Annotated in this window: 109 protein-coding genes and 1 tRNA gene (2 of these 110 running past the window's edge); 53 read left to right on the forward strand and 57 right to left on the reverse strand. The window is 71.4% G+C overall.

All coding sequences use genetic code 11. The annotated features are described in order from the left end of the window. Positions 1-161: the 5' portion of a zinc-dependent metalloprotease gene (locus AB0J88_RS03390; protein WP_364355370.1), read on the reverse strand. Its footprint begins 1117 nt before the window's first position; the window shows 161 of its 1278 coding nt (coding positions 1-161); its start codon is at positions 159-161; its stop codon lies off the left edge, out of view. Between the two features lie 103 nt (positions 162-264). Between AB0J88_RS03390 and AB0J88_RS03395 the strand changes: the two genes are divergently transcribed. The 3 genes from AB0J88_RS03395 (at position 265) to AB0J88_RS03405 (ending at position 4483) form a co-directional block, all read left to right on the forward strand. Beyond that, positions 265-1278: a PDZ domain-containing protein gene (locus AB0J88_RS03395; protein WP_364355368.1), complete on the forward strand. Its 1014-nt coding sequence runs from the start codon at positions 265-267 to the stop codon at positions 1276-1278. Positions 1279-1338: 60 nt separating this feature from the next. Continuing rightward, entirely contained in the window at positions 1339-4332 is a 2994-nt protein-coding gene (locus AB0J88_RS03400; protein ID WP_364355366.1) for a UPF0182 family protein, read from the forward strand. A 77-nt stretch (positions 4333-4409) separates the two neighbouring features. Continuing rightward, positions 4410-4483, forward strand: a tRNA-Met gene (locus AB0J88_RS03405). Positions 4484-4525: 42 nt separating this feature from the next. Here AB0J88_RS03405 and AB0J88_RS03410 read toward each other — a convergent pair. From AB0J88_RS03410 to AB0J88_RS03450, 9 genes are all read right to left on the reverse strand, one after another. Continuing rightward, positions 4526-4990 carry an NUDIX domain-containing protein gene (locus AB0J88_RS03410; protein ID WP_364355364.1) on the reverse strand — a complete coding sequence of 155 codons (465 nt, stop codon included), beginning with the start codon at positions 4988-4990 and terminating at the stop codon, positions 4526-4528. Between the two features lie 65 nt (positions 4991-5055). Next, the gene (locus AB0J88_RS03415) at positions 5056-6375 is read right to left on the reverse strand and encodes a family 43 glycosylhydrolase (RefSeq protein ID WP_364355361.1); all 1320 of its coding nucleotides are present in this window, start codon (positions 6373-6375) and stop codon (positions 5056-5058) included. 49 nt (positions 6376-6424) lie between these two features. After that, a complete protein-coding gene (locus AB0J88_RS03420) occupies positions 6425-7264 on the reverse strand; it encodes a MetQ/NlpA family ABC transporter substrate-binding protein (RefSeq protein ID WP_364355358.1) in 840 nt (279 codons plus the stop codon). Between the two features lie 13 nt (positions 7265-7277). Beyond that, a complete protein-coding gene (locus tag AB0J88_RS03425; protein WP_364355937.1) occupies positions 7278-7919 on the reverse strand; it encodes a methionine ABC transporter permease in 642 nt (213 codons plus the stop codon). Positions 7920-7930: 11 nt separating this feature from the next. Then, positions 7931-8905, reverse strand: a complete 975-nt coding sequence (locus tag AB0J88_RS03430) for an ATP-binding cassette domain-containing protein (protein WP_364355355.1) — start codon at positions 8903-8905, stop codon at positions 7931-7933. A 157-nt stretch (positions 8906-9062) separates the two neighbouring features. Next, positions 9063-10337, reverse strand: coding sequence for an ABC transporter permease (locus tag AB0J88_RS03435; RefSeq protein ID WP_364357891.1), 1275 nt, complete (start codon positions 10335-10337; stop codon positions 9063-9065). Then, on the reverse strand, positions 10334-10990 hold the full coding sequence (locus tag AB0J88_RS03440) for an ABC transporter ATP-binding protein (protein ID WP_364357888.1): 657 nt from the start codon (positions 10988-10990) through the stop codon (positions 10334-10336). The genes AB0J88_RS03435 and AB0J88_RS03440 overlap by 4 nt, the downstream gene beginning before the upstream one ends. Continuing rightward, positions 10987-12060, reverse strand: coding sequence for a peptidoglycan-binding protein (locus AB0J88_RS03445; RefSeq protein WP_364357885.1), 1074 nt, complete (start codon positions 12058-12060; stop codon positions 10987-10989). The genes AB0J88_RS03440 and AB0J88_RS03445 overlap by 4 nt, the downstream gene beginning before the upstream one ends. Continuing rightward, complete coding sequence (locus AB0J88_RS03450; protein WP_364357882.1) at positions 12057-12587, reverse strand: hypothetical protein; 531 nt, start codon at positions 12585-12587, stop codon at positions 12057-12059. Before AB0J88_RS03450 ends, AB0J88_RS03445 begins: the two co-directional genes overlap by 4 nt. Positions 12588-12721: 134 nt before the next feature. Here AB0J88_RS03450 and AB0J88_RS03455 point away from each other — a divergent pair, with 134 nt between their 5' ends. Together AB0J88_RS03455 and AB0J88_RS03460 are read left to right on the forward strand one after the other, a co-directional pair. Next, positions 12722-13378, forward strand: coding sequence for a response regulator transcription factor (locus tag AB0J88_RS03455; protein WP_364357879.1), 657 nt, complete (start codon positions 12722-12724; stop codon positions 13376-13378). Beyond that, positions 13375-14583 carry a HAMP domain-containing sensor histidine kinase gene (locus AB0J88_RS03460; RefSeq protein ID WP_364357876.1) on the forward strand — a complete coding sequence of 403 codons (1209 nt, stop codon included), beginning with the start codon at positions 13375-13377 and terminating at the stop codon, positions 14581-14583. The genes AB0J88_RS03455 and AB0J88_RS03460 overlap by 4 nt, the downstream gene beginning before the upstream one ends. Here AB0J88_RS03460 and AB0J88_RS03465 read toward each other — a convergent pair. Beyond that, on the reverse strand, positions 14549-15100 hold the full coding sequence (locus AB0J88_RS03465; RefSeq protein ID WP_364357873.1) for a TetR/AcrR family transcriptional regulator: 552 nt from the start codon (positions 15098-15100) through the stop codon (positions 14549-14551). The genes AB0J88_RS03460 and AB0J88_RS03465 overlap by 35 nt on opposite strands. Before the next feature lie 90 nt (positions 15101-15190). On the opposite strand from AB0J88_RS03465, the gene AB0J88_RS03470 reads away from it, so the two are divergent. Then, complete coding sequence (locus tag AB0J88_RS03470; RefSeq protein WP_364357870.1) at positions 15191-15667, forward strand: hypothetical protein; 477 nt, start codon at positions 15191-15193, stop codon at positions 15665-15667. 14 nt (positions 15668-15681) lie between these two features. Here AB0J88_RS03470 and AB0J88_RS03475 read toward each other — a convergent pair whose 3' ends face one another. Both AB0J88_RS03475 and AB0J88_RS03480 read right to left on the reverse strand, forming a co-directional pair. Continuing rightward, the gene (locus AB0J88_RS03475; protein ID WP_364357867.1) at positions 15682-15963 is read right to left on the reverse strand and encodes a hypothetical protein; all 282 of its coding nucleotides are present in this window, start codon (positions 15961-15963) and stop codon (positions 15682-15684) included. Further along, a complete protein-coding gene (locus tag AB0J88_RS03480) occupies positions 15960-16811 on the reverse strand; it encodes an alpha/beta hydrolase (protein ID WP_364357864.1) in 852 nt (283 codons plus the stop codon). The genes AB0J88_RS03475 and AB0J88_RS03480 overlap by 4 nt, the downstream gene beginning before the upstream one ends. A gap of 97 nt (positions 16812-16908) precedes the next feature. Here AB0J88_RS03480 and AB0J88_RS03485 point away from each other — a divergent pair, with 97 nt between their 5' ends. Continuing rightward, positions 16909-17388, forward strand: a complete 480-nt coding sequence (locus tag AB0J88_RS03485) for a CGNR zinc finger domain-containing protein (protein WP_364357861.1) — start codon at positions 16909-16911, stop codon at positions 17386-17388. On the opposite strand, the gene AB0J88_RS03490 is transcribed toward AB0J88_RS03485, so the two are convergent. Then, a complete protein-coding gene (locus AB0J88_RS03490; RefSeq protein WP_364357858.1) occupies positions 17385-19244 on the reverse strand; it encodes a BTAD domain-containing putative transcriptional regulator in 1860 nt (619 codons plus the stop codon). The two genes, AB0J88_RS03485 and AB0J88_RS03490, sit on opposite strands and share 4 nt — an antisense overlap. A gap of 81 nt (positions 19245-19325) precedes the next feature. Here AB0J88_RS03490 and AB0J88_RS03495 point away from each other — a divergent pair, with 81 nt between their 5' ends. Both AB0J88_RS03495 and AB0J88_RS03500 read left to right on the forward strand, forming a co-directional pair. Beyond that, entirely contained in the window at positions 19326-20195 is an 870-nt protein-coding gene (locus tag AB0J88_RS03495; protein ID WP_364357855.1) for an alpha/beta hydrolase, read from the forward strand. A 94-nt stretch (positions 20196-20289) separates the two neighbouring features. Beyond that, positions 20290-21381, forward strand: coding sequence for a hypothetical protein (locus tag AB0J88_RS03500; protein WP_364357853.1), 1092 nt, complete (start codon positions 20290-20292; stop codon positions 21379-21381). Here AB0J88_RS03500 and AB0J88_RS03505 read toward each other — a convergent pair. Together AB0J88_RS03505 and AB0J88_RS03510 are read right to left on the reverse strand one after the other, a co-directional pair. After that, a complete protein-coding gene (locus tag AB0J88_RS03505; protein WP_364357850.1) occupies positions 21378-22691 on the reverse strand; it encodes an ABC transporter substrate-binding protein in 1314 nt (437 codons plus the stop codon). The two genes, AB0J88_RS03500 and AB0J88_RS03505, sit on opposite strands and share 4 nt — an antisense overlap. A gap of 15 nt (positions 22692-22706) precedes the next feature. Then, the gene (locus tag AB0J88_RS03510) at positions 22707-24776 is read right to left on the reverse strand and encodes an NPCBM/NEW2 domain-containing protein (protein ID WP_364357847.1); all 2070 of its coding nucleotides are present in this window, start codon (positions 24774-24776) and stop codon (positions 22707-22709) included. Between the two features lie 90 nt (positions 24777-24866). Between AB0J88_RS03510 and AB0J88_RS03515 the strand changes: the two genes are divergently transcribed. Both AB0J88_RS03515 and AB0J88_RS03520 read left to right on the forward strand, forming a co-directional pair. Next, complete coding sequence (locus AB0J88_RS03515; RefSeq protein WP_364357844.1) at positions 24867-25748, forward strand: sugar ABC transporter permease; 882 nt, start codon at positions 24867-24869, stop codon at positions 25746-25748. After that, positions 25745-26560, forward strand: a complete 816-nt coding sequence (locus AB0J88_RS03520; protein ID WP_364357841.1) for a carbohydrate ABC transporter permease — start codon at positions 25745-25747, stop codon at positions 26558-26560. Before AB0J88_RS03515 ends, AB0J88_RS03520 begins: the two co-directional genes overlap by 4 nt. Here AB0J88_RS03520 and AB0J88_RS03525 read toward each other — a convergent pair whose 3' ends face one another. Further along, positions 26561-27037, reverse strand: a complete 477-nt coding sequence (locus AB0J88_RS03525; protein ID WP_364357838.1) for a hypothetical protein — start codon at positions 27035-27037, stop codon at positions 26561-26563. A 203-nt stretch (positions 27038-27240) separates the two neighbouring features. On the opposite strand from AB0J88_RS03525, the gene AB0J88_RS03530 reads away from it, so the two are divergent. Then, positions 27241-28914 carry a metallophosphoesterase family protein gene (locus tag AB0J88_RS03530; protein ID WP_364357835.1) on the forward strand — a complete coding sequence of 558 codons (1674 nt, stop codon included), beginning with the start codon at positions 27241-27243 and terminating at the stop codon, positions 28912-28914. A gap of 58 nt (positions 28915-28972) precedes the next feature. On the opposite strand, the gene AB0J88_RS03535 is transcribed toward AB0J88_RS03530, so the two are convergent. Then, the gene (locus tag AB0J88_RS03535; protein ID WP_364357832.1) at positions 28973-30094 is read right to left on the reverse strand and encodes an erythromycin esterase family protein; all 1122 of its coding nucleotides are present in this window, start codon (positions 30092-30094) and stop codon (positions 28973-28975) included. Positions 30095-30222: 128 nt separating this feature from the next. Between AB0J88_RS03535 and AB0J88_RS03540 the strand changes: the two genes are divergently transcribed. Continuing rightward, on the forward strand, positions 30223-33576 hold the full coding sequence (locus tag AB0J88_RS03540) for a phosphodiester glycosidase family protein (RefSeq protein WP_364357829.1): 3354 nt from the start codon (positions 30223-30225) through the stop codon (positions 33574-33576). Here the strand turns inward: AB0J88_RS03540 and AB0J88_RS03545 are convergent. Then, entirely contained in the window at positions 33573-34046 is a 474-nt protein-coding gene (locus AB0J88_RS03545) for an Lrp/AsnC family transcriptional regulator (RefSeq protein WP_364357826.1), read from the reverse strand. The two genes, AB0J88_RS03540 and AB0J88_RS03545, sit on opposite strands and share 4 nt — an antisense overlap. A 111-nt stretch (positions 34047-34157) precedes the next feature. Between AB0J88_RS03545 and AB0J88_RS03550 the strand changes: the two genes are divergently transcribed. Together AB0J88_RS03550 and AB0J88_RS03555 are read left to right on the forward strand one after the other, a co-directional pair. Then, the gene (locus AB0J88_RS03550) at positions 34158-35582 is read left to right on the forward strand and encodes an APC family permease (RefSeq protein WP_364357823.1); all 1425 of its coding nucleotides are present in this window, start codon (positions 34158-34160) and stop codon (positions 35580-35582) included. A 37-nt stretch (positions 35583-35619) separates the two neighbouring features. Next, on the forward strand, positions 35620-36657 hold the full coding sequence (locus tag AB0J88_RS03555; RefSeq protein ID WP_364357820.1) for a LacI family DNA-binding transcriptional regulator: 1038 nt from the start codon (positions 35620-35622) through the stop codon (positions 36655-36657). Here the strand turns inward: AB0J88_RS03555 and AB0J88_RS03560 are convergent. Together AB0J88_RS03560 and AB0J88_RS03565 are read right to left on the reverse strand one after the other, a co-directional pair. Next, positions 36654-37700, reverse strand: coding sequence for a substrate-binding domain-containing protein (locus AB0J88_RS03560; protein WP_364357817.1), 1047 nt, complete (start codon positions 37698-37700; stop codon positions 36654-36656). The two genes, AB0J88_RS03555 and AB0J88_RS03560, sit on opposite strands and share 4 nt — an antisense overlap. 14 nt (positions 37701-37714) lie before the next feature. After that, positions 37715-40102: a glycoside hydrolase family 3 N-terminal domain-containing protein gene (locus tag AB0J88_RS03565; protein ID WP_364357814.1), complete on the reverse strand. Its 2388-nt coding sequence runs from the start codon at positions 40100-40102 to the stop codon at positions 37715-37717. Positions 40103-40426: 324 nt separating this feature from the next. Here AB0J88_RS03565 and AB0J88_RS03570 point away from each other — a divergent pair, with 324 nt between their 5' ends. The 4 genes from AB0J88_RS03570 to AB0J88_RS03585 all read left to right on the forward strand — a co-directional run bounded on the left by AB0J88_RS03570 (position 40427) and on the right by AB0J88_RS03585 (position 45532). Continuing rightward, a complete protein-coding gene (locus AB0J88_RS03570; RefSeq protein WP_364357811.1) occupies positions 40427-41764 on the forward strand; it encodes an extracellular solute-binding protein in 1338 nt (445 codons plus the stop codon). Further along, positions 41761-42687 carry a sugar ABC transporter permease gene (locus AB0J88_RS03575; protein WP_364357808.1) on the forward strand — a complete coding sequence of 309 codons (927 nt, stop codon included), beginning with the start codon at positions 41761-41763 and terminating at the stop codon, positions 42685-42687. The genes AB0J88_RS03570 and AB0J88_RS03575 overlap by 4 nt, the downstream gene beginning before the upstream one ends. Before the next feature lies 1 nt (position 42688). After that, the gene (locus AB0J88_RS03580) at positions 42689-43588 is read left to right on the forward strand and encodes a carbohydrate ABC transporter permease (protein ID WP_364357805.1); all 900 of its coding nucleotides are present in this window, start codon (positions 42689-42691) and stop codon (positions 43586-43588) included. Positions 43589-43657: 69 nt separating this feature from the next. Continuing rightward, complete coding sequence (locus AB0J88_RS03585; protein ID WP_364357802.1) at positions 43658-45532, forward strand: transketolase; 1875 nt, start codon at positions 43658-43660, stop codon at positions 45530-45532. 3 nt (positions 45533-45535) lie between these two features. Here the strand turns inward: AB0J88_RS03585 and AB0J88_RS03590 are convergent, their stop codons facing one another. Further along, positions 45536-45883, reverse strand: coding sequence for a UBP-type zinc finger domain-containing protein (locus tag AB0J88_RS03590; protein ID WP_364357799.1), 348 nt, complete (start codon positions 45881-45883; stop codon positions 45536-45538). A 92-nt stretch (positions 45884-45975) separates the two neighbouring features. Here AB0J88_RS03590 and AB0J88_RS03595 point away from each other — a divergent pair, with 92 nt between their 5' ends. Continuing rightward, positions 45976-46590: a DedA family protein gene (locus tag AB0J88_RS03595; protein WP_364357796.1), complete on the forward strand. Its 615-nt coding sequence runs from the start codon at positions 45976-45978 to the stop codon at positions 46588-46590. A gap of 11 nt (positions 46591-46601) precedes the next feature. On the opposite strand, the gene AB0J88_RS03600 is transcribed toward AB0J88_RS03595, so the two are convergent. Further along, a complete protein-coding gene (locus AB0J88_RS03600; protein WP_364357794.1) occupies positions 46602-47144 on the reverse strand; it encodes a helix-turn-helix domain-containing protein in 543 nt (180 codons plus the stop codon). Positions 47145-47230: 86 nt separating this feature from the next. Here AB0J88_RS03600 and AB0J88_RS03605 point away from each other — a divergent pair, with 86 nt between their 5' ends. Further along, on the forward strand, positions 47231-47578 hold the full coding sequence (locus tag AB0J88_RS03605) for a helix-turn-helix domain-containing protein (protein ID WP_364357792.1): 348 nt from the start codon (positions 47231-47233) through the stop codon (positions 47576-47578). Further along, positions 47575-48378: a pentapeptide repeat-containing protein gene (locus AB0J88_RS03610; protein WP_364357789.1), complete on the forward strand. Its 804-nt coding sequence runs from the start codon at positions 47575-47577 to the stop codon at positions 48376-48378. The genes AB0J88_RS03605 and AB0J88_RS03610 overlap by 4 nt, the downstream gene beginning before the upstream one ends. Here AB0J88_RS03610 and AB0J88_RS03615 read toward each other — a convergent pair. Then, positions 48375-48659, reverse strand: a complete 285-nt coding sequence (locus AB0J88_RS03615; protein WP_089246950.1) for an adhesin — start codon at positions 48657-48659, stop codon at positions 48375-48377. The two genes, AB0J88_RS03610 and AB0J88_RS03615, sit on opposite strands and share 4 nt — an antisense overlap. A gap of 159 nt (positions 48660-48818) precedes the next feature. On the opposite strand from AB0J88_RS03615, the gene AB0J88_RS03620 reads away from it, so the two are divergent. The 3 genes from AB0J88_RS03620 to AB0J88_RS03630 are packed head-to-tail and all read left to right on the forward strand — an operon-like array spanning position 48819 to position 50576. Then, the gene (locus AB0J88_RS03620; protein WP_364357925.1) at positions 48819-49721 is read left to right on the forward strand and encodes a hydroxymethylglutaryl-CoA lyase; all 903 of its coding nucleotides are present in this window, start codon (positions 48819-48821) and stop codon (positions 49719-49721) included. A gap of 38 nt (positions 49722-49759) precedes the next feature. After that, positions 49760-50143, forward strand: a complete 384-nt coding sequence (locus AB0J88_RS03625) for a helix-turn-helix transcriptional regulator (RefSeq protein WP_364357922.1) — start codon at positions 49760-49762, stop codon at positions 50141-50143. Between the two features lie 10 nt (positions 50144-50153). Further along, positions 50154-50576: a VOC family protein gene (locus AB0J88_RS03630; protein ID WP_364357786.1), complete on the forward strand. Its 423-nt coding sequence runs from the start codon at positions 50154-50156 to the stop codon at positions 50574-50576. Positions 50577-50596: 20 nt separating this feature from the next. Here the strand turns inward: AB0J88_RS03630 and AB0J88_RS03635 are convergent, their stop codons facing one another. From AB0J88_RS03635 to AB0J88_RS03665, 7 genes are all read right to left on the reverse strand, one after another. Continuing rightward, positions 50597-51442 (reverse strand): xanthine dehydrogenase family protein subunit M, encoded by an 846-nt coding sequence (locus AB0J88_RS03635; protein ID WP_364357783.1) that lies wholly within the window; start codon positions 51440-51442, stop codon positions 50597-50599. Continuing rightward, a complete protein-coding gene (locus tag AB0J88_RS03640; RefSeq protein ID WP_364357780.1) occupies positions 51439-53799 on the reverse strand; it encodes a xanthine dehydrogenase family protein molybdopterin-binding subunit in 2361 nt (786 codons plus the stop codon). Before AB0J88_RS03640 ends, AB0J88_RS03635 begins: the two co-directional genes overlap by 4 nt. Positions 53800-53809: 10 nt before the next feature. Further along, positions 53810-54412: a (2Fe-2S)-binding protein gene (locus AB0J88_RS03645; protein ID WP_364357777.1), complete on the reverse strand. Its 603-nt coding sequence runs from the start codon at positions 54410-54412 to the stop codon at positions 53810-53812. Between the two features lie 89 nt (positions 54413-54501). Continuing rightward, positions 54502-55605 carry a VWA domain-containing protein gene (locus AB0J88_RS03650; protein ID WP_364357774.1) on the reverse strand — a complete coding sequence of 368 codons (1104 nt, stop codon included), beginning with the start codon at positions 55603-55605 and terminating at the stop codon, positions 54502-54504. Beyond that, positions 55602-56516 (reverse strand): MoxR family ATPase, encoded by a 915-nt coding sequence (locus AB0J88_RS03655; protein WP_364357771.1) that lies wholly within the window; start codon positions 56514-56516, stop codon positions 55602-55604. Before AB0J88_RS03655 ends, AB0J88_RS03650 begins: the two co-directional genes overlap by 4 nt. Positions 56517-56554: 38 nt before the next feature. Beyond that, complete coding sequence (locus tag AB0J88_RS03660) at positions 56555-59605, reverse strand: hypothetical protein (RefSeq protein ID WP_364357768.1); 3051 nt, start codon at positions 59603-59605, stop codon at positions 56555-56557. After that, entirely contained in the window at positions 59602-62622 is a 3021-nt protein-coding gene (locus AB0J88_RS03665; RefSeq protein ID WP_364357765.1) for an FtsX-like permease family protein, read from the reverse strand. Before AB0J88_RS03665 ends, AB0J88_RS03660 begins: the two co-directional genes overlap by 4 nt. A gap of 147 nt (positions 62623-62769) precedes the next feature. Here AB0J88_RS03665 and AB0J88_RS03670 point away from each other — a divergent pair, with 147 nt between their 5' ends. Beyond that, entirely contained in the window at positions 62770-63024 is a 255-nt protein-coding gene (locus AB0J88_RS03670; protein WP_364357762.1) for a hypothetical protein, read from the forward strand. Here AB0J88_RS03670 and AB0J88_RS03675 read toward each other — a convergent pair. Beyond that, complete coding sequence (locus tag AB0J88_RS03675) at positions 63021-64274, reverse strand: ABC transporter substrate-binding protein (protein ID WP_364357759.1); 1254 nt, start codon at positions 64272-64274, stop codon at positions 63021-63023. The two genes, AB0J88_RS03670 and AB0J88_RS03675, sit on opposite strands and share 4 nt — an antisense overlap. An 87-nt stretch (positions 64275-64361) precedes the next feature. Here AB0J88_RS03675 and AB0J88_RS03680 point away from each other — a divergent pair, with 87 nt between their 5' ends. Continuing rightward, entirely contained in the window at positions 64362-65192 is an 831-nt protein-coding gene (locus AB0J88_RS03680; protein WP_364357756.1) for a phosphoribosylaminoimidazolesuccinocarboxamide synthase, read from the forward strand. Here AB0J88_RS03680 and glpK read toward each other — a convergent pair. Next, positions 65189-66646: a glycerol kinase GlpK gene (gene glpK, locus AB0J88_RS03685; RefSeq protein ID WP_364357753.1), complete on the reverse strand. Its 1458-nt coding sequence runs from the start codon at positions 66644-66646 to the stop codon at positions 65189-65191. The genes AB0J88_RS03680 and glpK overlap by 4 nt on opposite strands. A gap of 47 nt (positions 66647-66693) precedes the next feature. Between glpK and AB0J88_RS03690 the strand changes: the two genes are divergently transcribed. After that, positions 66694-67629 (forward strand): ribose-phosphate pyrophosphokinase, encoded by a 936-nt coding sequence (locus tag AB0J88_RS03690; protein WP_364357750.1) that lies wholly within the window; start codon positions 66694-66696, stop codon positions 67627-67629. On the opposite strand, the gene AB0J88_RS03695 is transcribed toward AB0J88_RS03690, so the two are convergent. Further along, the gene (locus AB0J88_RS03695) at positions 67626-68504 is read right to left on the reverse strand and encodes a LysR family transcriptional regulator ArgP (protein WP_364357747.1); all 879 of its coding nucleotides are present in this window, start codon (positions 68502-68504) and stop codon (positions 67626-67628) included. The genes AB0J88_RS03690 and AB0J88_RS03695 overlap by 4 nt on opposite strands. 71 nt (positions 68505-68575) lie before the next feature. On the opposite strand from AB0J88_RS03695, the gene AB0J88_RS03700 reads away from it, so the two are divergent. Both AB0J88_RS03700 and AB0J88_RS03705 read left to right on the forward strand, forming a co-directional pair. Next, entirely contained in the window at positions 68576-69172 is a 597-nt protein-coding gene (locus AB0J88_RS03700) for a LysE/ArgO family amino acid transporter (protein WP_364357744.1), read from the forward strand. 166 nt (positions 69173-69338) lie between these two features. Then, on the forward strand, positions 69339-69857 hold the full coding sequence (locus AB0J88_RS03705) for an SsgA family sporulation/cell division regulator (protein WP_364357741.1): 519 nt from the start codon (positions 69339-69341) through the stop codon (positions 69855-69857). Here the strand turns inward: AB0J88_RS03705 and AB0J88_RS03710 are convergent. Together AB0J88_RS03710 and AB0J88_RS03715 are read right to left on the reverse strand one after the other, a co-directional pair. Continuing rightward, positions 69842-70225 carry an STAS domain-containing protein gene (locus AB0J88_RS03710; RefSeq protein ID WP_364357738.1) on the reverse strand — a complete coding sequence of 128 codons (384 nt, stop codon included), beginning with the start codon at positions 70223-70225 and terminating at the stop codon, positions 69842-69844. The two genes, AB0J88_RS03705 and AB0J88_RS03710, sit on opposite strands and share 16 nt — an antisense overlap. Beyond that, a complete protein-coding gene (locus AB0J88_RS03715) occupies positions 70222-70707 on the reverse strand; it encodes an ATP-binding protein (protein WP_364357735.1) in 486 nt (161 codons plus the stop codon). The genes AB0J88_RS03710 and AB0J88_RS03715 overlap by 4 nt, the downstream gene beginning before the upstream one ends. Positions 70708-70872: 165 nt before the next feature. On the opposite strand from AB0J88_RS03715, the gene AB0J88_RS03720 reads away from it, so the two are divergent. The 3 genes from AB0J88_RS03720 (at position 70873) to AB0J88_RS03730 (ending at position 74976) form a co-directional block, all read left to right on the forward strand. Then, positions 70873-73131, forward strand: coding sequence for a SpoIIE family protein phosphatase (locus AB0J88_RS03720; RefSeq protein ID WP_364357732.1), 2259 nt, complete (start codon positions 70873-70875; stop codon positions 73129-73131). Then, on the forward strand, positions 73128-74261 hold the full coding sequence (locus AB0J88_RS03725) for a DUF5931 domain-containing protein (protein WP_364357729.1): 1134 nt from the start codon (positions 73128-73130) through the stop codon (positions 74259-74261). Before AB0J88_RS03720 ends, AB0J88_RS03725 begins: the two co-directional genes overlap by 4 nt. Positions 74262-74334: 73 nt before the next feature. Continuing rightward, the gene (locus tag AB0J88_RS03730) at positions 74335-74976 is read left to right on the forward strand and encodes a response regulator transcription factor (RefSeq protein ID WP_364357726.1); all 642 of its coding nucleotides are present in this window, start codon (positions 74335-74337) and stop codon (positions 74974-74976) included. 7 nt (positions 74977-74983) lie between these two features. Here the strand turns inward: AB0J88_RS03730 and AB0J88_RS03735 are convergent, their stop codons facing one another. After that, complete coding sequence (locus tag AB0J88_RS03735; protein WP_364357723.1) at positions 74984-75583, reverse strand: DUF5709 domain-containing protein; 600 nt, start codon at positions 75581-75583, stop codon at positions 74984-74986. 325 nt (positions 75584-75908) lie between these two features. Here AB0J88_RS03735 and AB0J88_RS03740 point away from each other — a divergent pair, with 325 nt between their 5' ends. Next, entirely contained in the window at positions 75909-76991 is a 1083-nt protein-coding gene (locus AB0J88_RS03740; RefSeq protein WP_364737806.1) for a SigB/SigF/SigG family RNA polymerase sigma factor, read from the forward strand. 5 nt (positions 76992-76996) lie between these two features. On the opposite strand, the gene AB0J88_RS03745 is transcribed toward AB0J88_RS03740, so the two are convergent. From AB0J88_RS03745 to aroA, 11 genes are all read right to left on the reverse strand, one after another. After that, positions 76997-78310 (reverse strand): hypothetical protein, encoded by a 1314-nt coding sequence (locus tag AB0J88_RS03745; protein WP_364357717.1) that lies wholly within the window; start codon positions 78308-78310, stop codon positions 76997-76999. A 28-nt stretch (positions 78311-78338) separates the two neighbouring features. Then, positions 78339-78974, reverse strand: a complete 636-nt coding sequence (locus tag AB0J88_RS03750; protein WP_364357714.1) for a response regulator transcription factor — start codon at positions 78972-78974, stop codon at positions 78339-78341. A gap of 14 nt (positions 78975-78988) precedes the next feature. Further along, a complete protein-coding gene (locus AB0J88_RS03755; protein WP_364357711.1) occupies positions 78989-80302 on the reverse strand; it encodes a sensor domain-containing protein in 1314 nt (437 codons plus the stop codon). A gap of 17 nt (positions 80303-80319) precedes the next feature. Then, on the reverse strand, positions 80320-81090 hold the full coding sequence (locus AB0J88_RS03760) for an ABC transporter permease (RefSeq protein WP_364357708.1): 771 nt from the start codon (positions 81088-81090) through the stop codon (positions 80320-80322). Beyond that, on the reverse strand, positions 81087-81812 hold the full coding sequence (locus tag AB0J88_RS03765) for an ATP-binding cassette domain-containing protein (protein WP_364357705.1): 726 nt from the start codon (positions 81810-81812) through the stop codon (positions 81087-81089). The genes AB0J88_RS03760 and AB0J88_RS03765 overlap by 4 nt, the downstream gene beginning before the upstream one ends. A gap of 76 nt (positions 81813-81888) precedes the next feature. Then, positions 81889-82608 carry an ATP-binding protein gene (locus AB0J88_RS03770; protein ID WP_364357702.1) on the reverse strand — a complete coding sequence of 240 codons (720 nt, stop codon included), beginning with the start codon at positions 82606-82608 and terminating at the stop codon, positions 81889-81891. Between the two features lie 65 nt (positions 82609-82673). Further along, positions 82674-83552 (reverse strand): SDR family NAD(P)-dependent oxidoreductase, encoded by an 879-nt coding sequence (locus AB0J88_RS03775; RefSeq protein ID WP_364357699.1) that lies wholly within the window; start codon positions 83550-83552, stop codon positions 82674-82676. A gap of 73 nt (positions 83553-83625) precedes the next feature. Next, positions 83626-84588 carry a hypothetical protein gene (locus AB0J88_RS03780; RefSeq protein WP_364357920.1) on the reverse strand — a complete coding sequence of 321 codons (963 nt, stop codon included), beginning with the start codon at positions 84586-84588 and terminating at the stop codon, positions 83626-83628. A 161-nt stretch (positions 84589-84749) separates the two neighbouring features. After that, a complete protein-coding gene (gene hisN, locus AB0J88_RS03785; protein WP_364357696.1) occupies positions 84750-85544 on the reverse strand; it encodes a histidinol-phosphatase in 795 nt (264 codons plus the stop codon). A gap of 14 nt (positions 85545-85558) precedes the next feature. Continuing rightward, positions 85559-86527, reverse strand: coding sequence for a ribosome small subunit-dependent GTPase A (rsgA, locus tag AB0J88_RS03790; protein ID WP_364357917.1), 969 nt, complete (start codon positions 86525-86527; stop codon positions 85559-85561). 52 nt (positions 86528-86579) lie between these two features. Further along, positions 86580-87869: a 3-phosphoshikimate 1-carboxyvinyltransferase gene (gene aroA / locus AB0J88_RS03795; RefSeq protein ID WP_364357693.1), complete on the reverse strand. Its 1290-nt coding sequence runs from the start codon at positions 87867-87869 to the stop codon at positions 86580-86582. 89 nt (positions 87870-87958) lie between these two features. Between aroA and AB0J88_RS03800 the strand changes: the two genes are divergently transcribed. The 7 genes from AB0J88_RS03800 (at position 87959) to AB0J88_RS03830 (ending at position 92214) form a co-directional block, all read left to right on the forward strand. Then, entirely contained in the window at positions 87959-88672 is a 714-nt protein-coding gene (locus AB0J88_RS03800; protein ID WP_364357690.1) for an SOS response-associated peptidase, read from the forward strand. A gap of 228 nt (positions 88673-88900) precedes the next feature. Beyond that, positions 88901-89290: a WhiB family transcriptional regulator gene (locus AB0J88_RS03805; protein ID WP_090792851.1), complete on the forward strand. Its 390-nt coding sequence runs from the start codon at positions 88901-88903 to the stop codon at positions 89288-89290. Positions 89291-89320: 30 nt separating this feature from the next. Then, positions 89321-89935 (forward strand): alpha/beta family hydrolase, encoded by a 615-nt coding sequence (locus AB0J88_RS03810; protein ID WP_364357686.1) that lies wholly within the window; start codon positions 89321-89323, stop codon positions 89933-89935. 241 nt (positions 89936-90176) lie between these two features. Next, on the forward strand, positions 90177-90989 hold the full coding sequence (locus AB0J88_RS03815; protein WP_364357914.1) for a sigma-70 family RNA polymerase sigma factor: 813 nt from the start codon (positions 90177-90179) through the stop codon (positions 90987-90989). 6 nt (positions 90990-90995) lie between these two features. Continuing rightward, on the forward strand, positions 90996-91256 hold the full coding sequence (gene rsrA, locus AB0J88_RS03820) for a mycothiol system anti-sigma-R factor (RefSeq protein ID WP_364357683.1): 261 nt from the start codon (positions 90996-90998) through the stop codon (positions 91254-91256). A 245-nt stretch (positions 91257-91501) separates the two neighbouring features. Continuing rightward, entirely contained in the window at positions 91502-91717 is a 216-nt protein-coding gene (locus AB0J88_RS03825; protein WP_364357680.1) for a biotin/lipoyl-binding carrier protein, read from the forward strand. Continuing rightward, complete coding sequence (locus AB0J88_RS03830; RefSeq protein ID WP_364357677.1) at positions 91714-92214, forward strand: GNAT family N-acetyltransferase; 501 nt, start codon at positions 91714-91716, stop codon at positions 92212-92214. The genes AB0J88_RS03825 and AB0J88_RS03830 overlap by 4 nt, the downstream gene beginning before the upstream one ends. Here the strand turns inward: AB0J88_RS03830 and AB0J88_RS03835 are convergent. Then, positions 92204-92758 (reverse strand): helix-turn-helix domain-containing protein, encoded by a 555-nt coding sequence (locus AB0J88_RS03835; protein WP_364357674.1) that lies wholly within the window; start codon positions 92756-92758, stop codon positions 92204-92206. The genes AB0J88_RS03830 and AB0J88_RS03835 overlap by 11 nt on opposite strands. Before the next feature lie 112 nt (positions 92759-92870). On the opposite strand from AB0J88_RS03835, the gene AB0J88_RS03840 reads away from it, so the two are divergent. Further along, the gene (locus tag AB0J88_RS03840) at positions 92871-94466 is read left to right on the forward strand and encodes an MDR family MFS transporter (protein WP_364357671.1); all 1596 of its coding nucleotides are present in this window, start codon (positions 92871-92873) and stop codon (positions 94464-94466) included. Between the two features lie 45 nt (positions 94467-94511). Here AB0J88_RS03840 and AB0J88_RS03845 read toward each other — a convergent pair whose 3' ends face one another. Beyond that, positions 94512-94766, reverse strand: coding sequence for a hypothetical protein (locus tag AB0J88_RS03845; protein ID WP_364357668.1), 255 nt, complete (start codon positions 94764-94766; stop codon positions 94512-94514). 122 nt (positions 94767-94888) lie between these two features. On the opposite strand from AB0J88_RS03845, the gene AB0J88_RS03850 reads away from it, so the two are divergent. Further along, a complete protein-coding gene (locus tag AB0J88_RS03850) occupies positions 94889-95923 on the forward strand; it encodes an SIS domain-containing protein (protein ID WP_364357911.1) in 1035 nt (344 codons plus the stop codon). 20 nt (positions 95924-95943) lie between these two features. Continuing rightward, positions 95944-97464, forward strand: coding sequence for a sensor histidine kinase (locus tag AB0J88_RS03855; protein ID WP_364357665.1), 1521 nt, complete (start codon positions 95944-95946; stop codon positions 97462-97464). Between the two features lie 20 nt (positions 97465-97484). Here the strand turns inward: AB0J88_RS03855 and AB0J88_RS03860 are convergent, their stop codons facing one another. Then, the gene (locus AB0J88_RS03860; protein WP_364357909.1) at positions 97485-98849 is read right to left on the reverse strand and encodes a glycosyltransferase family 39 protein; all 1365 of its coding nucleotides are present in this window, start codon (positions 98847-98849) and stop codon (positions 97485-97487) included. A gap of 447 nt (positions 98850-99296) precedes the next feature. On the opposite strand from AB0J88_RS03860, the gene AB0J88_RS03865 reads away from it, so the two are divergent. The 5 genes from AB0J88_RS03865 to AB0J88_RS03885 are packed head-to-tail and all read left to right on the forward strand — an operon-like array spanning position 99297 to position 103177. Continuing rightward, positions 99297-100982: a nitrite/sulfite reductase gene (locus tag AB0J88_RS03865; RefSeq protein WP_364357662.1), complete on the forward strand. Its 1686-nt coding sequence runs from the start codon at positions 99297-99299 to the stop codon at positions 100980-100982. Continuing rightward, positions 100979-101158 (forward strand): hypothetical protein, encoded by a 180-nt coding sequence (locus AB0J88_RS03870; RefSeq protein WP_364357659.1) that lies wholly within the window; start codon positions 100979-100981, stop codon positions 101156-101158. Before AB0J88_RS03865 ends, AB0J88_RS03870 begins: the two co-directional genes overlap by 4 nt. 4 nt (positions 101159-101162) lie before the next feature. Next, on the forward strand, positions 101163-101924 hold the full coding sequence (locus tag AB0J88_RS03875) for a phosphoadenylyl-sulfate reductase (RefSeq protein WP_364357656.1): 762 nt from the start codon (positions 101163-101165) through the stop codon (positions 101922-101924). After that, complete coding sequence (locus AB0J88_RS03880) at positions 101921-102730, forward strand: CbiX/SirB N-terminal domain-containing protein (protein WP_364357653.1); 810 nt, start codon at positions 101921-101923, stop codon at positions 102728-102730. The genes AB0J88_RS03875 and AB0J88_RS03880 overlap by 4 nt, the downstream gene beginning before the upstream one ends. 60 nt (positions 102731-102790) lie before the next feature. Further along, entirely contained in the window at positions 102791-103177 is a 387-nt protein-coding gene (locus AB0J88_RS03885; protein ID WP_364357650.1) for a hypothetical protein, read from the forward strand. Between the two features lie 246 nt (positions 103178-103423). Here AB0J88_RS03885 and AB0J88_RS03890 read toward each other — a convergent pair whose 3' ends face one another. Next, positions 103424-103681, reverse strand: coding sequence for a WhiB family transcriptional regulator (locus AB0J88_RS03890; protein WP_089246868.1), 258 nt, complete (start codon positions 103679-103681; stop codon positions 103424-103426). A gap of 416 nt (positions 103682-104097) precedes the next feature. Continuing rightward, the gene (locus AB0J88_RS03895; protein ID WP_364357647.1) at positions 104098-105048 is read right to left on the reverse strand and encodes a diacylglycerol kinase family protein; all 951 of its coding nucleotides are present in this window, start codon (positions 105046-105048) and stop codon (positions 104098-104100) included. 90 nt (positions 105049-105138) lie between these two features. Between AB0J88_RS03895 and AB0J88_RS03900 the strand changes: the two genes are divergently transcribed. Beyond that, positions 105139-105531, forward strand: a complete 393-nt coding sequence (locus AB0J88_RS03900) for a hypothetical protein (RefSeq protein ID WP_364357644.1) — start codon at positions 105139-105141, stop codon at positions 105529-105531. Here the strand turns inward: AB0J88_RS03900 and AB0J88_RS03905 are convergent. The 3 genes from AB0J88_RS03905 to AB0J88_RS03915 all read right to left on the reverse strand — a co-directional run bounded on the left by AB0J88_RS03905 (position 105528) and on the right by AB0J88_RS03915 (position 108420). Beyond that, entirely contained in the window at positions 105528-106478 is a 951-nt protein-coding gene (locus AB0J88_RS03905) for a zinc-binding dehydrogenase (protein WP_364357641.1), read from the reverse strand. The two genes, AB0J88_RS03900 and AB0J88_RS03905, sit on opposite strands and share 4 nt — an antisense overlap. A 274-nt stretch (positions 106479-106752) precedes the next feature. Further along, positions 106753-107937 (reverse strand): NADP-dependent malic enzyme, encoded by a 1185-nt coding sequence (locus tag AB0J88_RS03910; RefSeq protein ID WP_364357638.1) that lies wholly within the window; start codon positions 107935-107937, stop codon positions 106753-106755. A 99-nt stretch (positions 107938-108036) separates the two neighbouring features. Further along, on the reverse strand, positions 108037-108420 hold the full coding sequence (locus AB0J88_RS03915; RefSeq protein ID WP_364357635.1) for a S26 family signal peptidase: 384 nt from the start codon (positions 108418-108420) through the stop codon (positions 108037-108039). A gap of 27 nt (positions 108421-108447) precedes the next feature. On the opposite strand from AB0J88_RS03915, the gene sodN reads away from it, so the two are divergent. Beyond that, positions 108448-108852, forward strand: coding sequence for a superoxide dismutase, Ni (gene sodN, locus AB0J88_RS03920; RefSeq protein ID WP_364357632.1), 405 nt, complete (start codon positions 108448-108450; stop codon positions 108850-108852). Between the two features lie 97 nt (positions 108853-108949). After that, positions 108950-109348 carry an anti-sigma regulatory factor gene (locus tag AB0J88_RS03925; RefSeq protein ID WP_364357629.1) on the forward strand — a complete coding sequence of 133 codons (399 nt, stop codon included), beginning with the start codon at positions 108950-108952 and terminating at the stop codon, positions 109346-109348. Positions 109349-109523: 175 nt separating this feature from the next. Here AB0J88_RS03925 and AB0J88_RS03930 read toward each other — a convergent pair whose 3' ends face one another. Continuing rightward, on the reverse strand, positions 109524-110486 hold the full coding sequence (locus AB0J88_RS03930) for a phosphotransferase (protein WP_364357626.1): 963 nt from the start codon (positions 110484-110486) through the stop codon (positions 109524-109526). Positions 110487-110670: 184 nt separating this feature from the next. Between AB0J88_RS03930 and AB0J88_RS03935 the strand changes: the two genes are divergently transcribed. After that, a protein-coding gene (locus tag AB0J88_RS03935; RefSeq protein ID WP_364357623.1) for a hypothetical protein crosses the window boundary here: on the forward strand, positions 110671-111668 show its 5' portion. It continues 499 nt past the right edge of the window; 998 of the gene's 1497 nt are visible here — the first part of the coding sequence; it begins with the start codon at positions 110671-110673; the stop codon falls past the right edge of the window.

Below are 111668 nucleotides of genomic sequence, written 5' to 3' on the forward strand. Positions count from 1 at the left end.
GCGGCGGCTACCTGGCGCGCCAGGTCCCAGTTGACCGGGCCGGAGCCCGGCGCGGCGAGCAGTTGCTGCAGTTGCGCCATGAACTGCTGCATCTGCTGCGGATCATTGGGGTCCGGCGGCTGGCCGCCCGGGAGCGCGAAGCCAAACGGAATATCAGGCACATGTCAACGGTACGCGCGTCGGGCGCGCAGGACCGTACCGCCTGCTTAAGCCCAGGGAGAACTCGGGGAACGCCATTCAGGGACGCTCGGTACGCTTCCCGCCATGAAAAGTCGTGGCGTGACGGTTCTGCTCGGTGCCGTGATCACGGTGCTGCTGAGCTTCGGGGTGCTTTCCGCCCCGGTTCCGTACGTCGTGCTCGGTCCCGGCCCCACCGTCAACACCCTGGGCAAAGAGGCCGACAAAGAGGTCATCCAGATCTCCGGCACACAGACCTTCTCCTCCGCCGGGCAACTCCGGCTGACCACCGTCAAGGTGTCGCCCGAAACCAAGCTCCTCCCCGCGATCGCCGGCTGGTTCTCGGACAAGCAGGCCGTCGTACCCAAGGAGTTGATCTACCCGCCGGACCAGACCGAGCAGCAGGTCGAGCAACAGAACGCCGAGGACTTCCAGGCGTCGCAGACCAGCGCCGAGACCGTCGCGCTGATGAAGCTCGGCTACCCGATCCAGGTCACGGTCAAGTCCGTGGCCAAGGACGGCGCCGCCAACTCCCTGCTCAACGCGGGCGACGTGATCACCTCGGTCGACGGCAAGGCGGTCAAGACGGCGCCCGACCTGACCGACGCGATCCGGGCCAAGCCGGCCGGCAGCACGATCACCATCGGCTACACCCGGGGTGGCCAGCCGGCCGAAACCCAGATCACCCCGAAGACGGTCGACGGTCAGCAGCGGATCGGCGTCGAGATCGAGCAGAAGCAGCCGCACCCGTTCGACCTCAAGTTCGACCTCGAGGACATCGGCGGACCCAGCGCCGGCCTGATGTTCACGCTCGGCATCATCGACAAGCTGGGCGCCGACGACCTGACCGGCGGCAAGATCATCGCTGGTACGGGCACGATCGACGACCAGGGCAACGTCGGCCCGATCGGCGGCATCCCCCAGAAGCTGGTCGGCGCCAAGGACGCCGGCGCGGTCGCCTTCCTGGTGCCCGCGGACAACTGCGAAGAAGCGAAGAACAACGCCGTCGACGGCCTGCCGATGTACAAGGTGGGCAACGTCGACGACGCCCTGGCCGCACTCAACGCGCTGAAGAGCGGCGGCTCGGCACCGATGTGCTAACCCCCCGTAGTCTGAACACCGCCCCCTAGCTAACCAAGCGTTGCGGAGCCAACTGTGGTCATGCGTAGCAGTCCCCTGCCGAGAATGAGCCGCCGTGGCCGCGTGACGGTCGGCGTGCTGGTCGGCGTCTTCGTGTTGTTCACCCTGCTCGGTTGGGGAGTCAACGCGTGGACCGACTGGCTGTGGTTCGACGAGGTGCACTACACCGGCGTGTTCACCGACGTCCTCACCACCCGCCTGTTGCTGTTCCTGGCGGTCGGTGCGGCGATGGCGATCGTCATCGGCGGCAACCTCTACCTGGCTTACCGGCTCCGTCCGCTGTTGCGGCCGCACTCGTCGGAGCAGCAGACGCTCGACCGCTACCGGGTCGCGCTGTCGCCGCGGATCGGCACCTGGGTCGCCATCGTCTCGATCGTGGTCGGCCTGTTCGCCGGGCTCTCGGCGCAGGGCCGTTGGGACACCTGGATGCTGTTCCGCAACGCGCAGCCGTTCGGCACCAAGGACCCGATCTTCAACATCGACGTCGGGTTCTACGTCTTCCAGTACCCGTTCTACAAGTACCTGCTCGGCGTCGGCTTCACCGCCGTCGTGCTCGCGGTCATCGGCTCGCTCGCGGTGCACTACATCTTCGGGGGCGTGCGGCTCCAGGGCGGCGGCGACCGCATCACCAACGCGGCCCGCGCGCACCTGACCACGCTGGTCGCGGTCTTCGTGCTGTTCAAGGCCGTCGCCTATGTGCTGGACCGGCGCGCGCTGCTGCTGTCCTACAACGAGGGCGCCAAGGTCTACGGCGCCGGCTACGCCGACGTCAACGCGCTGCTGCCGGCCAAGGAGATCCTCGGCTACATCTCGATCGTCGTCGCGATCGCGATCATCCTGTTCTCCAACGCCTTCATCCGGAACCTGGTCTGGCCGGGTGTCTCGCTCGCCCTGCTCGGCATCTCGGCGGTCGCGATCGGCGGCATCTACCCGTCGGCCGTGCAGAGCTTCACGGTCAACCCGAGCACGATCGACAAAGAGCGGCCGTACATCAAGAACAGCATCGAGGCGACCAGGGCCGCGTTCGGCATCAACGACGTCGACATCAACGCGTACCCGGGCAGCAGTCAACCGCCACCGGCGAGCCTGGCGACCGACACCTCGGTCGTGCCGAACATCCGGCTCCTCGACCCGCAGCTGCTCTCCGAGACCTACACGCAGCTCCAGCAGGCTCGTGGCTTCTACAACTTCGGCGACAAGCTCGACATCGACCGGTACGCGGTCAACGGCAAGACGCAGGACTACGTCGTCGGTGTCCGGGAGATCAACTACGACCGGCTGACGGCGCAGCAGAGCAACTGGCTCAACCGCCACACCATCTACACGCACGGGTACGGCGTGGTCGCGGCGCCGGCCAACGAGGTCTGCAACGAGCAGCCCAAGTTCGTGTCCGGCTTCCTGGGCGACGAGGGCACCGGCTGCCAGTCGGCCACCGAGGAGATCAAGACCGATCAGCCCCGGATCTACTACGGCGAGCAGATGGACGACGGTGACTACGCGGTCGTCGGCTCGCGGGGCAACGGCAGCAACGCCGAGTTCGACCGCCCGACCGGCAGCAAGGAGCAGTACTACACGTACGACGGCACCGGCGGTGTCCCGATCGGCTCGTTCGCGCGCCGGCTGCTCTACGCCGTGAAGATGCAGGAGACCAACTTCCTGCTCTCCGAGGCGGTCAACGACAACTCCAAGCTGATGTACGTCCGCAACCCGCGTGACCGGGTCGCCAAGGTCGCGCCCTTCCTCAAGCTCGACGGCGACCCGTACCCGGCGGTGGTCGGTGGTCGGGTGGTCTGGATCGTCGACGGCTACACGACGGCGGCCACCTATCCGAACTCCGAGCGGGTCAACCTGCAGTCGGTGACCAGCGACGAGCTGACCACCAGCGGCGCGGTGGTCGCACAGGCCCGGGAAGAGATCAACTACATCCGCAACTCGGTGAAGGCGACCGTCGACGCGTACGACGGGACGGTCAAGCTCTACGAGTACGACGACAAGGACCCGGTCCTGAAGGCCTGGAACCAGGCGTTCGGCGGGCACCTGATCGTGCCGAAGACGGAGATCCCGCAGGAGCTCTCCGACCACCTCCGCTACCCGGCCGACCTGTTCAAGGTGCAGCGGGACCTGCTCGCCCGGTACCACGTGACCGAGCCGAACGAGTTCTTCTCCGGGCAGGACTACTGGGAGGTGCCCAACGCGCCGGACGACCCGGACCGCGGGCAGAAGCAGCCGCCGTACTACCTGATGACCCAGATGCCGGGCCAGGACGAGCCGAGGTTCCAGCTCACGTCCGCGGTCACGCCACGCGGCCGGCAGAACCTGGCCGCGATCATCTCCGGGTCGTACGTGAACGGCCAACCGAAGCTCGAGGCGCTGGAGCTGCCCGACCAGTCGGTCGTCGCCGGCCCGGTGCAGGTCCATCAACAGATGACCAACACCACCGACGTACGTGGTCAGCTCTCGCTGCTCTCGGCCGACGGCAAGGCCACGGTGCAGTACGGAAACCTGCTCTCGCTGCCGTTCGACAACGGCATGCTCTACGTCGAGCCGGTCTACGTGAAGAGCAACTCGCAGAACGCCTACCCGTTGCTGCAACGCGTGCTGCTCTCCTACGGCGACGGCTCGAACGCGGTCCTGGCGCCCAACCTGCAACAGGGCATCAAGGACCTGGTGGCGAAGGGCGACGCGCAGAGACAGGCGGCCGGCGAGCCACCGAGCCAGCCGGAGCAGCCCGAGAACCCGCCACCCACCGGCGACCAACCACCACCGGCGATGTCACCGGAACTGGCCGCGGCGGGCCAGCGGTTGTCGGCCGCCATCGACGAGGTGAAGGCCGCGCAGGCGTCGGGCGACCTGGAGCGCTACGGCAAGGCGCTCGCCGACCTGGAGAAGGCCAGCGACGACTTCCAGGCGGCCCAGAAGGCGGCCAACAACCGCCCGGTGGGCTCCGGAACCACGCCGACGCCGACCGGGTCGCAGGCACCGCCGACGACACCGCCGTCACCGTCGGCGGGCTGATCTGAACGGGGGCCGGCGGCCACGCCGGCCCCCGTTTTGGCACCACGCAACAGGGTGCGCTAGTGTTAACAAGCCGACGCGGGGTGGAGCAGCTCGGTAGCTCGCTGGGCTCATAACCCAGAGGTCGCAGGTTCAAATCCTGTCCCCGCTACAAATGGAACGGCCCTCCAGAGATCATCTGGGGGGCCGTTTTCTATCGGGCCTCCAGGGCCGAGTGCACCCACCTGGACACCGCCGGGTTGGCGGGCAGGTCCGCGAGGTCGACGGCCACCCATCGCGCTTCGGCGATCTCGCCGTTGGGGCTGAGCTCGGCCGAGGTCGCGCGCAGAAGCACGATCTTCAGATGGCCTTGCTTGCCGCCGCTGGTGGTCAGGTGTTCCTCCAGCACCCGGGCGGACGGGTCCACCTCGATGCCCAGCTCTTCGGCGCACTCACGCCTGGCCGCCTGCTCCGGCGTCTCCCTGGCCGGCTTGTAGCCGCCTCCCGGCAGGCTCCACAGCGTCTGGTCGCCGTAGCTGTGCCGGACGAGGAGGACCCGGTCGGCGTCCGCCGGGTGCACGATCAGCGCCTTCACGCCGTACGTGGTCGGTTTGGCGATCAACCAGTACGCGCCGCGCAGGCGGTGGAGCAGTCTGAACGCGAGCGGTGGAGTCCTCATCCGGCCATCCAACCCCGTCGCCCGGTCAACGCCGGACCAGGTCCACGAGGTCGGCGATCCGGTCGTCAGGCCACCTCGACGTAGTCGAGCTCCGCCCAGCGGTTCCGGAACCCCAACCGGACCGTGTTGGTGCCGGCCGCGAGCGTGACGTCCGCCCGGACCTGGCGCCAGGTCTCCCAACCCGTGTTCGGGTACGTGACCACCTGCGCGGCACCACCGTTGACGCTCAGGGTGTGCTGCGCCTCGCCCAACCCGGCCGAGTATCCGATGTGGACCGTGTAGGAGCCCGCGCGGGGCGCGAAGACCGAGATGGCGACGGCGCTGTCCGCGTAGTCGATGTAGGCCACCGCCTGCCCCTGCGACGCCGTGGTCGTGGCGCGCACCGAGCAGTGCGTCAGGACCCCGCGCTCGGCCTCGTAGCGGACCCGGCTGCCACGCACCACGGGAAAGCCGCCGGACCAGCCGAGCGCGGCCACGTACATGCCGCGAGCACCGTTGTTGTTGATCCAGCCGTGGAAGACGAGGTGGTCGCCGCCGCTCTCCCGCACGACGTCCGCGCCGCCCGGCCCGCGCACCGTGCCGTCCAGGCTCGCGGTGGTCAGCAACGACCGATAAGCCTTCGTGTACGGCCCTGTCAGCGTGGTCGAGGTCGCATAGCTCGTCTGGTACGCGTCGCCGCCGTAGCCGCCGAGAGAGTAGAACAGCACGTACTGGCTGCCGACCTTCGTCAGCACCGGCGCCTCGATCACGCCGCTCTCCTCGGGGCGCCCGCTGCGCAGGAGCTCGACCCGCGCGCCCTGGAGGGTGACCCCGTCGGCCGCGACCCGTTGCAGCCAGAGGCTGGTCGGCTGCCCGATCGCGTTGCCGTCGTCCTTGTAGAGCAGGTAGCGCAGCCCGGTCGAGTCGGTGAAGCTCGACGCGTCGATGTCGCCGCCCTCGCCCGCGTCGCAGACCAGTGGGCCGGAGCCGACCGGGCTGAACGGGCCGAGCGGGGCGTTGGCGAGCGCGGCACCGAGGCACTGCCGGCCGGTCGCGACACTGCGGGCGGTGTAGTAGAGCAGGTAGCGACCGTCGGCCCGGACGGACACGTCGGGCGCCCAGGTGCGGCCGCCGCCGGCCCAGGCGCCCAGGGCCGGCAACGCGTCGGCGCGCCGGGTCCACGGGCCGGTCAACGCGGCGGCGGTGGCGACGGGCACGTTTCCGTTCCCGTTGTTGGTCGAGTAGGCGTAGTAGGTCGACCCGAACCGCGACACGTCGGGATCGGGAAAGTCGCTGCCGATCACGAGCGCCGGCGCCGTCGTGGCGGCGTGCGCTGCGGGTGCCACGACGGCGACGAGCGGAAGCGCTGTGACCAGAACGGCCAACCGCACGAGAAATCGACGCATGGCTATTTCTACCATGCCTGCCGTGCGGGGGCCGTTGCCGTTGTGCGGCCTAGAAGGCCGGCAGGACCGAGCCCTGGTACTTGTCCTCGATGAACTTCTTCACCTCGGGCGAGTGCAGGAGCTTCTCCAGCTTCACGATCCGCGGGTCGTTCTCGTCGCCCGTGCGGACGACGACCAGGTTCGCGTACGGGTTGTTCTCGCCCTTCTCCAGGGCGAGGGCGTCCTTGGCCGGGGTCAGACCGGTCTCGATCGCGTAGTTGCCGTTGATCACCGACGCGGCGGTGTCGTCGAGGCTGCGCGGAAGCTGGGCGGCCTCCAGCGGCTCGAACTTCAGGTTCTTCGGGTTGGAGGCGATGTCGGCCTCGGTGGCCTTCACGCCCGCGCCGTCCTTCAGGGTGATGACACCGTTGGCGGCCAACAGGTTCAGCGCCCGACCGGAGTTCGACGGGTCGTTCGGCACGCCCACCACGCCACCGACCGGGAGGTCGGCCAGCGACTTGACCTTCTTCGAGTAGACGCCCAGCGGCTCGATGTGCACCGGCTTCAGGGGCGTGAACTTGTAGCCCTTGGAGGCGACCTCTTCCTCCAGGTACGGGATGTGCTGGAAGTAGTTGGCGTCCAGCTGCTTGTCCTGCAGGGCCACGTTCGGCTGGATGTAGTCGCTGAACTCGACGATGTCGAGCTTCAGGCCCTCGGCGGGAGCCAGCTTGTCCGACACGTACTTGAGGATCTCGCCGTGCGGCACGGGGCTGACGCCGACCTTCAGCGGCGCGTCGGCCGACGATGCACCCGCCGATCCGGAGTCGGAGTCCGAGCCGCAGGCGGCCATGCCCAGACCCAGAACGAGACTGGCGGTGGCAGCGGCGGCGATGGCTATGGTGCGACGCACGGTGGAACCCTTCTTATCTGTGGGAAAGACGCCGGGCGACCAGGTCGCCGAGCATCTGGGCCAGCTGCACGAATACGACGAGCAGCACGACGGTGGCGATCATGACTCCGGTCTCGAAGCGCTGATAGCCGTAGCGGATGGCCAGGTCGCCGAGCCCGCCGCCGCCGACGACGCCGGCCATGGCGGAGTAGCCGACCAGTGCGACCACGGTGATGGTGAGGCCGGCGACCAGGCCCGGGCGGGCCTCGCGGAGCAGCACCTTGACGACGATCTCCCGGCGGGAGGCGCCCATCGCCCGAGCAGCGGCGACCACGTCACGGTTGACCTCGCGGATGGCCGTCTCGACGATGCGGGCGTAGAACGGGATCGCGCCGACGGTCAGCGGCACGATGGCCGCCGAGGTGCCGATGGTGGTGCCGACCACGGCCCGGGTGAACGGGATGATGGCGACGAGCAGGATGATGAACGGCAGCGACCGCCCAATGTTGACGATCAGGCCGAGCAGCGCGTTGACGGGCCGTGCCGCCAGCAGGCCGCCGCGGTCCGTCAGCACCAGCGCGACGCCGACCAGCAGGCCGCCGACGGCGGTGAGCAGGGTGGCCACCAGCACCATGTAGGCGCTTTCCTTGGTCGCCTCCCACAGCAGCGGGACCATCTCGGACCAGGTCACGGGTGCACCTCCACCGCGACGGCGCCGGCGCGCAGTTGCCGCAACGCCGGCTCGTTCGAGGCGGCGGACCCCGGCAGGGCCAGTCGCAGCCGCCCGGCACGTCCGCCGGCCAGCGTCTCGACCGAGCCGTCGAGGATGCGTACGTCGACGTCGTGTGCGCGGGCCACGTCGGAGATCAGCGAGCCGTCGCCGACCACCGTGACGTCGACGACGGTCGCGTCGGCGAGCACGGGCGGTGGTCCCAGGCGGAAGATCCCACGGGCGAGCGCGGAATCGGGACGTGCGAGCAGTTCGTGCACCGGCCCGGCCTCCGTGATCACGCCATCGCTCATGATCGCGACCGAGTCGCAGATCCGCTTCACGACCTCCATCTCGTGCGTGATCAGCAGGACGGTCAGGCCGAGACGCTGGTTGAGGTCCCGCAGCAGCGCCAGGATCGAGCCGGTCGTCTCCGGGTCGAGCGCCGAGGTCGCCTCGTCGGAGAGCAGCACCTTGGGCTCACCGGCCAGCGCGCGGGCGATGCCGACCCGCTGCTTCTGACCACCCGAGAGCTGCGCCGGGTACGCGCCGGCCCGATCGCCGAGCCCCACCAGGTCGAGCAGTTCGGCGACCCGCTCGGCGCGCTGCCGGCGCGGCATGCCCATGACCTCGAGCGGGAAGGAGACATTTCCGGCAGCGGTACGCGACGACAGCAGCGCGAAGTGCTGGTGGATCATGCCGATCCGCTGCCGGGCGGTACGCAGGCCGGCCTCGCTCAGCCCGGCGAGGTCGACGCCGTCGACGGTGATCGTGCCGGCGTCCGGCCGCTCGAGCATGTTCACGCAGCGCAACAGCGTGCTCTTGCCCGCGCCGCTGCGGCCGAGCACTCCGAAGACCTCGCCCGCGCGCACGGTCAGGTCGACGCCCGCCACCGCGGCGACGTCTCCGCCACGGCCTCGGTACGTCTTGCGCAGACCGTTGATGCGGATCACGGGGGCACGCCGTTCCTGAGAGTTGAGACACGACCGTGGATCCGCCGGCGCGGATCCACGGCCCCCTACCGTGCAGGCTGCGTGCGGCTTAACTCAACCGAACGTGATCAAACCCACATATCCTACTAGTTAGATAGAGATACTCGCGCCCCTCGCGTCACGGGGCTGCCAGCGCCTCGGTCGGCGCGAGCCGGGCCGCCCTGATCGCGGGATACAGGCCGGCGACGCCACCGATCAGGACCGTCGCGGCCACGCCGCCGGCCGTCGCCCAGCCGGGCACCGTGGTCGGCCAGTGCTGGTAGTACGCGTACCCCGTGGTCACGACGATCCCGAGCAGGACCCCGCCGATGCCGCCCAAGGCGGACAGCAGCAGCGACTCCGCCAGGAACTGGGTCCGGACCTGGCCACGGGTGGCGCCCAACGATCGGCGCAGGCCGATCTCGCCGCGCCGCTCGAGCACCGAGATGACCATCGTGTTGGCCACACCCACGCCGCCGACCAGCAGCGCCACCGCGCCCAGGCCGAGCAGCAGCCCGGTGAAGGCGGCGCCGGCCGCCCGCTGGGCGTTCAGCGCGTCCGACGGTCTCGACACGTCGACCTCGTTGGGGGCCGCCGGGTTCGCCGTGGGGCCGAGCACCGCCCGGACCGCCTCGACCTGGCTCTCCGCGGACCGGGTGTAGACGGTCGTCGGGTGGCCGTCGAAGCCGAACAGCCGCTCGGCGACCGGCCAACCCATGATCGCGGCGTCGTCCAGGTTCTCGGCCAGGGCGACGGGTTCCAGGATGCCGACCACCACGAACCGCTGACCACCGACGATGATCTCGACCTCGGGCCCGGCGTGGCTGATGCCGAGCCGCCGGGCGGCGGCGTCACCGAGGACGACGGCCGGGTAGCGCGCCGTCGCCTCGTTGAGCCAGACCCCGCTGCGGAGCTCCGCGGACACGGTCTCGGGCAGGTCGAGCCTTGCCGCGTACGTGGCGAGCCCGTTGGTCTGCGCCTCCGGGATCCGGTCGGTGCGGTAGACGCTGGCGCCGCCGACGGTGCCGACCGCGGAGGTCGACCGCACCGGCCCGATCCGCTCGATCATCGCCTCGGCCTCGGCCGGCAGGCTGGCGTCCTCACCGAAGATGGACTGGCCCGGCGAGACGGTCAGCAGGTTGGTGCCGAGCGCGGCGAGCTCGCGATCGAGATCGGCCCGCGACGACGCGGAGATCCCGACCACCGCGATCATCGCCGCGATCCCGATCGCGATGCCGAGAGCGGAGAGCAAGGCCCGGGTCGGCCGGGTACGCAGCCCCACCGCCCCCACCCGAAGAACGTCCCGCAACCGCAGCCGCGACGGCCGTAGGCGTGCCCGACCTGGTCTCCCGGCTCGCCCACCCCCGCTGCCGTCACCCTGCGCGGCCGTGCCGGCCTCACCTGGGTTGCTCATGGCTCGACCACCTCTCCGTCGCGCATTCGGATCTGGCGCGGCAGGCTTTCCGCTATCTCGCGGTCGTGGGTGATCACCACGACCGTCGTGCCGGCCGTGTGCAGGTCGCGCAGCAGGGACAGCACGCCCGCGCCGGCCGTCGAGTCGAGGTTGCCCGTCGGCTCATCGGCCAGCAGCACCCCCGGCTCACCGACGACCGCCCGGGCGATCGCCACCCGTTGCTTCTCGCCGCCCGACAGCTCGTGCGGCTCGTGGTCCAGCCGGTGGTCCAGGCCGACCCGCTCCAGGGCCGCCGCCGCGCGTTGCCGGCGCTCGGCGAGCCCGACACCCGCGTACAGCAGGCCGTCGGCGACGTTGTCCAGCGCGCTGACGCCGGGCGCCAGGTGGAACTGCTGGAAGACGAAGCCGATCCGGCGCGCCCGCAGCGCCGAGAGTTGCCGGTCGGAGAGCGCGGACACGTCGTGGCCGTCGACGACGACGGCACCCTCGGTCGGAGTGTCCAGGGTGCCGAGCAGGTGCAGCATCGTCGACTTCCCGGAGCCGGACGGGCCGACGATCGCGACGAGCTCGCCCTCGCCGAGATCCAGGCTGACGCCGCGGAGCGCTCTGACCCCGCCCGGGTAGGTCTTCGAGACGGCGCGGAGCTCGATCATTTCGGCATCCCCACCGTCGCGCCCTCGGTGACGCCGTCGCCGCTGACCTCGACCCGGCCGCCGGCGAACAGCCCCGTCTCGACCCGCGCGTAACGGGTGGTCGAACCCTCGACCAGCTCGACGCCGTAGCCGCCCTCGGCCAGCGCGACCAGCGCCGCCACCGGCACCGTCAGCACGTCGGCGTGCTGGGCGGCGGTGAACGTCACCTCGACCGCCGCGACGTCCAGCCCCGCGCCGGCCTTCGGGTCTGCGAGCGAGATCTGCGCCTCGATCTTGGTTTCGGGCGCTCCGTTGGGATCGTCGCTGGCCTCGATCACCGTGTAGACCCGTTGCACGGCGCCGTCCACCCGCTTGCCGTCGGGCAGTTCGACGGAGACCTTCGTGCCCTTCTTGGCCAGCCGCTGCTCCCCGATGTCGAGCTGCACGGTGATCACCCGGCTGGTCCCCGTGTACGCCAGCACCTCCTGGCCCGGCCCGGTCGCGCCGCCGAGCTTCGCCTGGACGCTGTCGACCCGCACCGGGCCGGGCGCGAAGACCACCCGGCCCAGCTCCACCCGCCCGGTCTCGGTGACGCCGAGGTCCTCCTGCCACTCGCGCACCGCGTCGGCCGTCGACGACGTGTACGAGTCGTCCGCCGTGAAGCCCGTGTAGCCCAAGGCGCGCAGGTTCGCTTCGAGCGCCTTGACGTCGGCGCCGTCGTCACCCGGGCCGAGGCTCCGGTAGGCCGGCACGCCGCCGTACATCAGGACGACCGGCTCGTTGTCCACCTTGTACAGAGCCTTACCCCGCTGGAAGACCGATCCGGCGTACGGCAGGGAGGTGACCGTGCCGGCGGAACGGCCCGTCAGCGCCGTCGTGTCGCCGTAGCCCAGGCTGCCGTCGACGGTCTGGGTGTCGTCGAGGGTCTGCCGCGTCACCGTGGCGGTCGCCGGTGGCAGGGCAGCCGCCGCGCCTCCCGCCTCCGGTTCGCCGAACCCGAAGCCGATGGTCGCCGCGGCCGCCGCACCGACCGCGAGCACCGTGACCGCGCCACCCGCGATCTTCGGTCCGCGGCCCCGGCGACGGCTCATCGCTCGGCTCCGGGCCGGCCGATTTTCGCGTCGCACGCCTCCTGGGCCTTCTTGAAGTCCGGGTCGCCGGCGATGTCACCGTCGATCCGTACGCCACCCTCGTCGGGGTTGGGGTCCGGGAACTTCTCGACGCCGTTGTCCCGCATGCACTGGGCGTGGTCGAGCATCTGCTCGCGGGCCTCCGGGTCGACCTGCCCGCCGGCTGGCCCGGACGGCGCGTACTCCTTGCAGGCCTCCTGCGCGGCCTCCACCTTCTCGCTGCCGCCAGGTCCGGCGTTGATCCGCTGGGTGATCCGCCCGCCGTCGATCTCGGGATCGGGCATGTCGACTCCGTGCTCGCGCATGCACTGCGCGAACTTCAGCGCCATCTCCTCGACGTCCTGCCTGTCCGGTTCCCCGCTCGTGGCCGCCGCACTCGGCGTGCCGCCGACCGACGCCACCCCGTCGTCGTCGCCCCCTCCCTTGCCTCCGCAGGCGGTCAGCGCCATGAGCAGCGCCAACGACAGCAGCGCGTGCCTAGTCTTCATGACATCTCCTGAGCCGGGGCGGGCCACGCGGATGCGGCCCGCTGTGACGGCGAAGTCAACGCCCCGGGCCGTTTCCGCGGCGCTTCCGAAAGCGCTAACAGCGAAGAAACAGGTTGGCTCGGCACCATGGGGTGATGCGGATCCTGGTGGTCGAGGACGAACGCCTCCTCGCCGAGGCGATCGCCGAGTGGTTGCGCGACGACGCGCACGCGGTCGACGTCGCCCTGGACGGCGACGCGGCACTGGAACGCCTGGCCGTCAACGACTACGACGTCGTGGTGCTCGACCGCGACCTGCCGAAGGTGCACGGCGACGACGTGTGCCGGGCCATGGTCGGCTCCGACACGACCGCCCGGGTCCTGATGCTGACCGCCGCGGCCGAGATCGGCGATCGGGTGGCCGGCTTGTCGTTGGGTGCCGACGACTACCTCCCCAAGCCGTTCGCCTTCGTGGAGCTGGCCGCGCGGGTGCAGGCGCTCGGTCGGCGGGCGCGTCCGGCCCTGCCGCCGGTGCTGCGCCGGGCCGGCATCCTGCTCGACACCGCGCGGCGTCAGGTCTTCCGTGACGACCGCTACGTACCTCTGTCCAAAAAGGAGTTCGGTGTGCTGGCCGAGCTGTTGCGCGCCGATGGTGCTGTGGTCAGCGCCGAGCAGCTGCTGGAGAAGGTCTGGGACGAGAACGCGGACCCGTTCACCTCGGCGGTCCGGCTCACCGTGCTCAAGCTGCGCCGCAAGCTCGGCGATCCGCCGGTCATCGAGACCCTGGCCGGAGAGGGGTACCGGATCTCATGAGGCGACTCTCCCTGCGTACCCGGCTGACCTTGGTCTATGGCGGTTTGTTCCTGGTCGGTGGCCTGGTGGTGCTCGGTGTGACCCACCTGCTGGTGGAGCAGCAGCTTCCGCGCGCGGGTGGCGTGATGGTCAACCGCCAGCTTGTCGGCCCGGTCGCGGCCTCCGACACGGTCTTCTTCAGGACCGCCGACGGCCAGCAGATCCCGGCGGAGGACATGCCCGAGTACATGGCGCGGGAGCAGTCGCAGGTTCGCGACGATGCGCTGACCTCGCAGCTCACCCAGGGTGGCATCGCGTTGGGCCTGGTCGGCAGCGCGGCGATCGGCCTGGGCTGGCTGATCGCCGGGCGGGTGCTCGCCCCGCTGCATCGGGTCACCGACACCGCTCGCCGGATCGCCCGGGGCGTCGACCTGAGCCTGCACGAGCGGATCGCCCTGACCGGCGCCGACCACGAGGTCAAGGAGCTGGCCGACACGTTCGACACGATGGTCGCGCGGCTGGACCGGTCGTTCGAGGGCCAGCGGCGGTTCGTGGCGAACGCCTCGCACGAGCTGCGTACACCGCTCACGTTGAACCGCGCCCTGGTCGAGGTGGCGATGAACCGCCGCACGGCCTCGGCCGACGTCGTCCAGCTCGGCGAGACCCTGCTGGAGATCAATAGCCGACAGGAACGGCTGATCACGGGGCTGTTGCTGCTCGCCCGCTCGGAACACGAGGTCGTCGACCGGCAGGAGATCGACCTGGCGGACATCGCCACGCACGTGGTGGCCCAGTCCCTGGACGAGGCCCGCGCGGCGTCGGTGACCCTGACGGAGGCGGCCGGCCCGGCCCTGACCGCCGGCGATCCGGTGCTGTTGGAGCGGTTGGCGCAGAACCTGGTGGAGAACGCCGTCCGGCACAACCACGCGGGCGGCCTGGCCCGGATCACCACCCGCTCCGGCCCTGGTGGAGGCGCTCTGATCGAGGTGGCGAACACGGGGCCGGTCATTCCCGCGTACGAGATCCCCGGTCTGTTCGAACCGTTCCGGCGCGTGGACGCGGAGCGCCTGGTCACCGCGAAGGGTGCCGGACTGGGGTTGTCGATCGTGCGCTCGGTGGCCCGTGCACACGGGGGCGAGGCCACCGCGCGCCCGAACCCCGGCGGCGGCCTGGTGGTGACGGTGACGCTTCCTAGCGCTCGAACAGCAGGTCCGCGGCCCGGGTGAGCACCTGCGACCGCGTGCGGTCGCCATGGTCGGCGGCGAGGAAGTGCGCGCCGATCGCCATGCAGAAGGCCAGGAGGCTGCGCGCCTCGACCTCGTCTTCGTCTTCGCAGAACGTCCCGATCAACTCGCGGAGCAGTCCCATCCGCCGGTTGTCGACCCGACGCAGCCGCTCGGCGACGCCCGCGTCCCGGCGCGCCCAGTCACGGACGGCGAGGTCGATCGGGCGGAGGCGGTCACTGGAGAAGGTGAGCAGACCGGCCCGCGTGATCCGGGCACGGGCGTCGCCGCCGGCGCGTTCGACCTCTTCGAGCACCTCGTCGGTGCTCTCCCGCTCCCAGGTGTCGAGCATGGCTTCGAGGAGTGCCTCGCGGTCGGCGAAGGACCCGTAGAAGCCGCCCTTGGTGACGCCGCGCTCCTTGGCGAGCGCCTCGACCCGAACCGCGTCCGGACCGCCGGCTGCCAAGGCCCGCAGGCCGGCCTCGACCCACTGGTCGCGCGTGGTGCGCGTCGCGCCCATGATTTTCGCCCGCCTTCTATATACGCCACCGTATAACAGGGGTTAGCCTGGTGTTATACGCCATCGTATACATCTGCGGGAGGCAGCGAGATGACCATCGTCCGGACCCACGAGATCCCCGCACCCGAGCGGGCCCTGAGCTCGCTGGCGGTTGTCGACTACGCCGACCACTTCACGCTGGCCACGGAGGTGAAGGCGACGGCGGAACAGTGGGCGAGAGCGATGTTCGGCGACACCCCGAGCGCCGGCGAGATCCTGATCTGGCGCGTGATCCTCGGGCTACGCCTGCGACGCGGCCGCTCACCGGACACGGTGGCGGGCTGGCGCATCGGCGCGCGCGGCGACGACTGGATCCGCCTGGAGGCGCAGTCGTGGTTCCTGAGCGCGAACCTGGTGGTGCACGCGCCGGTGGGGCGGGTGTCGCTCTGGACGTTCCTCCGCTACGGCGGGCCGGTGGGCCGCTACGCATGGCCGCCCCTGTCGGCCGTCCACCGTGGACTGGTGCCGGGCGTCCTCCGCACCGCGGCCTCCAGCATCCAACGGCGCGCTGACGATGCCCAGGTCTAGGGCACCCGGCGCGGTCAGCGGTGTTCGACCGTGAAGCCCAACTCGCCCAGGACCTTTACCGCACCCGACTTGCCGCCCTCGAAGTCGGCTGAGGCCAGGCGGTCGCCGGTCGCGAACTCGTAGGCCGTGCCCAGGATCGCCTTCGGTGGGTAGTGGCGGTTGTCGTCCACCAGGTCGTAGGTGGTCGTCGGGGCGAAGCCGTGTGCCGCGAAGAACTTGTCCGGACCCAGGCGGTCGTATTCCTTCATCGCGCGTACGACGTCCGTGTTCTTGACCTTGTTCCACTCCGGTGTCATCTGACTCTCCTCTCCAGGAAGTCGCGCATCAGGTCGACGACCGGGTTCAGGTGGCTTTCGAGCAGGAAGTGGCCGCCGTCGAGCAGGTGGATCTCGGCGTCTTGTGCGTCGGTGGCGAACGCCTGCGCGCCCGCGGGTCCGAAGATGCGGTCGTTGCGACCCCAGGCCGCCAGCACCGGCACGCCGCTCTCTCGAAGGTACGCGTGCACCTTCGGGTACAGCGGCAGGTTGTTGGCGTAGTCAGCGAACAGTTTGAGCTGGACCCGGTCGTTGCCGGGGCGGCTGACCAGTGCGTGGTCGTGCGTCCAGGTGTCAGGCGAGATCACGGACTCATCGGGTACGCCGTGCACGTACTGCCAACGGATCATGTCCAGGGACAACGCGCCGCGGACGCCGGCTTCGGCGGTCGGGTCGCGCCAGAAAGCGCGCACCGGAGCCCAGAACTCGTCGACCAGGCCGGCCTCGTAGCCGTTGCCGTTCTGGGTGATGATCGCGGTGATGGCGCCCGGCCGCGCCAGGGCGAGCCGCCAGCCGATGGGCGCGCCGTAGTCCTGGACGTAGGCGGCGTAGCGGTCGATCCCGAGCCGGCTGAGCAGCGCCGCCGTCAGGTCGGCCAGGCGGTCGAAGGTGTAGTCGAACTCATCGACCGGCGGCGCGTCCGAGAAGCCGAAGCCCTGGTGGTCCGGCGCGATCACGTGGTAGCGGTCGGCCAGCCGCGGGATCAAGTCGCGGAACATGAACGAGCTCGTCGGGAAGCCGTGCAGCAGCACCACGGCCGGGGCGTCGGGCGCGCCGGCCTCCCGGTAGAAGAGCCGATGGCCGTCGACGGTGGCGTACCGGTGATGCATCGTGCCTAACCTCCATGAGCCGTCAAGCTGGTTACATCTAGCAACCTAGGACCGCGTCGGCTAACCTGTCAACCAGTTCATGGAGGTTAGGAGAAAGATGGAGTCTGACGAGACGGTGCTGCTGGCCATCCTCAACAGCACGCCGGTCGTCGACGGGCAGCAGGTGGACGAGCTGGGCGACCCGGACTGGGCGATCCCGCTCGGCGGGCGCGGCACCCGCAGGGAGCGCGAACACGTCATGGCGGCCCGGGCCGCCCTGCAGGACGTCGTTCGTGGCGCTCGACCTCCGGAAACGCTGGCCCCCCTGCTCGACGGGGTCACACTCAAGCCGACCTGGACGGCGGCGGGCATCACCTGGCAGACCGACGTCCCCGCCGACCGCGACCTCGCCGTGCGCGCCGTGCTCACCTGGGACGCGCTGACCAAGGACAGCCCGGGCCGGCTGCGGCCGTGCGCCAACGACGAATGCCGGCTCTTCCTCGTCGACCACAGCCGCACCAACACCGCGCGCTGGTGCTCGATGGCCGTGTGCGGCAACCGGATGAAGGCTCGCCGGCACTACCACCGGAACCGTTAGAGAAGTGCGTTCAGCCGGGCCAGGTGCTCCCTGACCGGGCCGACGGTGAGCATGCCGCTGCCGGCGCCCGCCAGCTCACCGGCCGCAGGCGCGAGCGCGGCGTAGGCGCGGCGGATCCAGTCCCGGTCGTCGTGCCGGATGGCGGCCGCGCCCAGCAGGCACCACAGCGCCTCGAACAGCAGGTCGTGCGGTGGCTCCGGGGCATGTCGCAAGGCGGCGCGGTCGGTCAGCGGGCGCACCCACGGCTGGTACGGCCCCCAGTCCGTATCGGGCGCGGGCTCGATCGGTTGCCCGTGCCACACCCGCAGGCAGAGCAGCGCCAGCGGCAGCAGGCCGCGCTCGACTCCCGGCATGCCCGCGCCGGACAGGTCGGACGCCGCCGCCCGGTAGGCCACCTCCGCCGGGGCGCCCGTCGCGGCCAACCGCAGGGCCGCGTACCAGTGGGTGAAGGCGCCGACCAGCGGCCGGCCGTGGCGTTCGGCGAGGCGGTCCGCCGCGGCGGCGTGCTGGTCCGCCGTCGGGAAGTCCGCGAGCGCGCAGCGGGCCTGCATCCGCACGAGATGGCCGAGGATCTCGAAGGACGCCAGGCCGTGTGCGGCCGAGATCTCGACGAGCTCCGCGCCGATCCGGTCGCGCTCGGGCGCCAGCCCGGCCCGCTGGAACGACTGCATGAAGACGCCGTTGAGGACGAAGGCCAGCAGCGTCGGGTCGCCGAGCGGGCGGGCCAGGCGTTCGGCCTCGCGGGCGGCCGTGTGCCGGTCGATGCCTCGCGACTCGACCGCGACGGTGGCCAGCAGCCGGGCGCGCACCGAGTCCGGCGCCGCCGGCGGCAACACCGCCAGCGTCCGTTCGGCGGCGGCCACGATCGCCGCTGCCAGCTCCGGATCGTCGGACCTCGTCCAGATCGCGGGTACGTCGTACCCGCCGATCACCCGTGCCGTGAGCTCAGGATCGCCCAGCCGCTCGGCGGCCTCGATCGTCGCCAACCGCTGGACGCGCGCCGATTCCAGGCCGCCGCCGACGGCCAGGCCGCGCAGCAGGTCCACGGTGGACTCCAGCCGGGCCGGGCCGCCGGCCGTGACGGTGCGCTCGTATGCCGCGGCGACCAGCTCCCACGGGTCGCGGGCAGGCGGGTCCTGGCGGAGGATGTCGGACTCCAGCCGCCGCAGCGCCGGGCCGGGGTCGATGCCGAGTTGCTCGCGCAGCAGGTCCCGCGCCCGGCGCAGCACCGCCAAGGCGTCCGCTTGCCGGTTCGCCCGCCACAGCGCCTCGGCCAGCAGCCGCCAGGCATCCTCGCGCCACGGGTGGCCGGCCGCATGCGCGTCGAGGTCGGCCACCACGTCGACGGCCCGACCCAGCCCCAGCAATGCTTCGGCGCGCAGCTCGACCGCGTGCAGCCGGAGCTCCTCCAGGCGGGCACGCTCGTCGCGCGCCCAGGGCTCGTCCAGGCCGGCGTACGCGGGTCCGCGCCACCAACCCAGTGCCTCGGTGAGCCGGTCTGGTGCGGGCCGCGCGGCGACCACCGCCTCGAACCGCCATGCGTCGACCGCGTCCGGCTCCGCCCGCAGCGCGTACCCCGGGCCGTCGGTGACGAGCAGGCGCGGCGGCGTGCGGGGTGCGCGGTCGGGTTCCAACGCCCGGCGCAGCGCCGCCACGAACGTGCGCACCGCACTGACCGCACCCGGCGGCGGGTCGGTCCACAGGTCGTCGACCAGTCGGTCGACCGGGACCACCCGGCCGCGGGCGACCAGCAGGCGGGCCAGGACGGCCCGGTGCCGCGGGCCGCGCAGGTCGACCGGCGCATCGGGTGCGGACCACGCGACGACCGGCCCGAGGACGCCGAAACCGACAGACACGCAGCTCAACGTAGCGCGCTCATCGGTTGCTCATCCGTGATCGGCACGCTGGGCAGGACCGATCACGAAAGGACCCGCACGATGATTCCCGGTTTCGACCAGCATCGCGTCCAGGTGGACGAGGATGTCACGCTGCATGCCGCTGTGGGCGGTTCGGGCAGCCCGGTCGTGCTGCTGCACGGCTTTCCCCAGACCCACCTGATGTGGCGCCACGTGGCGGCCGACCTGGCCGCCGACTACACGGTGATCTGCCCGGACCTGCGCGGCTACGGCGCCAGCGACAAGCCCGTGGCGAGGGACGCCGACACGTACTCGAAGCGCACCATGGCCGCCGACGTCGTGGCCCTGGCGCGGACGCTCGGGCACGAGCGGTTCGCGCTCGCGGGGCACGACCGGGGCGCGCTCGTCGCCTTCCGTGCCGGCCTGGACCATCCCGACTCGATCAGCCGGCTGGCGATCCTGGACGTGCTGCCGACGCAGGACATGTGGGACGTGCTGCACGGCGTCAACGCGGCGGTCGCCTTCCACCTCTATCTGATGGCCCAGCCGCCGGGTCTGCCCGAGCGGATGATCGAGGCGACCGCCGACGAGTTCTTCGGCTCGTTCCTCGACGGGTGGGGCGGCGACCCTTCGGCGATTCCCGCGGGGGTACGCGCGGAGTATCTGGCCGCCTGCCGCGCGGCGGTGCCGTCGATCGTGGCTGACTACCGTGCTTCCGCCGGCATCGACGTGGAGCACGACCGGGCCGATCGCGCGGCCGGCCGGGTGCTGACCATGCCGGTCACCGTCGTGCAGCAGGACTGGGGCGCGGCACTCGGCTACGACGCGGCGGGGTTGTGGCGGGCGTGGGCGCCGGACCTGGTGCACCGCACCACGACCGCCGGGCACTTCATGGCCGAGCAGGCACCCGCCGAGATCGTCAAGGATCTTCGCGATCTGCTGAATCGATGACACGTACGGGTCAAGCGCACACGGCGTCCGTCGTGCCTGTCCGGGTTGCGCCTCTACGGTGGACAGCGATGCCGTAGGGAAGGGGTCACGACCCGTGCACGAGGTTTCGGAGTCGCCGGAGGAGTGGCCGGGCGACTACGCCGGCGACGAGCCGCTGCCGACCGTCCACCGCCGCGTGATGCTCACCGACCTGCCGGACAGCGGATTGGAAGAGATCGCCCGCCGACTCAAGCTCACCCTGCCGGAAGCGGAGCCGGAACCCGAGCCCGGCCGTGACCCCGAGCCCGAGGCCGAGTGGGAGCCCGAGCGGGACCAGACGCTGACCCCCGCAGCGGCGACCCCGGAATCGGCATCGACATCAGAGCCGGCGCAGTCACCGATGCCGGAGATCGTGGCAGTCCCGGAAATCACGGCGGTGCCGCCCTTCGTAGCGGTCCCGGCACGAGCGGCTTTGCCGGAACCCACGGCGATGCCGGGACCGCAGCCATTGGCGGCGCCGGCGTCCGTGTCGGGACCAGAGGCTGTGGCGGAACCAGCGGCGGTGCCGAAATTCGAGGCATTGGCGGGACCGGCGTCCGTGCCGGGATCCGAGGCGTTGGCGGGATCGGCGTCCGTGCCGGGGCCAGAGGCTTTCGCGGGACCGGCGTCCGTGCCGGAACCCGAGGCGTTGGCGGGACCGGCGTCCGTGTCCGAAGCAGAGGCTTCAACGGAAGCGATTGCGGTGCCGGGGCCGGCGGCAACGACGTCGCTAGGCGCGCTGCCGGGACCGGGGGCGCTAACGGCAGCCGGGTCGCTGCCGGCACCCGCGCCCGCGGTGGTCGACCGGGTGCCCGTGCTGGCCGGACTCCCGTTGGCCGAGCTCGAGGAGCTAGCCCACGAGCAGTTCGCGCGGGTCGTCCACGGCCCGGCGGAGGTGCCGGTGACGGACGAGCTTTACGAGCACCTTCGCGGTGCGGGGCTACAGCGGATCGACGCGTTCGCCTACCGGGTCGAGGACGGCAGGCCGGTAGTGGTCGTCCGGCCGTCCTCGGCCCCGGAAGGCGCGCGCACCCTGCACCGCGTAGTGCGCGCACCGTCCCGGCAGGCGGTCTGGCAGGTCGTGGACGTGTGGATCGGCGTACCGATCTCCACCGTCCGCAACCCCCCCTCCGACCTGCAAGAAGCCGTGTACTACGCGACGTACTAATCGATAAAGATCGTCTTCTTCTGGTTTTCGATGCTCTTCAGGATGTTCCCCGCGTCGCCGGGCTTGCGGACGAACTCCTGGAACGCCGGGATGATGACGGTCGAGGCGAAGTCCGGGCGGGTGTCGCGGTCCAGGAACTGGGCGATGTTCTTGGCGCTGCCGACCAGCTCCGCCGACTTCTTCTGGATCGGCGAATAGGCGCTGGTGTCGGCGTTCGTGTTCGACGAGATGAACGGCTCACCGAGCTTGCTCGCCTCCGCTGCCGCTGAAGGCGCGGCCAGGTACGCCAACAGCTTTTTGGCACCGGCCCCGTTCTTGGGCTTGGCGCTCATGCAGAACCCGTCGATCGGCGCGTCGATGGCGTCCGCGCCGACAGCCGGGTCGATCGCCGGGAAGGTGAACAGGTCGACGTCCTCGCGCTCGCCCTGCGGGAACTGGTCGATCAGGAAGGTGCCGAGCAGGTACATCCCGGCCTTCTTCCGCTGCAACGCCTGTGCGGCCTCCTGCCAGGTGCGGCCCAGCGCGTCGGGCTGGTGCAGGGGGAGCAGCTGCGCCCAGGTGTCGAAGACCTTCCTGACCTCGGCGCTCTCCCAGGAGCCCTTGCCGGCCATCAGGTCGATGTGGAACTGGTGGCCGTTGGTCCGCATGTTGAGGATGTCGAACGTGCCCATCGCGGGCCAGCCGTCCTTGTCGGCGAACGCGATCGGCACCAGGCCGTCGGCCTTCATCTTGTCGGCCAGCGTGGTGAGCTCGGCCAGCGTGGTCGGCACCGTGTAGCCGCGTTCGGCCCAGACGCTCTTGCGGTAGAACATCGCCCACGGGTAGTAGGACTGCGGCACGAAGTACTGCTTGCCGTCGTCACCCGTCGAGGCCGTCTTGAACGATTCAGCGACGCCGTCCAGGGGCCAGACGTCGCTGATGTCGCCGATCAGCCCGCGTCGGGCGAAGAACCGCATGCGGTAGCCGGCGAACCAGGAGAACACGTCGTCCGGACTGCCCTGCAGGTAGTTGTTGATGTTCTCCTGGAACGTGTTGTGGTCGATCTCGTTGAGCTTGACCGTGATCCCGGAGTTCTTGGCCTGGAAGTCGGCGACCGCGGCCTGGCGCTGCTTGGCGAACGTGGAGCCGACCTCGTTGGACCCGAAGGTCACCTCGCCGGTGCCGTCGCCGTCGCTGGTGCCGCCTCCGTCGTCGTCACCGCAGGCGGCGAGGGCGGGAGCGGCCGCGAGGCCGGCGGCACCGAGGAGCAGGGACCGCCGGGGTACGGGCATCCCGGCCAGGCGAGGTGCCGGTGAAGTCTGGTGTCTCATCCGATCCTCCAAGAGTCAGCACACAAGACGGGCGTCGGCCCAGTCGGCGTGGTCGAAGTCGATGCCGTTGCCGCCGTCACCGAGCACGAGGCGCAACGCGCCGCGGCCGGTCACGTTGAGGTCGACAACCGCCGGGCCGGACGCCACCGTCACGGCTGGGCTGGTGTAGAGGGTCACGCCGTCGGCCAGCACCGTGAAGACCACCCGCGCGGTGGCCGACGTGACCTCGGCGTCGATGCCCGCGACGGCCGTGAACCGCTCGCAGGAGCCACCGAGGTTGACGGTCAGGTCGCCGGGCGCGTGCCCGCCGATGCCGCGCACGTAGCTGACGCCACCGGAGGTCAGCACCGCGCCGTCGCCGGCGGCCTGCTCACCGTTGGACTGGTCGCGCTCGGCCGGCCCCCAGCCGTTGGTGCCGGTGAACGACGGGTTGGAGCCCGTGCCCGGGGCCGTGCAGGTGAGGGTGGCGCCACCCCAGTCGGCGTGGTCGTAGTTGGCGTTGTCACGCCCGTCGGTGACCCGAAGCTCCAATGTGGTGTATCCTCCGGTGGCCACCGAGAGCCGCGTCGGACCGTCGGCCGCGCGCTTGATCCCGCTGTAGGCGAGCAGCTTGCCGTCGCCGTACACCTGGAACCTGACCGATGCCGCCGCGTTGGTCACCTCGTCGTCGATGCCGACGTTGGCGGTGAACAGCGGGCACGCGCGACCGAGGTAGAGGTGCACCGCGCTGTCGGCGTGGGTGCCGACGCCTTTCGCGTAGGTGGTGCCGTTGATCGTCAGCGTGCCGCCGTCGCCCGCGGCCTGCTCGCCGTTGGCCCGGTTGCGCTCGGCCGGACCCCAGAAGTTGCTCGACGCGAGCCAGGCGAGGTCGCCGACCTGGTGGGTGCCGGCCGCCGGCGCGGCGGCCGGCGTGCCGGTGCGGTTGGCCCGGAACATCGCGACGCCGTGCGCCGGCACGGAGGCCGAGATCGCGCCGGTCGACGTCGAGGTGGCTCCGGTCCAGAGGTTGCGAAGCGAATATCCGGACGAGCCGCCGAGACCGACCTCGGCGGCGGACGTGGTGATGGTGGCGGTCGCGGCGGACCGGTTGAAGAGCACGACGGCCGCGCCACCGTCGCTCATCGGCTTGGCCCATACCTCGGTCTCGCCGAAGTCGCGCACCTTGCGCCCTTGCGAGCCGCCCCAGTCCTGGTTGACCGCGATCACCTCGGCGTTGCGGATGATGCTCAGGGTCGCGGTGGACATCGAGCGCAGGTCGTTGCCGAGCAGCATCGGCGAGTTGAGCAGCGCCCACAGGCTGAAGTGGGCGGTGTACTCGGTGGTGGTCATCCCGCCGTTGCCGACCTCGAGCATGTCGGGGTCGTTGAAGCCGTTGTTGCGGGCGAACGGCTCCAGCCCGTTCTGCTGGTCGAGCAGCGACAGCACGCTGCCCCAGTTGTCGGAGATGTCGCCGGTGGTGCGCCACAGGCTGCCGCCGACCTGCGGGGCGAAGACCCACGGGTCGGCCAGCCCCCAGTTGCAGATGCTGTAGACGATCGCGCGGCCACTGGCCTTGAGCGCGTCGCCCATCGCCTTGTAGCGGGCGGCGTCCGGCCGGCCCTGGTTGTTGCAGTTGTCGTACTTGAGGAGGTCGACCTCCCAGGCCGCGAAGGTGTTGGCGTCGACAACCTCGTGGTCGAGGCTGCCCGGAAGCCCCTGGCAGGTCGCGGTGCCGGCGGACTCGTAGATGCCGAGCTTGAGCCCGCGGGCGTGCACGTAGTCGGCGAGCGCCTTGATGCCGCCCGGAAAGCGGGTCGGGTGGGGTTGCAGCCGGCCCTGCGCGTCGCGGGTCGAGGCCATCCAGCAGTCGTCGATGTTGACGTAGCGGTAGCCGAGGTCGTCCAGGTTGTTGGCGACGATCGCGTCTGCGGTCTGTTTGATCAGGTTCTCGTCGATGTTGCAGCCGAACCGGTTCCAGCTGTTCCAGCCCATCGGTGGTGCGGTGATCGGGACCACCGGCGTCGCGGCCGACGCGGCGGTCGCGGTGACCGTCAGGGTCGAGGCAGCGAGCAGCAGGACGGCCAGGAACGAAAATGGCTTTCGCATGATATGCACCAATCTTCGTGCCGCTACAACGTTACGTCAGTAAATATTGATGGTTACGATCATGCAAGGTCTTCGATCGATGGAGGCGCCATGCGTATGCGAAGACGGCTGACACCGCGTGACCGGATCGTCGTCACGCTGATGATCGGCGTACCCCTCGTGTTCGTGGTCCTGCTCGTCTGGTTGCCGGCCCTCTCGTCGGTCGCGCTGTCGTTCTCGCGGTGGGAGGGCTTCGGCGGGCTGAGCTCGATCGACTGGATCGGGTTCGAGAACTACCGGAACATCGCCACGATCTACCCGCCGTTCTGGCCGGCGATCTGGCACAACCTGATCTGGGTCGGCTTCCTGTTCCTGATCCCCACGCCGCTCGGGATGTTCCTGGCCGTGCTGCTGGACAAGGAGATCCGCGGCAGCCGCCTCTACCAGACGGCGTTCTACCTGCCCGTCATCCTGTCGCTGGCGTTGACCGGCTTCATCTGGCAGCTCATCTACTCGCGCGACCAGGGGCTGCTCAACGCGGTGCTCGGCACCCAGATCGACTGGTACGGCGACCCGAACGTCAACCTGTGGGCGGTGCTCGTCGCCACGGGCTGGAAGCACACCGGCTACATCATGCTGATCTACCTGGCCGGGCTGAAGGCGGTCGACCCGGGGTTGCGGGAGGCGGCCCGGGTCGACGGCGCGAGCGAGCCACGGACCTTCTTCTCGATCGTCTTCCCGGCGCTCCGGCCGATCAACCTGATCGTCCTGGTCATCACGATCATCGAGTCGCTGCGGGCGTTCGACATCGTCTGGATCGTCAACAAGGGCCGCAACGGCCTCGAGGTGATCGCCGCGCTGGTCGCGCAGAACATCATCGGCGAGGCGAGCCGGATCGGCTTCGGCTCGGCGCTGGCGACCATCATGCTGCTGATCTCGTCGGTGTACGTCGTCATCCACCTGCGCGCGACCACGAGGGGAGAGGACCGGTGAAGCCGCGGTACGTGCTGCACGCGTTCCTCGCCGTGATGGCGGTGGGCTGGCTCGTGCCGCTGCTCTGGGGGCTGTTCAACTCGCTGCGCGACTACGACTACACCGGCACGCACGGCTACTTCTCGTTCGGCGGCTTCACGTTCCAGAACTACGTCGACGCTTGGCAGCGCGCCGAGTTCGGCGAGAAGTTCCTCAACTCGCTCTACATCACCGTGCCGGCCGTGGCGCTGACGCTGTTCCTGTCGTCGTGTGCCGCGTTCGTGCTGGCCCGCTTCAGCTTCAAGCTCAACCTGACGCTGCTCGGCGTCTTCGTCGCGGCCAACCTGCTGCCGCCGCAGGCGTTGCTGATCCCGGTCTACCGGGCGTTCCGGGAGCTGGAGCTGCTCAACAGCTACACCGGCCTGGTGCTCGTCAACACCGCGTTCCAGATGGGCTTCTGCACGCTGGTGCTGAGCAACTACATGAAGACCATCCCGCACGAGTTGTACGAGTCGGCGGAGGTCGACGGCGCCGGGGTGAGCCGGCAGTTCTTCACGCTGACCTTGCCGCTGGTGCGGCCGGCGCTGGCCGCCCTGACCACGTTGCAGGTCACCTGGATCTACAACGAGTTCTTCTGGGCCACGGTGCTGCTCCAGGACGGCGACAAGTTCCCGATCACGAGCTCGCTCAACAACCTGCGGGGCGAGTTCTTCACCGACTACAACCTGCTGTCCGCCGGCTCCATCATCGTCGCGCTGCCGACGCTGCTCGTCTTCTTCGTACTCCAGCGGCAGTTCGTGTCAGGTCTGACGTTGGGGTCGACCAAGGGCTGACTACTGCCCCGCGAGGGGCAGCACCGAGCCGGGCAGTCGGCCGGTCGGGCGGTAGACGACGCACATCACCACGCGGTCGCCGTCGGCCCAGGTCTCGGCGGTCGGCAGCACCGGGTAGAAGTCGAGACCGTCGGCGCCCGCGCCCCGCCACAGCTTGTGGAACGCCTGACCGCACCTGGCCGCACCCAGCTTCGCCACCGTCGCGCGGTCGAAGGCTCCTTCCGGCGCGTACATGAAGCCGTAGGCCTGGTTGTCGGCGCCTTCCTCGCACGGCACGTAGATGACCACGCGGTCGTCGGCCATCGGGTCGTACTCCGGATCGTCGAAGCACTCGGTCGCCTCGATGCTGAGCAGGCCGGTGGTCTCGGCGGTGAGGAAGGCGTCGGTCTTCTTTACCGGCGCGTCGGGAGGCGTGGCGAAGAGCGTTCCGAGAGCCAGCACGCTCGCCGCCATCCCGACCCAGCGGGAAACGGGCACCCCGGGAACCTAGGCGGCCGCGCTGAACGCCGGATGGCCGACGGGCGACGCCATCGTGACGGCCGGTCAGCCGGCTTTCAGGCGGCTTTCAGTTCACCCGCAGGACACGTCGAGGTCCGGCCTCGGTCGTTCGGCTTTGGCTCAATGCCCGTTGTCCCACCGTGCTCCTGTCGGTGGCTGATTCCCTGAGGGGGGAAACAACGTTGAGTGAGGTCAAGAGGCCTTGGAACACGGGTCGTCGCCGGGCGGCGGTGGCGGCCGTCGGTGCCGCCGCGCTGTTCGCCGGTGGCATCGCGTTCGGCCCGGCCGCGTTCGGTGACGCCGCGCCCACCAAGTTCCCGGCCGCCGAGCAGTACAAGCCGACCCCGGTGCCGGACCGTGTCATCCTGATCCCGACCGACAAGCCCGCCACCAGCCAGCGCGTCTCGTGGCGCGCCGAGGCGTCCGCGGAATGGGCGCAGGCCCAGATCCTCGAGGCGCCCAAGGCGCTCGGCGAGGTCGCGCCGGCCGCCGGCGCGGTGCGCACCGTGAAGGCGATCGCCAACACGCCGGTCAACACGTCGCTGGGGTACGCCTCGACGTACCACACGGTGGAGTTCACCGACCTCAAGCCCGCGACGCGGTACACCTACCGGGTCGGTGACGGCACCAACTGGAGCGAGTGGATCGACTTCACCACCGCGGCCGAGGGCTTCGAGCCGTTCTCGTTCATCTACTACGGCGACGCGCAGAACTACATCGACAGCGCCGTGCCGCGGGTGTTCCGCCAGGCGTTCGCCGACCGGCCGCAGGCCAAGCTGATCGTCAACGCCGGTGACCTCATCGACTCCGCGAACAGCGAGGAGCAGTGGGGGCAGTGGTACAACGCCGGCAGCTTCATCGACGGCCAGATCAACAACATCTCGATCACCGGTAACCACGAGTACAACGGCACGAGCCTGTCGTCGTTCTGGGCGCCGCAGTTCCCGTACCCGGACAACGGCCCGGCCGCGTGGGGCAACGAGCCGGCGCTCGACTCGACCGCGTACTCGGTCGACTACCAGGGTGTGCGGTTCATCGGGCTGAACACCAACGTCCAGAGCATCCCGCAGTACATGGACGCGCAGACCGCGTGGCTCGAGGGCCTGCTCAAGGACAACCCGAACAAGTGGACCGTCGTCACGTTCCACCACCCGGTCTACTCGACCGCCGAGGGCCGCAACAACCCGATCGTCCGGGCGCAGTGGGGTCCGCTGTTCGAGAAGTACGGCGTGGACCTCGTGCTCCAGGGCCACGACCACACGTACGGCCGCGGCAGCACGTTGGCCTCTCGCAAGTCCGCCACTGTGCACGACAGCACCGTGTACGCGGTCTCCGTGTCCGGCGGCAAGATGTACGACGTCGACGGTTCCGTGTGGACGGACAACGGCGCCGACATCATGGCCAAGGCCGAGGACTCGCAGCTGTACCAGATGATCGACGTCAAGGGCGACTCGTTGACGTACGAGGCCCGCTTCGCCAACGGCAAGCACTTCGACGGCGTGGTCGTCCGCAAGAACGACGCGGGCGAGCGGACCGTCAACGAGTGGCGTACGCCCGAGACCACCACGGGTGAGCACGTCATCGTCAGCACCACCTCCCCGAAGCCGGGCAGCAAGCTGGCCGTCACCGGCTACGGGTACGACCCGAACGAGTCGGTCGACATCTACCTGCGCAAGACCAGCACCGCGGAGGGCAAGCCGGGCATCCTGATCGCCACGAAGAAGGCAGACGAACTGGGCCGGCTGGACTACACGTTCACGCTGCCGTCGAGCGCGATGGGCGGCAGCCAGCACACCGTGTACCTGGAGAGCCGCACCCAGCAGATCTACAGCCCGGTCATCACCGTCAAGAAGTAGTTCGCTTTATGTGTTGCGGGCCGGCCCGTCTTGGGCCGGCCCGCTCTCTCATGGCCGCTTAGATGTGCAGGATGGCGTCGCAGTTCGCGATGGTCTCCGCGTCCAGTGGGAAGTAGCCCTGTTCCGGGGTCGGGTCGGTGCGGGTCGTCAGGGTTTGGTCGTTCAGGGCCGTCTCGATCGTGGATCGGTCCAGTAGTCCCGCGTGCGGTAGGGCCGCTTCGAAGGTGCCCTCGGGTGCGGGTGACAGGTTCAGGGTCGAGCTGGCGTCGAGGCTGCCGATGATGACCGCGTAGCGGGTGCCGAGCAGGGCCGAGACGATCGAGCCCGCCGATGACCACTCAAGGTCCATGCCGGCCAGGTTCCACCTGCTCGGGTGGCGTTGCAGGTGGCGGTTGTTCGCGTACACCAGGGTCGGGCCGCGGTGTTGTTCTTCCGTTCTGATGTCCAGCAGGTTGTGGGCCATCCAGGCGTCGCGGACACCGAGCAGGCGGGACGTGCGGGCCGCTTGCGGGGCCGGCGCCGCCGCTTCCGCGTGGTAGCCGAGCAGTCGCACCGCCACGTCCGCGTGCAGGTTCGCCCGGCGCCAATCCGCCAACGACGTGGTGGCGACCAAGCGCGGTGCGTTGGCGTACAACGCTGTTCTCAGGTCCTCGGCTATGCCGCGCAGGCGCAGGGCCTCGGGTGAGCGGCCTACCGAGCGGGTGTGGTCCATGATCGCGGACGGGTCGGACCAGCGCGGGTCGGCTCCGATGAGCTGGTCCAGGTCCACCGGCGGGTCCACGTGCTCGCTCAGGTAGGCCAGCACGTGCACTAGATAGCGGCGCGGGCTCGGTGCTCCCGTCATCTCCAGCGGCGCGTCGAAGCCGTGGAAGGTCAGTCGCTCCTCGGGCGGCCGGCCCGAGTTGTGGCTGCGCATCCACTCCACGAGCTCCGGGTTGCCCGGGAGGGTGCCGAAGCCGTGGCTGAAGGCGTCCGCCGGCAGCTCGTCGGTCGTGCCCTGGACGTACGCGTCGACTGCCAGAGCCGAGAGACGGTCCGACTCGTACGCGAACGAACGGAAACCGGCGGAGACCAGCTCCTGGAAGATCTCGTTGCGCGCGAAGGCGAAGGCCGGCTCTCCGTGGGTCGGCTCGCCGAGCGCCAACAGGTCACGACTGGCCAGGTGCTCCGAAACCGTCATGAGCCCGGACGTTACCTGCACCGGTGTGCGGGCACGCCGCTCCGCCCGCGTCGTCGGCACGTGAAGTTTTCTTTCACGTTTACCCTTGTCTCTTGAAAATTCCTCCATGTTCCGGTTGGCTCGCGGGCATGGGTATCCGTCTATCCAGCCGCCGCGTCGGTCCCGTGTTGCTCCCCCTGCTGGCCGTGCTGCTTGCCGGTGGGCCGGCGGTCGCGACGCCCGTCCCGCGCGTCGGCACCGGCGTCGCCGCGCCGGCCGTCACCTCTATCGAGACCGACCGGCGTACGCGGCCGGTCGCGCCCGGGTTGGAGCTCACCTCCTTCGACCGGCTCGACGCCAACGGCTGGATCCGCGCCGACGCCCTCACCGCCGACCTAGCCGGGGAGGGCCTGTCCGTCGGTTACCTCAACACCGGCGCGGTGGCCCGCACGGCTCCGCTGCGGGGTGTCGCCGACCAGGCCCGTGCGGTCGCCGCGGTCAACGGCGACTTCTTCGACATCAACCAGTCCGGGGCCGCGCAGGGCATCGGCGTACGCGACGGCGCGCTCGTGCAGTCCCCGGTCGCCGGGCATCCCGACGGTGTCGCTGTCGGGCCGGACGGGGTGGGGAGGGTCGTGCAGTTCTACTTCGACGGCACTGCGGCGCTGCCGACCGGGCCGGTCACACTGACCCAGTTCAACAACCTCGTGCAGGCCGGCGGCATCGGGGTCTTCACCGCTCTGTGGGGCGACTACGACCGGGCTCGTGCGGTGTCGGGCGCGACGCGGGTGACCGAGGTGACCCTGACCGGCGGGCGCGTGGCGACGGTGGCACCGGCGGCCGGCCGCGGACCGATCGCCGCCGGCACCACCGTCCTGCTCGGGCGCGACGCCGGTGCCGAGGCGCTGGCCGGGCTGCGGCCCGGTGACGCCGTCGACGTGACCTACCGCGCCCGGCCCGACGACGACCGGGCCGTCGCCGCCGCGATCGGTGGCAACCGGGTGTTGGTGCGGGACGGCGTGCCGCTCGACATCGGCGACGTGACGCCGGAGCCACGCACCGCGGTCGGCTTCTCCGCAGACGGCCGGAAAATGATCATGTTGACCGTGGACGGGCGGCAGGCTGACAGCCGTGGCGTCACGCTCACCGAGTTGGGCCGCCTGATGGCCTCGCTGGGCGCACACGACGCGCTCAACCTCGACGGTGGCGGTTCCTCGACGCTGGTCGCCCGCGAGCCCGGCGCCGCGGCCGTGCGGGTGGAGAACGCGCCCTCCGACGGGTCCGAGCGGCCAGTGCCCAACGGGCTGGCGATCTACGCACCGCAGGGCAGCGGGCGGCTGCGCGCCTACTGGGTGGAGACCGCGATCGACGCCGCCGCGGCGCCTGGGATCGGGCCGGTGCGCGGTGGCCGCCCGGACCGCGTCTTTCCGGGTCTGACCCGGCGGTTGACCGCGGCCGGCTACGACGAGACGTACGGACCGGCAACCGGCACCCCGACCTGGCGCGCGACCCACGGGACCGTGTCGGCGACCGGCGTGTTCCGCGGGGTGCTGCCGGGCGCGGCCACGGTGACCGCGGCCAAGGGCCGAGCCAGCGGGGACATCGACCTCGTCGTGCTCGGCCCACTGTCCAGGGTGGACGCGACCGCCGACAAGGTGGCGCTGGACGCGGCCGGCTCGTCCGGGACGTTCGGTGTCGTCGGCTTCGACGGTGAGGGCAACAGCGCCCCGATCGAGCCGGCCGACGTGCGCCTCGACTTCGACCCCGGGCTCGTCGACGTGGTGGCCGGTGCCAACGGGTTCTTCACCGTCAAGGCCGTGGCAGGCGCCGGAGCCGGGCTGATCACGGTGACCGTCGGCGGCCGCAGCACGGTCGTGCCCGTGTCGATCGGCCTGACCGACGTGCCGGTCGCGACGTTCGACGACGCCGCGGCGTGGAAGTTCAGCGCGGCGCGGGCCACCGGGTCGGTCGCACCGGCGCCGGGACACACGGGTGACGGGCTCCGGATGGCGTACGACTTCGGCCAGTCCACCGGCACCCGCGCGGCGTACGCGGACCCGCCACAGTGGATTCCCGTCGACGGGCAGCCACAGGCGTTCGGCATGTGGATCCATGGCAACGGCAAGGGGGAGTGGCCCAGTCTGCACCTGCACGACGCTCTCGACCAGCAACACGTGCTGCGCGGTCCCTACATCACCTGGACCGGCTGGCGCTACGCGGAGCTGGCGGTGCCGCCCGGTGTGCAGTATCCGGTGCGGATCCGCCGCTTCTACGTCGCCGAGACCGACCCGGCCAAGGCCTACCAGACCGACATCGTGATCGACGACATCGTGGCGCGGGTTGCGCCGCCGGTCGAGGTGCCACCGGAGCCGCCGCGCACCGACCGGATCGTGCTGCGGGACGGCACGGTCGACGGCGCGCCCTGGCGGCTCGCCGTGCTCTCCGACGCGCAGTTCGTGGCGGCGGACCCGAACAGCACCCAGGTCGAGCGGGTACGCCGCACGTTGCGGGAGATCCGCGCGGCCAGGCCCGACTTCCTGGTGATCAACGGCGATCTGGTGGACACCGCGTACGCGGCGGACTTCGCTCTGGCCAAGCAGATCCTCGACGAGGAGCTGGGCGGCACGCTGCCGTACTACTACGTGCCCGGCAACCACGAGGTCATGGGCGCGCCGATCACCAACTTCACGTCGGTGTTCGGTCCCACGTCGCGGGTGGTGGACCACCAGGGGACCCGGATCGTCACCCTCGACACCAGCGCGGGGGCGTTGGGCTTCGACCAGGTCGTGGCCCTGCGCGCGGCTCTGGACGCCGCCGCCACCGACCCGCGGGTCGGCTCGGTGGCGGTGTTCGAGCACCACCCGCCGAGGGACCCGACGCCGGCGAAGGCGAGCCAGCTCGGCGACCGCAAGCAGGCGGCGCTGGTCGAGCGGTGGCTGGCCGACTTCCAGCACCGCACCGGCAAGGGCGCGGCCTTCGTCGGCGCACACGTCGGCACGTTCCACGCGGACCGGGTGGACGGCGTCCCGTACCTGATCAACGGCAACAGCGGCAAGGAGCCGTCCACGGCCCCGCACCTCGGTGGCTTCACCGGGTGGACGATGCTGGGCGTCGACCCGGTCACTCCGGCCGAGGCGGCGCTGGCGCGGCTGAACCCGTTGACCGAGGGTCCACGATGGATCGACGCCGAGGTCAACCCGCACGTGGACGCGGTGGCGCTGGCCGTGCCGGCGACGGTCGCGGTCGGTGCTCCGGCCGCGGTGACCGCGACCCTGACGCAGCCGGGCGGGCGGTCGGTGCCGGTGGCGCCGCCGGTGACCGCGCACTGGTCGGGTTCGGCCGAGCTGCACGTCGGGTCGGCGCTGGGCATCCGCCCGGGTGACCGCGCCTGGTTCGACCCGGCGACCGGCCGCCTGACCGCCTTGCGCAGCAGCGGCACGGTGACGCTCGCGGTGACCGTCAACGGCGTCAAGGCGTCCGCGACGGTGGAGTTGCGGCGTTAGGGCAGTTGGGCCAGCGGTAGGGGGCCGCGGGTCTTGACCGTCCGGATGGCGAACGTGCTGTGCGCGTCGACGATCGACGGGATGGTCAGGATCTGGTCGATGAGCAGATGCTCGTACGCCGCCAGGTTGGCGACCGCGGCCTCGACCAGGATGTCCGCCTGGCCGGAGATCACGTGGCAGGCGACGATCTCCGGGATGGCAGTCAGCTCGGCCTCGATCCGGGCGGCGTTCTCGCGGGAGTGGCGGTCGACGCGCAACTCGACGAAGACGGTCAGGTCCAGGCCCAGCCGGGCGCGGTCGAGCTCCACCCGATAGCCGGCGATCAGGCCGTCCTGCTCGAGCGCCCGCACCCGGCGCAGGCAGGCCGACGGCGACAGGGCGACCGCCTCGGCCAGGTCGACGTTGGCGATCCGGCCGTCCTGCTGGAGCCGGGCCAGGATCGCGCGGTCGGTGCTGTCGTAACGGGTCATGGCAGATGATTGCGCGCTGGGGCGCCTGTGCGCAACGGGGTTGCGTGGAGATAGATTAGGCCGCGCACATTTGCCATCGCGGGCGGCGGCAACGTTGCCAGACTGCGGGGCATGACCAGCGACATCGGCATCGCCAGGGGCACCGCCCTCTACATCGGGGCCCTGCTCGGCCCCGGCCTGCTGCTGCTCCCGGGCCTGGCCGCGAGCCAGGCCGGCCCGGCCTCCGTGGTGGCGTGGGCGGCGCTGCTCGGAGCCTCGGCGCTGTTCGCCGTCGTGTTCGCCGCGCTCGGAGTGCGGCATCCGTCGGCCGGCGGCGTGTGGGGCTACGCCACGGCCGGCCTCGGCCACCGCGCCGGCCGGGTGGTGGCGTGGTGCTTCCTGGCCGGGGTGATCGGCGGTGCCCCGATCGTGTCCGTGGTCGGTGGCAACTACGTCGCCGAGCTCACCGGTGGCGGTGTCCGGGTCGCCGCGACGACCGCAGCCGTGCTGCTGGTCGGCTCGCTCGCGGTCACGGCGCGTGGGGTGCGCACCTCGGCCACCGTCCAGTTCGGACTCGTGGCCCTGCTGCTCGTGATCGTCGTCGGCGCGGTGGCGGGCGCCGCACCGGCCAGCCGGGCCGCCAATTGGACGCCGTTCGCACCGCACGGCTGGGTCGCGCTGGGTCCGACCGCGGCGACACTGATGCTGGCGTTCGTGGGCTGGGAGGCGATCGCGCCGCTCACGACCCGGTTCGCGCGGCCGCGCAGGCAGCTACCGGTGGTGATCGCCATCGCGTTCGCGGCCACGGCGGTCGTCTACCTGGCCTTGGGCTTCGTCACCGTCGGGGCGCTGGGGGAGCAAGCCGGCACCGAGGTGCCTCTCGCCGCCCTGCTCAGGATCGGCCTGGGCGACATCGGCACAGCGGTCGCCGCGATCGGGGCCGTGGTGCTCACGACCGGCGCGATGCTCGCCTACCTGGCCGGAGCGGCCAGCCTCGCCCGAGCCCTACGCCCGAACACCGAGGAGCGACACCTCCGCGCGCGCCAACCCGGCCCGGATTTGGCCCGCATCTCAGCCCGCGCGGAGTCCGCCGGCGGTGAGAGGTGGCGGCCCGTCCCGGCCCGGGACGAGGAAGCTTCGAGGCCTCCGGCGGCCGCGGAGCACGGCGGCGGCGATGAGCTGCGGCCTCGTCCGGCTCGGGCGTCGGTGCCCGGCGCCGGGCTGCCGTGGTGGTTGGGTGGTGGGGTTCTGGTTTCCGGTCTCGTGCTGATCCTGCCGTTGGCCACCGGCCGCATCGAGCTGGCCACCCTGGTCAACGTGCCCACCACGTTCTTCCTCGTGGTCTATCTGGGCTGCACGGCGGCCGGCTGGCGACTGTTGCGCGGCGCGCCGCGGATCTGCGCGGGCATCGCCTGCGTCATGGTGGCCGTGGTCCTGACCTTCTGCGGCTCGGCGCTCATCCCCGCCGCCGTGGTCACGACGGCCGCGGCCATCGGCCGCCGTAGGGCGCCGAGGGTGGCCGGACGGCCGCTTGAAGCCGCCCCGGACCCCGGTTAGTCTCGGCTCGAAACATTTTCGAGGTGGGAGAAAACCGGTGGTGGTCGAGGGCGAGCGGCGGGCAACGCTCGCGATGGTGGCGGAGTCGTGCGGTGTTTCGCTGCCGACCGTCTCCAAGGTGCTCAACGGCCGCGCCGACGTCGCCAGCGCCACCCGCGCCCGGGTCGAGGAGGCGTTGCGGGCGCACAACTACAGCCCGCCCGGGGCGCGCAGTCGGGGCACGTCCGCGCCCGTCCGCAGCGTCGAGCTGGTTTTCGACGACATCATCAGCCCGTACGCGACCGAAGTCCTCCACGGCGTCACCGACGGCGGCGACGAGCTCGGTGTCGACGTGGTCGTGCGCCGCCTGCCCACCCTGACCGACTCTCCGCCGCGCACCGAGGCCGCCTGGGCGCGCCGACTGACCGACGCCGGCCGTAAGGGCCTGATCGTGGTCACCTCCGAGCTGACCTCGCGCCAGCTCGCCGCCTTCGACCGGGCCGGGCTCTCGCTGGTCGTCATCGACCCGGTCAACCTCCCGCGCACCGACGTGGTCAGCGTCGGCGCGACCAACTGGAGCGGCGGGCTGGAGGCCACCGACCACCTGATCCGGCTCGGCCATCAGCGGATCGCCTTCGTCGGTGGGCCGGTCGCCTCGTCGCCGAGTCGGGCGCGGCTGCACGGCTACCGTGCGGCGTTGGAGAACGCCGGCATCCGATCCGACCCGGCACTGATCCGCAACGGCTCGTTCGACTTCCCGTCCGGGTTGATGCTCGGTGGCGAGCTACTCGACGCGGACGACCGGCCGACCGCCGTGTTCGCGGCCAGCGACCCGACCGCGATGGGCGTGTTCGCCGCGGCCATGGCGCGCGGGCTGAAAGTGCCGGAACAGCTGAGCATCGTCGGCTTCGACGACACCTACTTGACCGTGATGTCGACGCCGGCCCTGACGACGGTGCGGCAACCGTTGCGCGACATGGGCCGGGTCGCCCTGCGTACCCTGTTGCGCCTCATCGCCGGTGAGCCCCTCGACTCGCACCACGTGGAGCTGGCCACCAAGCTGGTCGTCCGCGAATCGACGGCCGCGCCGCCCTAGGTGTACTCGGTCAGCCGCGCGGTCGAGCCACGGACGATGAGCTCTGTCGCCAGCTCCACGTGGTGGGAGTCGAGCTTTTCCCCTGCGGCCAGCCGCAAAGCGGTGCGCAGCGCCACGCCGCCCATCTCGCGCAGCGGTTGCCGCACGGTGGTCAACGGAGGTGAGGAGAGGCGGGCGACCTCGGTGTCGTCGAAGCCGACCACGCTGAGGTCGTCGGGCACCCGCAGCCCGCGCGCCCGCGCGGCCTCGATCACGCCGGCGGCGGTCTCGTCGCTGCCGGCGAACACCGCCGTCGGTCGGGTCGGCAGGTCGAGCAGCGCGGCGCCGCCCTGGATGCCGTCCTGGTAGCGGAAGTCGCCCGTGTGCTGGTATTCGTCGGGCACCGGCACCCCGGCGGCCTCGAGCGCCGCCCGGTAGCCGTGCATCCGGGCCTGGTTGCAGGCCGACCGGGTCGAGCCACCGACGTAGCCGATCCGCCGGTGGCCCAGCGCCAGCAGATGCTGCGCCGCGGCCATCCCGCCCGCGAAGTTGGTCGAGCCGACGCTGGTGACCCGTTCGCGCTGGAGGTTGAGCGGGTCGATGACGACCAGCGGGAGCTGAGCCCGCGACAGGGCGGCCAGGTCGGCCGAGGTCAGCTCGTCGACCACCGCGATCACGGCGCGCCGGCCCGCGGCGGCCAGGTCGCGCGCCCAGCCCTTGGGGCGGCTGGCGTCGGCGCCGGCCGCGGTCCGCGGCCGGGTGCTGATGGCGACCGCGACGCCGGCTTCGCCGCCCGAGCCGAGCACACCCTGGATGATCTCGGTCGAGTACGCGTTGAGATCGCCCTTGAAGATCAACTCGATCCGGGCCGTGGCCGGGCTGCCCTTCGCCGCCGGCGACCGCCGGCCGATGTAGTCGTGCTGTTCGAGCAGCGACTCCACCAACGCGCGGGTCTCCGGACCGACGTCGGAGCGTCCGTTGACCACTTTGGACACGGTGGTCACCGAGACACCGGCTGACCTGGCGACCGTGGCCAGCGTCGCGCGGCCAACCTTGGGCGGCACGGACCTTCCTCTCATCACGGACCAGCGTCACCCGGGACCGGCGCGATCTCGACCGGTGTGTCGAAGTGCCGGTCGTGCCCGACGACGCGGGTCGGGCCGACGAGCCGTACCGTACCGTGCAGCGGCAGGTCCGCAGCGGAGGTGCCGACGAGCACGTCGATGTCGCCCGCCTCGACGATCCGGCGCAGGTCGCGGCCGGCGAACGCGGTGCGGTCGGTGTGCACCCGGAAGCGCACGTCGGCGGCCGCACCCGGCGCCAGGTCGACCCGGGCGAACCCGACCAGCTGCTTGACCGGGCGGACCACCTGGGCGACCAGGTCGTGCAGGTAGAGCTGGACGACCTCGGTGCCGGCCCGGTCACCGGTGTTGCGAACCCGCGCCGCCACCGTGAACTCGCCGTCCGTCGGCACCGTCGGCGCCGAGATCCGCAGGTCGTCGACCGCGAACGTGGTGTACGAGCGGCCGTGTCCGAAGGGGAACAGCGGCGTCGGGTCGAGGCTGCTGATGTCGGTGAGCTCGGCACCGAGCGGGGGTTGGAGGTAGGTGCCCGGCTGGCCGCCCGGCCCGCGCGGCACCTGCACCGGCAGCTTGCCGGTGGGCTGCACGCGACCGGAGAGCACGCCGGCGATCGCCGCGCCGCCCTCCTCGCCCGGCATGAACGCCTGCACCAGCCCGGCCGCCCGCCCGTGCACGTCGCCGAGCGCATAGGGCCGGCCGGAGACGACCACGACGACCACCGGGGTGCCGGTGTCCAGCAGCTCCGCCAGCAGCTCGCCCTGCACACCGGGAAGACGCAGGTCGGGTGCGTCGCAGCCCTCGCCGGACGTGCCGTGCGCGAACAGCCCGGCGATGTCGCCGACGAAGGCCACGACCACGTCGGCGTCGCGGGCCGCTTCGACCGCAGCCGCGAACCCCGACCGGTCGTCGCCCTCGATCTCGCAGCCGGCGGCGTGCGAGATGTCCACATCGGGCAGTTCGGCGCGCAGGGCGTCGAGCGCGGTCGGCACGTCGATGCCGAGACCAAGGCCCGGGTGCCGCGGCAGCACGTGGTTGGGGAAGGCGTAGCAACCCATGAAGGTGCGGGCCTGTGCGGCGCACGGGCCGACGACCGCGATCCGCCCGGCGGTGGGCAACGGCAGCGCACTGCCCGGGTCGAGCAGCACGATCGAGCGTTCGGCGATCTCCCGGGCCAGCGCCCGGTTGGCGGCCGAGTCGAGCTCGACGGTGGCAGCTCCGGCGACCGAGTCTTCCGGTGTCCACTCCGGATCGAGCAGGCCCAGCTCGACCTTCTGCGTGAGCAGTCGGCGGGCGGCCTGGTCGACCAGGGCCTCGGGCACCTCGCCGGACCGCACCTTCGCGAGCAGCGCCGCGCCGTAGCCGATGGTGTCGGGCAGCTCGACGTCGATGCCGGCGGCCAGGGCCAGCGCGCCGGCCTCGGCGTCGTCGGCGGCGATGTGGTGCATGGTCGCGAGGAACGGCACGGCCCAGTAGTCGGAGACCACCGTGCCGGCGAAGCCCCACGCGTCGCGAAGCACCTCGGTGAGCAGCCAGTGGTCGGCGCCGGCGGGCACCCCGTCGACGTCGGAGTAGGAGTTCATCACGGAGCCGGCGGCCGCGGTGGCCACCGCGGTCTCGAACGGCGGCAGGATGACGTCGACCAGCTCGCGCCGGCCCATGGACACCGGGCCGTGGTTGCGGGCGCCTCGGGAGGCCGAGTAACCGGCGAAGTGCTTGAGGGTGGCGATCACGCCGGCGCTCTGGAGGCCGCGAACGTAGGCGGAGCCGAGCATCGAGACCAGGTACGGGTCTTCGCCCATGGTCTCCTCGACCCGGCCCCAGCGGTAGTCGCGCACGACGTCGAGCACCGGCGAGAGGCCCTGGTGCACGCCGACGGCGGCCATGTCGCGGCCGATCGCGGCGGCCATCCGCTCGACGAGGTCGGGGGAGAACGTCGCGGCCCAGGCGATCGCGGCCGGGTAGACGGTCGCGCCGTAGGTGGTGAACCCGGTCAGGCACTCCTCGTGCACCAGCGCCGGGATGCGCAGCCGGTGGGCGTCGAGCACGACGTGGTGCTCGCGGACAAGCTCGGCCGCGCCTTCGGCGGCGGTGACCGGCGCGCTGCCGTAGACCCGCGTGAGGTGGCCGAGACCGTGCCGGCTGGCCACCTCGAGCGGCTTGTCGCCGGCCGAGAACACGTCCTGCATGGGTGCCACGTTGTGGTCGGGCGCGAAGACCTGCTCGGCCTCGTCGTCGTTCAGGTCCTTGCGGAGCCATCGGCTGCCCAGCTGGGCGAGCTTCTCCTCGAGGGTCATCGCGCCCAGGAGCAGCTCGACCCGGTCGGCGACCGGCCGGCTGACGTCGTGCCAGGGCTGGGTCTCGACCTGGACGGGCTGAGTTGCCACGGGGCGTGCCTCCTTTGCGCAAGATAAGGGTTGGTCTTCGAAACTTTCGAAGTTTCCGGTGCTCGCGGCCGACCGGGCAAGCCTTGCGCTGGCCTTACTTTCGCCGATCAGAACGTCAGCTTCAAGCCCTTGACACGTCGATGACGGAATCCTACGTTGACTTGAAAATTCTACGTTAATTTGCGAGATCACCGGCCGAAATTTCCCTGCCACGGCACCCTTCCGCACAGCCGTGGGAGCGCTCCATCTTGGCCGGTGACCCCTCGTGCTACTCGCCCGATCGAAACGCCGCGGTTGCCGCGGCACACGAGTACGGAGGTCAGCGTGGAGCGCAGCATCCTGTCCCGGCGGAATTTCCTAGGCCTTTCCATGGGCGCGGCCGCCGGCGTCGCGCTCGCCGGCTGTGGCAGTTCCGGCCCCAGCAGCAGCACCGGCGGCGGTGGCACGGCCGGATCGGCCAGCTACTGGTTCCTCACCGGCGCACCTGGTGAGGGCATCCGCACCAACACCGTCAACCGCTTCAACCAGGCGAACCCCGACAGCAAGATCACCGCGACGACGTTCCAGAACGACGCGTACAAGACGAAGATCAAGACGGCGATCGGTGCCGGCCAGGCGCCGACCATCATCTGGGGCTGGGGCGGCGGCACGCTCCGCACGTACGCCCAGGCCGGTCAGGTCGAGGACCTGACCTCGTGGTTCGGCGAGAACGCGGCGGTCAAGGACCGGCTGTTCCCGTCGTCGTTCGGCGCGGCCACCATCGACGGCAAGATCTACGCGATGCCGGCCGAGACGGTCCAGCCGATCGTCCTGTTCTACAACAAGCGCGCCTTCGAGAAGATCGGCGCCGAGCCCCCGCAGACCTGGGGCGACGTGATGGACCTCGTGCCCAAGTTCAACGCCAAGAACATCGCGCCGTTCTCGCTCGGCGGCCAGTCGCGCTGGACCAACATGATGTGGCTCGAGTTCCTCTTCGACCGCCTCGGCGGCAGCGAGGTCTTCCAGGCCGTGTTCGACGGCCAGAAGGACGCCTGGTCGAACCCGGCGTCGATCCAGGCGCTGACGATGGTGCAGGACCTGGTCAGGGCCAACGGCTTCATCAAGGGCTTCTCGTCGATCACCGCCGACTCCAACGCCGACCAGGCATTGCTCTACACGGGCAAGGCGGCGATGATGCTGCACGGCACGTGGACGTACGGCGGCATGGCGGCGGACGGAGGCGACTTCGTGTCCAGCGGCAGCTTGGGCTACATGAACTTCCCGCCGATCGACGGCGGCAAGGGTGACGTGTCCGACACGGTCGGCAACCCCGGGCAGTACTACTCCATCTCCTCGAAGGCCACGCCCGAGCAGAAGGAGACCGCGAAGAAGTTCTTCAAGGAAGCGGTGCTCGCCGACGCCGAGGTCAAGGAATGGGTCGACGCCGGCGCCGTCCCGATCGTCAAGGGCACCGAGAGCGCGTTCGGCGCGTCCAAGGACGCCGACTTCCTCAAGTTCGTCTACAACACCTCGGCCAACGCCAAGACCTTCGCGCAGTCGTGGGATCAGGCGCTGAGCCCGACCGCGGCGGAGAAGCTGCTCGACAACATCGCGCAGCTCTTCCAGCTGAAGATCACGCCGCAGAAGTGGGCGGAGAACATGAACGGGGTCATCGGGCAATGACATCTCTCGCTCCGCCCGCCCCGCGGGGGAGTACCGCGACCTCCGCCCAGGGCGGGCGGAGCGGGTCCGTCGCCTGGCTGGCCGCTCCCGCGTTCCTGATGTTCGTCGCGTTCGCGATCATCCCGCTGATCGGCGTGCTGGTGCTCAGCTTCACGCAGTGGGACGGCATCGGCGACATCCACGCGGCGGGCTTCGACAGTTGGCGCAGCGTGCTGCGCGACCCGGGCCTCGTACACGCCCTCTGGGTCACCTTCCTGATCATGATTTTGTCCTGGGCGTTCCAGACACCGTTGAGCCTGTTGATCGGCGTCTACCTGGCCACGCGCAGCCGCTATCGCGAGATCCTCGCGGTGATCTACTTCGTACCGCTGCTGCTGAGCTCGGCCGCCCTCGCCATCACCTACAAGGCTCTGCTCGACCCGAACTTCGGGCTCGGCGCGGGGCTCGGCATCCCGTTGCTCCAACAGGACTGGCTGGGTCGCGACAACCTGGCGCTCGGGGTGCTGGTGTTCGTGGTCTCCTGGCAGTTCATCCCGTTCCACTCGCTGATCTACCAGAGCGCCGTGCGGCAGATCCCGAAGACGATGTTCGAGGCGTCCGAGATCGACGGCGCCGGCCGGCTGCGGCAGTTCTTCAGCATCACGTTGCCCCAGCTCAAGTACACGGTGATCACGTCGTCGACGCTGATGGTGGTCGGGTCGCTGACCTTCTTCGACCTGATCTTCGTGCTCACCGGCGGCGGGCCGGGCGATGCCACCCGGGCGCTCGCGCTCGACATGTACAAGCGGGGCTTCCAGGCCAGCCTGATGGGCCCGGCGAGCGCGATCGCGGTGATCCTGGTGCTGGTCGGTCTCGGGCTCGCGCTGTTGCTGCGCCGCCTCGGCGGCCGCGACGCGACCGAGAGCCAGATGGAAGGCGTGTGACGTGGCGACGACTTTGACGACAGCACCCGGCACCACGACCCCGACCCGCCCGACGCAGCCGGCCGGCGGGGGCCGCCGACGCGGCAGGTTCAACCTGCCGGCCGGGTTCGCCGGGCTGATCTGGCTGGCGATCGTGGTGATCCCGCTCTACTGGATCCTCATCACCAGCCTCAAGACGCAGTCCAACTACTTCCTGAGCAACCCGTTCGCGCCGCCGACCGAACCGACCCTCGACAACTACCGGATGGTCATCGAGGCCGACTTCGTCCGGTACTTCTTCAACAGCGCGATCGTCACCGCCGGGGCCGTCATCCCCGCCGTGCTGATCTCGTTCATGGCCGCGTACGCCATCGTCCGCGCGAGCAACCGCAGCCGGTTCCTGCGCTCGGTGAACGCGGTGTTCCTCATGGGCCTGGCGATCCCGCTGCAGGCGGTGATCATCCCGGTCTACCTGATCATCATTCGCCTGAAGATGTACGACACCCTGCTCGCCATCATCCTGCCGTCGATCGCGTTCGCCATCCCGCTGTCGGTGCTGGTGCTCTCGAACTTCATCCGGGACGTGCCGCGCGAGCTGTTCGAGTCGATGCGGATGGACGGCGCCACCGAGTGGGGCACGCTCTGGCACCTGGCGTTCCCGCTGATCCGGCCGGCGCTGGTCACCGTCACCATCTACAACGGACTGTCCATCTGGAACGGATTCCTGCTGCCGCTGATCCTGACCCAGAGCCCGACGCAGCGCACGCTGCCACTGGCGCTGTGGACCTTCCAGGGGCAGTACAGCATCAACGTGCCGGCGGTGCTCGCGTCGGTGGTGCTGACCACGCTGCCGATCCTCGCGCTGTACGCGGTGGGCCGGCGCCAGCTGCTCAGCGGCCTCACGGCCGGTTTCAGCAAGTAACCGAGGTTCAACGTCCCGACGCGGGGTATGCGGCCCAGAACGGAGAATTTTCGCCGCGAAGGGGACATCGTGACCAGCACTGCGACCATCGCCGACCTGTCCACCGCCCGTGACGTGGCCCGGCAGCTCCGGGTCGACTCGGTGCGGACCAGCACCAGCGCCGGATCCGGCCACCCCACGTCGAGCATGTCGGCCGCCGACCTGCTCGCCGTGCTGGTCACCCGGCACCTGCGCTACGACTGGGACAACCCGGCGAACGACGCCAACGACCACCTGATCTTCTCCAAGGGGCACGCGTCGCCGCTGCTGTACTCCGTCTACAAGGCGACGGGCGTGGTCTCGGACGAGGAGCTGATGTCGGGCTACCGCAGGTTCGGGCAGCGGCTGCAGGGCCATCCGACGCCGGTGCTGCCCTGGGTCGACGTGGCCACCGGCTCGCTCGGCCAGGGCCTGCCGGACGGCGTCGGCGTCGCGCTGGCCGGGCGCTACCTCGACGAGGTGCCGTACCGCGTGTGGGTCCTCTGCGGCGACAGTGAGATGGCCGAGGGCTCGATGTGGGAGGCGCTCGACAAGGCCGCCTACTACCGGCTGGCCAACCTCGTGGCGATCGTCGACGTCAACCGGCTCGGCCAGAGCGGACCGACCGAACTGCAATGGGACCTCGACGCGTACGCCCGCCGGGCTTCGGCGTTCGGCGCCCGGGTGCTGGTGATCGACGGGCACGACCTCGAGGAGATCGACGAGGCCTACCGCTCGGCGACCGACCGCACGGACGACCGCCCGACCGTGATCCTCGCCCGTACCCTCAAGGGGCGCGGCTTCAGCGAGGTGGAGAACATGGAGGGCTGGCACGGCAAGCCGCTGCCGAAGGAGATGGCGGAGCGGGCGATCCGGGAGCTCGGTGGCGGGAGCGATCTGGTCGTGCGTGGGCCGATGCCGGCCGACGAAGCGCCGGTCTCGCGATCCGTGCAGGGCGGCACGGCGCCGGCGCTGCCCCAGTACACGGTCGGGGACAAGGTGGCCACCCGCCGGGCGTACGGGGACGCGCTGACCGCGCTGGGCGGCGGGAACACGCGGATCGTCGCGCTGGACGGCGAGGTCGGCAACTCGACGTACTCGGAGGAGTTCGCGAAGGCCTTCGGTGACCGGTTCTTCGAGATGTACATCGCCGAGCAGCAGATGATCGCCGCGGCCGTGGGGCTGAGCGTGCGGCACTACATCCCGTTCGCGTCGACGTTCGCCGCGTTCCTGTCCAGGGCGTACGACTTCATCCGCATGGCTTCCATCTCGCGTGCCGACATCCGGCTGGTCGGCTCGCACGCCGGAGTGGAGATCGGGGCCGACGGGCCGTCGCAGATGGCGCTCGAGGACCTGGCGATGCTGCGGGCGGTGCAGGGCTCGACGGTGCTCTACCCGAGCGACGCGGTCAGCACGGCGGTGCTCGTGGAGGCGATGGTCGAGCTCGACGGGGTCAGCTACCTGCGGACGACCCGGGGCGCATACCCGGTGCTCTACGACGCCGAGGAGAGCTTCCCGGTCGGTGGCAGCAAGGTGCTGCGGTCGGGGCCGGACGACGCCGTCACCCTGGTGGGCGCCGGGGTCACCCTGCACGAGTGCCTGGCCGCGGCCGAGCTGTTGTCGTCGGAGGGCATCGCCGCGCGGGTGATCGACCTGTACTCGGTCAAGCCGGTCGACACCGCGACCCTCAGCGAGGCCGTGGCCGCCACCGACGGCCGGATCATCGTCGCCGAGGACCACCATCCCGAGGGCGGGCTGGGGTCGGCGGTCGCCGAGGCGCTGCTCGCGGCCGGGTCGCCGGCTCTGCGCTTCACCCACCTCGCGGTGCGTGACCTGCCGGGGTCGGGCTCGACCGCGGAGCAGCTCGCGGCGGAGGAGATCGACGCGGACCACATCGCCGCGGCTGCTCGCGCGCTGGTCAGCTGAGCCCTAAGTGTGCAGGTGGCGCTGCCAGTCCTTGGGGACCTGGCCCTTGGGTCCGGGCACCGGCTGGTCGAGCGGATGGCTGTCCGGCCCGGCCAGCTCCGGACCCTCGAGGAACTCGTTGGTGCGGTAGTCGTAGAACCAGTCCTCGCCGGGTTCGAACGACTGGATGATCGAGTGCCCGTCGCCGGTGGCGTGCGCGGTGGCGTGCTGGGCGGGCGAGTTGTCGCAGCAGCCGATCTGGCCGCACGTGGCGCAACGCCGTAGGTGCAGCCACCAACCGCCACTGGCCAGGCATTCCGCGCAGCCGGCACCGGACGGTGGCACCTCGGGTCGGACTAGTGGTTCGGTCACGATTCCTCCTCGGTGATCCTTAACGATTAAGGTCTACCCGCATCGCGTCGGCTTTCACGTGAGTGCTCGATCACGCCGCGTAAGATCGCTGGGTGAGCGATCTGCTCAACAGCCTTGTCGACCAGCGGGCCATCCTCGTGTACGTGATCGTCGGCCTGGTGGTGTTCGCCGAAGACGCGTTGTTCTTCGGCTTCATCCTGCCGGGCGAGACGGCCGCGATCCTCGGCGGCGTCGCGGCCAGCCTCGGCCACGTCTCCGTGCTCTGGATGTCCGTGATCGTGGTGGCCGCGGCGATTCTCGGAGACACGGTGGGCTACGAGATCGGCTCGCGGTGGGGATACCGGCTGCTGCGGGTGAAGTGGCTCCAGAAACGTGAGAAACAAGTGGAGTCGGCCCGCTCGTTCTTAGCGCGGCGCGGCGGGCCGGCGGTCTTCTTCGGCCGGTTCATCGCGTTCCTGCGCGCGTTCGTGCCGTTCCTGGCCGGGGCCTCGCACATGCACTACCGGAGGTTCCTGGCCTACAACGCGGCGGGCGGTCTGGTCTGGGGTGCCGGGTCGGTGCTGCTGGGCTATCTGGCTGGCAACTCCTACTCGATGATCGAGGACGCGGTGGGGAAGTGGGCCGCGATCGCTGTCGCGGCGGTTGTGGTGGCCGCGTTGATCGCGTGGGCGATCTATCGCCGGGTCCGGGAGCGTCGGGGTCATTGAGGTCGGTGTGATCAGGACTTCGCGGCGGCCAGCTTCAGCGCCGCGCCAAGGTCAGCCGCGGTGAGCGCGCCATCGGGATCGACCAGCCACTGGATGGCCAAGCCGGCCAGCAGCGCCTGCGCCAACCCGCCGAGCAGCCGAGCCTCCTCGCCGTCGGCGCCCTCACCGAGCAATCCGGCCAGCTCGGCGCGGCCCTGGCGCTGCCCGGCGACCAGGAACTCGTGGATCTCCGGCAGCCGGTCGACCTGACCCGCCAGCTCGAACTGGGTCGTCCAGAGCGGCCGCTGCGAGCGCACCGAGGCGATGACCGCGGCCCAGACCGCCTCGGCGGACCCGTCGGTGGCCCGCAGCGTGGTCGCGAGCTCGGCGCCCCACTCCGCCAGCGCCTCCATCAGGGCCTGGTTGAGCAGCTCTCGGGTCGAGCCGAAGTGGTAGCCGATCGCCGCCAACGAGACGCCGGCGGCCGTGGCGATGTCGCGGGCCGTCGTGCGGGTGTAGCCGATGTCGTGCAGGCACGCCTTGGCCCCGGCGATCAGGCTCTCCCGGTTTCCCATGCGGAGATTGTACAAGTGTGCAAAACCCCGAAACCGCCTTGGTGCACGAGTTGTAACTGGCGGCCGGGCTCTGTGAACATAGAGGCATGACCGAGGAGTGCACCGCGCGAGAGGTGCTCGACCGGGTCGGCGGCAAGTGGAGCATCGCGATCATCCTGGCCGCGGCACAGGGGCCGGTGCGGTTCACCGAGCTCGAGCGGTCCATCGCCGGGATCAGCCGGCGGATGCTCGCACTCACCCTCAGAAACCTCGAACGCGACGGCCTGCTGACGCGCACCGTGTTTCCGACCGTCCCGCCGCGCGTCGAATACCTGGCGACGGACCTGTCCCGGGAGATCTACGACGCGCTGGTCACGTTGACGACCTGGGCCGAGCGGCACCGCGCGGAGATCGCCGCGGCCCGGGCCGCGTACGACCGGCGGGCGCTGGAATGACCTTGGAACTGGTCGCCGACTGCGGTCGGTGCGTGGGCCTCTGCTGCGTGGTCCCCGCGTTCGCCCGATCCGTCGACTTCGCCATCGACAAGCCGGCCCGCACGCCGTGCCCGAACCTCGGCGAAGACTCGCGTTGCGGGATCCACGCCAAGCTGCGCACCGAAGGGTTCCGCGGCTGCACGGTCTACGACTGCTTCGGCGCGGGCCAGCACCTCACCCAGGCGACCTTCGCCGGCGCCGACTGGCACGACCGGCCTGACCTCGCCCCGTCGATGTTCAGCGCGTTCCCGGTCATGCGCGAGCTGCACGAGCTGCTCTGGTACCTGACCGCGGCGCTCGAGTTGAAGCTGCCGCCGAAACAGCGCACCGCACTGACCGACGCACGACAGCGGACGCTCGGGCTGACCGAGGGGAGCGCGGAAGACCTGGCAAAGCTGGACCCCGCACCGCTCTGGGCGGCCGTCGGCGACCTGCTGCTGCGGGCGAGCGCGGCCGTGCGGGCGAAGGCACCCGGCCCGCGCCGCGAGCATCGGGGCGCTGACCTGGTGGGCAAGGACCTGCGGCGCACCGACCTGCGGGCAGCCAACCTGCGGGGCGCCTATCTCATCGGCGCCGACCTGCGCGGCGCGGACCTGGGCTGGGCCGACCTGATCGGTGCCGACCTGCGCGACGCCGACCTACGCGGCGCCCAGCTGCGCACCGCGCTGTTCCTCACGCGCGCCCAGATCGACTCCGCGAAAGGCGACGGGGCGACGGCGCTGCCCAAGGGCCTGCGCCGGCCGCCCCACTGGCCGAGCTAGCTGAGCTGCTCGGCCACCTCGAACTGCACCGCGCCGTTGGCGTCGACCGCGGCGTCGAGCGATTTGTCGTCGAGCACCCGGGCCGCTTCGCCGTCCAGGAACAGCCGGGCGCCGGACTGGTCGACGACCTGGTCGCCTTCCTGCGGCGACGTGGCCAGGCTCATCGTCAGCGCGCCCTGCGTCGGGTCGGACGCGATGCGCACGCCGGCGCCGTCCGGCAGGTTCTGCTGGCCGGTGAGGTCACGGATGACCGCTACGGCGTTGTCAGTCACTGCGAGCATGGTGAAACCCTCCAGATATGCGGCAGGGGAGAAGTTGAGACCGCAACTGACAGGGCCGTTCCTCACGGCAGGCGGGTCTGCGGCCGTCCATGACCCACGTAACCCTCCGTCGCCGGATCCCGCAACCCGAACGCGACTTATTCTGGCTTCATGAACCCGTTGCCCGGCTCTGTATCGATCCGCGAGGTCGCACCCCGAGATGGCCTCCAGAACGAGGATCCGGTGCCCACCGCGGCCAAGATCGAGCTGCTGGACGCGCTGTCCGGCACGGGCGTACGGCGGATCGAAGCGGTCTCGTTCGTGCACCCCAAGGCGATACCCCAGATGGCCGACGCCGACCAGGTGTGGGCGCGGGTACGCAAGTCGCCGGCCGTCCGGTATTCGGCGCTGGTGCCCAACTCGCGCGGTGCGCAGCGTGCCCTGGCCGCCGGGTTCACCGAGGTCGAGGTGGTCGTCTCGGCCAGCGACACGCACAACAAGCGCAACGTCAACCGCTCGACGGGCGAGTCGCTGGACGACATCGCCGCGCTGATCGACGAGCTGCACGGCGCCGGAGCCAGCGCTGAGGTGATCATCGCGACCAGCTTCGGCTGCCCGTTCGAGGGCGACGTCGACCCGAAGCGGGTCGCCGACATCGTCGACCGGGTGGTGGCCGACGGCGCCGACCGGATCGCGTTCGGCGACACCACCGGCATGGCCACCCCGCGGCGGGTCACCGACGTGCTCACCCTGGTCCGCGAGCGCCAGCCGGACATCCCGGTGCTGCTGCACTTCCACAACACCCGGGGTACGGCGTTGGCCAACATCCTGACCGCGATGGACCTGGGCATCACCGAGTTCGACGCGAGCGTCGGCGGGTTGGGCGGCTGCCCGTACGCCCCGGGCGCGACCGGCAACGTCGCCACCGAGGAGGTGGTGCACATGCTCGAGGACATGGGCATCGACACCGGCATCGACCTCGAGGCGCTGATCGAGGCGGCGGCGCTGGCCCAGCGGGTGGTCGGTCGCGAGCTTCCCTCGGGGGTGCTGCGCGCGGGGCCGCGTACCCGGCTCGCGTCGTGAACCCGGATGACCTGGTGCTTCTGCGCCGGTCACGAGACATGATCGACCGGGAGTACGCGCGCCCGCTCGACGTGCCGGCACTCGCGCGGGCGGCCCTGATGTCGCCGTCGCACTTCTCGCGGCGGTTCAAGGCGGCGTTCGGCGAGTCGCCGTACCAGTACCTGATGACCAGGCGGATCGAGCGCGCCCAGGCGCTGCTGCGCCGCGGGGACCTGTCGGTCACCGAGGTCTGCGTGGCCGTCGGTGCGACCTCACTGGGCTCGTTCAGCGCACGGTTCACCGAGCTCGTCGGCGAGAGCCCGTCGGCGTACAAGACGCGGGACCACGCGCCACTCGCGGCGGTGCCGGCCTGTTTCGCCAAACGGCTGACGCGGCCGACACGAGCACGAACGGAGAAGCGCGCCGCCGCGGCTTCGGCCTAGCGTCGGTGGCATGAACCTCTCGCTTTCGCACTGCTTCGTCACCGTCGACGACCAGGAGAAGACGCTCGCGTTCTATCGCGACGTGTTGGGTCTCGAGGTGCGCAACGACGTCGACATGACCGACTGGGGCATGCCCTGGCGCTGGCTGACCGTCGGCGCCCCGGGCCAGCCCGCCATCGAGATCGGGCTGGACACGATCGCCTCGAAGGCACCGGCCGACCAGCCGGCCCTGCGCGAGCTGATGGCCAAGGGCGCGCTGAGTGCGCTGATCTTCGACACCGACGACTGCGACGCGGCCTTCGAGCAGGTCCGTGCGTCCGGCGCCGAGGTGCTGCAGGAGCCGATCGACCAGCCGTACGGGGTGCGCGACTGCGCGTTCCGCGACCCGTCCGGCAACATGGTCCGCTTCAGCCAGCGGAGAGACCCCGAGTAGGGGCCCCTCCGCCGGTCAGTTCAGCCCAGGCCGGCCAGCGCGCGCCGGGTGAGCACGCCGGCCAGGTGGCGCCGGTAGTCGGCGCTGCCCAGCAGGTCGTCGCTCGGGTTCGTGCCGTCGGCCACCCGTGCCGCCGCGGCGCCGATCGCCTCGCGGCTGTCGGCGCCGGCCAGCGCCTCTTCCGTGGCGGTCGCCCGCAACGGTGTCGAGGCCATGTTGGTGAGTCCGACGCGGGCCTCGGCGATCGAGCCGTTGTCACGCCGGACCATGGCCGCCACGCCGACCAGGGCCCAGCCCTGCGCGACGCGGTTGAACTTCTGGTAGCTGCCCACCCAGGCGCCCTGCTTCGGCACGCGCACCGAGACCAGGACCTCGTCGGGCGCGACGGCGCTCGTCAGGTAGTCGACGAAGAACTCGCTCGCCGGCACGACGCGGCGGCCGACGGGACCGGCGATCTCCATCGAAGCGCCGAGCACGAGCGCCACCGCCGGCAGGTCGCCGGCCGGGTCGGCGTGGGCCAGCGAGCCCGCGAACGTGCCGCGTTGGCGCACCTGCCGGTCAGCCACCGTCCCGGTGGCCTGAGCCAGCAGCGGCAGGTGTTCGTTGACCAGCGGGTCGCGCAGCACCGTCGCGTGGGTGACCATCGCGCCGATGACCAGGGCGTCGCCGTCGTCACGGATCTGGCGTAGCTCGGCGATGCCGCCGAGGTCGACCAGCGTGCTCGGTGCCGCGAACCGCATGCGCAGCAACGGGATCAGGCTCTGCCCGCCCGCGATCACCTTGGCGTCCTCGCCTGCGGCGCCCAGGGTCGAGACCGCCTCGTCGACCGTGGTCGGCGCGGCGTAGTCGAACGACGGTGGGATCATGCCGCACCTCCCTGGATGGCCCGCCAGACCCGCTCCGGCGTGCACGGCATCGCGATGTCGTTGACACCCATCGGGCGCAGCGCGTCGACGATCGCGTTGACGACCGCGGGTGTCGAGGCGATGGTGCCGGCCTCGCCGACGCCCTTCGTCCCTAGTGGATGGTCCGGAGCCGGGCTCTCGGTGCGGTCGGTGACGAACTCCGGCAGGTCGGCCGCCGTCGGCAGCGTGTAGTCGACGAACGTGCCGGTCATCAGGTTGCCGTCGGCGTCGTAGACGGCCTCTTCGAACAGGGCCTGTGCGATGCCCTGCGCGATGCCTCCGTGCACCTGGCCCTCGACGATCAGCGGGTTGATCACCCGGCCGATGTCGTCGACGGCCACGTATTTGCGGATGGTCACGCGGCCGGTCTCGGTGTCGACCTCCGTCGCGCACAGGTGGGTGCCGTGCGGGAACGAGAAGTTGACCGGGTCGTAGACCGCGTCCGCGTCGAGCGTCGGCTCGATGCCGTCCGGCAGGTCGTGCGCCGCGAAGACGGCCAGGGCGCAGTCGGCGAGGCTGCGGCCGCCGTCCGGGTTGCCGCGCACGCGGAACTGGCCGCCGGTGAATTCCAGGTCGGCCGGGTCGCACTCGAGCATGTGCGCGGCGATCGGCTTCGCCTTGTCGATCACCTTCTGGCAGGCGTTGTAGAGCGCGATGCCGCCGACCGCGAGCGATCGCGAACCGTAGGTGTCGAGCCCCTTGTAGGAGGTGCGGGTGTCGCCGTGCAGCACCTCGATGTCGTCGAAGCCGACGCCGAGCTGGTCGGCGACGATCTGGCTCCACGCCGTCTCGTGCCCCTGACCGTGCGGCGAGGTGCCGGTGACCACCTCGACCCGGCCGCTGGGGAGCATGCGTACGCTCGCCGTCTCCCAACCGCCCGCGCCGTAGCGCAGCGCGCCCAGCACCCGGGACGGCGCGAGGCCGCACATCTCGGTGTAGGTCGAGATGCCGATGCCGAGCTGCACGCTGTCGCCGGTGTCGCGGCGGGCCTGCTGCTCCTGGCGCAGCTCGTCGTAGCCGAACAGCTCCTTGGCCCGGTCGGTGGCCTTCGCGTAGTCGCCGGAGTCATAAGCCAGGCCGGCCACCGTGGTGAACGGGAACTCCTCGGCGTTGATCCAGTTGCGCCGCCGCACCTCCAGCGGGTCCATCTCGAGCTCGACCGCGAGCTCGTCCATGATCCGCTCGATCGCGTACGTGGCTTCGGGCCGGCCCGCACCGCGGTAGGCGTCGGTGATCGTGGTGTTGGTGAAGATCCCGCTGCACTCGAAGCGGTAGGCGGGGAACTTGTAGATAGCGTTGTACATGAACGCGCCGAGGATCGGCACGCCCGGGCCGACGAGGCCCATGTAGGCGCCCATGTTGGCCAGCAGCTTGACCCGCAGTCCGGTGACCGTGCCGTCGCGTCGCGCGGCGAGCTCGAGGTCCTGGATGACGTCGCGGCCGTGGTGGGCCGAGACCAGGCTCTCGGACCGGGACTCGGTGTATTTCACCGGCCGGCCGAGCCGTTTGGCGGCGACGAACGCGATCAGCTCCTCGGGCGTGACCTGGAGCTTGCCGCCGAAGCCACCACCCACGTCGGGTGCGATCACGCGAACCTTGTGCTCCGGCGTGCCGGTCACCGCGGACACCAGGAACCGCAGGATGTGCGGAATCTGGGTGGCCGACCAGATCGTGTAGACGTCGCTGGTCGGGTCGACGACCACGCTGCGCGGCTCCATGAACGCGGGAATCAGCCGCTGCTGCACGTAGCGGCGGCGGATGACCACCTCGCCGTCGTCGATCGCCGCGCCGGCGTCGCCTCCGGTGCCCGCCTCGGCCGAGTCGAACACCCACGTGTAGCCCTTGTTGGTGCCCTTGTCGGCGTGGACCAGGTCGGCGCCCTCGGCGATGGCCTGCTCCATGTCGAGCACGGCCGGCAGCGGCTCGTAGTCGACCTCGATCGCCGCGATGGCGTCGAGCGCCGCCGCCCGCGACCGAGCCGCGACCACGGCGACCGCCTCGCCCATGAAGCGCACCTCGTCGACCGCGATGGGCGGCCGGTCGGGGTGCACCATGTCTTCGGTCACCGGCCAGGCGCAGGGCAGCGAGCCCTGCACGTCGGCCACGTCGCGGCCGGAGAAGGCGGCGACCACGCCCTTGGTCGCAAGGGCCGGTGACACGTCGATGCTGGTGATCCGGGCGTGCGCCATCGGGCTGCGCAGGATGGCCAGGTGCAGCATCCCGGGCAGGGTGACGTTCTCCGTCCAGGTGGTGCGACCGGTGATCAGCCGGGCATCTTCCTTGCGTCGCCGGGGACTGCCGATCTCGGTGGTGGTCATCGGTTCTCCCTCACGGCACCGGCTGCGGGATGGTCTCGTCGGGCACGTCCTGACGGGGCAGGCCCGAGTCGGGCGTCTGGTCCTCGCCGGCCCGCTGCGAGGGTGGGGCCGGCTCGGCGTCGCCACCGCCGCGGCGGATCTCCTCGCTGGCCGCCCGTACCGCGCGCACGATGTTCTGGTAGCCGGTGCACCGGCAGAGGTTGCCCTCCAGGCCTTCGCGGATCTCCTGCTCGGTGGGGTCGACGTTCTCCTTCAGCAGGTCGACCGCGGCCATGATCATGCCGGGCGTGCAGAAGCCGCACTGGAGTCCGTGCGCTTCGTGGAAGGCCCGCTGGACGGGGTGCAGCGTGTTGTCGGGGCCGGAAAGCCCTTCGATGGTGGTGAGCTCGCGATCGGCGGCCTGGACGGCCAGGACGGAACAACTCTTGACACCCTGCTGGTTTCCGTCGGCGTCGCTCATCAGCACGGTGCACGCGCCACAGTTGCTGGTGTCGCAACCGACGACGGTGCCAACCTTGCCGAGGCGTTCGCGTAGGTGATGGACGAGCAGGGTGCGCGGCTCGACGTCGTCCTCGTAGTCAACGCCGTCGACCTTCATGGATACCCGGGTCATCAAGCCTCCCACCTCACTGGGGGATGAGTTGACCTCAGCCAATCCCTTCGTGCCCGGCACCGCAAGGGTCGGGTGTGAAATGGACCACGTTATTTCGCGATGACGCGCACCAGTTCGTCGAGGGCGTCGAGCGTGTGCCCCGCGACGAACTCGTCGAGATGGGGCAAAGCCGCAGCCATCCCGCCGGCCAGCGGTGCGAAGCCGGCCTTGCCGCGGTGGGGGTTGACCCAGACCAGCCGGTACGCGAGGCGGGCCAGCCGGTGCGTCTGCGCGGCCAGGGCGGCGGGGTCGCCGCGCTCCCAACCGTCGCTGAACACCACGACGACCGCGCCGCGGGCGGTGCCGCGCTGGCCCCACCGGTCCAGAAAGGCCTTGAGCGCGTCGGCCAGGCGGGTGCCGCCGTGCCAGTCCGGGATGGCCACCGACGCGGCGTGCAGGGCCGCGTCCGGGTCGCGGTGGCGCAGCGCGCGGGTGATCCGGGTCAGCCGGGTGCCGAGCGTGAACACCTCGGTGCCGGCCGGGCGCCGACGCACGGCGGCGTGTGCGAAACGCAGCAGGGCATCCGCGTACGGGCTCATCGAGCCGGACACGTCGAGCAGCAGCACGAGGCGCCGGGGGCGGTGACCGCGGCGCCGCCTGGCCAACCGGGTCGGCTCGCCGCCGTGCCGCAGCGCCGCGCGCACCGTCCGGGTCGGATCGACGTCGCCACTGCCGGCCGGACGGCGGCGACGGCTGCGGCGCAGTGCGGTCCGCGGGCCGAGCAGCGCCAGCAGCCGCCGCACCTCGTCGCGTTCGAGCGGGGTGAGCAGGGCGAAGTCGCGCTGGCGCAGGATCTCGACGGTGCTCGCGGACAGGCCGAGGATCTGCGGTTCCCCGTCGGCTGCCGCACCCGGCGGACCCGACGTGTACGGCGCCGCGACGCTCGGCAGCGCCGGTGTCGGGTTCATGATCGTCGCTCCGGCCGGCCGGTGCCCGCCGAAGTACGCGACGAACGCCGCGTCGTAGATCGCCAGGTCGTCCGGCTCGGCGCAGAGCGTCTGCCGGCCGGCCCAGTAGATGCTGTCGGCGGTAACCGCGCCGAGGGCGTCGACCGCGCGCACCGTCGTCTGCACCCGGTCGGGGCCGGCGTCGACGCCGGCGTGCCGGAGCGTCCGCGCGAACCCGACCAGCAGCGCGGTCACATCGAGAGTCATTGCCTGCTGACGACCAGGTTGGACAGTCCGGTCGCCTGGACCCGCGCGACGTCCTCGCGGTACTTGAGGACCGCGCCCAACGTGGCGGCGGCGAGGTCGGGATCGAGCGCGCGGGCGCCCAGCGCGACCAGAGCGCCGGCCCAGTCGATCGACTCGGCCACGCCCGGCGGTTTGATCAGGTCGAGCTCGCGCATCCGGCCCGCGGCGGTGGCGACCTCGGCGGCCAGCCGCTCGGTGACCTCGGGCAGCCGTTCCCGCAGGATCGCCACCTCCCGGTCGAAGGCCGGATGCTCCACCCAGTGGTAGAGACAGCGGCGCTTGAGCGCGTCGTGCACCTCGCGCGTGCGGTTGCTGGTCAGCACCGTGAGCGGCGGCGTCTCGGCGGCGATGCGGCCGAGCTCGGGCACGGTGATCGCCGCTTCCGCGAGGACCTCCAGCAGGAACGCCTCGAACTCGTCGTCGGCCCGGTCGACCTCGTCGACGAGCAGCACGCACGGGCTCTCCTCCAGCGCGCGCAGCAGCGGCCGGGCGATCAGGAAGCGCCGGTCGTAGAGGCCCGCCTCGATCGCGGCCGCGTCGACCGGCGTGCCGGTGGCGGTGGCCGCCGCCGTCGCGGCCGCCTCGGCGGCCCGCAGGTGCAGGATCTGGCGCGGGAAGTCCCAGTCGTAGAGCGCCTGCGCCGCGTCGAGACCCTCGTAGCACTGGAGCCGGACGAAGGTCGCTCCGGTGGCCGCGGCCAGTGCCTGCGCGAACGAGGTCTTGCCCACGCCGGCCTCGCCCTCGAGGAACAGCGGTCGCCCGAGCTTCATCGCCAGGAAGCCCGCGGTCGCGAGCCCGTCGTCGGCGAGGTAGCCGGTGGCCGCCAGCTGGTCGGCCAGCGCGCCGGGCGAGTCGGGCAACGAGGTCGTCACGTCGTCAACCTATGCCATCGGAGCGGCATTCGTGATCGTCAGAATCGCTCCCGGCGCCGCTGCCCGACGAGCGCGAGCACGAGGAGCACCGCGCAGCCGGCCCAGACCAGCCCGAGCGTCACCAGGTCCGGCAGGACCGGCAGCGCCATCGGCCAACCCGCGTCGAGGAAGACCGGGGTAGCCTGCCCGGCGAGCGCCCAGGCCGCCAGGGCGAGCAACGGGCCGAGGAGGACGCCGAGGAGGACCGGCCAGAGGCCGAGCAGCCGGGTGGCGGCGCGAAGCGTCCGTGCGGCCACGCCCTGCGCGCGCAGCACGCGGCCGCGGGCCGAGCGGTCGGCGCGTTCGACCGCCGCGACCAGACCCAGGCCCAGCAGCACCAGCAGGACCGCGAAGCCGGCGGTGACCAGCTCGTAGCGGGCGGCGAGCGCGGCGCCGGCCCGGTCCTCGTATTCGGCCTGGTCGGCCGCCGCGGTCTCGCCCAGCACGATCAGGCCCGCATCGGCCAGCCGGGAGACCGCGTCGGCGGGCGCGTCCGGGCCGATCCAGACCTGCGGCGCCGCGCCCTCGCCCATCGGTGCGGCGCGGTCGAGATAGTCGAGGTCGACCAGCAGGCCGGAGGCGCCGACACCGGGCAGCGTCGGCAGTGCGCCGATCGCGGTCGCGGGTGCCGGCTCGGTGCGGCCGGGCGAGGCGACCGCCCAGCCGGTGTCCGTCTCGCGTGCGGTGGCCGAGACGGTCCGCAGGATCGGCAGCACCTCGGTCACGTCCGCCACGATCAGGCGTTGGGGCGCGTCGCTGGGTGCCATCTCGACGGTGACCTTGCCGCCTCCGGCGGCCAGCTTGGGTGCGGTCGACGTGCTGCGGTCCTCGGTGGTCGCTCGCCAGCGGGCCGGATCGTCGAGCACGCCGGCACCGGCCACCACCTGGTCGGGCTGGAGCTGGGTGATCTCGTGCACCGTCAGGTGGACCGCGGTGGGCACCGGTTCGACCTCCAGGGCGACCAGCCGGCACCCGGACCCGCACTCGGGCAGGTTGCCGGTGTAGCCGTGGCGACCGAGCTGGATGTCGCCGAGCGCCACGGAGCGCTCGCCCTCGCCGGGCGGCTGCACGATGATCCGAAGCTCTGGCTCTCTGCCCTCCCGGAACTTGTCGCGGGCCGGATCGAACGTGGGCATCTCCACGGTCGCGTCCACCTGGACCCGGTTGCCGGTCACCGGGATGGACGGCGCCACCGGGGGCCGCAGCCGGCTCAGCAGGTCGGCAGGCACAGACCCGGGCCAGGCGACCGTCGAGAGCCGCTCCGTGTCGGCCGCGACCGTCGGCGGCCCGGAGCCGGTCGCGGGCATGATGACGGCGGCCATCGCCCAGCGTCCTTCGCCGTCGGCGGCGCGCACCGCCGCCCGCAGCCTGCCTCCGCTGACCGGGTTGACGTCGAAGACGCGGGCCGCGCCGACCTCGATGTTGGCGCGCTCGGCCCGGGCGGTGTGACCCGCGTCGACCGCGAACACGGTGAAGCAGAGCAGCGCGGCGCCGAGCACGGCGAGTGTCACGGCCCGGCGTGGTGCCGACCGGCGGGACAGCTCGATGCCGCTCAACGCGCCGGCCAGCCGGCCGGCGGACAGCGCCCGGCGACCCACCCGCCGGGCGGCCGGAGCGAGCAACCTACCGGCGAGCAGGGCGCCGGCGAGGATCACCAACACCGGTGCGAGGGTCGCGAGGCCGCCCCGGACGGGGCCTTCGGCCGCGCGTGCCTCGACCACCGCGAACGCCGCCAGGGCGACCACCATGGCGTCGACGGTGACCGACCGCCAGGCCCCGCCCTGCCGCGTCACCTTGCGCACCAGGTCGATGGCGCGTCCGGTGACCACGGGCCGGTATGCGAACACGACGGCCAGCACGGCGCCGAGGACGGCCACGGCCGCGAAGCGGCTCAGCGCCGAACCCAGGCGCAGGTCGGCGCCGCCGCCGGGCACGGCGTATCCGCCGACGAACTGGCCGACCACCCAGCCAAGCGGCGCGCCGGCCAGCACCGCGATGGCGTCCGGGCCGGCGGCCAGCCACCAGCGGTACGGCAGCGGGAGGCCGCGCACCGCGACCTGGCCCAACTCGCTGCGCCGGCCCTCGGCGCCGGACGCCGCGGCCAGGAAGATCACGAACCAGCACAGCGGCACGACCGTCATGGCCAGCCACGGGACGAGCGAGCGCACCGCCGAACGGCTCTGTTCGATCCGGCTCAGCAGCGGATCTGTGCCTACGACGAAGGTGGCCTGGATCCCGGACGCCGCGGCTTTCATGCGGTCGAGCTCGGCCGGGTAGGCATTCACCCAGTCGACGCTCAGCCGGTCAGGGTCGGCGACCAGGTCGTACGCCTGGGACTCCGGCACCTCCAGCTTCCCGAAGAGCCTCGAGGTGGCCCGCGAGCCGAACATCGGCTCCACACCGACCTGGCTGAACGTGGCTTTGGTGACCACCGTGGGGTCCGTGAACAGGCCGGGCGGGAACGGCGGCACCGATCCCCAGTAGGACTCGGTGGGGTCCGTCGGCCGGTAGACACCGACGATGGACAGCGGCACCCCCTTCGCGAGCCGGACGACCTGGGGCGCGCCGTCGACGGAGTCGAACCGCGACTGGCGGAACGAGATCGCGTCGCCGACGCCGGCGTCGAGCTGCGCGGCGGAGTGGAAGCCGATCATCACCTCGCCCCGGCCGCTGGGGCAGCGCCCGGCGTCGAACGTCACGTGCGCGCAGACGTCGTCGCGGTACGACAGCTTCCACGCGAGGTTGGCCGTGCGCGGCGCGACGTCGAACGCGGTGGAGAAGTGGAGGTCGAACCCGGGTGTCGCGAACTCGGTCGCGCCGAGGTGCTCGAAAGCGTCGCCGAGCTCAGGCCCTTGAAGCGTGGGTACGAAACTCAGCACCGTCTCGTTCGGCTTGGCCGCGGCCACCTCGCTGGCCACGATCGCCCGTTGCGCGGCGTCGACGTAGGCCGGACCGGCCACCGCCGCGGCCACCGGCAACGCGCCGAGCAGCACCAGCACGCCGGTGCGGCGCCGGGCGGCCCGGAGCAGGTCGACGATCACGCCGATCATGTCGACTCCCCACCGTCGCGCCGTGACCGGCCGGAAGCCAGCATCACGACCAGGGCGAACACCACGGCGGCCGCGGCGGCCGCGAGGAACAGCGGGCCGGGCCGCAGCGCGGCCGGCGCCGGCAGCACGTCCCAGCGGTCCGGGAAGGTCGACAGCGGCGCCGCCAGGATGGTGCGGGCCGGCAGCGCGGCCACCAGCCCGGCGACCAGCGCGACGGCCGCCACGACCAGGTAGCCGCCGAACATCGCCCGCCGCGCGGTGCGGGCGCTCAGTCCCTGGTGGCGCAGCGCGGCGAGCTCGGTGCCGCGCGGCCGGCGCTCGACCGCCACGATCACGCCGAGCGCCCCGGCGGCCAGCAGCACCATGAGGGCGGCGGCGACGAGCTGGAACCGGATCGTCGACGGCGGGGCCTGACGCGAGTACCGCTCGGCCTGCTCGGCGATGGTGCCGGTGCCGTACGTCTCGACGTGGTGCTCGGCGAGCCGGTCGACGAGGTCGGCGGGTGCGGCGTCGGTCGTCCACACCTGCATCGACTCTCCGCCGCCGAGGTCGCCGGTCATCACGTCGGCGGTCTCCAGGTCGACGAGCGTCGCGTCCCGCCCGACGAGGGGAACCGTGTGCGCGCCTCCGGCCACGGCGATCGGGACGACGCTGCCCGGGAACGCTTGGAGGTGCGGGTCGGCGGCGGCGAACTCGGCCTGCTTGACGCCGGCGGCGATGGCGGGCAGCCGTTCGGGGCTCTCGTCGACGAACACCATAGGGTCGCTGTTGACCGGCTCGTCGGGCGTGATCACGAGTCCCTCCGGGGTCACCGACAGTGCCGGGGGGACCTGGCCGCCACCGATCGCGGTGCGCCAGCGGGACCGGTCGGCGAACGCCGGCGGGTCGATCCCGCCGGCTGTCCCCCGCAACGCCGAGAACAGCACCGCGTCGGGCGCGGGATATTCCGGTGGCGGATCCCCGATCGGGCGCTCGCCCGCGGAGACCACGCCCACTCCGACGATCTCGAACGAGACCAGCTTGCAACCGGCCGCGCAGCCCTGTGCCGGCTGCCGGTAGTCGGCGGGGCCGCCGGTGACCAAACCGAAGTCGATCCTGACCGCCGCGCCATCGGCGGCCTGGAAGGTGGCCACCACGGTGGCTCCGCCGCGCAGCGCCGCCGCGCTCAGCGTCAGCTCGGAGCCCGTGACGGTCAGCGGCTCCGGCCGCTGGGGACGCAGCCGGGCAGCCACCGCCGCGACGTCGGCGCCGCCGTACTCGCCACGCCAGCGCGCGACGGCGGCCAACCGGGTCGCGTCGACGGCCAGCACCCCGACCTGGGGCGACGCGACGACGGCCATCAGGGACCGACCTCGCGGGTCGATCGCGCGGGTCGCGGCGAGCAGGGTGGCCCGGTTGGGCGCGGACACCCGCAGGACCCGGTCGGCGCCGATCTCGGTGGCCGCCCGTTCCTCGCCGGACCTGGCGGTGGTGTCCGATGTGGTCACCGCGACGCAGAACAGCGTGACGGCCGCGGTCAGCAGCGCGGTGAGCCGGGGCACCGCGGGCCGGCGGGCGAGCTCGGTGGCGGTGAAGGCGACGCCGAGGCGTCCGGCCCGCAGCGCCCGGCGGCCCACCTCGGCGGCCACCGGACCGACGAACCGGGCCAGCACCACGCCGAGCGCGAACGCCAGCAGCGCCGGGGCGAGCAGGGCCAGCCAGGTGCTCTGTTGCGCGACGCCCGGGGCGGGGTCGCGGCTGGCGTACGACCAGGCCTCGTAGGCACCGGCCAGGGCGAGGATGACCAGGACCCCGTCGACCGCGCCGTAGCGCCAGCCGGAACGCCGGGGCGGCACGGCCCGCATCAGCAGCGCGACCGGCGCGGCCAGCGCTCGCCGCTCGGCGACGGCGGCGGCCAGGATCGCGCCGAGCACGGTCACCACCGCCGCGCCGGCGGACAGCAGGTCGGTGGTCATGGGCGGGGCGTTCGCGATGCCGCCGCCGGACCGCAGCGGGAGGGCGACCGCGAGCCCGACCAGGCCGCCGGCGAGCATGGGCACCCCGCTCTGGCCCAGGGTCAGGGTCAGGATCCGTGCCCGGGCGGTGCCGCGCAGCTTGAGCAGGCCGACGTCGCGGTGGCGCTCCAACGCGCCGTGGCGCACCGCCAGGAACAGCGCGATCCAGCAGAAGGCGAGCAGCTCGACCAGGCTGATCGGCACCGCGTACACGATGTCGAGCTGGCTGTTGTAGATGTTGACCGCGAGGACCCGCAGCGGGGTCTGCTGCTCGTAGCCCCGCTGGCCGAGCACCGGCGTGGCTTTGACGATCCGGTCGCGCACGGTCAGGGGTGGGACGTGCGCGAAGAGGTCCCGCCCGGCCACCGCGTCGACGACCAGGGTGCTGGCCTGCGGGTTGGCGGCGACGATGGTCTCCGGCGTGGTCAGGATCGGGGCGAGCTGCGGCGTGCCGGAGATGGGTAGCCGCGAGGCGCCCCAGTAGTCGGAGAACGGATCGGTGATCCGGTAGACGCCCGACACCGTGAACGGGTCCTTCTCGAAGCCGGGCGCGTACGCCAGCCGGTCGCCGGGCTTGACCCCGAACCGTCGGGACGTCGCCTCGTCGACCGCCACCTCGCCCGGTCGGCTCGGGCAGGCGCCGTCGAGGACGACCTGGTCGCAGAAGCCGGTGCGGTACGCGAGCAGCAGGTTGGTGCTGCTGCCGTTGTCCACGATCGAGCCGTTGACCTGGAAGCTGCCGTGCACGGTGAGCTCGGACAGGCCGAGCGCGTCACCGACCTCCCGCTCCGCGTGCTCCACCGCGTCGGGCCGCAGCTCACGCTGGTCGAGGTCGCGCCGCAGCGTCACCGTGCGGGCGTCGACGGGCGCCGCCTCGGCCGTCGCGGCGGCCAGGTCGCGGGTGGTCGTGGCGATGTACTGCGGTGCGGCGGCGGCCGCACCGGCGGAGAGGACCGTGAGCAGGAACAGGGTGACCGCGGGGGCACGACGGCTGGCGATGGCACGCAGGATCAGCCCGAACATCCCCGCTCCCGTCCCGGGCCCGGCTGCGGCGCGCGGGCTCGCAATGGTGGACGCGACCACCGTTCCGAGAGGTTGTCACGATCGATAGATCTTGTCTGCCCCGTGACCCGGGCGGCGGGACTTGCGCGCGCACCGCAGGATGGCTGCATGGAACTCGTCCGTAAGTGGATCGCCCGGGTCGGCGCCGTCGTCACCACCGTCTCGCTCGCCGTGTTCGTGCCCGCCATCGCGTGGGCCAGCACGTCGGGCGCCTACGACGTGGCCGTCGAGGCCGCACGCAGCCGTCGGCGCGGCGGTGGCTTCGGCTTCTTCGGCATCGCCGGCCTGCTCTGCTGCCTGGTCGTCGTCGGTGGCATCGTGCTCGCGGTGGTGCTGATCAGCCGCAACCGCAAGCGGCGCTAGCGCGCCAGGGCCGTCGCCGACTTGCGGGCGAAGTCGTCCGCCGCCTTGTCGAGCGTCGACTTCTCGCTGGCCACGGCGGCGGCCGATGCGGCCAGCAGGGTGCGCAGCTCGGTGTGGGCCAGCGGCGGCGGTGCCGGCGCCCGGCCGATCCGCGCGCTCATCGCGCTCTCGAAGCCGAGCGCGGTGCGGACCGGCCCCTCGGCGAGGTCGGCGCCGTTGGCCTCACGCACCTCGAGGTTCGGTGCGAAGCCCCGGTCGTCACCGAGCGCGCGGCCGGCCTGCGGGTCGTTGGCGAGGAAGTCGACCACGTCGGCCACGGCGCCGGCCTCCCGGGTGCCGCGGAAGCCGGCCCAGTAGTAGTTGGCCCGCGCCCACTGGCCACGGGTGTCGCCCGGGCAGGCGACCAGCGCGAGCTGGTCGTCGGTGCCGGCCTGCAAGCCGGCGAACTTGCCCGACGAGCTGAACGCGGCCGCGACCCGCCCGTCGACCAGAGCGCGTGAGCCACCCGACCCTGCGGTGGCGTCGTCCCAGCGCGCCTCCTGCCACAGCGTGAACCAGCGCACCACGTCTTCCTTGCCGAAGCCGGGGCCGTTGCCCTGGTAGAGCTCGCGGCCCTGGGCGCGCAGCCACATCCAGAACGCGTCCAGGTCACCCGAGGCGTCCGCGAGGCCGGTCACCCTTCCGCCGCTCTCCCGGGTCACGCGGGCCGCCCAGGACAGGAGCTGGGGATAGGTCATCCCGGTCTTCGGCTCGGCCACACCGAGCTCCTTGACCAGCGTCCGGTTGTAGACCAGCGCCGAGGTCTCGGCGCCGGCGGCCACTCCGACCACCTTGCCGCCGACGGTGCCGTAGTCGGCGAGCCCCGGGGGGAACCGGGTCACGTCGATCTGGCCCCGGGCGACCGGGTCGCTCAGGTCGAGCAGCAGGCCGCGGTTCGCGTACTCGGCCAACCGGGTGTCGTCGATCTGGAAGATGTCCGGGGCGTTGCCGCCGACCCCCTGGGTGGCCAGCCGGTCGTAGTAGCCGGCCTCACCCTGCCAGGTGACCTTGAACGTGGTGCCGGGGTGCCGGTTCGAGTAGAGCTTCAGCGCGGCCTCGGTGCGCTCGGCCCGGTCCTGGTCACCCCACCAGAACACGGACAGCGTCACCCGCGCGTCGGAGCCCTCCCGGCCGCCCGCGGAGCAACCGCCCGCCAGCAGGCACACCGTGGCGAGCAGCGCGACCGCCGGCCGGGCAGAGAATCTGCGCACGCACGAGCTCCTGGCTGGTCGGTGATCGGATCACCAACTACACAGCCCGTACCGAGCAGTGTCAACCGCTCGTGATCTACTGCAATCGTGGAGTTGGTGCACCAGGGCAAGGTCCGTGACGTCTACGCCGACGGCGACGAGCTGGTGCTGGTCGCGTCCGACCGGCTGTCCATCTACGACGTCATCCTGCCGACGCCGATCCCCGACAAGGGCACGATCCTGACCCGCCTCTCGCTGTGGTGGTTCGACCAGCTCGCCGACGTCGTGCCCAACCACGTGATCTCCGCGACCGACGTGCCGGCCGAGTTCGCCGGGCGTGCGGTCCGGGTCCGCCGGCTCGACATGCTGCCGGTCGAGTGTGTCGCCCGCGGCTACCTCACCGGTGGAGGCAAACGGGAGTACGACGCGACCGGCTCGGTCTCGGGCATCGCCCTTTCGCCCGGCCTGGTCGAGGCCTCGAAGTTCCCCGAGCCGATCTTCACGCCGTCGACCAAGGCGCCGGCAGGCGCGCACGACGAGCCGATCTCGTTCGACCAGGTCGTCCGGACGGTCGGGCGCGAGACCGCCGAGGCGATCCGGGACATCACGCTGACCGTCTATCAGCGCGGGGCCGACCTGGCCGCCGAGCGCGGCGTGCTGATCGCCGACACCAAGCTCGAGCTCGGCCGGGCGCCGGACGGCACGCTGGTGCTCGCCGACGAGCTGCTCACCCCCGACTCGTCGCGGTTCTGGCCGGCCGACGACTACCGGCCGGGGCGCGCCCAGTTCTCGTTCGACAAGCAGTTCGTGCGCGACTGGGCGACCGGCGCCGGTTGGGACAAGAAGTCACCGCCGCCCCCGGTGCCGGACGACGTCGTCGCGGTGACCCGCGCGCGCTACATCGACATCTACGAGCGGCTGACGGGTCAGCCCTTCTAGACCCAGTCGAGGGTACGGGCGACGGCCTTGCGCCACTGGGTCCACTCGCGGTCGCGGCGGGCCTTGTCCGCGGTCGGCTCCCACTGGGCGTCCGGTTGCCAGTGTGCGCGCAGCGCGTCGAGGTCCGGCCAGAAGCCGACCGCCAGCCCGGCCGCGTAGGCGGCGCCCAGGCAGGTGGTCTCCGTGACCCGCGGCCGGACCACCGGCAGGTCGAGCACGTCGGACAGGCATTGCATCAGCAGGTTGTTGACGGTCATCCCGCCGTCGACGCGGAGCCGGCGCAGTGCCACGTCCGTATCGGCGTCCATCGCCTCGACGACCTCGCGGGTCTGCCAGGCGCTCGCCTCCAGCGCGGCGCGGGCCAGGTGCGCCTTGGTGATGTAGCCCGTCAGCCCGGCGATCACGCCCCGCGCGTCGCCGCGCCAGTGCGGCGCGAAGAGTCCGGAGAACGCCGGCACGATGTAGCAGCCGCCGTTGTCGTCGACCGACGCGGCTAGCGCCTCGATCTCGTCGGCGCTCGCGATCAGGCCCAGGTTGTCGCGCAGCCACTGGACCAGTGCGCCGGTGACGGCGATCGCGCCTTCCAGGGCGTACGCCGGAGCCTGTGAACCGACCTGGTAGCCGACCGTGGTGAGCAGCCCGTGGCGCGAGACCACCGGGGTGGCGCCGGTGTTGACCAGCAGGAAGCTGCCGGTGCCGTAGGTGCACTTGCCCTCGCCCGGCTGGAAGCAGGCCTGGCCGAACAGCGCCGCCTGCTGGTCGCCGAGCGCGCCGGCCACGGGCACGCCGGCCATCCGGCCGCCCCGGACCGTCCCGTAGACCTCGGCCGACGGGCGGATCTCGGGCAGCATCGCCGCCGGGATGCCGAGGGCGTCGAGCAGGTCCGGGCTCCAGTCGAGGGTGCGCAGGTCCATCAGCAGCGTGCGGCTCGCGTTGGTCACGTCGGTGACGTGGCGGCCGGTCAGCTTCCAGATCAGCCAACTGTCGACGGTGCCGAACAGCACCTCGCCGCGCTGTGCCCGGTCGCGCAGCCCGTCGACGTTGTCGAGCAGCCAGCGCAGCTTGGGACCGGCGAAGTAGGTGGCCAGCGGCAGCCCGGTGATCCGGCGGATCTCGTCCTCGCGGTCGGCCAGCGTGCGCAGGATCGGCTCGGTGCGGGTGTCCTGCCAGACGATCGCGTGGTGCACCGGCTCGCCGGTGGACCGGTCCCACACCACGGTGGTCTCACGCTGGTTGGTGATGCCCAGGGCGGCGACGTCGTAGCCGGCCGTCGCCTCGTCGACCACGGCCTGGACGTTGGCCCAGATCTCGGCGGCGTCGTGCTCGACCCAACCGGGGCGCGGGTAGCGCTGCCGGTGCTCCCGCCGGGCGACGGCGGCGATCCCACCCGCCTCGTCGAAGACGATGCACCGGGACGAGGTGGTGCCTTGATCGATCGCGGCGACGTAGGGCATGCGGGCCATTGTGCCGGCCGATCGAGTGCCCGAATAGGATTGAGATCGTGCGCGAGATCGCGGTATTCAGCGGTGGTGCCCATCCGGAACTGGCTGCCGACATCTGTGAACACCTGGGCGTGCCGCTGCGGCCGACGCGGATCTCCCGGTTCGCCAACGACTGCCTGGAAGTGCAGTTGCAGGCCAACTGCCGGGAGCGCGACGTCTTCCTGATCCAGCCGATCGTGGCACCGACGCAGGAGAACCTGGTCGAGCTGCTCTTCATGATCGACGCGGCTCGGGGCGCCTCGGCCGGGCGGATCACGGTGGTGCTGCCGCATTTCGCGTACGCCCGTTCGGACAAGAAGGACGCCCCGCGCATCTCGATCGGCGCGCGGCTGGTGGCCGACCTGCTGGTGTCGGCTGGCGCCCACCGGGTGCTGGCGATGACCTTGCACTCACCGCAGGTGCACGGCTTCTTCAGCGTGCCGGTCGACCACCTGCACGCGTTGCGCGAACTGGCCGACCACTTCCGGGGCGAGGACCTGAGCGAGACCGTCGTGGTCTCGCCGGACCTGGGCAACGCAAAGGAGGCGGCGGCCTTCGCGCGGATGCTCGGCACACCGGTCGCGGCGGGCGCCAAGCAGCGCTTCCACGACAAGGTCCGGATCAGCGCGGTGATCGGCGACGTCACCGACCGCGACGTGATCGTGCTCGACGACGAGATCGCCAAGGGCAGCACGGTGATCGAGCTGGTCGACCACCTGCACCAGCTCAAGGCCCGCTCGATCCGCCTGGTCTGCACGCACGGCCTGTTCGCCGAGGATGCCCTGGACCGCCTGGCCGCCCTGGAAGGCGTCACGGAGATCGTCTGCACGAACACGGTTCCGATCCCGATCGAGAAGCGCATCCCGCAACTCACGGTGCTCTCGGTCGCTCCCGCCCTCGCCGAAGCCATGCGCCGCATCCACAACGGAGAATCGGTAAGCGCGCTTTTCGCCTAGCGCAGGGTCGACGCGGCGGCTTTCCGCACGGCGACCGTCAGGGCGTTCAGGACCCTCGAGGTGAGTTTCCAGTGTTGCCAGTAGAGCGGGACGTCGAGGTGGTGAGCGGCGGCCAGGCGGATCACGCGGCCGGTCGACAGATCCTTGTCAGCTAGTTGTTCCGGCATCAGGCCCCAGCCGACTCCTAGGCGGATCGCTTCCGTGAAGCCCCAGGCCGAGGGGATGTAGTGGGTCGGGGGCTCTGGTGGGCGTGGGGTCAGCAGGCGCAGGAACTTGTGTTGTAGGCGGTCCTTGCGGTCCAGGACGAGCATGGGCGCTGCCGCGAACTCCGTCGGGGTGCCGCCCGCCGGGAACCAGCGGGACGCCACCGCCGGGGCCGCCACCGCCAGGTAGCGCATCGCGCCCAGGCGTTCCGCTCGGCAGCCCTGGACCGCCTCGCGTTGGGCGGTGACCGCCGCCATCACCGCGCCGTCGCGCAGGAGCTCCGCGGTGTGGTCCTGGTCGTCCTCGCGTACGTCGAAGAGGATCCGGTCGCCGGCCGTCACCAGCGCGGGCAGGAACCAGGTGGCCAGCGAGTCGGCGTTGACCACGACCGCGGCCCGGGACCACGGACCGTCCCGGTCCGCCGCGGCGGCGAGGGCCTCGCGCTCCAGCACCGCGATCTGGCCCGCCAGCCGGAGCAGCGGGCGTCCGGCCGGGGTCGCCCGGCACGGCTTGGCCCGGCGCAGCACGACCTGGCCGACCGCCTGCTCCAGCGCCTTGACCCGCTGGCTGACCGCCGACGGGGTGACGTGCAGGACCCGCGCCGCGGCCTCGAAGCTGCCCTCGTCGACCACGGCGGCGAACGTCGCGAGCTGCGTCGAGTCGAGCGCCATGATGAGGAATTCTAAACAGCCATGAAAAACGTTAGCTGGAGTACGGCCATCGGCGCACGTACGGTTCGGCCATGCTCACCTCCGTGCTCGCCGGCTTCGCCAACTCGATCGCGTTGATCGCGGCGATCGGCGCCCAGAACGCGTTCGTGCTCCGCCAAGGGCTGCGCCGCGAGCACGTCTGGGCCGTGGTGGTCATCTGTGCGCTCTCCGACGCCTTGTTGATCTCGATCGGGGTCGCCGGCCTGGGCACCGCGATCGCCGACCGCCCGGTGCTGCTCCAGGTCGCGAAGTGGTTCGGGGCGGCGTTCCTGCTCAGCTACGCGGTGCTCGCCGCGCGCCGCGCGACGCGGCCGGCCGCGCTCGACCCCGGCGACGCCCGACCCGCCACGCTGCGCGCCACCCTGGTCGCCTGTCTCGCCTTCACCTACCTGAACCCGCACGTCTACCTCGACACCGTGCTGCTGCTCGGTGCGATCGCCAACCAGCACCGCTACCAGTGGGTGTTCGCCGCCGGCGCCGTGACGGCCAGCGTCATCTGGTTCGCCGCGCTGGGCGGCGCGGCGCACAAACTCGCGCCGGTGCTGGCCCGTCCGGCGGCCTGGCGGGTGCTCGACGGCCTCGTCGCCGCCATCATGGTCGCGATCGCCCTGGGGCTCCTGCTCGCCTGACCTCGATCGGTCCATCGGAGACGGTCCCCCCGGCGGGACTAAAAAACGACGGGTTGCGCGCACGCGGTGTGCGACCCCACCCTCTTGACAGGCGGCACCATTCACGCAACACGATCGGGTGAGCCTCCGATCGGTGTGGTGCACGACCGGGTGAGAGGGGGACGGCATGGAGCGCGAGCCGGTTCCGGCGGTCGAGGGGCCGGGCGGAGAGCAGTCGCGGCAGCCGGCGGGAGTCGCGGTGGAGACAGTGGTGCGTCTCCTCGCGCCGGACGCGTCGGGGGTGCCGGTGCGCTGCGGGCTGCACTACGACCCGGGCGACCCGTACGCGGTGCAGGTCCGCTTCTTTCTGGATCGGCGGCGGCGCGAGGCCGTGCTCTGGTCGTTCGCGCGCGAGCTGCTCGCGGCCGGCCTCCACGAGCCCAGCGGCCTCGGCGACGTGCGGGTCTGGCCTTGGCGCACGAGCCAGGGCGACGCGGTCGCGCTGGCGCTGAGCTCGCCCGACGGCCAGGCGCTGCTCGAGGCGCCGCGGGCGACGGTCGCGGCCTTCCTCGAGGACACCTACGCCCAGGTGCCGCGGGGTCGGGAGTCGGAGCGACTAGACATCGACGCCGACGCGTGGTTGAGCGGGCAACTGCTGCCCGAGCCCGACCAGGCCGATCCCGACCTCGATCAGGACGGGCGATAGCCGAGCGAGTCGTCCACCCCGCTGATCTCGATCACCCGGGCCACGTGCCCATAGGCGCCGGTCAGGCGCAGCCACCCGCCGGCCTCGGCGCACCGCCGGTCGCCCCGCACGAACACGGTCAGCCCCGCCGAGTCGCAGAACGTCAGCGCCGCGAGGTCGACCACCAGCCGAGGGGTGCCCTGCGCCGCCAGCGCGATGATCCGTTGCAGCAGCTCCGGCGCGGTTGACATGTCGAGCTCGCCCGCGAGCCGCAGGCGCACCAGATCATCGGCCCGCTCGGTGGTCACCACCAGCGGGGCGACCAGCTCGGTCTCCTCGATCCGTGGGCCACCGCTGGCCTGCCGCGGTGCGGCCGGGTCCGTGCTCACTCCAGTCGCTCCCCGGCCCCCGCGCCGGCCGCGAACCGGCCGTCGACACCGCCCAGCAGGGTGCTGATCCGCACCGTCGTGCCGCTCGGGCCGGTCGCTACCCGCATGCTGTCGCTGAGCTGGCTGGCGAGCCACAACCCCCAGCCACCGGCCACGTCGGGAGCGGGACGCTCCTGGTTGGCCAGCCGCTCCGAGTCGATGCCGCCACCGCCGTCGGAGACCTCGCAGACCAGCTGGCCGTCGGAGCGCCAGAGCCGCAGCTCGCCCGCGCCGCCGCCGTGCCGAACGGCATTGGTGATCAACTCGTTGACGGCGAGGACGAAGTCGTCAAGGCGTTGATCGCGGAGGCCGGCGGCCTCGGCACAGGCGGCGAGGGCGTGCCGCAGGTCGGTCACCTGGCCGCGGGCGAACCGCTCGGCGAGCAACTGCTGGCCGGCAGCGGGCACAACCGCGTCCGGCCGATGGTGCCCGTCGTCGGTCATGTGCCGCCTCGGAGGTGCTAGCGGGCGCTCAGTGCGGTACTGGCCCCCAATCACACTACGTCCTGCCGGCCAGTCCCGCATCCGACCACGAACCCTGGCCCCGCCCCTGGTGGCGCGGGTCGCAAGGCCGCGCCACGAGCGCCGGGACTGTGGGATCGTCGGAGCGTGCCGGACAACCGGATGGCCCCCGGAGCGGACGGCCCGCTGGCCGCTCTCGTCGACGCCGCCGTGGCGGTGTTGGCGGAGCGACTGGAGTGCTCACCGGGAGAGGCGAGAGAACGGTTGCAAGGGCTCGCCGACCGCTCCGGCGTGCCCGTGGCCGAGGCCGCCTCGGCGATCCTCGACAGCGCCCGCCCCAGCTCGCCGGCGCCCTTCGAGGAGGTGCGCCGCATGGCGAGCGCGGCGGCCGCCGACGCCGCGGCGATGGCCGCGCGAGCGCTCGCCGCGCCCGGCCAGGAGCCGCTGGCCGACATCGCCGGGACGCTCCAGCAGCGGCTCGCGCACGAGGTGGGCGCCGACGCGGTCGCCGTGTACGCCGTCGAGCCGGACGCCTCGCTCCAGCTCGTGGGTGCGGCCGGGGTGCCGCCTGCGGTGGTCGACGCCTGGAGCCGGGTGCCGGCGCACCCGCCCACCGAGGCCGGCTACGTCGCCCGCACCGGCGAGCCGCTCTTCCTGCCCGACCGCACGGCGACACCGCCGCACTACCTGTTGGTCGGCGGCCCGGGTGCGGAGTGGCCGTCACGGGCGGTGGTGCCGATCGGCGACACGACCGCGGTGGCCGTCGTGGTCGCCTTCTTCGTCAAACAGCAGACGTTCCCGGTGGGCGTGCGCGACTCGGTGAGCACGCTGGTCGGCGAGGTCACGGGCGAGATCGCCAGGCGGCTGCGCGCCCACCCGCACCAGGCCGGCTGGATCACGGACGCACAGTCGATGCTGGACGCGATGCCCGGTGCGGTCGGTGTCTCCGTGCCGATCCGTGACGCGGGTGGCGAGATCGTCGACTGGGTCCTGGTCGCGGCCAGCCCGGAGGCCTTCGACGTGACCGGGCTGCGGGGCCGGGAGCTGGTCGGCAGCAGCACCGCCACCCGCTACCCGAGCATCGTCGGCACCGAGCTGTGGCACTCGCTGGCCCAGGTGCTCGAATCCGGCCGGCCCCGGGAGATCGGGCCGTTCACGTACACCCCGCAGACCGCGGGCATCGAGACCGCGGTGTTCACCGTGCGGATCTCCCGGTTCGGCGGCGGTGTGCTGCTCACCTGGACCCGGCTCGACGAGGAGCGCCGGCTGGCCGCCCGGATCGCGCAGACCGAACGGCTCGGCCGACTCGGCTACGGCGAGTGGGACCTCAGCACCGGCAGCGTCTACTGGTCCGAGGGCCTCTACACGATCTTCCGTCGGGACCCGGAGAGCGGCCCGCCGAGCCTGGAGGAGGCGGCCGGCGACCTGCATCCGCAGGACGCGCCGCGGATCGCGCCGCAGCTCGCCCGGGTCTTCGAGGACGGCCAGTCCGCCGACCTGAACTACCGCATCCTGGTCCGCGGGCAGGTCCGCTACCTGCGCGCCCGGTTCGAGACCATCCGCGACCGGACCGGCCGGGTGCTCAAGGTCTACGGCATCGTGCAGGACGTGACGGCGAGCGAGGCCGCCGCCCGCGACCGGGCGCGGCTGGTCGACGTCGAGGCCGAACTCGCCGAGCGGCTGCGCAGTCAGCAGACCGAGCATCGTCTCGTGGTCGCGTTGCAGCAGATCATCCTGCCGATCCCGACCGGCGTGCTGCACCTGCCGGGGCTCGACGTCGCCGTCCGCTACCTGCCGGCCGAGGTGGTCAGCCGGGTCGGCGGCGACTGGTACGACGTCGTCGAGCTGCCCGACGGCCGCAGCCTGCTCGCGGTCGGCGACGTGGCCGGGCACGGCATCGCCGCCGCCGCCACGATGGCCCGGCTGCGGCACTCGGTCGCCGCGCTCGCCGTCACCAGCACCGAGCCCGGTGAGCTGCTGGCCTACCTCAACCGGATCGTCCACGACGACGCCAGCGAACCCACGGCGACCGTCGTGGTGGCACACTTCGATCCGGAGACCCGGGAGCTCACCTGGGCCCAGGCCGGCCACCCGCCGCCGATCCTGGTGTCCGAGGACGGCACCGCCGCGGCGCTCACCCGGCCACCCGGGATGATCGTCGGGGCGCGACCCGACAGCAGGTACGAGACCGTCACGACGACGCTGGCCGAAGGGGACACGGTGCTGCTCTACACCGACGGCCTGATCGAGCGCCGGGGCAGCTACGACAGCGACTGGCTCGGCCCGCTCCTGCGCAGCCTGGCCGGCACCGGCCACCTGCCGGTCGACGAGCTGATCAGTCGGCTCCAGCCGGCCAACCCCGGCGACGACACCTGCGTCGTCGCGATCCGGCTGCGCCCCGCGTGACCACCGCCGCGGCCGCCGGCGGCCTGCAGACGCCGCTGTGGCGCGCGATCGTGGTCTTCCGGTTCGCCTCGCTGGCCTGGGCGCTGGCGTTGATCGCCGGCAACGTGCGCGACTACGTGCGCCCGCTGGCGGCGATCCCGGTGGTCGTCGTGATGATCGGCTGGACGGTCGCCGCGAGCACGCTGTTCGCCCGCCCCGAGCGGCGCCGCTGGCCGCTGCTGATCACCGACCTCGCGGTCACCGCGGCGGTGCTCCTCTCCGCCGACCTGGTGATCGGCCGGGAGGCGCTCGGAAGCGGCACGCCGGGGCTCGCGGTGGCCTGGCTGGCCGCGCCCGTGCTGGCCTGGGCGGTGGCCGGCGGGCGGCGGCTGGGGGTGGTGGCGGCGCTCCTGCTCGGTGCGGCCGACCTGGTGATCCGGCCTCAGCTCAACCAGGCGTCGCTGACCGGCACCAGCCTGATGCTGCTGGCCGCTGTCGGCGTCGGGCACGTCACCCGACTGGCCGCGATCGCCGAGGCGCGGCTGCAACGGGCGGTGGAGCTCGAGGCCGCCACCCGCGAACGGGAACGGCTCGCCCGCGACATCCACGACTCCGTGCTCCAGGTGCTCGCGCTGGTCCGCCGACGCGGTGCCAGCCTCGACGGCGAGGCGCGCGAGCTGGCCCGGCTGGCGGGGGAGCAGGAGGCAGCGCTGCGCCGGCTGATCGCGACCGGCGCGCCGCCACCGTCCACCAGCGGCGTCGTCGACCTGGGCGCGCTGGTCACCGCGTACGCCAGTGACGTGGTCTCGGTGGCCGCACCCGCGACGGCCGTGCCGCTGCCCTCGGCCGTGGCGTCCCAGATCGCCGCCGCCGTCGGCGCGGCGCTCGACAACGCCGCCCGGCACGCGGGACCGGCCGCCGGCATCTTCGTGCTGGTCGAGGACGAGCTCGACGCGGTGACGGTGACCGTCCGCGACGACGGCGCCGGGATCGAGCCGGGCCGGCTCGCGGCGGCGGAGGTGGAGGGCCGGCTCGGCGTGGCGCAGGCGATCCGCGGCCGGATCACCGACCTCGGCGGGACGGTCCGGATCCACTCGGCACCGGGCCAGGGCACCGAGATCGAGATGGTGGTCCCTAAGGTGTCCGCATGACCGAGCCTTGGCGAGGGCATCATCAGCAGAGCCCGCCCGGGCAGGGCGGGTCACCACGAAGTGGGGACCCGGCATGACCGAGCGGATCCGGCTGATGGTGGTCGACGACCATCCGATGTGGCGCACGGGGGTCGCCCGCGACCTCGTGGAGGCCGGCTACGACGTCGTGGCGACGACCGGGGAAGGTCGGCAGGCCGTGCGGATCGCCGGCGCGACCAGACCGGACGTGGTTGTGCTCGACCTCCAGCTGCCCGACATCTCCGGCGTCGAGGTGGTCCACGGCCTGCGCGCGGCGCTGCCGGACGTGCGGGTGCTGATGCTGTCGGCCAGCGGCGAGCAGCAGAGCGTGCTCGACGCCGTGAAGGCGGGCGCGACCGGCTACCTGCTCAAGTCGGCGGCACCGGACGAGTTCCTGGCCGCGGTCGCGCGTACCGCCGCCGGCGAAGCGGTCTTCACCCCCGGCCTCGCGGGACTGGTGCTGGGCGAGTACCGGCGACTGGCCGCGGCGCCGGAGCCGGGGCCGCCGGCCTTGACCGAACGCGAGACCGAGGTGCTGCGGCTGGTCGCCAAGGGACTGTCCTACAAGCAGATCGCCGAGCGGCTGGGCGTCTCGCACCGGACCGTGCAGAACCACGTGCAGAACACGCTGGGCAAACTGCAGCTGCACAACCGGGTGGAGCTCACCCGGTACGCCATCGAGCAGGGCTTGGACTAGCTAGCTCCTACTCGTACGGCGGTTCCTCGGTCTCGTGCATCGCCAGCTCCTCGGCGGTCGCGCCGCCACCCGCGGCACCGGCGTCCTCGGCGATCGAGTCACCCTCGTCGTCGAAGAGCGCGCCTTCGGGCTCCTCCTCGCCGGCGAGCTGGTTGGGGTCGACCAGACGCCCTATGGGCGCGCCGCCACCGTCGAGCTCGAGCCCGTCGGTGTCGTAGAGCGAGACCTCGGAGTTCGGGTCGCCGGCCGGCCCGTCGTCCAGCACGTCGGCGTCGAGCTGCGACTGGGCGGTTTCGGTGCCCAGGTCCTCCTCGTCGCGGATGCGCGGGTCGGCGGGGGTGGCAAGCGGGTCGTCGACGTCCTCCGGGAGGTTCTCCCTGGCCAGCTTGTAGTCGAGCGACTCACCCTGCTCAGCTTCCTCACCCGTGGTGCCGAAGCGGTCGACGGCCAGGGGAGAGTCGACGGGCAGCGCGGCCGGGTCCGGCCCCTGGATCTCGCGTTCCGAGTCGACGTCGTCGTACGCGGTGGAGTCGTCGTCGGCGGTGCCGGGCAGGCCTTCGGCCTCAGGGTCCGACCAGGGCTCTGGGTACTCGTCTTCGCGGCGCATACGGCGGTTCTACCCCGCTTCCGGCCAGAACAACCGGGGGTGTTCTGCTGTGATAGATGCCTCGAAGCAAGCAATCCGCTTTGTTTTTCATTGCTCCGTTCACGCGCACCGACGTATGGTCACGGTGAGGGGACGGCCGTTTACGGCGGCGGTCTCCGGGGTGCTCAACACGCGGGCATCAGCCAGCACATTCCACAACCGGTGCCGACTCCCTCCCGCCCCACCAGGGCGGTGGTGAGGCGAACGAGGAGGCTGCGCGATGACCCTCCAAAGCGGCATGCCCGCTTCTGGTGAACTGGACCTGCCGGCCCTCGACGCGGTCGCCATGTCTTATGCCCACCGTTCGGGAGATGATGCGCGGCGGATGGCGCGGGAAAGTCTGGTCCGTTCGGCGATGCCGTTCGCCGGCCGACTCGCGCGACGCTATCGAGGCCGCGGTGAGCCGATGGACGATCTGGAACAGGTGGCGCGGCTGGGGCTGCTGAAGGCCGTCGACCGCTTTGACCCCGATCGCGGGGCTTTCACGGGTTTCGCCGCGGCGACCATCATCGGCGAGCTCCGTCGCCACTTCCGCGACCGCACCTGGGGCGTCCACGTGCCGCGGCGGATGCAGGAACTCAGCATCGAGGTCAACCGGGCTTCCACGGAGATGACCGCCAAGCTGCGCCGCTCGCCGACGGTCCCCGAGCTGGCCGAACGGCTCCGGGTCGACGAGGAGGACGTGCTGGCGGCATTGGAGACGGCGGCGGCGTACACACCGCTGTCGTTGAACATGCCGGCGCGAGCCGAGAGCGAGGCGGAGCTCGGTGACCTGATCGGCGGCGCCGACGTCGGCCTGGAGGCGGTCGACGATCGGCTGACGGTGGCGAGCCTGCTGTGCCGGCTGCCGGAACGCGAGCGACGGATCCTGGCCCTGCGCTTCTACGGCAACAAGACCCAGACGGAGATCGCCACGGAGCTGGGCATCTCCCAGATGCACGTGTCGCGGCTGCTGTCCCGGGCGCTCGCCTGGCTGCGCGAAGCGATGCTCAGCGACGCACCGAAGCAGTGGCAGGCGGGCATGGGTCCCGGCGAGCACCACGAGATCACCATCCAACGCCGCGACAAGGGCGGCCTGATCCGCCTGGACGTGACGGGCGAGGTCGACCGCGACACCGCCGACCCGCTGCGCACAGCGCTGCTGGAGTCGGTCGCGGTGTCAGCGGAGCGACCGCAACCACGCGAGGTGGCGGTAAGCCTGGCCGGCGTGCCGATCATCGACGCCGCCGGGGTGTCGGCCCTGCTGGCCGGCCTGGAGGCAGCCCGCGCGGCCGGCGTCCGACTGCGCCTGGGCGACATGCAGATCTACGTCCGCCGCACGCTGCGGGTAGCGGGCCTGACCCCGATCATGGCGGCTCCGCACGACTGACGCGGTCAGATCTCGGTCAGGGGCTCGTGCGTCGGCATGGTGTGTCCCAGCACCAGGACGGTTTCCTGCGGCGGGTTGTCGGCGTCGATCGGCGCATCGAGGATCGCCACCATCAACTCGACGGGCAGGTTCGGGTTAGCGGCGGCGGCCTCCGTGGTCTCCGGGTCCTCGAAGAGCTCCAGCAGCCGTTGACGGGACAGCCGCGGGTCGCCGGCGATCCAGTTCCGGACGCCGGGATGCTCGTCGCGGCTGAGGCGTTCGATCAGGTCGGCCGGCGCGCGCCGGTCGCGGACGACGAGGGCGCGGGCACCCCAGTGTGGTGAGTCCGCGTACCGGGTCAGGTCCGCGCCGATTATCGCCGGATGCGAGAGCAGCCGGCCGCGGGTGATGACCCGGGCCTCCAGGTAGGTACGCACGACGAGGTCGGTCGGCACGGACTCCTGGTTCTCGCAGAGGAGCAACCGAACCGGGAAGTCGTCGTCGGCGGCGAGCGCCGCGACATGGTCCGAAGTCAGCCTCTTGTTGCAGGCGGCGCTGCGGCGCAACCCCACGTGCGCCGAGGACACGCACTGTCGCAACCGCTCGCCGTCGGCTTCGAGGACCCAGTCGAGCCGGGGCAGGCGGTCGTTGGTGGACACCTGATAGTCGATCGCGGCGCGTTGCTGTTCACTCAGCTCGGGGCGCATCGAGACGTACAGGCGCACTGTCGGATCGGGATCGGCGGACAAGGCCGCGATCAGGTCGGTGGGCAGGCCCGGTTCGAGTGCGAGTCTTGTCCGCTTCCAGGCCGAATCGCCGGCGGCGATCGTGCGAGCCTGCTCGACTGTCACGGGCTCCCGTTCCGGTTTCGATTCCTGTGTGGCCCGTGCCCAGGAGGCGATGTCCTCGTCTTCGACGTCGGCCAGCGCGGCCACGGCAGCGCGTGACAGCTCCCGCGGGCCATAAAGCGCCAGCATCCGCTTCACACCGGGATGCTCGGCCAGCTTCCGATAAGCCCACCCGGGCAGCAACGGCGCTTCGAGGAGGGCCATCAGCACCCGGACGCTGGGATCGTCGATCATCCTGGCTCGCTGTTCCGCTGTGGCGTGACCGGACAATGCGAGCATCTCCCGAAGGCCGACGTCCGGGTTGGCGGCAATGACGTCGAAGAGCTCGTCAGACCACTCGCGCCGGTACATGAGGCCGACGACGTCGGCGGCAGGATGTCCCAGGATCCGCGGCACCAGGGTGTCCGGAAGAGCAGGGTTGCGGGACAGCCCGTGCACGCGGGCGGGTGCCATCTCGTGGCTCCAGGACGGGTGGGCCTTGTCGACCTGCAAGGTGTCCTCCTTGCTCGTGCCGCTGACGTTAGCCGCTGATGTGGCGCAGGACCGCCAGCACCCGGCGGTTGTCGTTGTCCGATGACGCCAGGCCGAGCTTCGCGAAGATGTTCGCCACGTGCTTCTCCACGACCCCCGGCGTGATGACCAGAGCCGCCGCGATCCCGGCGTTGGATCGTCCCTCGGCCATCAGAGCCAGCACCTCACGCTCGCGAGGGGTCAGCGACGCCGTGTCGCGGCCGGCGCGCATCAGGTGGCCGACCACCTCAGGGTCCAGTGCCGTGCCGCCGGAGGCCACCCGGGCCAGCGCGTCCACGAAGTCGGCGACATCCGCCACCCGGTCCTTGAGCAGATAGCCGACGCCGCTCGGGCGGTCGGCCAGCAGGCGGGTCGCGTAGCGGGTCTCCACGTACTGCGAGAACACCAGCACGCCGACGTCCGGATGGTCACGTCGGAGGGCGATCGCGGCACGCAGGCCCTCGTCGGTGTGCGTCGGTGGCATGCGGATGTCGACGACGGCCACGTCCGGTGAGGCGGCGGCGACCGCGGACCGCAGCGCGTCCGCGTCGGACACAGCCGCGCACACCTCGAAACCGCGGTCGGTGAGCAGCCGGACCAGCCCTTCGCGCATCATCGCGGCATCCTCCGCGATCACCACCCGCATGTCGTCGCCTCCGTTCACACGTGCATGGGCAGCTCGATGTCGACCCGGGTCGGACCACCGATCGGACTACGTACGCGCATCCGCCCGTCCACGACCGCGATGCGGCGGGCCAGTCCGGACAGGCCAGGGCCGTCGGGGTGAACCCCGCCGGTGCCGTCGTCCTCGACGGCCAGCAGCAGCTGCTCGCCGGACCGGACGACGGCGAGGTCGATCCGGCTCGCGTGGCTGTGCTTGGCCGCGTTCGCGAGCAGTTCGGCGGCACAGAAGTACGTGATGGTCTCGATCGCGGGCGCCGGGCGGTCGGGCAGCTCCACTTTCACCGCCACCGGGATGGCGCTGCTCGTCGCGAGCGTCGCCAGTGCGTCGCGCAGGCCGCTGTCGAGGATAGGCGGATGGATCCCGCGCACCAGGTCACGCAGGTCGGCCAGGGCGTCCTTCGCTCCACGGTGGGCGAGCGCCACCAGTTCGCGGGCCTGGGCGAGGTCGGGCGGCGGGCCGTCGACACCGAGCTTCTCGATCGCCATGCCGAGGTTCATCGCCAGCGTGGCCAGCCTGACCTGGGCGCCGTCGTGCAGGTCCCGTTCGAGGCTGCGCATCATCGTGGCCGCGTCGTCGATCGCACGGGCGCGGCTGAGCTGCAGCTCGCGTACCCGCTCGGCGAGCCGGCGCGGACCGAGCAGCCGGCGCATCGCGGCCAGGTCGGCGGACGTGCCGGCCCGCATCAGCCACGGCGCCACCAGCAGCATGGCCAAGCCCGCCGCGGCGACGAGGAACGTTCCGGCGAACGTACGCGTGCCGATGGTCCCGAACGGCGTCAGCGCCCAGACCGTCCCGAGGGTCGTGCCGGGCGGATGGTTGCGGAACAGCGGCCACCACACCGGGTAGCTGAGGTTGACCAGGCCGAACACGTAGCAAAACGCGCCGTACCCCTGTGGGATGGCCAGCGGCACCTTGAGCAGGCCGTATCCGACGGCGCGCCAGCCCGGCCCGTCGGAGACGACGGAGCCGGTCCGTTCGGGCGGTCCCTCCACGTGCGCGTCGAGCAGCCGGTCCGCGAGCGCGCGATGCACCGCACCCATCGTGCGCCCGATCGGGGTCGCCAGCACGACCAGGAGCGCGATGGTGAGCGGGATCAGGACCAGGAACGTCGGCGCGACGACAGGTGCCGGCTCTTGGGACATGGCTCCGGTCGCCCAGAGGACCAGAACTCCCAGAGCCGGCACGATCGCGGGTACGGCCAGGATCGCGGCGGCGCTGACCGCGCCGGCGACACAGAACACCGCCCGGCGCACGGCCAGGGTGGTGAACGGAGCGCGCAGCGCGGTCATCAGCCGATTGTCGCCGGTCAGGCGTCGCGGTGGCGGAGCAGCAGGCCGCCGCACAGGATCGCCGCCGCCGCGTAGCCGCACATCAGCAGCACGCTGACCCAGCCGGCGAACAGCCCGGGAATGGGCGAGGTGACCGCGATCGAGTTGAGCAACATCAACAGCGGGACGAAGCGGCCGACCGCGATGCCGTCCTCGCCGAACAGGCCGGCCACGATCATCGGGACGAACATCAGACCGAACAGCGTGCCGATCGCGGCGCCCGAGTGGCGCACGATCGTGCCGATTCCGACCCCGATCAGCGCGGTGGCGCCCAGGTAAACGCCCGTTAGCAGGACCGCGCGCAGGATCGGCCCGTTGCCGAGGGGGGCGGCCGGGATGGCGGTGCCGCGGATCGCCAACTGCCCGCCGAGATAGCCGGCGAAGCTCGCCACCAGGCCGACGGTAAGAGCCGCGCCGCCGCACACAACGGCCTTCGCGACCAGCACGGTTCGCCGCCGCGGGACCGCCGCGAACGTCGATCGGATCATCCCGGTGCCGTACTCGCCGGTCACCACGAGGACGCCGAGCGCTCCCAGGAGCAACTGCGCCAGGATGGCGCCGCCGAGGCTGTTGTTCAGGATCTGCGCTGCTGTGGCCACCGGGGTGTGTGACCGGTAGCCGAGTCCCACTCCGGCCCCAGCCGCCGCCATCGCGACCACCGCCGCGATCGCGAGCCACCACGTCGACCGCACGCTGGCGAGCTTGATCCGCTCCATCCGGACCGCGTGCCGGAACCCGTACCCGTTCATGACGCTCCCACTCCGCGATAGTCGGTGGCCTGCGAGGTGAGCCGGAAGAACGCGTCCTCCAGGCTGCCGTCGCAGGAGGCGAGCTCGGCGACGGTCGTCTCGGCCAGCAGCCGGCCGCGGCCTATGACCACGAGCCGGTCGGCGGTCAAGGCCATCTCGGCGATCAGGTGACTGGACACGAGCACTGTGCGGCCCTCGGCGGCGAGTCCCCGCAGCAGGTCCCGGATCCAGCGGATGCCCTCCGGATCCAGCCCGTTGACCGGCTCGTCGAGGAGCAGAACGGTCGGATCACCGAGCAGGGCGACGGCGACTCCGAGCCGCTGCCGCATGCCGAGCGAGTAGGTGCCGGCGCGCCGCCCCGCCACGTCGGACAGACCGACGACGCGGAGCACCTGCTCGACCCGCGAAACGGGGAGGTCGTTGCTGGCGGCGAGTGCGGCCAGGTGCGCGTAGGCGCTGCGTCCGGGATGGAACGCCCCGGCGTCGAGCAGCGCGCCGACCGTCCTCAACGGCCATTTCAGGTCCGCGTACGGGACGCCGCCCACCAGCGCCCGGCCCCGGTCGGGTGAGTCGAGGCCGAGGATCATCCGCATGGTCGTCGACTTGCCGGACCCGTTCGGGCCGAGGAAGCCGGTCACCACACCTGGCCGAACCTGGACGCTGAGCCCGTCGACGGCGATCCGGCGTCCGTACCGCTTGGTCAGCTCACAAATTTCGATCACACATCGACGCTAGGCACCGCGGGCGGCGCTCAGAAGCAGGAAACCATCCGACTCTGCCTGGGGGTTTCCACCCCTGTCAGTCGCCGTAGTCGGGTGCTACCACCGACCAGACAACCTTGCCGTCGGGTAGATCACTGACGCCCCAGCGCAGGGCCACCGCTTCGATCAGCAGGAGGCCACGGCCGCCGTACGCGGTGGTCGGGACCGGGCCGCCGTAGACCGGCAGCGCGGGTGACCAGTCGCGGACCGACAGGTGCAGGGTGTCGCCGTCGGCGCCCCGACCGACCAGGACCGTCATGGGCGTGTGCGCGTGCGCGACGACGTTGTTGACGAGCTCCGTGGCCGCGATGCAGGCCGGGCCGGCGACCTCCGGCATCTCCCAGCGGGCGCACGCCTCCGTGACCAGCTCGCGGGCGCGGCGGGCGGCGCCGGTCATCGGCTCCAGGCTCGCGCGCAGCAGGGTGTCGGGCGAGTGGCCGGCGGCGCGGCGGTCGCCGTCGGCGAGCCGGAAGCCCACGCCCCGCCACGGGTCCGCGACGGCCGGCGGCACGCTGATCACCGGTTGGCCGGCGGGCCAGTCCGCGGTCTCGCGGGCCACCTCGCCGAAGGTCGCCAGGACGGTCGGGTCGTCGATCCGTAGGCCGGTCACCTCGATGACCGCCGGCGTGCGGTCGGCGACGACGGACAGCAGGGCACCGCGCAGCGCCTGGGCCGACCGCTGGTCGAGCACACCCTGGAGCTGGACGACCGCGTACGGGTCGTCGTCGGCCACCAGAAAATGCACGTCGGTCGGCATGATCGCTCCATTGTGCATGTCGGGGACGTCCGTTCGTGCCCGCCCGGGCGCGTCATGAACGTTTGTCACCATCGCCGGCTCCGGGCGTTGCGGCGAGTGACTGCGGCGATGGTGCCGGCGGCGGTGCCGGCTGCGACGCCGATCATGGCGGATACGCGCAAGGTCATGCCACGCCGGGCCTCGACCGCCAGGGGCGACGGGCGCCAGCTGAACCGCAGGAGGGCGGCGGTACCGCCGGCGTACGCCTCCCGGCGCGGTCTGGTCAGCAACCGCACGATGGTGTGGGCCGCCACCTCCGGCGGCTGGACCGGCGGTGGCGGCGCGATGCGCCGGCCGGCGGCGTACCGGCGGACCGGTGCGGCGGTGCCGGCCGGCAGGACGGTGCAGATCGAGATCCGGCGCTCGCCGGTCACCCGCAGCTCCTGACGGACGGTGTCGGCGAGCCCGCGAACGCCCTGCTTCGCGGCGTTGTAGATCGACTGGTACGGCATGGCGATGGCGGCCAGCGCCGACGCGTTGTTGACCAGTACCCCGCCGCCGGACGCGCGCAGGTGCGGCAGCGCCGCGCGCATCCCGTACGCCGCGCCCAGCAGGTTGACCTCGACGACGCGGCGGAGCTGGGACAGCGGGATCTCCTCGAAGAGCCCTACCGCCCCCGTGGTCGCGTTGTTGACCCAGGCGTCCAGCCGCCCGAAGATCGCGACGGCGCTCTCGGCCAGGTGCGTCACGGCGGCCGGGTCGGTCACGTCGGTGGGCAGGACGGCTGTCCGGCCGCCGAACGCCCGGCAGCGCTCGGCGACCGCGTCCAGCGCGCTCTCGCCTCGGGCGGCCAGCACCACGGTGCCGCCGCCGCGGGCCACCTCCAGGGCCGTCGCCGCACCGGTGCCGCTCGACGCACCGGTGATCACGACCACCGATTGCGCGAGCGGGCGGGACAGCGCCATGCACGTCCGTTACCCCGTAGTGGGCGGCATCATGCGAACCGGTTTGGCGTCCGGTTCGAACCGCCCCGGGGAGCTATCGACCGCGGGGTCCGGAACTGGGCGGCGGGCCGGCCGGCATCGGCCGGGCGACGACGGTGCGCGCGGCGTCGGCCGCCACGTGCCGGGCGGCCAGTGCCCGGGCCTTGAGGGCGCGGGGGCCGGCGGTCAGGGCACGCGGACCGGGCTCGGCCGTGGCGTGGTGGTGCTGCGGCTCCGCGTACCGGGTCAGGCCGATCACGGCGGCCAGCGTGATGAAGAAGCCGAGGGCGGCCACCCACTCCCGCCCAGGGTGGATCTTGTCGCCGAGGAACAGCAGGCCGATCGCGGCGGCGGGCACGGCACCGGCGGCGTCCATCGAGGCGACCGCCGCGGTCGTCGAGCCGCGCTGCATGGCGAGGCCGAGCAGCAACTGGCCGAGCAGCGAGGCGCCGATCAGCACGTACAGCAGGGGGCTGGAGACGAACTCGCCGATGGTGTGGCTGGACGCCAGCGGGCGGCCGGCGACGGCGGCGGCCGAGAACGCCATGCCCGCCAGCGAGCCGAGGGCGACGGAGCCGGGTGCGCCGTGCATCCGGGCGGCGAACACGCCGATCAGCGCGATGACCGCGAGCCAGATCAGCAGGGCGACCAGGCCGCCGGAGCCGATCGAGTGCGCCGGCGCTGGTTTGGCCGAGATGACCAGGGCGAAGAGGCCACCGAAGAGCAGGGCCAGCAGGCCCACCTCGGCCTTGGGCAGTTTCCACCGAAGGATCAGGACACCGCACAGCGCGGTCACGCCGAGACCGGCGGACGCGGCCGCCTGCACGAGGAACAGCGGCAGGTCCCGGCGGGCGACGAAGGCCAGCAGGAAGCCGATGATCTGGAAGCTGAGCCCGTACAGGTAGATGCGGTGGCTGGCCAGCCGGACCAGGAGCTTGGGGTTGCACGAGGTGTGCAGCTTGGTCCGGGTCGCCGCGACCGACTGGAGGAGGTTGGCGACTCCATAGGCGATGATCATCGCCGCGAGGAAGCCCCAACTGGTGGACAGCACCCGCGCACAGTAACGGAGGTTTCTGCGGATCCGCTTGGCGACCGGCCGAACTGGCTAACCAGCGACTACGCCCCGTGTTGCGATCAAAACCACAGGTCAGATGACGGCTTATGAAATGCGACACACCGTCAGCTCAAGCGGGTAAGCACCTCTTCGTGAATTTTTCCGTTGGTGGCCACGGCGCTCCCACCAGACGGACCGACCTGCCCGCGCAGGTCCGTGAAGCTGCCACCGGCCTCGGTCACGATCGGGATCAGGGCGGCCACGTCCCAGAGCGAGAGCTCCGGCTCGACCATCACGTCGACGGCACCCTCGGCGAGGAGCATGTAGCCGTAGAAGTCGCCGTACGCCCGGCTCCGCCAGCTCTGCCGGATCAGGTCGAGCATCGGCTCCAGCCGACCGGTCTCCTCCCAGCCGTGCAGGCTGGAGTAGCAGAAGCTGGCGTCACCGATCCGGCGTACGCCGGAGACCCGAATGGGTGTGGCCGCCGCGGTGTGCCGGCCGGCGAACGCGCCGTGGCCGAGGGCGGCCCACCATCGCCGGCCGAGCGCCGGTGCGGAGACCAGACCGACCACCGGCTGGTCGCCTTCCATCAGCGCGATCAGCGTCGCCCAGATCGGCACGCCGCGGATGTAGTTCTTGGTGCCGTCGATCGGGTCGATCACCCACTGCCGCTGGCCCGGCCCGGCGGGCGCCTGGGTCGCGCCGTACTCCTCGCCGAGCACGCCGTCCCGTGGCCGGGTGCGGGCGAGGGTGGCCCGCAACGCCCGTTCCACGGCCTGGTCGGCGTCCGAGACGGGCGTCAGGTCGGGCTTGGACTCCACCCGGAGGTCGAGGGCCCGGAACCGGTCCATCGAGATCTTGTCCGCGGTGTCGGCGAGAACGTGGGCGAGCGAAAGGTCGTCCGCATACCGGGGGGCCATGGGGGAAGACGCTACTAGTTTTCGGTGTCCTCACCGGCGCGGGAGGCGAGCAGGCGGCGGTACGAGGCGAGCCGGCGCGGGTCGGCGTTGCCGGCCTCGACCCAGGCGTCGAGCGCGCAGTCGATGTCGTTGGGAGTGTGCTCGCAGTTCGGCCGGCATTCGACCGTTCCCTCGACCAGGTCCGGGAAGCCGTGCAGCAGGCTGTCCGCCGAGACATGGGCCAGACCGAAGCTGCGTACGCCAGGCGTGTCGATGATCCAGGCGTCGTCGCCGGGCAGCCGCAACGCCACCGCGCTGGTCGAGGTGTGCCGACCGCGGCCGATCGCGCTGACCACTCCGACCGCCCGGTCGGCGTCCGGCACGAGCCGGTTGACCAGCGTCGACTTGCCCACGCCGGAGTGGCCCACCATGACCGAGACCTGACCGGCCAGCCGCTCGTGCAGCTCCGCGAGGTCGGAGTCCGGTCGCACCAGCACGTGCGGCAGGTCCAGTTCGGCGTAGTAGTCGAGCACCTCCGCCGGACCGGCCAGGTCGGCCTTCGTGAGGCACAGCAGCGGCTCGATGTCGGCGTCGTACGCGGCGACCAGGCAGCGGTCGATGAACCCGGTGCGCGGCGGGGGATCGGACAGCGAGCTGACGATCACGAGCTGGTCGGCGTTGGCCACGACGACCCGCTCCAGGCGGCCTTCCGGCGTGCTGTCGTCGTCGTCCGCGGTGCGCCGCAGCACCGAGGTGCGCTCGGCGATCCGGACGATCCGCGCCAGGGCTCCGTCCGCACCCGAGGTGTCGCCGACCAGCGAGACCCGGTCGCCGACGACCACCGACTTGCGGCCGAGCTCGCGGGCGCGCATCGAGGTGACGGCCGCGGTGCCGAGCTGGACCCCGTAGCGACCCCGGTCGACCGCGAAGACGAAACCCTCGACCGCGTCGTCGTGCTTGGGCCGCGTCCGGGTACGCGGACGGGAGGAGCGCCCGGGGCGCACCCGCACGTCGTCCTCGTCGTACTCCCGTCGCTTGCCCGCCAGTGCCTTCTCCCTACTTGCCGGTCACCATCGCTGACCATAGTGCCGGGAAGTCGGGCATGGTCTTCGAGGTGCATGCCACGTCGTCGAGCTCGACGCCCGGCACCACGAGACCGACCACGGCGCCGGCGTGCGCCATCCGGTGGTCGTCGTAGGTGTGGAACACCCCGCCCCGCAGCGGCCGGGGCGTGATCTCGAGGTCGTCGGCGGTGTCGGTGACGGACGCGCCGAGCGCGCCCAGCTCCCGGGCCAGCGCGGTCAGCCGGTCGGTCTCGTGGCCCCGGATGTGACCGATGCCGCGCAGCCGCGACGGTGAGTCGGCCAGCGCCGCGAGCGCCGCCAGCACCGGGGTCATCTCGCCGACCTCGGACAGGTCGGCGTCGAGGCCGTGCACCACGCCGGTGCCCCGCACGGTCAGCCCGTCGGTGCCGAGGGTGACCTCGCCGCCCATCTGGCCCAGCAGCGCGCGGAGGCGCTCGACCGGCTGGGCGCTGCTGCGCGGCCAGCCGAGCAGGGTCACCGACCCGCCGGTGACCAGGGCGGCGGCGAAGAACGGCATGGCGCCGGAGAGGTCGGGCTCGATCGTCCAGCCCCGCCCGGTCAGCTTGCCGGGCTCGACCGACCACACGTCGCGGACCGAGTCGTCGATCCCGGCGCCGGCGGCGCGCAGCATCTGCACGGTCATCCGGACGTGCGGCGCCGACGGCATCGCCGGACCGACGTGGCGCACCACGACGCCGCGGTCGAAGTCGGGCGCGGCCAGCAGCAGGCCGGAGACGAGCTGGCTGGAGGCGGACGCGTCGAGCACCACCTCGCCACCGGTGACCCGGCCGGTGCCCCGCACGGTCAGGGGCAGGCCGCCGCTGGGTGCGGCGTCGATGCTGACGCCGAGCGAGCGCAGGGCGTCGAGCAGCGGGCGCAGGGGGCGCTGCCGGACCGAGGGGTCGCCGTCGAAGGTGACCGGGCCCTGGGCCAGACCGGCGATCGCCGGCATGAACCGCAGCACCGTGCCGGCCTGGCCGACGTCGACGTGGGCCGGACCCTGCAACGTGCCGGGCCGGACCACCCAGCGCTCGTCGTCGACCGTGGAGACGCTGACGCCCATCGCGCGCAGGCCGCCGGCCATCATCTCGGTGTCGCGCGCCCGCAGCGGGCGGGCCAGCGTCGACGGCCCGACCCCGATCGCGCTGAGGACCAGCGCGCGGGCGGTCATCGACTTGGAGCCGGGCAGTTGGACGGTCGCGGCGACCGGCTCTGCGGCGGTCGGCGGGGTCCACGGAACGTGCGCGGTCTGGTTGGCCACGTATTCCAGTCTGACCTGCCCGGGACCCGAACCGCGATCGACATTCGGCGCTCCCGCGTGCCGGGATGGTGTGCGCTAGCGTGACGGGCATGTGCGGGCGGTACGCGACCACGAAGGACGCGCCTGACCTCAGTGCGCTCTTCGAGGCGTTCGACGACACCCGCGACGCTCTGGTGGCCGACTACAACGTCGCGCCGACCGACCCGGTGCCCGTCGTCCGGATGTCGGCACGGTTGGGCGGGCGGACGCTGTCGGTGGCCCGGTGGGGGTTGGTGCCGAGCTGGGCGGGCGACACCAAAGGCGCGGCTCGCATGATCAACGCGCGGGCCGAGACGGTCGCCACCACTCCGGCGTACGCGCGGGCGTTCGCCGGCCGACGCTGCCTGATCCCGGCCGACGGCTGGTACGAGTGGGTGCGCTCGCCGGGCGGCGGCAAGCAGGCCTATTTCATGACGGCGCCCGAGCCCGTGGTGTTCGGCGGCCTCTGGGCCGCGTGGGGCGAGGCGAAGCAGCTCACCTCCAGCATCGTCACCATGCCGGCGCTGGGTGACCTGGCGCTCGTGCACAACCGGATGCCGCTGGTGCTCGCGCCCGACCGGTGGGAGGCGTGGCTGGCCGGCGGCGGCGATGCGGCCGACCTGCTGGCCCCGCCGAGCGACGCGACGCTGGCCGGCATCGAGATCCGCCCGGTCGGCGCCGGCGTCGGCGACGTGCGCAACGACGGCCCCGGTCTGGTCGCCCGCGTGGCGGCACCGGCGTTGGCCGCACCACGCGAAGAGCCGGTCGAACTGACCCTCTTTTGATCATCGATTCACAGCGGTTGATTTTTCCCTTTCTGTCAATCTTGTATTGATTTCTTGCAGCCGACTTTCCGCAGGTTCGTTGCAAACCCTTGTATCCGCCATCACGAGTGCGATAGAACACAGCGCCGGCAATGGGTGCCTTCTCGCACCGGGCGACGACACCCATTGGTCCTTGATCTTCCGCTCTATGTGGCGGAAAGCCGGCCCCACGGGGGAGGTGGGTTGTTGATGACACGGGCGCGAATGCCACGCCCGCATGAGGTCGCCGCCGCACGTCGTGATCCACGATTGCTGCGCGCCTCGGCCGAACGACAGCTCGACGAGGCTTGGCGCACGCGTGGCCTGTGCCAGACCGTCGATCCGGAGACGTTCTTTCCCGCACCGAGCGAGCCGGCCGACACGGCGATCGCCCTGTGCCGCACCTGCGACGTGCAGGGCGCGTGCCTGGCGTGGGCGCTCGAGGTCGGCGACTGCCACGGCGTGTGGGGTGGCACCACCCCGCGCGAGCGGCGGGCGATGCTCGTCGCCTGGCGCGGTCAGCTGACCCGGGGTGCCGAGACCATCGACTCGGGGCCACCGATGCGCGACCTTTCGCTCGAACTGGTGCCGGTCAGCTGACCTGAGCCTCCTGGCCAGCACAATGGGGCCATGGGGGTCACACAGATCGCGACACCGCACGGACCGGCCGTCGCCGAGACCGACGAGGCGACCGGTCGGCCGGCGGCACTGCTCGTGCTCGGGCACGGCGCCGGTGGGGGAGTCGAGGCACCCGACCTGATGGCGGTCCGCCGCGCCGCGCTGGCGGCCGGCATCACGGTGGTGCGGGTGACCCAGCCCTATCGGGTCGCCGGGCGGCGGGCTCCGGCCCCCGCGGCGCAGCTCGATGCCGCGTGGTCTGCGGTGGTGCACGAGATCGTCAAGGGCTACCCCGACCCACCGCCGCTGGTGGTCGGCGGTCGGTCCAGCGGTGCCAGGGTGGCCTGCCGCACCTCGGTCGCCCTCGGCGCGGCCGGGATCGTCTGCCTGGCCTTCCCGCTGCACCCGCCGGGGCGGCCCGAGCGGTCCAGGGCCGCCGAGCTGCTCACCGGCGTGCCCACGCTGGTGGTCAACGGCGACCGTGACCCGTTCGGGGTGCCCGACGCGTCGCCCGGTGTCGAGGTCGCGGTCCGTCCTGGCCAGCGGCACGACCTGCGGGGCGACCCGCGCGGGCTGGGGCAGCTGGTGGTGGAGTGGCTGCGGGGCAAGGGTTGGGCCAGTCCGTAACCGGGGCCGTGAGTGACTCGTTGCACTCAGTGAGCCAGGCATGCCCTGGGGACTCCCTCCACGAGTCCGCGGACCCCCCGGTCCGCATCAACCTCCCAGGCCCACCTGGTCCCGGGGATTTCCATCCCCGGGACCAGTGGGTTGCCAGGACTGAGCCCCGTGGGTTGACCTGGGGAATTCGCAGGTGCCCGCCCTTGTTGCAGCCGTCGTACGTGCAAAGACGGCGAGGGGGCTTCACCCAGTGCGAGCAGCTACGCGGGAAAACCGCGAGACTGGCCGGTTCCGGGCACTTTTGTCCGCGCCCGAATGGCCGGCGAGCGACGTTACTCACGGCCTGATCCGGGGCAACCAACCCACAACTGAGACTGTCGAGAGCGCGCGCCGCGTATCCTCGGCGGAACAGTTGAGGGGGGACGTGCGCTTGACGCAGCCGGAGAAGACCCGAACCGAGGAGCCGACCGACGAGCGGCGGGCCCGGTTCGAGCGGGACGCGCTGCCCTTCGTCGACCAGCTCTACGCCGCGGCCCTGCGGATGACCCGCAACCCGGCCGACGCGGAGGACCTGGTCCAGGAGACGTTCCTCAAGGCCTACGCCGCCTTCCACCAGTTCGAGGAAGGCACCAACCTCAAGGCGTGGCTCTACCGGATCCTCACCAACACCTACATCAACTCGTACCGCCGGCGGCAGCGCCAGCCCGTCCAGGCGCCGACCGAGGAGATCACCGACTGGCAGCTCGCCAGCGCGGAGTCGCACACCTCGAGCGGCCTGCGCTCGGCGGAGACCGAGGCGCTCGACCGGCTGCCCGACAGCGACGTGAAGAACGCGCTGCAGCAGCTGCCGGAGGAGTTCCGGCTGGCCGTCTACCTGGCTGATGTCGAAGGTTTCTCGTACAAGGAGATCGCCGACATCATGAACACGCCGATCGGTACGGTCATGTCGCGACTTCACCGCGGTCGGCGGAACCTGCGCAACCTGCTGGAGCGCTACGCTGCGGATCGAGGCTTCACCCGCACCCCATCGGGTGACGCTGCCGCTGCCCGCCAGGAGGTGTGAGGAACCGTGAGTTGCGGTAACCCCCACGAGACCGACTGCAGCGAAGTGCTCGAAGAGGTCTACCTCTATCTCGACCTCGAATGCGCCGACGAGCGCCGCGAGCTGATCCGCGAGCACCTCGACGAGTGCCACCCGTGCTTGCGCGAATACGGCATCGAGCAGGAGGTCAAGGCGCTGGTCGCCCGCTGCTGCGGCAACGAGACCGCACCGACCGAGCTGCTGGCCCGCCTGCGCGGGAAGCTCTCGGAGCTACGAACAGACGTATAAAAGCTCGTCGCCGGCCCTACGGGGCCGGCGACGTGGTTTTTCAGCTGTTCGGGCGCTTGCCGTGGTTGGCGGCGCTCTTCTTACGGGCCTTCTTCTTGCGGCTCTTCTTCGCCATGTCGACCTCCGTCCCTCAAGTGACCCGACGATCGTAGTCGGCCCGCCAGGGGCGCACCGACGGCCGGCACATGGTTGGATGCTGACGCGGCCCGTGAGGCGCCGTAGATGCCGGCAGGGAGGACCACACGATGGCTGACGAGATCCGCGCCGAGATGGTGGCGAACGTGTGGAAGGTCGTCGCGGCGCCCGGCGACACCGTCGCCGAGGGCGACACGCTGGTCATCCTCGAGTCGATGAAGATGGAGATCCCGGTCATCGCCGAGTCCGGCGGCACCCTGGCACAGCTCGCCGTCAACGAGGGCGACGTCGTCCAGGAGGGCGACCTGATCGCCGTCATCGAATGACGGTGCGGATCCGCCCGGCGACGCCGGCCGACTTCCCGGCGATCGCGCGCTTCACCGTCGACGCCTACCGCGCCGACGGGCAGCTCGCCGGCGACCACGGCTACGACAAGAAGCTGGCCGACGTCGAGACGCGGGCCGAGGCCGGCGTGCTGCTGGTCGCCGTCGACGACGAGTCCGGCCAGGTGCTGGGCTCGGTCACCTTCGTGCTGCCCGGCAGCGCGTACGCGGAGCTGTCCGGTCCCGGCGAGGCCGAGTTCCGGATGCTCGCCGTCGACCCGGCCGCGCAGGGTCGCGGCGCGGGCGAGGCGCTGGCGCGGGCCTGCCTCCAGCGGGCCACCGACCTCGGGTGCCAGGCGGTGGTGATCTGCGTGCGCAGCTTCTCCGAGCCGGCCAAGCGCCTCTATGCCCGCCTCGGCTTCGTCCGCGTGCCCGAGCGCGACTGGTCGCCCTTCCCGGGCGTCGAGCTCGAGGCGCTCCGGCTGCCGCTCACGGGCTGATCCGCGGCCGCCACAGGTCTTCGGCCACGTCGAGGGCGACCCGCTTGCGCTCCTCGATCGGGATGTCCTGCCGGATCGCGAACCAGCTGCCGTGCACCGCGAAGAGGGCCAGCGCCGCGCGCAGCTGCTCGGTCGGGTCGTCGACGTCGTCGGCCATCAAGGACGCCACCCGGAGCATCCGGTCGCGCATCCCCATCCCGGCCGACATGGTCTTGACGACCGTCTGGTTCTGCTCGAAGAACCGCATCACGGACGGGTGATTGCTGGCGAAGAACTCGTCGGCGTAGCGGGCGAGCAACTCCTGCCGCCGCTCCAGCCCGGGCGGCTGTGCCTGTGCCCATTCGATGATCTCGTCGAGTCGCGCCAGCCGGTCCTCGGAGAAGCTGGAGACGATCTCGTCCTTGCTCTTGAAGTGGTAGTAGAGGGCAGCCTTGGTCACGCCGAGCCGCTCGGCGATCTCCCGGAGCGAGGTCTTCTCATACCCGTTCTCCGTGAAGAGCTCGAGCGCGACGGCCTGGATCCGGCCTCGCGTGCTCTCGACCACCCTTGTCTCCTTAACTAACTTGACGACCGGTTAGCAAGCAGCTTACCGTGCGGCTAGTAAGTTCAACTAGCCGGGCGGCAAGTAAGTCCCATCACGCTGGGGGGCGTACCCAATGACCACCGTCGCGCCACAAACCATCGCGCCACAGAAGATCCGAGGCATTCTCGCCGGTCTGATGATCGCGATGATGCTCGCGATGCTCGACAACATGATCGTCAGCACGGCGCTGCCGCGCATCGTCAGCGAGTTCGGGGGCATCGACCATTTCACGTGGGTCGTCACCGCCTACGTGCTCGGCACGACCGTCTCGACGCCGATCTGGGGCAAGCTCGGCGACCTCTACGGACGCAAATCCATCTTCCTGACGTCGATCATTATCTTCCTGATCGGCTCGGCTCTCTGCGGAATGGCCGGCTCCGCGATGCTGGGCGGCAAGGCCGACGGCATGATCGAGCTCATCGCGTTCCGGGCCGTGCAGGGCCTCGGCGCCGGCGGCCTGATGGTCGGCGTCATGGCGATCATCGGTGACCTGGTGCCGCCCCGCGAGCGCGGCCGCTATCAGGGCATGATCGCCGGCATCATGGCGATCGCGATGGTCGCCGGCCCGCTGGTCGGCGGCTTCATCACCGACAACCTGTCGTGGCGCTGGGCGTTCTACGTCAACCTGCCGCTCGGCGGCCTGGCCCTGCTGGTGCTGGCCACCCGGATGCACCTGCCGCGCTACCGCACCGAGCACCGGATCGACTACCTCGGCGCCGGGCTGCTGTCCGTCGGCATCACCGCGCTCGTGCTGATCACCACCTGGGGCGGCAACGAGTACGACTGGATGTCGCCGCAGATCCTCGGCCTCGCCGTGCTGACCGTGGCGGCGCTGGCGGTGTTCGCCGTCGTCGAGCGCCGCGCGCCCGAGCCGATCCTGCCGCTGCACCTGTTCCTCAACCGCAACTTCGCCCTGATCTCCGGAGTCGGCTTCCTGCTCGGCTTCGCGATGTTCGGCGCGATGAACTTCCTGCCGCTGTTCCAGCAGACCGTGCAGGGTGCCTCGGCGACCAACAGCGGCCTGCTGCTGTTGCCGCTGATGTTCGGCATGCTGGTCGTCTCCGTGATCACCGGCCGGGTCATCACCAAGACCGGCCGCTACCGGATCTTCCCGATCCTCGGCGGCGTGGCCCTGCTCGCCGGCATGGCGCTGCTGGCCACGATCAACGCCGAGACCACGAAGACGATCCTCGCGCTCTACATGGTCGTGCTCGGCGTCGGCATGGGCTTCCTGATGCAGACCTCGATGCTGATCGCCCAGAACAGCGTCGAGCAGAAGGACCTCGGTGCGGGCAGCGGCGCCGCCACGTTCTTTCGCTCCATCGGCGGCTCGATCGGCATCGCGCTCTTCGGCGCGCTCTTCGTGCACCACCTGGCGAAGTCGCCGGCCGGCGCGGCCCTGGCGGGCGACGGCGGGGGCGCGGGCGTCAACCCGACCGCCCTCCAGAACCTGCCCGCCCAGATCCGCGACGGCGTGATGAGCGGCCTGGCCGACTCGATCGCGTACGTGTTCGTCTGGGCAGCCGTGATCGTCATCCTCGTGCCGGTCCTGGCCTGGTTCGTCAAGGAGATCCCGCTCCGCGGCTCCGGCGACCAGGGCGGCCAGAAGGAGACCCCGGCCGACGACGCCGAGGTGGCCCTGGCCAAGGCCGAATCCATCGCCGACTGAGGCAACGGTCGAGAAAGCCCCCGGAGATCCTCCGGGGGCTTCCCTTTACCCGGCCTCGCGCCGCTCGCGGCGGCGTTCCGCGAAGGTGACCACGGCGAGGCTGGTCACGATGCTCAGTAGCAGGATCGGCAGGCCGAAGTAGCCCAGGATCCACAAGGCGAGGTCCCGCGCCGACACGCTGAAGCTGCCGCCGTTGTCAGGCTGGTGGTCGGACTGTGCGAACGCCCCGGCCAGGCAGACGGCGGCCACTCCCGCGTGAATGCCGAGCACCCACAGGGTCTGCTTGCCGCTTCGCGTCATGGCGGCGACGGTAGCCAAGCAACGCACCTGGCTGATCGGAACGTTGCGATAAACGGGAGTTCCGTGCAGAATCGAGCAGGGAGCGCGCAGGGGAGGCACGCATGGGTACACCGGGCGCAGGGATGGCCGCGGACATCGCCGAACAGCCGGAGGTGTACGCCGGGCTGCTGGAGCCGGCCCACGCCGGCCCGATCAGCGCCGTCGCGGCCGCCATCGTGCGGCGGCGGCCCAGGCACGTCGTCTTCACCGCCCGCGGCACGTCCGACCACGCGGCGCTCTACGGTGCCTATCTCGCGGAGATCCGGCTAGGGCTGCCCGCCGGGTTGGCCTCGCCGAGCGCGGTCACGGTCTTCGGCGCCCGGCCCGACCTGTCCGACGCGCTGGTCGTCGGGGTCAGCCAGAGCGGCGGCTCGCCCGACCTGACCGAGGTGGTCCGGGTGGCCCGGGAGACCGGCGCACTCACTCTCGCGATCACCAACAACCCCGACTCGGCCCTCGCCGACGCCGCCGAGCTGCACATCGACGTGGCCGCCGGGCACGAGCGCGCGGTCGCGGCCACCAAGACCTACACCGCCGAGCTGCTCGCCCTGCTGATGCTGGTCGAGGGCATCCGTGGCGGCGCGGGGGAGGTGCCGGCCGACGAGCTGCGTACCCTCGCCGCCCTGCCCGCCCTGGCCGAGACGGCGCTGGCCAACCCGACGGCGCCCGACCTGGCGCGGCGCTACCGGTTCGCGGCCCGGCTGGTCACCACCGGCCGCGGCTACGCCTATCCGACCGCCCGCGAGGCCGCGCTGAAGCTGATGGAGACCTCCTACCTGCCGGCCCTGTCGTTCTCGGGCGCCGACCTGCTGCACGGCCCGCTGGCCCTGGCCGACCCGGACGTCCCGGTGCTCGCCGTCGTCGGCGCCGGCCCCGGCGGAGCCGCCATGCGCGAGGTGCTCACCCGCCTCGACGAGCGCCGCGCCGACGTCGTCACCGTGGGACCGGCCGACGTGCCCGGAGCCACCGCCCGCCTCGCGGTGCCCGAGGTCGACGAGCGCTTCGCCCCGCTGCTCGACATCCTCCCGCTGCAACGGCTGGCCCTGGCCCTGGCACTGGCCCGAGGCGAGGACCCCGACGCACCACGCGGCCTGGCCAAAGTCACCAGCACCCTGTAGGGCGTGGCACGCTTGCAGGCGTGTCCACCCTGCGTGACCTAGTCGAAGAGCACACCGCCCTGGGTCGGGGCGATATCGACCATCTGCACCGGATCGCCGGTGAGTGGCAGCTGCTCTCCGACCTGTCCTTCGCCGACCTGCTGCTCTGGGTGCCGGTCGACGACGAGGGCGGCTTCCTCTGCGTGGCCCAGGTGCGGCCGACCACGGCCCCTACGGCCTATCAGGACGACCAGGTCGGCCGGATCGTCGGTGGCCCCGAGGTGGCGCACCTGGACATCGCCTATCGGGAGGGCCGGATCTGGCGCGAGGGCGACCCGGTCTGGTACGGCGACACCCCAGCACGGCACGAGGCGATCCCGGTGCGGCTGCGCTCCGCCGACGGGGAGAGCGGCGAGGTGATCGCGGTCGTCGGACGGGACACGAACCTGTCCACCGCGCGCACCCCGAGCCAGCTCGAGCTCAACTATCTGACGACCGCGGACGACCTGGCCCAGATGACCTCCGACGGTACGTTCCCCCCGCGCCGGCACCCGGGTGAGACCACCTCGGCGCCGCGGGTCGGTGACGGGCTGGTCCGACTCGACGCGGGCGGCAAGGTGACCTTCGCGAGCCCGAACGCGCAGTCCGCGTACCGCCGGTTGGGTTTCGCCGCCCATCTGGTCGGTGAGGACCTGTCCGTGCTGATCAGGCGGCTGGCCGACGACCCGCTGGAGGGCACCGACGCCGCCAACCGGGTGCTCGCCTCGCTGCGCGGTGAGGCGCCGGCCCGCAAGGAGGTCGACGCCCGCGGCGCGACCGTGCTGCACCGGGCGCTGCCGCTGATGCCCGCGGGTGTGCCGATCGGGTCGTTGGTGCTGGTCCGCGACATCACCGAGGTACGCCGGCGCGACCGTGCGCTGATCACCAAGGACGCGACCATCCGGGAGATCCACCACCGGGTGAAGAACAACCTCCAGACGGTCGCGGCCCTGCTGCGCCTGCAGGCCCGCCGGGTCGGCATCCCGGCGGCCCGGGCGGCGCTGGAGGAGTCGGTGCGCCGCGTCGCGTCGATCGCCCTGGTGCACGAGACGCTGTCGATGTCGAGCGACGAGGCGGTCGAGTTCGACGGCATCGTCGACAAGGTAGCGGGCGCCGCCACCGAGGTGGCGAGCACGGAAGTGTCGGTGCGGATGCGCCGCGAGGGCTCGTTCGGCGTGCTGCCCGCGGAGATCGCCACGTCGCTCGTGATGGTGCTCAACGAACTGCTGCTCAACGCGGCCGAACACGGCTTCGCCAACGACGGCTCGCTGACGGTCGAGCCGGAGGTCGTGGTCGCCGTGCACCGGTTCCGCAAGCAGCTGCACGTCACGGTCGCCGACAACGGGCGCGGCCTGCCGGCGGACTTCGACCCCGACAAGGGTGGCCGGCTCGGCCTCCAGATCGTGAAGGCGCTGGCCACGGGGGAGCTGCGGGGCTCGATCGAGCTGCGCAACCGGGCCGAGGGCGGCACCGAGGCGGTCCTGGTGGTCCCGCTCGGCAAGGGCCGCACCACCGACGCGTAAGCAGGCCGACTGCGCCGCCGTCAGCGGCGGGTGAGCAGGGCGACCGTGAGGCCGGGCTCGGGCCAGATCTGGCGGGTCGTGTAGGCCGCGCGCAGGGCCGCGCCTTTCTCGCCCGGCACCGCCGCCAATGGGTCACGCTTTTCGCCGTCGGCCAGCAGCCATAGGCGGTTGGCGGCGGCGCCGGCGAGGCAGGCGGCCGGGTCGGCGCACTCGGTCGGGCGCAGCTCACCGCGGTCAGCGGCCGTCCGGGCGACCAGCACGTCCCGCGGCGCCGCCGTGCCCATCCCGCGTGCCACGGCGACGTCGAGCATCCGCCAGCCGGCCCGCGGCTGGTAGACGATCCCGTCGCCGGGTTGGGCGTTGGCCTGGATCACCGCGACGGCCGCCGGGTAGTCGACGGGTGCGGTGCGCGGCCACTCGTGGGTGCGGCGAAGGGCGAGCTGCGCGGGCACGCCCAGGGCGGCGATCACCACGACCAGTGCGAGCGCGTAGGCCGGCGCGACGCGGCGCAGCGCGCCCGCGACCAGCACGCACAGCAGGGCCACGGTGAAGAGCAGGTAGCGGGGCACCCAGAACGGGGCGAGCTGGGCGGCTGCGAAGAGCAGCAGAGCCGGGAGCGCCACCGACAGGGCCAGGACGGTCGGCCAGCGCCCACCGGTCATCGCCCAGCCGAGCCCGGCGAGCAGCAGCAGGGCACCGCCGACCGCCGAGGCCTGCAGGACGCTGCCGGGCAGGTCGATCAGGTTGGTCGGTCCGGGGGTGCCGACCCACCCGAGCTGTACGCCCTGCTGGCTTCGGCCGACCCAGACGAGCGGGGCCAGCAGCAGGCCGACCGCGCCGACCGCCGCCGCGAAGCCGATCGCCGCCTTCCGTGCGCCGAAGACGGCGGCGGCGTGCCCGGCGACCAGCAGCAGGGCCACGATGTTGCTGAGCCCGAGGGCCAGCAGAGCCGCCGCGTACGCGACGAAGCGCCACCGGGTCGGCCGGCGCACCGCTTCGACCAGCAGCAAGGTGGCCAGGACGGCGAACAGGGCCGCGAACGCGTACCCGCGTGCCTCCTGCCCGTAACGCGACGTGCTCGGGACGACCGCGAAGAGCAGGCCGGCGACCAGGCCGGTGCGGGGTCCGAACAGGCGGGTGCCGAGCATCGCGGTGAGCGCGGCGGCCCCGGCCATGGCCAGCAGCGAGGGCAGCCGCAGCGCCACCGCGGAGTCGCCGAAGATCCGGGTCCAGCCCTGCATGAAGAAGTAGTACGGGCCGGTGACCGCGTCGATGCCGGCGAGCATCCGCCACAGGTCGCCCGGTGACCGCGTGGCGGCGCTCCAGGTCGCCAGCTCGTCGCGCCACAACGGTGCGCGGGACAGCTGGAAGCCGACGATGACCATGGTGAGCACGGCCGGTACGGTCGGCGCCCACCGACCGGTCAGGCGCGTGGTTATCCCGGTGCGGGCATGGTCGAGCTGCTGTGTCATTTGCTGGCTCCCCCGATGCGCCGCAAATGCCCCTATTCGCCCGATCAGCCTAACGTGAACCAGCCCACACCGGGGCCCGGCATCTGGGACTGCCTGAGGTATTCGGAGCGTGCTGTGGCAGCATGATGAGCGTGACTGCAACGGCCGACCAGCGCCCCGTGACCCTGGGTCTCGCAGTGACCCTGGGCCTGACGGTCCGGCGCCATGTCGACTACGGCCGTGTCCGCAGCGCCATGTGTCCGGCTCACTGACGACGCCCGACTCACGTCCGGGCGCGTCCGCGCCGGGCTTTCACGTGTCTTCTCCCCGAAGGCGGCTCGCGCGACGCGCCGCAGCTCAGACCTTCGGAGGAACGCCGCGATGGCGGTCAGCAGCACCCCAGCTCGTTCGCCTCGCCGTGCCCGGGGCGAAGGCCAATGGGCTCTCGGGCACCGCGAGCCGCTCAACGCCAACGAGCGCACCAAGAAGGACGACAACCCGCTGAACGTGCGGGCGCGGATCGAGAACATCTACGCCCACGGCGGCTTCGCCTCGATCGACCCGGCCGACCTGCGTGGCCGGTTCCGCTGGTGGGGGCTCTACACCCAGCGCAAGGCCGGCATCGACGGTGGCCGCACGGCGGTGCTCGAGCCGCACGAGCTCGAAGACGAATACTTCATGCTCCGCGTGCGGGTCGATGGCGGCCAGCTCAGCCTCGAACAGCTCCGGGTGATCGCCGAAATCTCGCAGGAGTTCGGGCGCGACAGCGCTGACATCACCGACCGGCAGAACATCCAACTGCACTGGATCCGGGTCGAGGACGTGCCGGAGATCTGGCGGCGGCTCGAGGCGGTCGGCCTGCAGACCACCGAGGCGTGCGGCGACTGCCCCCGGGTGGTGCTCGGCAGCCCGGTCGCGGGCGTCTCGGCCGACGAGGTGCTCGACGCCACCCCGGCCGTCGACGCGATCGTCGAGCGGTTCGTCGGTGACCGGGAGTTCTCGAACCTGCCGCGCAAGTTCAAGTCGTCGGTCTCCTGGCTCGCCGACATGCCGTACGAGATCAACGACATCTCCTTCATCGGCGTCGACCACCCCGACTACGGCCCCGGCTTCGACCTCTGGGTCGGCGGCGGCCTGTCGACCAACCCGATGCTGGCCAAGCGCCTGGGCGTGTGGGTTCCGCTGGGCGAGGTGCCCGACGTCTGGGTCGGCGTGGTCTCGATCTTCCGCGACTACGGCTACCGCCGGCTGCGGCACCGCGCCCGGCTCAAGTTCCTGGTCGCCGACTGGGGCGTCGAGAAGTTCCGCGAGGTGCTGGAGAAGGAATACCTCGGTCGGTCACTTGTGGACGGTCCCGCGCCGGTGCTGCCGGAGAAGCCGATCGACCACATCGGTGTGCACCGGCAGCGCGACGGGCGTTACTACGTCGGTGCCGCGCCGGTCGTCGGCCGCGTCTCGGGCTCGCAGCTCGCCCGGCTCGCCGACGTCGTCGAGGCGCACGGCAGTGGGCGCGTCAGCCTTACGCCGTACCAGAAGCTGCTCGTTCTCGACGTGCCCGAGGAGCGCACCGAAGACCTGGTGACCGCGCTGCGCGGGATCGGGCTGGAGGCCCGCCCGTCCACCTGGCGGCGGTCGACGATGGCCTGCACGGGCATCGAATACTGCAAGCTCGCGATCGTCGAGACCAAGGCCCGAGGCCAGGAGCTGGTCGCCCGCCTCGAGGAGCGGCTCGGCGACATCGACGCCGACATCACCATCAACATCAACGGGTGCCCGAACGCCTGCGCCCGCACGCAGACCGCCGACATCGGCCTCAAAGGACAGTTGGTGGTCGGCCCCGACGGCCGTCAGGTCGAGGGCTTCCAGGTGCACCTCGGCGGCGGCCTCGGCATGGCGCAGGGCCAGGAGGGCGGCTTCGGCCGCAAGCTGCGCGGCCTCAAGACCACGGCCGAGGAGCTTCCCGTGTACGTGGAGCGCCTGGCCCGCCGTTATCTCGACGAGCGCACCGGCCCCGACGAGGCGTTCGCCCAGTGGGTGGTCCGCGCGGACGAGGACGCGCTGCGATGAGCGACCGCGCGGCGCCGAACTACTGCCCGTACTGCTCCGAGGAGGACCTGCGTCCCCGCGAGGAGCCGCACGGCGCGTGGGAGTGCCGAGGCTGCCAGCGCGTGTTCTCGGTCAAGTTCGTCGGCCTGCGGGCCGAAGGAGTTTCTTCCAACCCCCGGACGGAAGAGGTGAGGTAACCCGATGAGTGCCGTGAACGCGGTCGACTTGGGACTCGTGTCGCTGGGTGGCGCCCCGCGCCCGGCATCGGATCGGCGTTCCGCCGACGACCTGCGCGCCCTCGCCGAGGCGGCGGGCCGTGACCTGGAAGGCGCTCCGGCGCTGGAGATCGCCCGTTGGGCGGCGGAGACGTTCGGCGCGCGGTTCGCCGTGACCAGCTCGATGGCCGACGCGGTGGTCGCCCACCTGGTGTCCCGCGTCGCGCCCGGTGTGGACGTGGTGTTCCTCGACACCGGCCTGCACTTCCCCGAGACGCTGCGCGTCCGGGACGCGGTGGCCCGCACGCTGCCGGTCAACGTGCGGTCGATCCGGCCGCGGATGACGGTGGGCCAGCAGGACGGCGAGTACGGGCCGCGGCTGTTCAACCGGGCACCCGACGAATGCTGCTTCCTGCGCAAGGTCGAGCCGCTGGAGCGGGCGCTCGGCGACTACGACGCCTGGGCCACCGGGTTGCGCCGCGACGAGTCGCCGACGCGGGCCAACACGCCGGTCGTGTCCTTCGACGCCAAGCGCGGCAAGGTGAAGGTCAACCCGATCGCCGCGTGGAACCAGGCCGAGGTCGACAGCTACATCTCCCGCTGGAACGTGCCGGTCAACGAGCTCTTCAAGCAGGGCTACGGCTCGATCGGCTGCTGGCCGTGCACGCGGCGCACCAAGGCCGGCGAGGACCCGCGTGCCGGTCGTTGGGCGATGTTCGACAAGACCGAGTGTGGCCTGCACGTATGACACCTCGGCTCTGGCTCCCGACCGCACCCGGCCCGCTGGTGCTGGTGGCGCACGGCAGCCGTGACCCGCGGGCGGCCCGCGCCAACGAGGCGCTGGCCGCGGCCGTGCGCCGGCTGCACCCGCGTGGGCAGGTGCGGCTGTCGTTCCTCGACCACAGCGGCCCGCGGCCGGCGGAGACGTTGCTGGAGCTGGAGCGGTCGGGCGAGCGGCGGGCCACCCTGGTGCCGCTGCTGCTGACGTCGGCCTACCACGGCCGGGTCGACATCCCGGCGGCCTTGATGGACGCCCGGGCGGCCGGGCTGCGGATGCCGGTCTCGATCTCCGACGTGCTCGGGCCGGTGGGCGGGCAGACGTCGGCGCTGCTGCTGGCCGCGCTGCGCCGCCGCCTCGCCGCGGCCTCGGCCGCGGCGGACGTCTGGACGTCGGCGGCTCCGCTGGACGGGGTGGTGCTGGCCGCGGCCGGCACCCGGGACGCGACGGCCCGCGAGACGGTGTCGGTGGTGGCGGGCAGCTTGTCGACGGCGTTGGGCGGGGTGCCGTGCCGGGTCGCGTATGCGTCCGCGTCCGCGCCCACCGGCGACGAGGCGGTCGCGGAGCTACGGGAGGCCGGCGCGCGGCACATCGGTGTCGCGTCCTACTTCCTCGCTCCCGGGCTGCTGCACGAGGCCGTGGTGACGGCGGCCCGGTCCGCCGGTGCGGCCGTGGTGGCCGAGCCGCTGGGCGGTGCCCCGGAGCTGGCCCGCCTGGTGCTGGCCCGTTCCGCGACGGCACGCGAGCCGGTCTGCGACCTCGCCGACGCGGCCTGATACCGCCCACTTCGGAGTGAATGCGCCACTTGGCGGGGTGGCGGTGGATAGCTTGCGCGCGTGACGCGCGACATGTCCCGACGGCCGGCGCCGCCGGGCTTCTGGGACTCGCTGCCCGGCGCCCTGACCATCATCGCCGCGCTGGCCCTGGTCAGCGTGTTCGTCCTGATCCGGGAGCGGGGCGCACACAGGATGGCCGCATCGGTGGCGTCGTGCGAGTTCCAGGGCTCGGTGGTGAGGGTCGCCCTGTTGGTGAGCAACGAGGGCCGCGAACCCGGCCCGGCCCAGATCGAGTGGGCGTACCGGGACGCCGCCGGCGACCGTCACGAGGCGGACCCGACCACGGTGGCGAACATCGCACCCGGGGAGACCGTGCGCCACGAAGCAACAGCAGTGCTCGACGTCTCATCGGCGACGGGCACCTGCGAGGTCACCGCCGTCAGGTAGGTGAGCTCGGCCACGGCGGTGCCGCACGGCTCGCCAGCGAGGGGTCAGGTTGGTGAGCTCGGCCGCCGCGGAGCTGGCAGCGGAGCGAAGCGGAGCGGTCCCCGGCGGGAGCAACGGTCTGGACCATCGCGGACCTGGGACATCAGCTCGTTCTTGATCTCGGTCCAAGATGAACACGAGATGAACAGGCACCACATACGCAGGACGCCCCGGTTGCCCGGGGCGTCCTTGCGATGGTGGTGCTGTTCAGGCGGAGTGAGCGCGCAGGACCCGCAGGCCGCCGCGGCGCTTGACCGCGCGCCGCTCTTCCTCGCTCATCCCGCCCCAAACGCCGGCGTCCTGACCGGACTCCAGCGCCCACTGCAGGCACTGGTCGGTCGCGGAGCACCGCCGGCAGACGGCCTTGGCCTGCTCGACCTGCAACAGAGCCGGACCGGACGTCCCGATCGGGAAGAACAGCTCCGGGTCTTCGTCGCGGCAGGCAGCTACGTGGCGCCAGTCCATGGCGGCAACACTCCTCGTTCTGCGATGGCAAACAATGCGGGTTTTCCTATATGCGCGCGCGTTGCACTCCGTGACGGTGAGCATCCGACACGTCGGCAGCACGTGGGCAGGCGACTAGCCTTGAGGAACGGCGCCGAGGGTGCTCGCAATGTGCTCGCAGGCAACGTTCCCGTAACTCGTTTTCGCTTGTGAATACTTTCACGAACTGTCGCGATGTCAAGGGGGACGCCGCGAAAAAGTCTGAGCGGGTGAGCAAGCTCACGACCCCTTTGTCCGGTTTTCGAGCATGTGCCCTGCACCCGGATTTCGCCAGCCGCAATCAATGTAGTACGGTCCGGGCCACATTACTGGCATTTCCGGCACGTGTCACCCCTGCGGCTGCGAAAATCCGCGCCTGGACACCCCGTACCCGCTCCTCAGCAGATTACTCTCAGCGCTTGCGCCACGGAGGTAAATCTGACTTTTTCCCGCTCGCCGAGATAGTCACCGTCCAGTTGGAACGGTTCCGGACGCCGCGCGAGCAGGGTGAATTCGTGAACGTCATGGAGTTGAACGACTTGGCGGCCATGTGGATTCGTTCGCGGCGACAGGATTTGGGTGACTGTCCGTGTCGTACTGGCCACCGCTAGCTGACGGACGCCCAGTACGTCAAGTCCGAGGTCGAACGACGCGTCCGGATTGGGGCTTACGGGCCGATCGCCGAGATAGGTCCACGGGGTCGTGTTCTGAATGATCACCGTCGCGAGCTCATCGACCGCCGTCTCAGCCGGACGCTCGAGCGAGATCGCCGGATGGCGCCGGTCCGTCGCCAGATATTCACCAAACGTGGATCTCAGATAAAGCGCGGTCGTCGATACGCGGCCCCGCGATCGCGCCCGTTCGACCCGCCGGATGACACCCGCGTCGAGACCGAACCCTGCACAGAAAGTGAAGTAGCGGTCGTCCGCCCGGCCGAGCCCGATCGTGCGGAAGCGGCCGGCGCGCAGACCCTCCAGGATCACGCCCGTGCCTTCTATCCAGTCCTTGGGGAGGCCGACCGCCCGCGCGAACACGTTCGTCGACCCGCCGGGCACCACCGCGAGCGCCGGGAGCCGCTCCGCGGGCGAGGTGCGGTCCATCGGTGGCAGGTAGGGGAGCGCGCCCATGAGACCGTTGACGGCTTCGTTGACCGTTCCGTCCCCACCGAGGGTGACCACGACGTCGACGCCGTGCTGAGCGGCGTCGCGGACGAGCGCGACCGCGTGGCCACGCCGCCGGGTGAACTCGACCCGCAGGTCGACAGCACTACGCAGCGCGCGGATCAGGACATCGCGGCTGCGTTCGGATGTTGTGGTGGCCTTCGGGTTGACCACCAGCAAGGCCCGCATGTGGCGGACTGTACCCGCGTGCGGTCACCCTCTGTGCGCCTTCCAGATGCCCACGGGCTGTGTCGCTCGGCACGGCGGTATCGTGGCCGCGTGTCCGAGACCCCCGCCGAGCCCGCGCCGGCGACCCTGCGCGCCGCCGTGTGGCTGCTGTTCGCGGAAGCCGCCGGCATGGTCGGGCTCACCCTTTATCTGGCGTACGAGCTGGTGACCGCCGACGCGGTCGACATCACCTCGGCGCTGCTGCTCACCTTGTTCGCGGCGTTCGGCGCGCTGGCGCTGTTCCTGCTCGGGCGCGCGCTCGGCCAGGGCCGGGCCGGCGCGCGCGGCCCGGCGATCGTGTTGCAGCTCATGCTGTGCGCGGTCGGCTACTACATGATCCAGGGCGGCACGGCCTGGCTCGGCGTCCTGCTGATCGCCTTGGGGCTCGGGGTGTGCGGCCTGATGCTGGCACCGGCCAGCACCCGCGCGCTCGGCGTTGGCTAACGCGTGTGATCTAGCACCAGCTTGCCGAAGACGCCGCCCTCGTGGAGGCGTTCGAAGGCGCGCTCGACCTCCGAGAAGCCGATCACCTCGTCGACGACCGGGCGGATCGCCTTGTCGGCGCAGAAGGCCAGCAGCGCCGCGAGCTCGCCCGGCGTGCCCATGGAGCTGCCGAGGATCTCGAGCTGCATCGCGTACACCCGCCGGAGGTCGAACTTCGGCAGGTGACCCGAGGTGGCACCGGAGACGACGATCCGGGCGCCGGGGGCGCTGGCCTTCATCGAGTGCTCGAACGTCGCCTCGCCCACGGTCTCGATGATCACACCGACCCGCTCAGGCAGGCGCGCACCGGGCTCGAGGGCGGTGGCACCGAGGGCACTGATCCGCTCACGCTTCTTGGGGTCGCGGCTGGTGACGTACACCCGCTTGTCCATCGCGACGGCGATCAGCGCCGCGGCCGTGGCCACCCCACCGCCGGCGCCCTGGATGAGCACGGTGTCGGTCTCGTCGACCCGACCCTTGGTGGTCAGCATCCGGTAGGCGGTCAGCCACGCGGTCGGCAGGCAGGCGGCGTCTTCCCAGGACAGGTCGGCGGGCTTGGGGACCAGGTTCTCGACGGGTACGGCGACGCGCTCGGCCAGGGTTCCCGGAAAGTGCTCGGACAGGAGCGAGTAGCCCCGGGGGTCGCTGGGCGTCGTCACGACGGGGTAGACGACGACCTCCTCGCCGCCCGGGGCGACACCGGCGGCGTCACAGCCGAGGATCATCGGCAGCTGCTGCTCGCGGAGGCCGACCCCACGCAGCGACCAGAGATCGTGGTGGTTGAGCGAACTGCTTCGCACCTCGACGGTGGTCCACCCGTCGCGTTGCTCAGGCTCGGGCATGTCGCCGACAGCGAGCGCGGACAGCGGGTTGGCATCATCGAACCGGGTAGCAAAGGCAGCACGCATGCCAAGGAATCTAGACGCTTCATCGGTCGGCCGCCCGCGTCGTCCGCAGCCGAACGCGCCGGGCCGTGTGGCCTCGCCTGCACAAGACCTCGGTCCGGGGTGGGTCTTGCCACCGCGGGCCTGGCAGCGGAGCGAAGCGGAGCGGTCCCCGGCGGGATCAACGGTCCGGACCACCGCGGACCCGGGAACGCGGCTCTTAGAACCTGAAGGCGTTGCTTCGAAGGCCGAAGGCCCGTCGGACGCGATGCCCCCGACGGGCCTCGGAAAAGCTGCCTTAAACCCTGGCCACACCGTCTCGGCGGGCGGCTTCGGCGACGGCGGTGGCGACCGCCGGAGCGACCCTCGGGTCGAGGGGCGAGGGGACGAAGGCGTCCGCGTGGAGGTTGTCGGCGACGACGTTCGCGATGGCGTCCGCCGCGGCCACCTTCATGCCCTCGGTGATGCGGGTGGCGCGGGCCTCGAGCGCGCCGCGGAAGATGCCCGGGAACGCCAGCACGTTGTTGATCTGGTTGGGGAAGTCGCTGCGGCCCGTGGCGACCAGGGCCGCGTGCCGGGACGCGATCTCGGGGTGGACCTCGGGGGTCGGGTTGGCCAGGGCGAACACGATCGCGCCCGAGGCCATCGTCGCCACCGCGGACTCCGCGATCTCGCCGCCGGACACGCCGATCAGGACGTCCGCTCCGGCCAGCGCGTCGCCGATGCCGCCGGAGCGGCGGTGCGGGTTGGTCTGTGCGGCCAGTTCCGCCTTGGCCACCGCGGCCGGTGCGGACAGGTCGGGGCGGTCCGAGTGCAGGATGCCCTTGGAGTCGACGACCAGCACCTCGGCCGGGTTGACGCCGCCGGCGATCAGCATCTTGGTCACCGCGACGCCGGCCGCGCCCGCCCCGCTGACGACCACCCGCAGGTCGGTGAGCTTGCGCTCGAGGAGGGTTGCCGCGTTGCGCAACGCGGCCAGGACGACGATCGCGGTGCCGTGCTGGTCGTCGTGGAACACCGGGATCGACAGTGCCTCGTCGAGCCGGCGCTCGATCTCGAAGCAGCGCGGCGCGCTGATGTCCTCGAGGTTGATGCCGCCGAACGACGGCGCGAGCGCCCGCACCGTCTCGATGATGGCTTCGACGTCCTGGGTGTCGAGGCAGATCGGCACCGCGTCGACGCCGCCGAACTGCTTGAAGAGCACCGCTTTGCCCTCCATCACCGGCATCGCGGCGCGTGGGCCGATGTTGCCGAGGCCGAGCACGGCGGAGCCGTCGGTCACCACCGCGACCGTGTGCGAAACCCAGGTGTAGTCGTCGACCAGGGCGGGGTCGGCCGCGATCGCCTCGCAGACCCGGGCGACGCCGGGCGTGTACGCGAGCGACAGGTCTTCGCGACTCGTCAGCGGGACGGTCGAGGTGACCGCCATCTTGCCGCCACGGTGCAGTTGGAAGACGGGATCGTCTGTGGACTCTGCGTCCATTGCAGTGCTCCTAATCGCGTCGAAGAGGTCAGGCCGGCAGAGAGGTGCCGGCTGGACGCGAGGTCAGCGGTGACCGGCGAAGCACGCGGGGGTTGCCCGCTAAGTGTCGAGCATAATCCTTGACCGCAGTCGCGAGGGCTTGGGCCAATACCGCAACAGCACGCGGCCTTTCACGTCGGCGACGCCGTACGCACGTGAGTCGTCGGTGACGAACTCGTTGTCGCCGCGCAGCCACCAGCCGCCGTCCTGTTCGTGCGTGGCGCGCTTCACGACGAGCAGGTCCGGCCGGGAGCGGAAAGTGGCGACGACGACATCGCCGGCACGGACCGGACGGCCGCCGCGCAACACCAACAGGGCGTCACCGTCACGCAAGGTGGGTGCCATCGACGGACCTCGCACCACAGCGGCGAAAAGTGACGCCACGAACGCACCTCCGCGACGTTTCGACACAGCACCGGGGGTAATGTCCTCAGCGAGGATCATCGTAAGTCTTCCCTTGGAGGAGTCCTGATGCGACTTCCTAGTTTCCTTGCGCCGCGCACAGTCGTCAGCGCTCACTGCGATCTGCCTTGCGGCGTCTACGACCCGGCGCAGGCCCGGATCGAGGCCGAGTCGATCAAGGCGATCATGGAGAAGTACCAGGCCAACGAAGACCCGGTCTACCGCACCCGCGCCTTGATCATCAAGGAGCAGCGGTCGGAGCTCGTCAAGCACCACCTGTGGGTGCTCTGGACCGACTACTTCAAGCCGCCGCACTTCGAGAAGTACCCGCAGCTTCACCAGCTCTTCAACGAGACCACCAAGCTCGCCGGCGCCGCTGGCACCAAGGAGTCGGTGGACCCGGCCGAGGGCGACAAGCTGCTGGCGAAGATCGAGGAGATCTCCAAGATCTTCTGGGAGACCAAGAAGGCCTGAGTTTTCGATGTTCCGGCCGGTGCCCCACGCGGGGTGCCGGCCGGCGTCGTCCGCACGACTCGCCGCGAGCCGGTAGAGTCCGCAACCGGTGAACCAGATGACGATGCAGCCAGATGCCCTCGACGACGACGTCGTGCTCCTTACGGTGCCTGCGGACGGCGGATACCTCGGCGTACTCCGCACGGCCACCGCCACCCTCGCCGCCCGGCTGCAGTTCGCCCTGGACGAGATCGAAGACCTCCGGATCGCGGTTGACGAGGCCTGCGCGATGCTCCTGGTCGTCGCGACGCCAGGGGCCGAGTTGGAGTGCCGGTTCGCGGTGACGGACGACGCGCTCCTGGTCGAGGTGATGGTGCCGACGGCCCGCGGGGCGCGACTGCCGGCGGAGAGCTCGTTCGCCTGGAAGGTGCTGACGGCCCTGACCAGCTCAGCCACCGCGGAAGCGGACAACGGGCGCGCCACCATCCGCCTCATCACCCAGCGGACGGGCCGATAGGGGCTAAGGGCGATTCTGGCCCGGGTCCGCCGGGGGCGCGACCGTTGCTCCCGCCGGAGACCGTTCGCTCCGCTTCACTGCCAGGTCCGCGGGGGTTTCTTTTCTGCGTAGCGCTGTCTGTTGCACAGAATGCGCTGGTGCCAACAGGTGGTTGTCGCAGCGCGGGCGGTGATCGTCAGTGCGGGTTCGTCGGGAAGTAGCTGGCGAGGTATTCCAGTGCGTCGGCTGCGTCGCCGCCCGAGGTGTGGGGGCGGCGTAGGTCGGTTACGAAGGCGGCTACGTCGGCCAGAGTCCACCAGAGGCGGTAAAGGTCCAGGGCGGCCCGGGAGACCGGCACCCCGGTGGCGGCGGTGTAGCGCACCAGGAGGTCCTCGGCGCCGGGATCCGCTGAGGTGAGCATCCACAGGTCGCGCTCCGGTGGGGCGATCAGTGTTGTCTCCCAGTCGACCAGGCGGCGGCCCTCGGTGGTTTGGAGCACGTTGCCGGGGTGTGGCTCGCCGTGGGTGATCACCCAGGTCGGCGTGGTCGCTCGGACCTCCGCCACCAGGCGGTCGAAGGCGTCCAGCCAGTCGGTCACCCGCGCGCCGTTCGTGGCAAGCAGGTCGCGAGCCGGCTCCGCGTAAGGGCCCGTCCGCCACTCGCTGCCCGCGTCCGACAGGGCGGCGTGCAACCCTTCGCGGCCGGGGAGGCGCAGGTCCGTGCGGGGCGCGATCGACGCGACCGTGGGCGTTGCCAGGTGGAGGGCGGCCAGCAGGTCGACCATCGGCTCGCGGTCCTCGGGCGGGTGCGGGCCGAACGGGCCGGCCGTTCCGTCGACGAAGGGGTGGACCGACATCGCGTGGCGGCCCGTCAGCCGTCGGGTGACAGCGCCGGTCAGTCCGGCGACCGGGGCCACGACGAAGTCCAGGTCGCGTAACGCCACGGCCGTGGCCAGCGCCCGGTCGAGCGCGTCGAACCGACCCTCCCCGCTCACCTCGTCGACCGTGACGAACCAGCGCCGTCCGTCGGCGGCCGCCGACCAGTGGTAGCTGCCCGCGCCCACCGGCAGGTAGTCGACCGTCTCGACGTCGAGGCCCCAACCCCGGCTCAGTCCCTCGACCAGGTCCGCCTTCGTCAGCTCCGCCGGCCAGTCGCGCACACCCGGGATTGTCGCACCCAGTGGCTCCCCGACCTGCGCAAATGGATCTCGATACGGGTCGGCGGGATGCCCTAATCTCGGCTGACGAGAAACCGGACTTTTAGGAGCGTTCAAATCGGACAAATACGGGTTATGCGATGGCATATAAGCGCCCCCACAGGGGTTCTTAAGGATCACTAAAGGATTGATCGACAGCGGATTTTTTGTCCGACTGCGCGTTCTTGTGTGCCCGGTAAAGTCTGCTCCGTTCCGCGGTGGCATCCCACGGAAAGCTCTGCGAAGGAGTCAGATCTCGATGTTTTCGGCAGCGCGCAAAGGCACCAGACGAGCACCGCGCACCACCGGAAGGCGATTCGGCTTCCGGCGGCCGGGGCGCGCCCTGCTGGTGGCGCTGACCACGCTCGCTCTCGGCGCCGCAGGTGTCGGGGTAGCGGTCGCGAAGTCCGGCTCGGTCACAGTGACCAAAGCGGGCACGGTCATCGATGGACAGACGATCAACGGATACGTGTACGTAAAGGCCAACAACGTAACCATCCGGAATAGCACCATTCGGTACGGCGGATATCACTCGGTCCGCGTCTACGAAGGCTTTGACGGCACGCGCATTGAAGACACGAAGGTCTTCTGCCAAGCCAGCAAGACGAACGGGATCGTATTCGGCAACTACACCGCCGTACGGGTCACGTTGGAGGGTTGCCGCAACGGGTTCATGTACTCGGACGCCGCGCCCGCGACGATCATCGACTCGACGTGGAACGGGCAGAAGGTCAACGTCGACGCGGGGGAGGCGCTCCCGAGCGCGCCGATCAACCCCACGCCGACCGCGACACCGACGCCGACGGCGGTGCCGACGCCCACAGCCACTGCCAAGCCGTCCCCGAAGCCGACCAAACCGGCCGACCCACCACCGCCCGCGACGGGTGGTGGCCAGGGTCCGGGCATCCCGAGCTCGTTCCCCGGCCCGAGCAACACCGGCGTCCCGGACGGCACCACGCTCAAGTCCTCGGGCGGGCTCACCCTCTCCAAGGCCGGCCAGGTCGTCAGTGGCCTCGACATCAAGGGTTGCGTGACGGTCACCGCCAAGAACGTGACGATCCGCAACTCGAAGATCAGCTGTGGCAGCAACTACTCGATCAAGGTGAGCGACGCCAGCGCCAACCTGCTCGTCGAGAACGTGACCAT

This window comes from Asanoa sp. NPDC049475, from assembly GCF_040676915.1.
Classification (GTDB): Bacteria; Actinomycetota; Actinomycetes; order Mycobacteriales; family Micromonosporaceae; genus Asanoa.

Bases quoted from the DNA above. Each gene is read 5' to 3' on its own strand.
- AB0J88_RS03650 (WP_364357774.1), bottom strand. From the start codon at position 55,605: ATGACTCTCGATGTGACCGCGCTGCTGGTCGGGTTCGCGCGGACGCTC.
- AB0J88_RS03715 (WP_364357735.1), bottom strand. From the start codon at position 70,707: ATGACCGACGACGGGCACCATCGGCCGGACGCGGTTGTGCCCGCTGCC.
- AB0J88_RS03860 (WP_364357909.1), bottom strand. From the start codon at position 98,849: ATGGTCATCGTCGGCTTCCAGCTGTCCCGCGCACCGTTGTGGCGCGAC.
- AB0J88_RS03670 (WP_364357762.1), top strand. From the start codon at position 62,770: ATGGAACTCGTCCGTAAGTGGATCGCCCGGGTCGGCGCCGTCGTCACC.
- AB0J88_RS03705 (WP_364357741.1), top strand. From the start codon at position 69,339: ATGGAGCGCGAGCCGGTTCCGGCGGTCGAGGGGCCGGGCGGAGAGCAG.
- AB0J88_RS03865 (WP_364357662.1), top strand. From the start codon at position 99,297: ATGGCGGTCAGCAGCACCCCAGCTCGTTCGCCTCGCCGTGCCCGGGGC.
- AB0J88_RS03445 (WP_364357885.1), bottom strand. From the start codon at position 12,060: ATGAGCCGTCGCCGGGGCCGCGGACCGAAGATCGCGGGTGGCGCGGTC.
- AB0J88_RS03475 (WP_364357867.1), bottom strand. From the start codon at position 15,963: ATGACACCGGAGTGGAACAAGGTCAAGAACACGGACGTCGTACGCGCG.
- AB0J88_RS03450 (WP_364357882.1), bottom strand. From the start codon at position 12,587: ATGAAGACTAGGCACGCGCTGCTGTCGTTGGCGCTGCTCATGGCGCTG.
- AB0J88_RS03760 (WP_364357708.1), bottom strand. From the start codon at position 81,090: ATGAACGGGTACGGGTTCCGGCACGCGGTCCGGATGGAGCGGATCAAG.
- AB0J88_RS03415 (WP_364355361.1), bottom strand. From the start codon at position 6,375: ATGCGTCGATTTCTCGTGCGGTTGGCCGTTCTGGTCACAGCGCTTCCG.
- AB0J88_RS03740 (WP_364737806.1), top strand. From the start codon at position 75,909: ATGTCTTATGCCCACCGTTCGGGAGATGATGCGCGGCGGATGGCGCGG.
- AB0J88_RS03455 (WP_364357879.1), top strand. From the start codon at position 12,722: ATGCGGATCCTGGTGGTCGAGGACGAACGCCTCCTCGCCGAGGCGATC.
- AB0J88_RS03830 (WP_364357677.1), top strand. From the start codon at position 91,714: ATGACGGTGCGGATCCGCCCGGCGACGCCGGCCGACTTCCCGGCGATC.
- AB0J88_RS03550 (WP_364357823.1), top strand. From the start codon at position 34,158: ATGACCAGCGACATCGGCATCGCCAGGGGCACCGCCCTCTACATCGGG.
- AB0J88_RS03755 (WP_364357711.1), bottom strand. From the start codon at position 80,302: ATGACCGCGCTGCGCGCTCCGTTCACCACCCTGGCCGTGCGCCGGGCG.
- AB0J88_RS03925 (WP_364357629.1), top strand. From the start codon at position 108,950: ATGACGATGCAGCCAGATGCCCTCGACGACGACGTCGTGCTCCTTACG.
- sodN (WP_364357632.1), top strand. From the start codon at position 108,448: ATGCGACTTCCTAGTTTCCTTGCGCCGCGCACAGTCGTCAGCGCTCAC.
- AB0J88_RS03910 (WP_364357638.1), bottom strand. From the start codon at position 107,937: ATGGACGCAGAGTCCACAGACGATCCCGTCTTCCAACTGCACCGTGGC.
- AB0J88_RS03780 (WP_364357920.1), bottom strand. From the start codon at position 84,588: ATGATCATCGCCTATGGAGTCGCCAACCTCCTCCAGTCGGTCGCGGCG.
- AB0J88_RS03695 (WP_364357747.1), bottom strand. From the start codon at position 68,504: ATGGCGCTCGACTCGACGCAGCTCGCGACGTTCGCCGCCGTGGTCGAC.
- AB0J88_RS03845 (WP_364357668.1), bottom strand. From the start codon at position 94,766: ATGACGCGAAGCGGCAAGCAGACCCTGTGGGTGCTCGGCATTCACGCG.
- AB0J88_RS03770 (WP_364357702.1), bottom strand. From the start codon at position 82,608: ATGCCGACCGACGTGCATTTTCTGGTGGCCGACGACGACCCGTACGCG.
- AB0J88_RS03540 (WP_364357829.1), top strand. From the start codon at position 30,223: ATGGGTATCCGTCTATCCAGCCGCCGCGTCGGTCCCGTGTTGCTCCCC.
- AB0J88_RS03575 (WP_364357808.1), top strand. From the start codon at position 41,761: ATGACATCTCTCGCTCCGCCCGCCCCGCGGGGGAGTACCGCGACCTCC.
- AB0J88_RS03605 (WP_364357792.1), top strand. From the start codon at position 47,231: ATGACCGAGGAGTGCACCGCGCGAGAGGTGCTCGACCGGGTCGGCGGC.
- AB0J88_RS03875 (WP_364357656.1), top strand. From the start codon at position 101,163: ATGAGTGCCGTGAACGCGGTCGACTTGGGACTCGTGTCGCTGGGTGGC.
- AB0J88_RS03545 (WP_364357826.1), bottom strand. From the start codon at position 34,046: ATGACCCGTTACGACAGCACCGACCGCGCGATCCTGGCCCGGCTCCAG.
- AB0J88_RS03730 (WP_364357726.1), top strand. From the start codon at position 74,335: ATGACCGAGCGGATCCGGCTGATGGTGGTCGACGACCATCCGATGTGG.
- AB0J88_RS03505 (WP_364357850.1), bottom strand. From the start codon at position 22,691: ATGAGACACCAGACTTCACCGGCACCTCGCCTGGCCGGGATGCCCGTA.
- AB0J88_RS03805 (WP_090792851.1), top strand. From the start codon at position 88,901: ATGACACGGGCGCGAATGCCACGCCCGCATGAGGTCGCCGCCGCACGT.
- AB0J88_RS03850 (WP_364357911.1), top strand. From the start codon at position 94,889: ATGGCCGCGGACATCGCCGAACAGCCGGAGGTGTACGCCGGGCTGCTG.
- AB0J88_RS03645 (WP_364357777.1), bottom strand. From the start codon at position 54,412: ATGACCCGGGTATCCATGAAGGTCGACGGCGTTGACTACGAGGACGAC.
- hisN (WP_364357696.1), bottom strand. From the start codon at position 85,544: ATGGCCCCCCGGTATGCGGACGACCTTTCGCTCGCCCACGTTCTCGCC.
- AB0J88_RS03610 (WP_364357789.1), top strand. From the start codon at position 47,575: ATGACCTTGGAACTGGTCGCCGACTGCGGTCGGTGCGTGGGCCTCTGC.
- AB0J88_RS03480 (WP_364357864.1), bottom strand. From the start codon at position 16,811: ATGCATCACCGGTACGCCACCGTCGACGGCCATCGGCTCTTCTACCGG.
- AB0J88_RS03425 (WP_364355937.1), bottom strand. From the start codon at position 7,919: ATGGTCCCGCTGCTGTGGGAGGCGACCAAGGAAAGCGCCTACATGGTG.
- AB0J88_RS03625 (WP_364357922.1), top strand. From the start codon at position 49,760: ATGATCGACCGGGAGTACGCGCGCCCGCTCGACGTGCCGGCACTCGCG.
- AB0J88_RS03880 (WP_364357653.1), top strand. From the start codon at position 101,921: ATGACACCTCGGCTCTGGCTCCCGACCGCACCCGGCCCGCTGGTGCTG.
- AB0J88_RS03435 (WP_364357891.1), bottom strand. From the start codon at position 10,337: ATGAGCAACCCAGGTGAGGCCGGCACGGCCGCGCAGGGTGACGGCAGC.
- AB0J88_RS03410 (WP_364355364.1), bottom strand. From the start codon at position 4,990: ATGAGGACTCCACCGCTCGCGTTCAGACTGCTCCACCGCCTGCGCGGC.
- AB0J88_RS03515 (WP_364357844.1), top strand. From the start codon at position 24,867: ATGCGTATGCGAAGACGGCTGACACCGCGTGACCGGATCGTCGTCACG.
- AB0J88_RS03905 (WP_364357641.1), bottom strand. From the start codon at position 106,478: ATGCGTGCTGCCTTTGCTACCCGGTTCGATGATGCCAACCCGCTGTCC.
- AB0J88_RS03635 (WP_364357783.1), bottom strand. From the start codon at position 51,442: ATGATCCCACCGTCGTTCGACTACGCCGCGCCGACCACGGTCGACGAG.
- glpK (WP_364357753.1), bottom strand. From the start codon at position 66,646: ATGCCCTACGTCGCCGCGATCGATCAAGGCACCACCTCGTCCCGGTGC.
- AB0J88_RS03615 (WP_089246950.1), bottom strand. From the start codon at position 48,659: ATGCTCGCAGTGACTGACAACGCCGTAGCGGTCATCCGTGACCTCACC.
- AB0J88_RS03810 (WP_364357686.1), top strand. From the start codon at position 89,321: ATGGGGGTCACACAGATCGCGACACCGCACGGACCGGCCGTCGCCGAG.
- AB0J88_RS03535 (WP_364357832.1), bottom strand. From the start codon at position 30,094: ATGACGGTTTCGGAGCACCTGGCCAGTCGTGACCTGTTGGCGCTCGGC.
- AB0J88_RS03735 (WP_364357723.1), bottom strand. From the start codon at position 75,583: ATGCGCCGCGAAGACGAGTACCCAGAGCCCTGGTCGGACCCTGAGGCC.
- AB0J88_RS03395 (WP_364355368.1), top strand. From the start codon at position 265: ATGAAAAGTCGTGGCGTGACGGTTCTGCTCGGTGCCGTGATCACGGTG.
- AB0J88_RS03775 (WP_364357699.1), bottom strand. From the start codon at position 83,552: ATGGCGCTGTCCCGCCCGCTCGCGCAATCGGTGGTCGTGATCACCGGT.
- AB0J88_RS03400 (WP_364355366.1), top strand. From the start codon at position 1,339: ATGCGTAGCAGTCCCCTGCCGAGAATGAGCCGCCGTGGCCGCGTGACG.
- AB0J88_RS03700 (WP_364357744.1), top strand. From the start codon at position 68,576: ATGCTCACCTCCGTGCTCGCCGGCTTCGCCAACTCGATCGCGTTGATC.
- AB0J88_RS03660 (WP_364357768.1), bottom strand. From the start codon at position 59,605: ATGATCGGCGTGATCGTCGACCTGCTCCGGGCCGCCCGGCGCCGCACC.
- AB0J88_RS03630 (WP_364357786.1), top strand. From the start codon at position 50,154: ATGAACCTCTCGCTTTCGCACTGCTTCGTCACCGTCGACGACCAGGAG.
- AB0J88_RS03640 (WP_364357780.1), bottom strand. From the start codon at position 53,799: ATGACCACCACCGAGATCGGCAGTCCCCGGCGACGCAAGGAAGATGCC.
- AB0J88_RS03840 (WP_364357671.1), top strand. From the start codon at position 92,871: ATGACCACCGTCGCGCCACAAACCATCGCGCCACAGAAGATCCGAGGC.
- AB0J88_RS03440 (WP_364357888.1), bottom strand. From the start codon at position 10,990: ATGATCGAGCTCCGCGCCGTCTCGAAGACCTACCCGGGCGGGGTCAGA.
- AB0J88_RS03510 (WP_364357847.1), bottom strand. From the start codon at position 24,776: ATGCGAAAGCCATTTTCGTTCCTGGCCGTCCTGCTGCTCGCTGCCTCG.
- AB0J88_RS03600 (WP_364357794.1), bottom strand. From the start codon at position 47,144: ATGGGAAACCGGGAGAGCCTGATCGCCGGGGCCAAGGCGTGCCTGCAC.
- AB0J88_RS03485 (WP_364357861.1), top strand. From the start codon at position 16,909: ATGGAGTCTGACGAGACGGTGCTGCTGGCCATCCTCAACAGCACGCCG.
- AB0J88_RS03460 (WP_364357876.1), top strand. From the start codon at position 13,375: ATGAGGCGACTCTCCCTGCGTACCCGGCTGACCTTGGTCTATGGCGGT.
- AB0J88_RS03465 (WP_364357873.1), bottom strand. From the start codon at position 15,100: ATGGGCGCGACGCGCACCACGCGCGACCAGTGGGTCGAGGCCGGCCTG.
- AB0J88_RS03890 (WP_089246868.1), bottom strand. From the start codon at position 103,681: ATGGACTGGCGCCACGTAGCTGCCTGCCGCGACGAAGACCCGGAGCTG.
- AB0J88_RS03495 (WP_364357855.1), top strand. From the start codon at position 19,326: ATGATTCCCGGTTTCGACCAGCATCGCGTCCAGGTGGACGAGGATGTC.
- AB0J88_RS03800 (WP_364357690.1), top strand. From the start codon at position 87,959: ATGTGCGGGCGGTACGCGACCACGAAGGACGCGCCTGACCTCAGTGCG.
- AB0J88_RS03895 (WP_364357647.1), bottom strand. From the start codon at position 105,048: ATGCGGGCCTTGCTGGTGGTCAACCCGAAGGCCACCACAACATCCGAA.
- AB0J88_RS03665 (WP_364357765.1), bottom strand. From the start codon at position 62,622: ATGTTCGGGCTGATCCTGCGTGCCATCGCCAGCCGTCGTGCCCCCGCG.
- AB0J88_RS03470 (WP_364357870.1), top strand. From the start codon at position 15,191: ATGACCATCGTCCGGACCCACGAGATCCCCGCACCCGAGCGGGCCCTG.
- AB0J88_RS03750 (WP_364357714.1), bottom strand. From the start codon at position 78,974: ATGCGGGTGGTGATCGCGGAGGATGCCGCGATGATGCGCGAAGGGCTG.
- AB0J88_RS03915 (WP_364357635.1), bottom strand. From the start codon at position 108,420: ATGATCCTCGCTGAGGACATTACCCCCGGTGCTGTGTCGAAACGTCGC.
- AB0J88_RS03870 (WP_364357659.1), top strand. From the start codon at position 100,979: ATGAGCGACCGCGCGGCGCCGAACTACTGCCCGTACTGCTCCGAGGAG.
- AB0J88_RS03825 (WP_364357680.1), top strand. From the start codon at position 91,502: ATGGCTGACGAGATCCGCGCCGAGATGGTGGCGAACGTGTGGAAGGTC.